The organism is Bacillus sp. hwrm1 (genome assembly GCF_040207805.1).
Lineage (GTDB): Bacteria > Bacillota > Bacilli > Bacillales > Bacillaceae > Bacillus > Bacillus velezensis.
Window position 1 is genome coordinate 115,343 of the sequence record NZ_CP157943.1, and the last position, 115,343, is coordinate 230,685.

Annotated in this window: 113 protein-coding genes, 1 pseudogene and 3 riboswitches (1 of these 117 cut by a window edge); of the genes and pseudogenes, 76 read left to right on the plus strand and 38 right to left on the minus strand. The window is 47.4% G+C overall.

The features are described from left to right. On the plus strand, positions 1 to 402 hold the 3' portion of the coding sequence (locus ABK447_RS00610) for a PQQ-binding-like beta-propeller repeat protein (protein ID WP_033574303.1). It extends 846 nt beyond the left edge of the window; 402 of the gene's 1,248 nt are visible here — the last part of the coding sequence; its start codon lies off the left edge, out of view; it ends in the stop codon at positions 400 to 402. Positions 403 to 439: 37 nt separating this feature from the next. Here the strand turns inward: ABK447_RS00610 and ABK447_RS00615 are convergent, their stop codons facing one another. Further along, complete coding sequence (locus tag ABK447_RS00615) at positions 440 to 1,777, minus strand: aldehyde dehydrogenase family protein (RefSeq protein WP_038460485.1); 1,338 nt, start codon at positions 1,775 to 1,777, stop codon at positions 440 to 442. Between the two features lie 141 nt (positions 1,778 to 1,918). On the opposite strand from ABK447_RS00615, the gene ABK447_RS00620 reads away from it, so the two are divergent. From ABK447_RS00620 to ABK447_RS00635, 4 genes are all read left to right on the plus strand, one after another. Beyond that, entirely contained in the window at positions 1,919 to 3,076 is a 1,158-nt protein-coding gene (locus tag ABK447_RS00620) for a TetR/AcrR family transcriptional regulator (RefSeq protein ID WP_038460482.1), read from the plus strand. Between the two features lie 244 nt (positions 3,077 to 3,320). Further along, positions 3,321 to 4,370 carry a fatty acid desaturase gene (locus ABK447_RS00625; RefSeq protein WP_038460480.1) on the plus strand — a complete coding sequence of 350 codons (1,050 nt, stop codon included), beginning with the start codon at positions 3,321 to 3,323 and terminating at the stop codon, positions 4,368 to 4,370. A gap of 118 nt (positions 4,371 to 4,488) precedes the next feature. Further along, positions 4,489 to 5,625 carry a sensor histidine kinase gene (locus ABK447_RS00630; protein WP_038460478.1) on the plus strand — a complete coding sequence of 379 codons (1,137 nt, stop codon included), beginning with the start codon at positions 4,489 to 4,491 and terminating at the stop codon, positions 5,623 to 5,625. After that, positions 5,622 to 6,221 (plus strand): response regulator transcription factor, encoded by a 600-nt coding sequence (locus ABK447_RS00635; RefSeq protein ID WP_007407848.1) that lies wholly within the window; start codon positions 5,622 to 5,624, stop codon positions 6,219 to 6,221. The genes ABK447_RS00630 and ABK447_RS00635 overlap by 4 nt, the downstream gene beginning before the upstream one ends. A 59-nt stretch (positions 6,222 to 6,280) precedes the next feature. On the opposite strand, the gene ABK447_RS00640 is transcribed toward ABK447_RS00635, so the two are convergent. After that, positions 6,281 to 7,102: an SDR family oxidoreductase gene (locus tag ABK447_RS00640; protein ID WP_038460476.1), complete on the minus strand. Its 822-nt coding sequence runs from the start codon at positions 7,100 to 7,102 to the stop codon at positions 6,281 to 6,283. Between the two features lie 128 nt (positions 7,103 to 7,230). Here ABK447_RS00640 and ABK447_RS00645 point away from each other — a divergent pair, with 128 nt between their 5' ends. Then, positions 7,231 to 7,479, plus strand: coding sequence for a hypothetical protein (locus ABK447_RS00645; protein WP_014306134.1), 249 nt, complete (start codon positions 7,231 to 7,233; stop codon positions 7,477 to 7,479). A 171-nt stretch (positions 7,480 to 7,650) separates the two neighbouring features. After that, positions 7,651 to 9,531: a molecular chaperone HtpG gene (gene htpG, locus ABK447_RS00650; RefSeq protein ID WP_038460473.1), complete on the plus strand. Its 1,881-nt coding sequence runs from the start codon at positions 7,651 to 7,653 to the stop codon at positions 9,529 to 9,531. Between the two features lie 42 nt (positions 9,532 to 9,573). On the opposite strand, the gene ABK447_RS00655 is transcribed toward htpG, so the two are convergent. From ABK447_RS00655 to ABK447_RS00665, 3 genes are all read right to left on the minus strand, one after another. Continuing rightward, positions 9,574 to 10,962 (minus strand): sugar porter family MFS transporter, encoded by a 1,389-nt coding sequence (locus ABK447_RS00655; RefSeq protein ID WP_038460470.1) that lies wholly within the window; start codon positions 10,960 to 10,962, stop codon positions 9,574 to 9,576. 121 nt (positions 10,963 to 11,083) lie between these two features. Further along, the gene (locus ABK447_RS00660) at positions 11,084 to 12,016 is read right to left on the minus strand and encodes an aldo/keto reductase (protein WP_015240911.1); all 933 of its coding nucleotides are present in this window, start codon (positions 12,014 to 12,016) and stop codon (positions 11,084 to 11,086) included. A gap of 77 nt (positions 12,017 to 12,093) precedes the next feature. Beyond that, positions 12,094 to 12,849, minus strand: coding sequence for a DeoR/GlpR family DNA-binding transcription regulator (locus tag ABK447_RS00665; protein WP_007614879.1), 756 nt, complete (start codon positions 12,847 to 12,849; stop codon positions 12,094 to 12,096). Between the two features lie 444 nt (positions 12,850 to 13,293). Here ABK447_RS00665 and iolA point away from each other — a divergent pair, with 444 nt between their 5' ends. The 15 genes from iolA (at position 13,294) to ABK447_RS00740 (ending at position 29,463) form a co-directional block, all read left to right on the plus strand. Further along, a complete protein-coding gene (iolA, locus tag ABK447_RS00670) occupies positions 13,294 to 14,757 on the plus strand; it encodes a methylmalonate-semialdehyde dehydrogenase (RefSeq protein WP_012118848.1) in 1,464 nt (487 codons plus the stop codon). 73 nt (positions 14,758 to 14,830) lie between these two features. Then, on the plus strand, positions 14,831 to 15,646 hold the full coding sequence (iolB, locus tag ABK447_RS00675; RefSeq protein ID WP_015240909.1) for a 5-deoxy-glucuronate isomerase: 816 nt from the start codon (positions 14,831 to 14,833) through the stop codon (positions 15,644 to 15,646). A 23-nt stretch (positions 15,647 to 15,669) separates the two neighbouring features. Beyond that, the gene (iolC, locus tag ABK447_RS00680; protein WP_017418539.1) at positions 15,670 to 16,662 is read left to right on the plus strand and encodes a 5-dehydro-2-deoxygluconokinase; all 993 of its coding nucleotides are present in this window, start codon (positions 15,670 to 15,672) and stop codon (positions 16,660 to 16,662) included. A gap of 24 nt (positions 16,663 to 16,686) precedes the next feature. After that, entirely contained in the window at positions 16,687 to 18,600 is a 1,914-nt protein-coding gene (iolD, locus tag ABK447_RS00685) for a 3D-(3,5/4)-trihydroxycyclohexane-1,2-dione acylhydrolase (decyclizing) (protein WP_061046539.1), read from the plus strand. Between the two features lie 15 nt (positions 18,601 to 18,615). Beyond that, positions 18,616 to 19,512 (plus strand): myo-inosose-2 dehydratase, encoded by an 897-nt coding sequence (gene iolE / locus ABK447_RS00690; RefSeq protein WP_234631091.1) that lies wholly within the window; start codon positions 18,616 to 18,618, stop codon positions 19,510 to 19,512. A gap of 12 nt (positions 19,513 to 19,524) precedes the next feature. Beyond that, positions 19,525 to 20,820 (plus strand): MFS transporter, encoded by a 1,296-nt coding sequence (locus tag ABK447_RS00695; protein ID WP_234631092.1) that lies wholly within the window; start codon positions 19,525 to 19,527, stop codon positions 20,818 to 20,820. Between the two features lie 22 nt (positions 20,821 to 20,842). Continuing rightward, positions 20,843 to 21,877 carry a Gfo/Idh/MocA family protein gene (locus tag ABK447_RS00700; RefSeq protein WP_039063849.1) on the plus strand — a complete coding sequence of 345 codons (1,035 nt, stop codon included), beginning with the start codon at positions 20,843 to 20,845 and terminating at the stop codon, positions 21,875 to 21,877. Positions 21,878 to 21,896: 19 nt separating this feature from the next. Next, complete coding sequence (locus ABK447_RS00705; protein ID WP_007407833.1) at positions 21,897 to 22,766, plus strand: sugar phosphate isomerase/epimerase family protein; 870 nt, start codon at positions 21,897 to 21,899, stop codon at positions 22,764 to 22,766. Positions 22,767 to 22,853: 87 nt separating this feature from the next. Then, positions 22,854 to 23,696, plus strand: a complete 843-nt coding sequence (gene iolI, locus ABK447_RS00710) for a 2-keto-myo-inositol isomerase (RefSeq protein WP_039063848.1) — start codon at positions 22,854 to 22,856, stop codon at positions 23,694 to 23,696. 2 nt (positions 23,697 to 23,698) lie between these two features. Further along, positions 23,699 to 24,571 (plus strand): 6-phospho-5-dehydro-2-deoxy-D-gluconate aldolase, encoded by an 873-nt coding sequence (gene iolJ / locus ABK447_RS00715; protein WP_039063847.1) that lies wholly within the window; start codon positions 23,699 to 23,701, stop codon positions 24,569 to 24,571. Between the two features lie 107 nt (positions 24,572 to 24,678). Beyond that, positions 24,679 to 25,368: a two-component system response regulator YxdJ gene (gene yxdJ / locus ABK447_RS00720; protein WP_004393241.1), complete on the plus strand. Its 690-nt coding sequence runs from the start codon at positions 24,679 to 24,681 to the stop codon at positions 25,366 to 25,368. Then, positions 25,365 to 26,342, plus strand: a complete 978-nt coding sequence (gene yxdK, locus ABK447_RS00725) for a two-component system sensor histidine kinase YxdK (protein WP_020958066.1) — start codon at positions 25,365 to 25,367, stop codon at positions 26,340 to 26,342. Before yxdJ ends, yxdK begins: the two co-directional genes overlap by 4 nt. A 143-nt stretch (positions 26,343 to 26,485) precedes the next feature. Beyond that, the gene (gene yxdL / locus ABK447_RS00730) at positions 26,486 to 27,259 is read left to right on the plus strand and encodes an ABC transporter ATP-binding protein YxdL (protein WP_007614823.1); all 774 of its coding nucleotides are present in this window, start codon (positions 26,486 to 26,488) and stop codon (positions 27,257 to 27,259) included. Further along, positions 27,234 to 29,102, plus strand: coding sequence for an ABC transporter permease YxdM (gene yxdM, locus ABK447_RS00735; RefSeq protein WP_094031414.1), 1,869 nt, complete (start codon positions 27,234 to 27,236; stop codon positions 29,100 to 29,102). The genes yxdL and yxdM overlap by 26 nt, the downstream gene beginning before the upstream one ends. A 13-nt stretch (positions 29,103 to 29,115) precedes the next feature. Beyond that, a complete protein-coding gene (locus ABK447_RS00740; protein ID WP_094031413.1) occupies positions 29,116 to 29,463 on the plus strand; it encodes a YxeA family protein in 348 nt (115 codons plus the stop codon). 40 nt (positions 29,464 to 29,503) lie between these two features. On the opposite strand, the gene ABK447_RS00745 is transcribed toward ABK447_RS00740, so the two are convergent. After that, positions 29,504 to 30,466 (minus strand): iron-hydroxamate ABC transporter substrate-binding protein, encoded by a 963-nt coding sequence (locus ABK447_RS00745; protein WP_082998178.1) that lies wholly within the window; start codon positions 30,464 to 30,466, stop codon positions 29,504 to 29,506. Between the two features lie 129 nt (positions 30,467 to 30,595). Here ABK447_RS00745 and ABK447_RS00750 point away from each other — a divergent pair, with 129 nt between their 5' ends. Continuing rightward, positions 30,596 to 30,988 carry a hypothetical protein gene (locus ABK447_RS00750; protein ID WP_043020880.1) on the plus strand — a complete coding sequence of 131 codons (393 nt, stop codon included), beginning with the start codon at positions 30,596 to 30,598 and terminating at the stop codon, positions 30,986 to 30,988. Between the two features lie 50 nt (positions 30,989 to 31,038). Here the strand turns inward: ABK447_RS00750 and ABK447_RS00755 are convergent, their stop codons facing one another. Both ABK447_RS00755 and ABK447_RS00760 read right to left on the minus strand, forming a co-directional pair. Then, positions 31,039 to 31,401: a hypothetical protein gene (locus ABK447_RS00755; protein ID WP_232518270.1), complete on the minus strand. Its 363-nt coding sequence runs from the start codon at positions 31,399 to 31,401 to the stop codon at positions 31,039 to 31,041. Positions 31,402 to 31,561: 160 nt separating this feature from the next. Next, positions 31,562 to 31,948, minus strand: a complete 387-nt coding sequence (locus tag ABK447_RS00760; protein ID WP_007407822.1) for a hypothetical protein — start codon at positions 31,946 to 31,948, stop codon at positions 31,562 to 31,564. Between the two features lie 110 nt (positions 31,949 to 32,058). On the opposite strand from ABK447_RS00760, the gene ABK447_RS00765 reads away from it, so the two are divergent. The 7 genes from ABK447_RS00765 (at position 32,059) to ABK447_RS00795 (ending at position 38,247) form a co-directional block, all read left to right on the plus strand. Next, a complete protein-coding gene (locus tag ABK447_RS00765) occupies positions 32,059 to 32,478 on the plus strand; it encodes a DUF3255 family protein (RefSeq protein WP_025285528.1) in 420 nt (139 codons plus the stop codon). Continuing rightward, positions 32,468 to 32,992, plus strand: coding sequence for a hypothetical protein (locus ABK447_RS00770; RefSeq protein ID WP_015240896.1), 525 nt, complete (start codon positions 32,468 to 32,470; stop codon positions 32,990 to 32,992). The genes ABK447_RS00765 and ABK447_RS00770 overlap by 11 nt, the downstream gene beginning before the upstream one ends. Positions 32,993 to 33,060: 68 nt before the next feature. After that, the gene (yidA, locus tag ABK447_RS00775; protein ID WP_015240895.1) at positions 33,061 to 33,873 is read left to right on the plus strand and encodes a sugar-phosphatase; all 813 of its coding nucleotides are present in this window, start codon (positions 33,061 to 33,063) and stop codon (positions 33,871 to 33,873) included. Between the two features lie 70 nt (positions 33,874 to 33,943). Beyond that, the gene (locus ABK447_RS00780; protein ID WP_158185961.1) at positions 33,944 to 34,885 is read left to right on the plus strand and encodes a sugar-binding transcriptional regulator; all 942 of its coding nucleotides are present in this window, start codon (positions 33,944 to 33,946) and stop codon (positions 34,883 to 34,885) included. Positions 34,886 to 34,975: 90 nt separating this feature from the next. Continuing rightward, the gene (gene deoC / locus ABK447_RS00785; RefSeq protein WP_004393277.1) at positions 34,976 to 35,644 is read left to right on the plus strand and encodes a deoxyribose-phosphate aldolase; all 669 of its coding nucleotides are present in this window, start codon (positions 34,976 to 34,978) and stop codon (positions 35,642 to 35,644) included. A gap of 92 nt (positions 35,645 to 35,736) precedes the next feature. Then, positions 35,737 to 36,918, plus strand: coding sequence for a NupC/NupG family nucleoside CNT transporter (locus ABK447_RS00790; protein WP_004393280.1), 1,182 nt, complete (start codon positions 35,737 to 35,739; stop codon positions 36,916 to 36,918). 27 nt (positions 36,919 to 36,945) lie between these two features. Beyond that, positions 36,946 to 38,247, plus strand: a complete 1,302-nt coding sequence (locus ABK447_RS00795) for a pyrimidine-nucleoside phosphorylase (RefSeq protein WP_015418556.1) — start codon at positions 36,946 to 36,948, stop codon at positions 38,245 to 38,247. 39 nt (positions 38,248 to 38,286) lie between these two features. Here ABK447_RS00795 and ABK447_RS00800 read toward each other — a convergent pair whose 3' ends face one another. From ABK447_RS00800 to hutP, 6 genes are all read right to left on the minus strand, one after another. After that, positions 38,287 to 39,705: an amino acid permease gene (locus ABK447_RS00800; RefSeq protein WP_158185960.1), complete on the minus strand. Its 1,419-nt coding sequence runs from the start codon at positions 39,703 to 39,705 to the stop codon at positions 38,287 to 38,289. A gap of 70 nt (positions 39,706 to 39,775) precedes the next feature. Further along, entirely contained in the window at positions 39,776 to 40,726 is a 951-nt protein-coding gene (gene hutG / locus ABK447_RS00805) for a formimidoylglutamase (protein WP_158185959.1), read from the minus strand. After that, complete coding sequence (gene hutI, locus ABK447_RS00810; RefSeq protein ID WP_015418553.1) at positions 40,719 to 41,984, minus strand: imidazolonepropionase; 1,266 nt, start codon at positions 41,982 to 41,984, stop codon at positions 40,719 to 40,721. The genes hutG and hutI overlap by 8 nt, the downstream gene beginning before the upstream one ends. A 1-nt stretch (position 41,985) precedes the next feature. Further along, complete coding sequence (gene hutU, locus ABK447_RS00815) at positions 41,986 to 43,650, minus strand: urocanate hydratase (RefSeq protein ID WP_015418552.1); 1,665 nt, start codon at positions 43,648 to 43,650, stop codon at positions 41,986 to 41,988. Further along, on the minus strand, positions 43,647 to 45,185 hold the full coding sequence (gene hutH, locus ABK447_RS00820; protein ID WP_039063838.1) for a histidine ammonia-lyase: 1,539 nt from the start codon (positions 45,183 to 45,185) through the stop codon (positions 43,647 to 43,649). The genes hutU and hutH overlap by 4 nt, the downstream gene beginning before the upstream one ends. Before the next feature lie 110 nt (positions 45,186 to 45,295). Next, positions 45,296 to 45,742 carry a hut operon transcriptional regulator HutP gene (gene hutP, locus ABK447_RS00825; RefSeq protein WP_015418550.1) on the minus strand — a complete coding sequence of 149 codons (447 nt, stop codon included), beginning with the start codon at positions 45,740 to 45,742 and terminating at the stop codon, positions 45,296 to 45,298. 241 nt (positions 45,743 to 45,983) lie between these two features. Here hutP and ABK447_RS00830 point away from each other — a divergent pair, with 241 nt between their 5' ends. From ABK447_RS00830 to ABK447_RS00845, 4 genes are all read left to right on the plus strand, one after another. After that, positions 45,984 to 47,390, plus strand: coding sequence for a glycoside hydrolase family 43 protein (locus tag ABK447_RS00830; RefSeq protein WP_203249418.1), 1,407 nt, complete (start codon positions 45,984 to 45,986; stop codon positions 47,388 to 47,390). A gap of 247 nt (positions 47,391 to 47,637) precedes the next feature. After that, positions 47,638 to 48,780, plus strand: a complete 1,143-nt coding sequence (locus ABK447_RS00835; protein ID WP_043020887.1) for a DNA cytosine methyltransferase — start codon at positions 47,638 to 47,640, stop codon at positions 48,778 to 48,780. Positions 48,781 to 48,923: 143 nt separating this feature from the next. Continuing rightward, positions 48,924 to 49,271, plus strand: a complete 348-nt coding sequence (locus ABK447_RS00840) for a helix-turn-helix domain-containing protein (protein ID WP_043020888.1) — start codon at positions 48,924 to 48,926, stop codon at positions 49,269 to 49,271. A gap of 4 nt (positions 49,272 to 49,275) precedes the next feature. Continuing rightward, a complete protein-coding gene (locus tag ABK447_RS00845; protein ID WP_043020889.1) occupies positions 49,276 to 50,139 on the plus strand; it encodes a Cfr10I/Bse634I family restriction endonuclease in 864 nt (287 codons plus the stop codon). A 130-nt stretch (positions 50,140 to 50,269) separates the two neighbouring features. Here ABK447_RS00845 and ABK447_RS00850 read toward each other — a convergent pair whose 3' ends face one another. Continuing rightward, positions 50,270 to 50,659, minus strand: coding sequence for a hypothetical protein (locus tag ABK447_RS00850; RefSeq protein ID WP_191974009.1), 390 nt, complete (start codon positions 50,657 to 50,659; stop codon positions 50,270 to 50,272). A gap of 236 nt (positions 50,660 to 50,895) precedes the next feature. Between ABK447_RS00850 and ABK447_RS00855 the strand changes: the two genes are divergently transcribed. The 19 genes and pseudogenes from ABK447_RS00855 (at position 50,896) to ABK447_RS00940 (ending at position 64,924) form a co-directional block, all read left to right on the plus strand. After that, positions 50,896 to 50,988 carry a hypothetical protein gene (locus ABK447_RS00855; protein WP_109127561.1) on the plus strand — a complete coding sequence of 31 codons (93 nt, stop codon included), beginning with the start codon at positions 50,896 to 50,898 and terminating at the stop codon, positions 50,986 to 50,988. 342 nt (positions 50,989 to 51,330) lie between these two features. After that, positions 51,331 to 53,166: a beta-glucoside-specific PTS transporter subunit IIABC gene (locus ABK447_RS00860; protein WP_032867893.1), complete on the plus strand. Its 1,836-nt coding sequence runs from the start codon at positions 51,331 to 51,333 to the stop codon at positions 53,164 to 53,166. Between the two features lie 18 nt (positions 53,167 to 53,184). Further along, positions 53,185 to 54,582: a 6-phospho-beta-glucosidase gene (locus tag ABK447_RS00865; protein WP_015240882.1), complete on the plus strand. Its 1,398-nt coding sequence runs from the start codon at positions 53,185 to 53,187 to the stop codon at positions 54,580 to 54,582. An 81-nt stretch (positions 54,583 to 54,663) separates the two neighbouring features. After that, a complete protein-coding gene (locus ABK447_RS00870) occupies positions 54,664 to 55,110 on the plus strand; it encodes a universal stress protein (RefSeq protein ID WP_007407802.1) in 447 nt (148 codons plus the stop codon). A 147-nt stretch (positions 55,111 to 55,257) separates the two neighbouring features. Next, positions 55,258 to 56,169 (plus strand): DMT family transporter, encoded by a 912-nt coding sequence (locus ABK447_RS00875; RefSeq protein WP_012118812.1) that lies wholly within the window; start codon positions 55,258 to 55,260, stop codon positions 56,167 to 56,169. Between the two features lie 142 nt (positions 56,170 to 56,311). Further along, positions 56,312 to 57,376, plus strand: coding sequence for a polysaccharide lyase family 1 protein (locus ABK447_RS00880; RefSeq protein ID WP_119027044.1), 1,065 nt, complete (start codon positions 56,312 to 56,314; stop codon positions 57,374 to 57,376). A 681-nt stretch (positions 57,377 to 58,057) separates the two neighbouring features. After that, positions 58,058 to 58,129: pseudogene (locus tag ABK447_RS20875) on the plus strand (hypothetical protein); the annotation flags it as partial. A gap of 30 nt (positions 58,130 to 58,159) precedes the next feature. Beyond that, entirely contained in the window at positions 58,160 to 58,606 is a 447-nt protein-coding gene (locus tag ABK447_RS00885; RefSeq protein WP_032869333.1) for a hypothetical protein, read from the plus strand. A gap of 207 nt (positions 58,607 to 58,813) precedes the next feature. Next, positions 58,814 to 59,224, plus strand: coding sequence for a hypothetical protein (locus ABK447_RS00890; protein ID WP_032869335.1), 411 nt, complete (start codon positions 58,814 to 58,816; stop codon positions 59,222 to 59,224). Between the two features lie 3 nt (positions 59,225 to 59,227). Further along, entirely contained in the window at positions 59,228 to 59,635 is a 408-nt protein-coding gene (locus tag ABK447_RS00895; protein WP_025285511.1) for a hypothetical protein, read from the plus strand. Between the two features lie 67 nt (positions 59,636 to 59,702). Further along, entirely contained in the window at positions 59,703 to 60,182 is a 480-nt protein-coding gene (locus ABK447_RS00900) for a hypothetical protein (protein WP_025285510.1), read from the plus strand. A gap of 42 nt (positions 60,183 to 60,224) precedes the next feature. Then, positions 60,225 to 61,052 carry a hypothetical protein gene (locus tag ABK447_RS00905; protein ID WP_085341626.1) on the plus strand — a complete coding sequence of 276 codons (828 nt, stop codon included), beginning with the start codon at positions 60,225 to 60,227 and terminating at the stop codon, positions 61,050 to 61,052. A gap of 61 nt (positions 61,053 to 61,113) precedes the next feature. Then, a complete protein-coding gene (locus ABK447_RS00910; RefSeq protein WP_015240874.1) occupies positions 61,114 to 61,623 on the plus strand; it encodes a hypothetical protein in 510 nt (169 codons plus the stop codon). Next, positions 61,605 to 62,210 carry a hypothetical protein gene (locus tag ABK447_RS00915; RefSeq protein WP_025285507.1) on the plus strand — a complete coding sequence of 202 codons (606 nt, stop codon included), beginning with the start codon at positions 61,605 to 61,607 and terminating at the stop codon, positions 62,208 to 62,210. The genes ABK447_RS00910 and ABK447_RS00915 overlap by 19 nt, the downstream gene beginning before the upstream one ends. A gap of 1 nt (position 62,211) precedes the next feature. Further along, positions 62,212 to 62,373, plus strand: coding sequence for a hypothetical protein (locus tag ABK447_RS00920; protein WP_164463371.1), 162 nt, complete (start codon positions 62,212 to 62,214; stop codon positions 62,371 to 62,373). Further along, the gene (locus tag ABK447_RS00925) at positions 62,367 to 62,747 is read left to right on the plus strand and encodes a YxiJ family protein (protein ID WP_100001661.1); all 381 of its coding nucleotides are present in this window, start codon (positions 62,367 to 62,369) and stop codon (positions 62,745 to 62,747) included. The genes ABK447_RS00920 and ABK447_RS00925 overlap by 7 nt, the downstream gene beginning before the upstream one ends. Then, the gene (locus ABK447_RS00930) at positions 62,744 to 63,004 is read left to right on the plus strand and encodes a DNA-binding protein (RefSeq protein ID WP_100001658.1); all 261 of its coding nucleotides are present in this window, start codon (positions 62,744 to 62,746) and stop codon (positions 63,002 to 63,004) included. The genes ABK447_RS00925 and ABK447_RS00930 overlap by 4 nt, the downstream gene beginning before the upstream one ends. Positions 63,005 to 63,055: 51 nt before the next feature. After that, complete coding sequence (locus ABK447_RS00935) at positions 63,056 to 63,430, plus strand: hypothetical protein (protein WP_042635617.1); 375 nt, start codon at positions 63,056 to 63,058, stop codon at positions 63,428 to 63,430. Between the two features lie 54 nt (positions 63,431 to 63,484). Next, on the plus strand, positions 63,485 to 64,924 hold the full coding sequence (locus ABK447_RS00940) for a DEAD/DEAH box helicase (protein WP_015418533.1): 1,440 nt from the start codon (positions 63,485 to 63,487) through the stop codon (positions 64,922 to 64,924). Positions 64,925 to 64,955: 31 nt separating this feature from the next. Here the strand turns inward: ABK447_RS00940 and ABK447_RS00945 are convergent, their stop codons facing one another. Further along, entirely contained in the window at positions 64,956 to 66,206 is a 1,251-nt protein-coding gene (locus ABK447_RS00945; protein ID WP_095352528.1) for an MFS transporter, read from the minus strand. Positions 66,207 to 66,377: 171 nt separating this feature from the next. On the opposite strand from ABK447_RS00945, the gene licT reads away from it, so the two are divergent. Continuing rightward, on the plus strand, positions 66,378 to 67,205 hold the full coding sequence (gene licT / locus ABK447_RS00950) for a BglG family transcription antiterminator LicT (protein ID WP_038460389.1): 828 nt from the start codon (positions 66,378 to 66,380) through the stop codon (positions 67,203 to 67,205). A 235-nt stretch (positions 67,206 to 67,440) separates the two neighbouring features. Next, complete coding sequence (locus ABK447_RS00955; RefSeq protein WP_007407782.1) at positions 67,441 to 68,172, plus strand: glycoside hydrolase family 16 protein; 732 nt, start codon at positions 67,441 to 67,443, stop codon at positions 68,170 to 68,172. 41 nt (positions 68,173 to 68,213) lie between these two features. Here the strand turns inward: ABK447_RS00955 and citH are convergent, their stop codons facing one another. After that, positions 68,214 to 69,494 carry a citrate transporter CitH gene (citH, locus tag ABK447_RS00960; RefSeq protein WP_007407781.1) on the minus strand — a complete coding sequence of 427 codons (1,281 nt, stop codon included), beginning with the start codon at positions 69,492 to 69,494 and terminating at the stop codon, positions 68,214 to 68,216. A 200-nt stretch (positions 69,495 to 69,694) separates the two neighbouring features. Between citH and ABK447_RS00965 the strand changes: the two genes are divergently transcribed. The 4 genes from ABK447_RS00965 (at position 69,695) to ABK447_RS00980 (ending at position 73,118) form a co-directional block, all read left to right on the plus strand. Further along, positions 69,695 to 71,746, plus strand: a complete 2,052-nt coding sequence (locus tag ABK447_RS00965) for a catalase (RefSeq protein ID WP_039063829.1) — start codon at positions 69,695 to 69,697, stop codon at positions 71,744 to 71,746. Between the two features lie 41 nt (positions 71,747 to 71,787). Next, a complete protein-coding gene (locus ABK447_RS00970) occupies positions 71,788 to 71,913 on the plus strand; it encodes a hypothetical protein (RefSeq protein ID WP_349909279.1) in 126 nt (41 codons plus the stop codon). A gap of 141 nt (positions 71,914 to 72,054) precedes the next feature. Continuing rightward, positions 72,055 to 72,303: a hypothetical protein gene (locus ABK447_RS00975; RefSeq protein ID WP_046341506.1), complete on the plus strand. Its 249-nt coding sequence runs from the start codon at positions 72,055 to 72,057 to the stop codon at positions 72,301 to 72,303. A 140-nt stretch (positions 72,304 to 72,443) separates the two neighbouring features. Continuing rightward, complete coding sequence (locus ABK447_RS00980) at positions 72,444 to 73,118, plus strand: DUF3298 and DUF4163 domain-containing protein (RefSeq protein ID WP_039063828.1); 675 nt, start codon at positions 72,444 to 72,446, stop codon at positions 73,116 to 73,118. 45 nt (positions 73,119 to 73,163) lie between these two features. On the opposite strand, the gene ABK447_RS00985 is transcribed toward ABK447_RS00980, so the two are convergent. Continuing rightward, complete coding sequence (locus ABK447_RS00985) at positions 73,164 to 74,357, minus strand: NupC/NupG family nucleoside CNT transporter (RefSeq protein WP_007407776.1); 1,194 nt, start codon at positions 74,355 to 74,357, stop codon at positions 73,164 to 73,166. 135 nt (positions 74,358 to 74,492) lie between these two features. After that, positions 74,493 to 74,593: riboswitch (purine riboswitch) on the minus strand. 361 nt (positions 74,594 to 74,954) lie between these two features. Here ABK447_RS00985 and ABK447_RS00990 point away from each other — a divergent pair. Next, positions 74,955 to 75,836 carry a methyltransferase domain-containing protein gene (locus ABK447_RS00990; RefSeq protein WP_020954369.1) on the plus strand — a complete coding sequence of 294 codons (882 nt, stop codon included), beginning with the start codon at positions 74,955 to 74,957 and terminating at the stop codon, positions 75,834 to 75,836. 34 nt (positions 75,837 to 75,870) lie between these two features. On the opposite strand, the gene ABK447_RS00995 is transcribed toward ABK447_RS00990, so the two are convergent. The 4 genes from ABK447_RS00995 to pepT form a co-directional block, all read right to left on the minus strand. Next, positions 75,871 to 77,007 carry a 5-methyltetrahydropteroyltriglutamate--homocysteine S-methyltransferase gene (locus ABK447_RS00995; RefSeq protein ID WP_007407774.1) on the minus strand — a complete coding sequence of 379 codons (1,137 nt, stop codon included), beginning with the start codon at positions 77,005 to 77,007 and terminating at the stop codon, positions 75,871 to 75,873. Between the two features lie 78 nt (positions 77,008 to 77,085). After that, positions 77,086 to 77,172, minus strand: a riboswitch (SAM riboswitch). Positions 77,173 to 77,256: 84 nt separating this feature from the next. Next, positions 77,257 to 77,733, minus strand: a complete 477-nt coding sequence (locus ABK447_RS01000) for an LURP-one-related/scramblase family protein (protein WP_007407773.1) — start codon at positions 77,731 to 77,733, stop codon at positions 77,257 to 77,259. Positions 77,734 to 77,835: 102 nt separating this feature from the next. Further along, positions 77,836 to 78,003 (minus strand): hypothetical protein, encoded by a 168-nt coding sequence (locus ABK447_RS01005; RefSeq protein WP_003150808.1) that lies wholly within the window; start codon positions 78,001 to 78,003, stop codon positions 77,836 to 77,838. A gap of 576 nt (positions 78,004 to 78,579) precedes the next feature. After that, the gene (gene pepT / locus ABK447_RS01010; protein WP_100001648.1) at positions 78,580 to 79,812 is read right to left on the minus strand and encodes a peptidase T; all 1,233 of its coding nucleotides are present in this window, start codon (positions 79,810 to 79,812) and stop codon (positions 78,580 to 78,582) included. 210 nt (positions 79,813 to 80,022) lie between these two features. Here pepT and galE point away from each other — a divergent pair, with 210 nt between their 5' ends. Continuing rightward, positions 80,023 to 81,039: a UDP-glucose 4-epimerase GalE gene (galE, locus tag ABK447_RS01015; RefSeq protein ID WP_032869362.1), complete on the plus strand. Its 1,017-nt coding sequence runs from the start codon at positions 80,023 to 80,025 to the stop codon at positions 81,037 to 81,039. 46 nt (positions 81,040 to 81,085) lie between these two features. On the opposite strand, the gene ABK447_RS01020 is transcribed toward galE, so the two are convergent. Beyond that, on the minus strand, positions 81,086 to 81,625 hold the full coding sequence (locus tag ABK447_RS01020) for a DUF4352 domain-containing protein (RefSeq protein ID WP_119834765.1): 540 nt from the start codon (positions 81,623 to 81,625) through the stop codon (positions 81,086 to 81,088). A 345-nt stretch (positions 81,626 to 81,970) separates the two neighbouring features. Then, a riboswitch (guanidine-I (ykkC/yxkD leader) is annotated at positions 81,971 to 82,072 on the plus strand. A gap of 65 nt (positions 82,073 to 82,137) precedes the next feature. Here ABK447_RS01020 and ABK447_RS01025 point away from each other — a divergent pair. The 4 genes from ABK447_RS01025 to ABK447_RS01040 all read left to right on the plus strand — a co-directional run bounded on the left by ABK447_RS01025 (position 82,138) and on the right by ABK447_RS01040 (position 86,194). Then, on the plus strand, positions 82,138 to 82,974 hold the full coding sequence (locus ABK447_RS01025) for a YitT family protein (protein WP_003150818.1): 837 nt from the start codon (positions 82,138 to 82,140) through the stop codon (positions 82,972 to 82,974). A gap of 166 nt (positions 82,975 to 83,140) precedes the next feature. Next, positions 83,141 to 84,034 (plus strand): CdaR family transcriptional regulator, encoded by an 894-nt coding sequence (locus ABK447_RS01030; RefSeq protein WP_094031398.1) that lies wholly within the window; start codon positions 83,141 to 83,143, stop codon positions 84,032 to 84,034. Positions 84,035 to 84,151: 117 nt separating this feature from the next. After that, positions 84,152 to 85,252: an ABC transporter ATP-binding protein gene (locus ABK447_RS01035; protein ID WP_017418599.1), complete on the plus strand. Its 1,101-nt coding sequence runs from the start codon at positions 84,152 to 84,154 to the stop codon at positions 85,250 to 85,252. Between the two features lie 99 nt (positions 85,253 to 85,351). Continuing rightward, positions 85,352 to 86,194 (plus strand): polysaccharide deacetylase family protein, encoded by an 843-nt coding sequence (locus ABK447_RS01040; protein ID WP_012118785.1) that lies wholly within the window; start codon positions 85,352 to 85,354, stop codon positions 86,192 to 86,194. A gap of 34 nt (positions 86,195 to 86,228) precedes the next feature. On the opposite strand, the gene ABK447_RS01045 is transcribed toward ABK447_RS01040, so the two are convergent. After that, positions 86,229 to 87,572: a 2-hydroxycarboxylate transporter family protein gene (locus ABK447_RS01045; protein WP_076424752.1), complete on the minus strand. Its 1,344-nt coding sequence runs from the start codon at positions 87,570 to 87,572 to the stop codon at positions 86,229 to 86,231. Positions 87,573 to 88,074: 502 nt separating this feature from the next. On the opposite strand from ABK447_RS01045, the gene ABK447_RS01050 reads away from it, so the two are divergent. The 5 genes from ABK447_RS01050 (at position 88,075) to ABK447_RS01070 (ending at position 94,832) form a co-directional block, all read left to right on the plus strand. Next, a complete protein-coding gene (locus tag ABK447_RS01050) occupies positions 88,075 to 89,481 on the plus strand; it encodes a cytochrome ubiquinol oxidase subunit I (protein ID WP_007614697.1) in 1,407 nt (468 codons plus the stop codon). Further along, on the plus strand, positions 89,465 to 90,481 hold the full coding sequence (gene cydB / locus ABK447_RS01055; protein WP_012118783.1) for a cytochrome d ubiquinol oxidase subunit II: 1,017 nt from the start codon (positions 89,465 to 89,467) through the stop codon (positions 90,479 to 90,481). Before ABK447_RS01050 ends, cydB begins: the two co-directional genes overlap by 17 nt. Further along, positions 90,481 to 92,184, plus strand: coding sequence for a thiol reductant ABC exporter subunit CydD (cydD, locus tag ABK447_RS01060; protein WP_012118782.1), 1,704 nt, complete (start codon positions 90,481 to 90,483; stop codon positions 92,182 to 92,184). Before cydB ends, cydD begins: the two co-directional genes overlap by 1 nt. Further along, positions 92,181 to 93,911 carry a thiol reductant ABC exporter subunit CydC gene (cydC, locus tag ABK447_RS01065; RefSeq protein ID WP_094031397.1) on the plus strand — a complete coding sequence of 577 codons (1,731 nt, stop codon included), beginning with the start codon at positions 92,181 to 92,183 and terminating at the stop codon, positions 93,909 to 93,911. The genes cydD and cydC overlap by 4 nt, the downstream gene beginning before the upstream one ends. A gap of 90 nt (positions 93,912 to 94,001) precedes the next feature. Next, the gene (locus ABK447_RS01070; RefSeq protein WP_052827997.1) at positions 94,002 to 94,832 is read left to right on the plus strand and encodes an NAD(P)H-hydrate dehydratase; all 831 of its coding nucleotides are present in this window, start codon (positions 94,002 to 94,004) and stop codon (positions 94,830 to 94,832) included. Between the two features lie 13 nt (positions 94,833 to 94,845). Here ABK447_RS01070 and ABK447_RS01075 read toward each other — a convergent pair whose 3' ends face one another. Continuing rightward, positions 94,846 to 96,204 carry a cytosine permease gene (locus tag ABK447_RS01075; protein ID WP_015240847.1) on the minus strand — a complete coding sequence of 453 codons (1,359 nt, stop codon included), beginning with the start codon at positions 96,202 to 96,204 and terminating at the stop codon, positions 94,846 to 94,848. Positions 96,205 to 96,520: 316 nt separating this feature from the next. Between ABK447_RS01075 and ABK447_RS01080 the strand changes: the two genes are divergently transcribed. After that, a complete protein-coding gene (locus tag ABK447_RS01080) occupies positions 96,521 to 97,507 on the plus strand; it encodes a choloylglycine hydrolase family protein (RefSeq protein ID WP_025285486.1) in 987 nt (328 codons plus the stop codon). Between the two features lie 38 nt (positions 97,508 to 97,545). Here ABK447_RS01080 and katX read toward each other — a convergent pair whose 3' ends face one another. The 13 genes from katX to ABK447_RS01145 all read right to left on the minus strand — a co-directional run bounded on the left by katX (position 97,546) and on the right by ABK447_RS01145 (position 110,434). Further along, on the minus strand, positions 97,546 to 99,159 hold the full coding sequence (gene katX / locus ABK447_RS01085) for a catalase KatX (RefSeq protein ID WP_094031396.1): 1,614 nt from the start codon (positions 99,157 to 99,159) through the stop codon (positions 97,546 to 97,548). Between the two features lie 77 nt (positions 99,160 to 99,236). Next, positions 99,237 to 100,319, minus strand: coding sequence for a glycosyl hydrolase (locus ABK447_RS01090; RefSeq protein WP_012118776.1), 1,083 nt, complete (start codon positions 100,317 to 100,319; stop codon positions 99,237 to 99,239). A gap of 19 nt (positions 100,320 to 100,338) precedes the next feature. Then, complete coding sequence (manA, locus tag ABK447_RS01095) at positions 100,339 to 101,283, minus strand: mannose-6-phosphate isomerase, class I (RefSeq protein WP_039063820.1); 945 nt, start codon at positions 101,281 to 101,283, stop codon at positions 100,339 to 100,341. Next, complete coding sequence (locus ABK447_RS01100) at positions 101,280 to 102,161, minus strand: ROK family protein (protein ID WP_015240843.1); 882 nt, start codon at positions 102,159 to 102,161, stop codon at positions 101,280 to 101,282. The genes manA and ABK447_RS01100 overlap by 4 nt, the downstream gene beginning before the upstream one ends. A gap of 19 nt (positions 102,162 to 102,180) precedes the next feature. Beyond that, positions 102,181 to 103,581: a glycoside hydrolase family 1 protein gene (locus tag ABK447_RS01105; protein WP_094031395.1), complete on the minus strand. Its 1,401-nt coding sequence runs from the start codon at positions 103,579 to 103,581 to the stop codon at positions 102,181 to 102,183. Between the two features lie 29 nt (positions 103,582 to 103,610). Then, complete coding sequence (gene celB, locus ABK447_RS01110) at positions 103,611 to 104,930, minus strand: PTS cellobiose transporter subunit IIC (protein ID WP_012118772.1); 1,320 nt, start codon at positions 104,928 to 104,930, stop codon at positions 103,611 to 103,613. Between the two features lie 18 nt (positions 104,931 to 104,948). Next, positions 104,949 to 105,266, minus strand: coding sequence for a PTS lactose/cellobiose transporter subunit IIA (locus ABK447_RS01115; RefSeq protein WP_007407750.1), 318 nt, complete (start codon positions 105,264 to 105,266; stop codon positions 104,949 to 104,951). A 14-nt stretch (positions 105,267 to 105,280) separates the two neighbouring features. Continuing rightward, positions 105,281 to 105,592 carry a PTS sugar transporter subunit IIB gene (locus ABK447_RS01120; RefSeq protein WP_094031394.1) on the minus strand — a complete coding sequence of 104 codons (312 nt, stop codon included), beginning with the start codon at positions 105,590 to 105,592 and terminating at the stop codon, positions 105,281 to 105,283. 152 nt (positions 105,593 to 105,744) lie between these two features. After that, positions 105,745 to 107,043, minus strand: a complete 1,299-nt coding sequence (locus ABK447_RS01125) for an arsenical efflux pump membrane protein ArsB (protein ID WP_061581630.1) — start codon at positions 107,041 to 107,043, stop codon at positions 105,745 to 105,747. 12 nt (positions 107,044 to 107,055) lie between these two features. Next, the gene (locus ABK447_RS01130) at positions 107,056 to 107,406 is read right to left on the minus strand and encodes a metalloregulator ArsR/SmtB family transcription factor (protein WP_025285481.1); all 351 of its coding nucleotides are present in this window, start codon (positions 107,404 to 107,406) and stop codon (positions 107,056 to 107,058) included. A gap of 102 nt (positions 107,407 to 107,508) precedes the next feature. After that, positions 107,509 to 108,405: an ABC transporter substrate-binding protein gene (locus tag ABK447_RS01135; protein WP_007407746.1), complete on the minus strand. Its 897-nt coding sequence runs from the start codon at positions 108,403 to 108,405 to the stop codon at positions 107,509 to 107,511. A 16-nt stretch (positions 108,406 to 108,421) separates the two neighbouring features. After that, the gene (locus tag ABK447_RS01140) at positions 108,422 to 109,435 is read right to left on the minus strand and encodes an iron ABC transporter permease (RefSeq protein WP_007407745.1); all 1,014 of its coding nucleotides are present in this window, start codon (positions 109,433 to 109,435) and stop codon (positions 108,422 to 108,424) included. Further along, the gene (locus tag ABK447_RS01145) at positions 109,436 to 110,434 is read right to left on the minus strand and encodes an iron ABC transporter permease (protein WP_223252816.1); all 999 of its coding nucleotides are present in this window, start codon (positions 110,432 to 110,434) and stop codon (positions 109,436 to 109,438) included. A gap of 242 nt (positions 110,435 to 110,676) precedes the next feature. On the opposite strand from ABK447_RS01145, the gene ABK447_RS01150 reads away from it, so the two are divergent. From ABK447_RS01150 to celB (ABK447_RS01170), 5 genes are all read left to right on the plus strand, one after another. Beyond that, a complete protein-coding gene (locus ABK447_RS01150; protein ID WP_076424738.1) occupies positions 110,677 to 111,267 on the plus strand; it encodes a DNA-3-methyladenine glycosylase in 591 nt (196 codons plus the stop codon). Between the two features lie 51 nt (positions 111,268 to 111,318). After that, entirely contained in the window at positions 111,319 to 111,453 is a 135-nt protein-coding gene (locus ABK447_RS01155; RefSeq protein WP_369719122.1) for a hypothetical protein, read from the plus strand. A gap of 146 nt (positions 111,454 to 111,599) precedes the next feature. Continuing rightward, entirely contained in the window at positions 111,600 to 113,555 is a 1,956-nt protein-coding gene (gene licR / locus ABK447_RS01160) for a transcriptional regulator LicR (RefSeq protein WP_007407741.1), read from the plus strand. Positions 113,556 to 113,653: 98 nt separating this feature from the next. Then, the gene (gene licB, locus ABK447_RS01165; protein WP_003150863.1) at positions 113,654 to 113,962 is read left to right on the plus strand and encodes a PTS lichenan transporter subunit IIB; all 309 of its coding nucleotides are present in this window, start codon (positions 113,654 to 113,656) and stop codon (positions 113,960 to 113,962) included. Positions 113,963 to 113,977: 15 nt separating this feature from the next. Then, the gene (gene celB, locus ABK447_RS01170) at positions 113,978 to 115,336 is read left to right on the plus strand and encodes a PTS cellobiose transporter subunit IIC (RefSeq protein WP_012118765.1); all 1,359 of its coding nucleotides are present in this window, start codon (positions 113,978 to 113,980) and stop codon (positions 115,334 to 115,336) included. The last annotated feature ends 7 nt before the right edge of the window (positions 115,337 to 115,343 follow it).

The following is a 115,343-nucleotide window of genomic DNA, read 5'->3' on the forward strand; positions in this document are numbered from 1 at the left end:
GGAAACCAGGACGGCAATTTATACGCCTATACATCAACGGGTGCTGTAAAGTGGACGTTCCCGTTAAACGGTTTCTCCAGCTCTTCATTAGCGATCGACCATAACGGCAATGTGTATATCGGTTCCGGAAGCGGCGAGCTGTTTTCCATCAGCAAAACCGGCAATATGAACTGGTCTTTCTATACGGACGGGCCTGTGAGAACGGCGCCGCTGATTGATGCGGACGGCAATGTGTACTTCGGTTCTGACGATAAAAATGTCTATGCGGTTGACGCTGACGGTAATGAAAAATGGCGCTATCAAACAGACAGCAATGTCATTTCCTCCCCGGTTCTGGCTGAAGACGGCACGCTCTATGTCGGTACTTATACGAAACTGCTCGCATTCGGGGCAAAAAAATAATAAAAAAGAATCCGCGTCATCTGCGCGGATTCTTTTTTTATTTAGAGGCTTGAATAAATACGCCTTTTTCATGAGAGAATTCTTTAAAGCCGTACACACCGTGATATGAACCGATCCCGCTCGTATTGACACCGCCGAACGGAAGGTTGACGTCAGTGAAATGAACGACGACATCATTGACAGAAGCATTGCCGGACGTCGTATGCTGCAGCACATAATCGATCAGCTCCTGATTATGGCTGAATACATACAAGGCAAGCGGCTTGTCCCGTTCAGTGATGTAATCAACGGCTTCACTGATATCTTCGTAATTCATAATCGGCAGAATCGGTGCGAAGATTTCTTCCTGCATGATCTTCATATCAGGCGTGACGTTTGTCAGCACGGTCGGAGAAATCGTGCGGTCATGCGCATCGAATACGCCGCCGAACGCCGTCTTCGCCCCTTTTTCAATGGCGTCATCATACAGGGCTTTGACACGGTTAAAGTTGCGGTCGTTGACAATCTGCGTGAATTTGTTGCGGTCAACCGTATGATCATCCTCCATAAAACCTGCATTGACAATGGTTTGCAGGAGATCTGTAAAGGTGTTCTGCACTTCTTTCTTCATAAGGAGATAGTCAGGTGCGATACATGTTTGCCCCGCATTGACAAATTTGCCGACGGCGATTTTTTTCGCCGCGTCCATCAAATCATAGCCGCTGTCGATGATCGTCGGGCTTTTTCCGCCAAGCTCAAGCGTGACGGACGACAAATGCTTCGCCGCTGCCGTCATGACGATTTTACCGACATTCGTGCTTCCGGTGAAGAAAATGTGGTCAAACGGCTGGTCGAGCAGTTCTGTGGCGACATCGACCTCACCTTCAAAAATGGCGACTTCTTCTTCGTGAAATGCCTCGCGAATAACTGTCGCGGCGATATGGCTCGTCTCCATCGTAAAATCGGACAGCTTCACAATCGCGCTGTTGCCGGCCGCAATGGCAGCCGCAAGCGGAGCCATCGTCAGCATAAACGGATAATTCCATGGGCCGAGAATTAAGGTAAGGCCTTTTGGCTCGTACATTAATACGCCGTCAGCGTCGGGACTGACGGATGAGCCGACGCGTTTCGGCGCCATCCAGGTGTCGAGATTGTTCATATTATCTTTAATCGCCTTAATCGTTCCCTGCGTTTCCGCTCTTTTTACCTCATGATAAGGCTTGCGGACGTCCCGTCTGATCGCCTCGATGATTTCTTCTTCATGTGCGGTGACGGCATCTAAAAAGCGCTGAAGCTTTTCTCTGCGCTGCCCGGCTGTTGAAGCACGCAGTGTTTTTTGATTTTTTTTCTGAAGCGCAAAGACGCGTTTGATGTCTGCTTTTATATGCTGATCCATCGGTCTTCCTCCTCTGGTTGCTTTTTTGTTTCTTCAGGGCCTATTATAATGTGATGTGTTTTTGCGGCAAAGACAGCGTAAACACATCTATACGTTACCGTACAAATTGCGGTGATCTGTCTAATGAAAGGAGTGTCTCTTATGCCGGATTCTGTGACAACTGACATCAAACAAGCGCTTTTGGCCATGCTTGGAGAGCGGGATATCCGCCGTGTGACCATGAAGGACATCGCCGAACGGGCGCGTGTGAGCCGGGGGACACTGTACCTTTATTACGAAGATAAATATGCGATTTTAGAGGATATAGAGGAAGAAATGAAAGACGGACTGAGCGAAGCGCTGTATGATTCGCTGAAGAATAAAGATGTGCTTCATTTACATGGCGGATGGCAAAAAGTGCATCCGACCCTGTCTTTTGTTGACCGGCATCGGGTGTTTTTCCAAACGATGATGGATCGCAATAAAATGCCCTATTTTCACTTTCATGCTTTTTTAAAAGATGTGTTCCGGCATGATGTGCTGCTGTCACCGGTCAATGCGGATTTCTCACCGACTGAACAGGATATGTACATTCATTACCGCGCTTTATACACGTATGCCATTGTGTTGTACTGGCTGAATGAGGAGCCCGGGGCATCCCCGGAAGCGATCAGCGGACAGGTGTGGGATTTGATTTCTCAAAAACGGTTTTACTGGCTGTTCGGCCGCCGGGTGCCGGAACAAGAAGAAAAAAAGCCCGCCGACCGCCGGGTGACAAGGACGAGGCAGGCCTTGCAAGAAGCCATGATCGGCTTAATGGCAGAAAAAAAAGAGTACGCGGCGATTACGATTTCCGATATTGCCCGTCAAAGCAACCTCCGCCGTGCCACTTTTTATGACCATTACGCCAACAAAGAAGCATTGCTGAAAACGATCATCCATCAATCATGCCGGGATCTGATCGGATTATTGACGGTAAAAGGAGAGCCTGCCGATTGCTCCATGGAAGAAGCGGAAGCCGCGCTCGTCCGTCTCTTTTCGGCACTGTCGGAAGGCCTGCCGCTCGTCCATTTTCTGAGAGAGGGCTCCGGAGTGCCTGACGTCATTCCGGAAATGTTCAGAGCGCTGCAATCGTTTTATCTTCATCAGCCCCTGCACATTCAGGCGGGCAAAAAACTCTATGCATATTATGTCGCGTCCATGCTCGCCGGTTTGATTCAATATCGTCTTCATGAAGGAAAAGACCACGCGCCGGACATGCTGGCCCGGGAGTTTCTGCAGTTTTTGGATGTAAAGAAGTATCGGGTGATTTTGCTGTGAGGATGATGAAAAAGAACTCAGCCGAAAACAGGCCGGGTTCTTTTTTGCTGTTTTTTTTGAGAAGTGCCGATATGAAGTGTCCGGCTTTACCCCTTATAAAAAAACCTTCTATATGCCGCCTGATCAGCATTCTGCCGCCAAACATGACAAATGTCATATTCGGGGCATGATGGCTGCTACTACAACCGCCGCGAGCGCCTCGGTATACTTGGAATCATAATAAAAAAAAGGGGATATGACATTCATGACCAATCACACCGCAACTCAAAAACAAGCATCTTTAAAAAAGCAGGTTGCTGCATTTTCCGGTGCCGATACAAAGCATAGTGTCAATCAGCTTTTCAACACGTTTGTGCCGTTTTTTGCCCTTTGGTTTCTTGCTTACTTCAGCCTCAATGTCTCCTATCTTCTGACCCTCGCCTTTACTGTTATAGCAGCGGGATTTTTGACAAGAATCTTTATTATTTTCCACGACTGCTGCCACCAATCCTTTTTCAAACAAAAGAAACTGAACCGGCTGTTCGGGTTTATTTCAGGTGTGCTGACACTGTTTCCGTTCCTTCAATGGCAGCGCAGCCACTCCATTCATCATGCGACAAGCAGCAACTTAGATAAACGGGGCACCGGCGATATTTGGATGATGACCGTCAAGGAATACAACGAAGCGTCAGCTTGGACAAAAGTACGCTACAGACTTTATCGCAATCCGTTTATTATGTTTATTCTCGGACCGATTTACGTATTTCTGATTAAAAACCGTTTCAATGTAAAAGGCGCCCGCCGCAAGGAGCGCTGGAACACCTATTTCACGAACGCGGCGATTGTCTTATTGGCTGCTGCGACGTGCCTGCTTTTCGGCTGGGAAAACTTTTTGCTTGTTCAGGGTCCGATTTTCCTTATTGCGGGGTCAATCGGCGTCTGGCTCTTTTATGTTCAGCACACGTTTGAGGATTCTTATTTTGAAGCAGATGAGCATTGGGATTATGTGCAGGCCGCGGTAGAAGGAAGCTCCTTTTACAAGCTTCCGAAGCTTTTGCAATGGCTGACGGGCAATATCGGCTACCATCATGTCCACCACTTAAGCCCGAAAGTGCCGAACTACAAGCTGGAAGCCGCTCATGAGGGGCACGAGCCTTTAAAAAACGTACCGACCATTACGCTTAAAACAAGTCTTGAATCCATGAAATTCCGTTTGTGGGATGAGGACGAAAAGCAATTTGTCACCTTTCGGGAGGCGCGGAAAAAACCGGCGCCCCATCCGGTGCCGAAAGAACCTTTAAAGAAAAATGCCTGATATGACGCGCGGCTCTTTCTCTTATCAGAAAGAGCCTTCTCTTCATGCGTGAGGATGCAATGAAGGCGGTGTTTTGATAAAGTGATGGTAGACACAAGCAGCAGAAGGTGGAACAAAGATGAAGAAGTATTTTAAATTTCAAAAACTGAATGGGATTTCTCCTTATATATGGATGATTTTTTTCATCTTGCCTTTTTATTTTATTTTTAAAAGCTCTTCTACCTTTGTCATCGTGGCCGGCATCATTTTCACACTTGTTTTCTTTGGCGCATACCGCTTCGCGTTTGTTGCAAAAGGCTGGCCGCTTTACTTATGGGCGCTTCTTCTGATCGGCATTTCGACCGGCTCAGCCATGCTGTTCAGTTATATTTATTTCGCCTTCTTTATCGCCTACTTCATCGGCCATATCCGAGACAAAGTTCCATTTTACATCTTATATTACATTCATATCATCAGTGCGGCGGTTGCCGTCAACTTCAGCCTTGTTCTGAAAAAAGAGTGGTTTTTGACACAGATTCCGTTTATCGTCATTACACTGATCAGTGCCATCCTGCTCCCGCTCAGCATTCGAAGCAGAAAGGCACGGGAGCGCCTTGAAGAGAAATTAGAATATGCAAATGAGCGAATCGCCGATCTTGTGAAGCTGGAAGAAAGGCAGCGCATCGCCCGGGACCTTCACGATACACTTGGACAAAAGCTCTCCTTAATCGGACTGAAAAGCGACCTTGCCCGAAAGCTGATTTACAAGGACCCTGAACAGGCCCGCACTGAGCTGAAAAGCGTGCAGCAGACGGCCCGCACCTCCTTAAATGAGGTCAGAAAAATCGTCTCATCGATGAAAGGCATCCGATTGAAGGATGAGCTCGGCAATGTTCGGCAAATTCTTGAAGCGGCAGGAATTGAATTTGTGTATGAAGAAAAAGAAGCGCCAAAACATATCTCTTTGCTGAACGAAAACATCGTCAGCATGTGCATTAAAGAAGCCGTCACCAATGTCGTGAAACACAGCGGCGCCAAAGTATGCCGCATCACCATTCAGCAGCTTTGGAAAGAGGTTGTCATTACGGTAGAAGATGACGGCAGCTTTCAATGCAAAGAAGACCGCTTTTTTTCAAAGGGGCACGGCCTGCTTGGAATGAGGGAACGTCTTGAATTCGCAAACGGCAGTTTAGCCATCGATACAGCCGCCGGAACAAAGCTGACCATGAGAATCCCGAATGATTCAAAATCAAAAGAAAAGGATGGTAGCAGATGATCAACATCTTCATTGCCGAGGATCAGCAAATGCTGCTCGGCGCACTCGGTTCGCTGTTGAATTTAGAAGAGGATATGACGGTTGTCGGCAAAGGTACAAGCGGCCAGGATGCCATCGATTTCGTGGAAAAACATGCGCCCGACATCTGTCTGATGGATATCGAAATGCCCGGGAAATCAGGTCTTGAAGCGGCAGAAGAACTCAAGGACAGCGGTGTGAAAATCATCATTTTGACGACCTTTGCCCGCTCCGGCTATTTTCAGCGGGCGCTAAAAGCAGGCGTCAGCGGGTACATGCTCAAGGACAGCCCGAGCGATGAGCTCGTCAGCGCCATCCGCAGCGTCATGAAAGGAAGACGCGTCTACGCACCTGAATTAATGGAGGACATCTATAGTGAAGAAAACCCGCTGACCGAACGGGAAAAAGAGGTGCTCGAGCTTGTCGCAGACGGAAAAAACACGAAAGAAATCGCAAACGCCCTCAGTATCAAAAGCGGCACAGTCCGCAATTACGTTTCGATGATCCTGGATAAATTAGAAGTGAAAAATCGAATTGAAGCCATTACCCGGTCAAAAGAAAAGGGCTGGTTTAAGTAACCCGCCCTCAGCTTGTTCAGCCAGTGTTTTTTTACACTGGCTTTTTTTATTATCTATCGTCACTCCGTCTCTTCCTTCCACTTCTTATCAATCAGCATTTTCCCCGGCCAAGTGTATGCCATGATGCCGCCGTCTGCGGTGATGTCTTCTCCCGTGACGTAAGAGCTGTCGTCTGAAGCGAGGAAGAGCGCGACAGCCGCCATTTCTTCCGGTTTTCCGAGCCGGCCGAGCGGCGTGATCCATTTGTTGGCTTCACGGAACGCCTCGCCCATTTCGTCTTCTTTCGTGCCTGCCAATTTATCAATGAGCGGCGTTTCAATTGTGCCCGGCGATAAGGAATTGACGCGGATTCCGCTTCTGGCGTAATCAATGGCCATCGCTCTCGTCAGGTTCGTGATTCCGCCTTTTGCGGCGTTGTAGCCGGAGCGGTCAAGGTCTGCGGCCCGGCCGGACATGGAGGAGGTGTTGATGATGGAGCCTCCTTTTTCGAGCATGAGCGGAATCAGGTATTTGCTGCACAAAAATGTGCCGCGCAGATCGACGGCGATGATCCGGTCAAAAAGCTCGACCGGGTATTCATGGACTTTGCCGCCCTCTTGGTCAACACCGGCATTGTTAAACAGAATATCAATTGTTCCGTACTTTTGCTGAATGCCATCCGCAAAAGACTTTACGTTTTCTTCGTTTGATACATCAAGGTGAAAGGCTTCTGCTTCTCCGCCGTTTTTTCTGATGGCGCTGACGGTTTCATTCAGTTCGCTTTCATTGATGTCACCGCAGATCACGCGGGCGCCTTCATCGACGAAAACCCGTGCCGTCGCTTGTCCGATGCCTGTCGCGGCCCCTGTGATGATTGCGGTTTTGTCTGTTAATCTTCCCATATTGCGATTCCTCCTTTTTTTATATCTGTTCCCGCTGAATAGGGGGATAAACATATGAAGGTCTGTTTCTAAATACCTATTAAATATGTTAATATTATGTATATACATCATTGGGAGGTTTACATATTTTGAAGATACAGCATAAGAAGGAGATAGCGTTTTATTGTTATGCCATTGTTCCTATGGGATTTGTGATTTACACCGTTATCTCTATTCTATTTCAGGACATCACGTTTCCTCTCACTGTAAGAAATGTTCTGCATGAGTCTTTGCGAAACTTGGGATCTCTTATCTTATTTAGTTTGTTTTTCTACCCGTCATACATATGGATGAAGAAGGAATTCGGCCGCCGGAAAGAAGCAGAGAGGAGAGGATGATCAACATTCTCTCTTTTTTATTGATAAAATGGGTGAAATGAATCCATTAACATGTTAAATTTACAATATATGCATCTGCCAATCTTAGTTGACAATTGTCACTGTATATGATAAATAGATGCTGAAAAGATTTTACATAACATCAAAGCATAATTAAAGGAGAGATCTGAAGTGCGGAAAAAAAAGTTTAAAGCAGAATCCAAGCGATTGCTGGACATGATGATTAACTCCATTTACACGCAGAAGGAAATTTTTCTCCGCGAGTTAATTTCCAACGCGAGCGATGCGATTGACAAAATCTATTACAAGGCGTTAACCGATGATTCATTAACGTTTGATCAAGACAATTACTATATAAAAGTGACCGCGGACAAAGAGGCGAGAACGCTCACCGTCACAGACACCGGTATCGGGATGACAAAAGACGAGCTTGAACAGCATCTCGGCACGATTGCGAAAAGCGGTTCACTCGCTTTCAAGCAAGAAAATGACTCGAAAGACGGCCATGACATTATCGGCCAGTTCGGCGTCGGATTTTATGCGGCGTTTATGGTGGCTGATAAAGTCACGGTGAAAAGTAAGGCGCTCGGCAGTGACGAGGCGTATGTATGGGAGTCGGAAGGGGCTGCCGGCTACACGATCGCGCCGTGTGACAAGGAAACCGTCGGTACGGACATCACCTTGAAAATAAAAGAAAACACAGAAGATGAAAGCTATGATGAGTTTTTAGAAAACTACCGCATCAAAGCGATCGTGAAAAAGTACTCTGATTTTATCCGCTACCCGATCAAAATGGAAGAGACGGTCAACAAGCCGAAAGAGGGCAGCGAGAACGAATTTGAAGAAGTTCAGGAAGAACAGACGGTCAACAGCATGGTGCCGATCTGGAGAAAAAACAAAAGCGAGCTGACAGATGAGGATTACGAGGCTTTTTACGCCGAGAAGCATTACGGTTTTGATAAACCGCTGACCCATGTGCATATCAGCGTTGATGGAGCGGTGCGCTACAATTCGATTTTGTTTATTCCGGAAAACATGCCGTTTGACTATTATACGAAGGAATTCGAAAAAGGATTGGAGCTGTATTCCAACGGCGTGCTGATCATGAACAAATGCGCCGACCTGCTTCCGGACCATTTCAGCTTTGTAAAAGGCATGGTGGATTCTGAGGATCTGTCGCTGAACATTTCCAGAGAGATGCTGCAGCACGACCGCCAGCTGAAGCTGATTGCGAAAAACATCAATAAAAAAATCAAAGCCGAGCTGAAGAGCCTGCTGAAGAACAAAAGAGAAAAATACGAATCTTTCTATGAATCTTTCGGCAGACAGCTGAAATTCGGCGTCTATAATGATTTCGGCGCGAATAAAGACGTATTAAAAGATCTGCTTCTCTTCTATTCATCTAAGGAGAAAAAGCTCGTCACTCTGGACGAATATGTGTCCAGAATGCCTGAGGATCAAAAATATATCTATTACGCGTCCGGCGATTCATATGAGCGGATTGAAAAGCTGCCGCAAACTGAAATGGTGGCGGACAAAGGCTACGAAATTTTATATTTCACGGAAGATATTGATGAATTCGCGATCAAAATGCTGACAAGCTATGAGGAAAAAGAGTTCAAATCCGTATCAAGCGCCGACTTAGGCATCGACAGTGACGAAGATGAAAAGCAGACTGAAGCCGAAGAGAACGAATATAAAGACCTGTTCGAAAGCATGAAAGAGATTCTTGCGGATAAAGTAAAGAACGTCAGAGCGTCGAAACGTTTAAAATCTCATCCGGTCTGTTTTGCGACAGACGGCGAAGTGACGATCGAAATGGAAAAAGTATTAAACGCCATGCCTGACAGCCAGCAGGTCAAAGCGGAAAAAGTGCTGGAAATCAACCCGAATCACGAAGTGTTTGAGACGCTAAAAAACGCGCACGGACAAGATCGGGAAAAGCTTGCATTATACACAAATCTTCTCTACAATCAGGCGCTTCTGATTGAAGGGCTGCCGATCCATGATCCGGTCGAATTTACGAATGACATTTGCAAAGTTATGGTATGACGCTAAAAAGGAATCGCCCAGCGGGGGCGATTCCTTTTTTTATTACAGTGTGCGCTGTTTAAGAATTTGATTTTGTTTGCTGCGCTTCTTTAAAGAGAACCGCTTTTTCAAGTGCGTTTCGATTTCTTCCAAACTTCTGCCTTTCGTTTCAGGAACGATGTAAGCGGCGAAGAAGAAGGATGTAAGGCAGATGACTGAGAATATTCCGAACACCCAGCCGATGCCCATGGCGCTCAGCATAAGCGGGAATACCAGCGAAACGATCAGGTTGGTTGCCGACAGAATCAATGTCGTAAATCCGGTTGCGGCTCCGCGTGCGTTTGACGGGAACAGCTCCGGCATCAGGACCCAAACGACGGGACCCCATGTCGCCTGGTAGAAAACGATATAGATGCCGAGAAACAGCACGGTCAGCCATGCTGTTGAAGCTGACAGGCCGGCCAGAAGGAGAATGGCTGATAGTGACGCCAGGCTCAAGGTAATGCCGACACTTCCCCACATTAGCAGTTTTTTCCGGCCGATCCGGTCAATTAAGATCATGGCGGTGATACACATGATGACGTTTAAGACACCGATGCCCATCGTGCCGAGAACGGACGCCGAAGTGCCGAGTCCTGCCTTTGTAAAGATAGTCGGCGCATAGTAAATCACCGTGTTGATACCGACCGCCTGCTGGAAGATGGCGAGGCCGATCCCGATCAGCAGCATAGGGCGGATCCATTTGGCTTTCAGCAAGCCGAGCGTAGATTCTTTTTTCTCGGCTTCTCCTTGTTTCATTTCCGCCAATTCAACGGCGATATCCTCTTTGTCGTGGGTCATTTCCATGACTTGTCTGGCTTCCTGCTCACGGCCGCGTTTGACGAGCCATCTCGGAGATTCCGGCATAAACGCGATTCCGATTAATAAAAGCGCCGCCGGTACTGCGGCGAGACCGACCATCCAGCGCCAAGCTTCAAATGGGGTGAATATGTAATTCACGATATATGCGAGTAAAATTCCGGTTACAATCATTAAGTTATTCAATGTGCCGAGCGTTCCGCGTATTTTCGTCGGCGCCATCTCAGATAGATAAACGGGAACCAGCGCCGTTGAGCCGCCGACGGCTAACCCGAGAATGACACGGGAGATAATCAGCATGGTGACGGTTTGCGAAGCCGCACAGGCAAGCGCACCGATAATAAAAATGAGTGAAAGGACGAAAACCACTTTTCTCCGGCCCCATCGGTCAGAGCATGTCCCGCTTAAGGCGGACCCGAAAATCGCACCGAGCAGCAGCATGCTGACGACCAATCCCTCGGTCAGCGTGTTTAAAGGAATATCATTGTTAATAAATAACAAAGCTCCTGAAATCACACCGGTGTCATAGCCGTAAAGCAGCCCGCCTAATGCTCCGAAAAAGTAAATCAGGTATTTTTTGGTGTTTTTCTTCACAGATGATCCTCCTCATCTTTTGGAACGCATAATAGTTTATTTAGATAACTATTTCATTCCCCGAAGAGAAAAATATAAACATAAAAAAAACACGCCCTTTCAAAAAGGCGTGTTTTTTTTCTTAGGAAAACAGCTTATCAATAAACGCGATTTCTTCAGCAGATAGCGTAATGGAGGCTGCTTTCATGTTGTCTTTTAATTGATCCGCGCGTTTGGCGCCCGGAATCAGGATATCGATTTCAGGTCTCGCCAAGTACCAGGCAAGCACGATATGCGCCGTATCGGCATTATGCTTTTCGGCAATCGGTTTGAGCTGGTTGACTTTTTTGATGTTTTCTTTAAACTGCTCCCCTTGGAAATGCGCCTGATCATTGCGCAGGTCGCCTTCTGGGAAGGTTGTGTTCTCGTCGTATTTGCCGGCCAGCAGTCCGGATACGAGCGGGAAGTACGGAATGAATGAGATGCCGTGTTCTGTCGTATAAGGGAAGAAAGTCTTTTCCGCCTCACGGTTCAGCAGGTTGTATTCTCCTTGAATCACGTCCACTAAGCCGTCTTTATTGGCTTCTTTCAGCTGTTCCAAAGAGAAATTGGATACGCCGATGGAACGGATTTTTCCTTCTTTTTTCAGCTCATTCAATGCTTGAACGGCTTCGTCCTTCGGCGTGTGCTCATCCGGGAAATGGATGTAGAATAAATCGATGTAATCAGTCTGCAGGCGTTTCAGGCTGTCTTCGACCGATTGTTTCAAAAAGGCCGGTGAGTTGTCGAAAACAAAGTCATCGCCTTCTTTTCTGTGAGCGGCTTTTGTGGCGATGAAGACATCCTCGCGTTTGCATTCTTTCAGCACCTCGCCGATTAATTCTTCAGAACGGCCCACACCGTAAATATAGGCAGTATCTAACATGGTAACGCCGCTTTTAATCGCTTCCCGGACCAATTCTTTTCCCGTCTCTTCATTCAGATTCGGGTAGAGATTGTGTCCGCCGACCGCATTTGTTCCCAAACCGATCGGAAATACCTTTAGGTCAGTTTTGCCGATTGTTACTTTGCTCATGTTTTCGCCCCCTGAAAAAATTGGATATCATAGCGGCTGCCGGAAAAATACGGCAGCGTTCTCTATTAACTATAACGCTATGCCAAGTGAATGTCGATTTGATGCTCTTGGCAATACTTCGTATATTCCTCATCGAGCTGCTGAGAAGTGACAATGCTGTGAAGCCGGTCGAAAGGCGCGTATGTCAAAAGCGTGGATTTGCCGAATTTGGAATGATCCGCGAGCAGATACACTTCGTTCGCCTTTTCGGAAATTCTCTTTTTCACCTCGTATTCCAGTAAGTCGGAATTCGTCAGGCCGTGGGTGATCGTTGTCCCGGTAGCGGACATGAACGCCTTGTTAATGTTGTATTTATTGAGTGTGCTCGGATCATCAATGCCGACAAACGACCTTGTCTTCCGCTTGTAGTTATTGCCGATGATGATCAGGTCGATATTTTTCATGGATGAAGCGGCGTTAATAATATCAAGGCTGTTCGTCAAAACCGTTACATTCTTATCGGGATCAAGCGTCTCCAGCATCGATTTGGTCGTCGTGCCGGAATCAATAAATACAAGATCGTGATCCTCGATAAACCGTGACGCATAGCGGGCGATTTTGATTTTTTCATCCTGATGTTGAATGGTGCGGTTTTCAAAAGGGACGAGCACAGATTTTTCGGCTGACGTCACGCCGCCGTATACCTTTTTGATAACCCCTTTTTCCGCAAGCTTATTAATATCGCGTCTGACCGTGTTTTTAGAGACATTGAATACCTCGCACAGCTCATCCAGCGAAGTGGCTCCGTGTTTGAGAATGTATTCTTCCATCTCCTGAATCCGCATCAGTTTCATAAAAAAACTCCTTCTAGAATTCTTAAAGTAATTAAAATATATAATAAACACCAGAAGTTAATCAATAGTTACTTAACAAATGATAAAAAAGAGAGTTCACGCCGTACGATTCGACACGGTTCTCCAAGTTCCTGTTTTCCCGATCAAAAAAAGTATGATAAAAATAATGAAAAAATTTTGATTTTTTAGATTGACTTGAAGATGTGTTGGGCTTACAATGTAACCAATAAATGACCAAAACATAACCTGTAAAATCAAAATTGAAAGATGTAACCGTTTGCTTTTTCCGGTACATGACCAACTTTTACATGGAAAGATTGGGAGTCACCATCATTTTAGCATTTGTAAGCGTTTAATTCATGTCTTTTATATGTAAAAGATGAATATATTCATCCGTTATTATCCAGCTGAACAGGATGTTTACTATTTAAGGAGGCAATGAGAATGGCAGAGATCAGAAAACTGAAAAACTACATCAATGGTGAATGGGTTGAAAGTAAGACAGATCAATATGAAGACGTTATCAATCCGGCTACAAAAGAAGTGATGTGCCAGGTTCCGATTTCTACGCGGGAGGATGTGGAATACGCCGTCCGCTCAGCGTCAGAGGCATTTCAAACATGGTCAAAGACGGCAGTGCCGCGCCGTGCGAGAATTCTATTTAACTATCAGCAGCTTCTCCAGCAGAACAAAGAAGAGCTTGCCCGTCTGATTACTTTGGAAAACGGTAAAAACACGACGGAGGCACTCGGTGAAGTGGGACGCGGAATTGAAAACGTCGAATTCGCAGCGGGCGCGCCGTCACTCATGATGGGCGATTCACTTGCCTCTATTGCGACGGATGTAGAGGCGGCGAATTACCGCTATCCGATCGGGGTGGTCGGCGGTATCGCACCGTTCAACTTCCCGATGATGGTCCCGTGCTGGATGTTCCCGATGGCGATATCGTTAGGAAACACGTTCATTCTGAAGCCGTCTGAGCGCACGCCGCTGTTAACGGAAAAACTGGCAGAGCTGTTTGAACAGGCCGGCCTTCCGAAGGGCGTCTTCAATGTCGTGCACGGCGCGCATGACGTCGTAAACGGCGTTCTTGAACATCCGGATATTAAAGCCATCTCATTCGTCGGTTCAAAACCTGTCGGCGAGTATGTTTTCAAAAAAGGCAGCGAACATTTGAAACGCGTGCAAGCGTTAACGGGCGCGAAAAACCACACGATCGTGCTGAATGACGCCCACCTTGAAGATACGGTGACAAACATTATCGGCGCGGCATTCGGTTCGGCAGGAGAGCGCTGCATGGCATGCGCGGTTGTGACGGTTGAAGAGGGAATCGCCGATGAGTTTATGGCGAAATTACAGGAAAAAGCAGCGGACATCAAGATCGGAAACGGACTGGATGACGGCGTATTCTTGGGCCCGGTCATCCGCGAGGACAACAAAAAACGCACGCACAGCTATATTGAAAAAGGCATCGAAGAAGGAGCGAGACTTCTTTGTGACGGGCGTGAAAACGCAACGGAAGACGGCTATTTCGTCGGACCGACGATTTTTGACAACGTGACGACGGATATGACGATCTGGAAAGATGAAATCTTTGCGCCCGTTCTGTCGGTCATCCGCGTGAAAAACTTAAAAGAAGCGGTGGACATCGCCAACCAGTCTGAATTTGCGAACGGCGCGTGTCTGTTCACTTCAAATGCGAACGCGATCCGTTACTTCCGTGAGAATATTGACGCGGGAATGCTCGGCATCAACCTTGGCGTCCCGGCGCCGATGGCATTCTTCCCGTTCTCTGGCTGGAAGTCTTCTTTCTTCGGCACATTGCACGCAAACGGAAAAGACAGCGTCGACTTCTATACACGTAAAAAAGTTGTGACGGCACGATACCCGTCTCCTGACTTCAATTGATCTGACAGCCGGCCCGGACGGCTTTGTGATTCCGTCCGGGTTTTCTTTTACCATCCATTAAGGAGGAATAAACATGAGTCATTTGCTGCGCAAACCGCAGGCCGATGAGATTTCTCAAGGCGTGAACATCATACATGACGTCACTTCAGCCAATTCAGACCTCAAATACGTCGGATTTAAAGTCGTTGACCTCACTCCCGGTTCCACATATACAGAGGATTTGAAAAAGACGGAGTGCTGCATCGTTGCGGTAACGGGAAAAATCACCGTCACTGATTATGATCAGACATTTGAAAGCATCGGCACCCGTGAAAGCGTATTTGAAAGAAAACCGACGGACAGCGTTTATGTGTCCAATGACCGCTCTTTTGAAATCACAGCGGTCAGCGGGGCGAGGGTCGCGCTGTGCTATTCTCCGTCCGAACACCAGCTTCCGACAAAGCTGATTAAAGCGGAAGACAACGGTGTGGAACATCGCGGCAAGCTGGCAAACAAACGAACCGTTCATAATATTCTCCCCGATTCAGATCCATCGGCAAACAGCCTTCTCGTTGTTGAAGTTTACACGGACAGCGGCAACTGGTCGAGCTACCCGCCTCATAAACATGACCAAGACAATCTGCCGGCTGAATCCTTTTTAGAAGAAACCTATTACCATGAAACGGACCCGCCGCAGGGGTTTGTCTTCCAGCGTGTGTACACGGACGACCGCTCGATTGACGAGACGATGACCGCAGAAAATGAAAACGTTGTCATCGTACCGGCGGGCTATCACCCGGTTGGTGTTCCGGACGGGTATACCTCTTACTACCTGAATGTAATGGCGGGACCGACACGAAAATGGAAGTTTCATAATGATCCGGCCCATGAATGGATCCTGGAACGCTAACAAGTGAGGAGTGGCAGATAACGATGAAATATACGTTTAATGAAGAAAAAGAGTTTGATATTGTCGCGATCGGACGCGCGTGTATTGATTTGAACGCGGCGGAATACAACCGGCCGATGGAAGAAACGATGACGTTTTCTAAATATGTCGGCGGCTCCCCGGCAAATATTGCGATCGGCAGCGCCAAGCTCGGATTAAAAGCCGGTTTTATCGGCAAAATCCCGGACGATCAGCACGGCAGATTCATCGTTTCTTATATGCAGGGAAAGGGCGTTGATACGTCACAAATGACCGTTGACAGAGAAGGGCGCAAAGCCGGGCTCGCTTTTACGGAAATTCTCAGTCCCGAAGAGTGCAGCATTCTGATGTACCGGGATGACGTGGCGGATTTGTATCTTGAGCCGTCCGAAGTCAATGAAGGCTACATCGCAAACGCGAAAATGCTGCTCGTATCAGGTACGGCGCTTGCGAAAAGCCCGTCGCGCGAAGCCGTCTTAAAAGCGGTGCATATCGCAAAAAAACATGACGTAAAAGTCGTGTTTGAGCTCGACTACCGTCCGTATACATGGCAATCGGCAGAAGAAACAGCCGTGTACTACACGCTGGTGGCGGAACAATCCGATATCGTCATCGGTACGCGTGACGAATTTGACGTAATGGAAAACCGCAGCGGCGGAGATAACGATGAAACCGTCCGCCATTTGTTTGCGCATTCCGCCGATCTTGTCGTCATTAAGCACGGCGTTGACGGATCATACGCATACAGCAGATCGGGAGAAGTTTTCCGGGCGCATGCCTATAAAACAAAGGTGCTGAAGACCTTCGGAGCGGGTGATTCCTATGCGTCAGCCTTCATCTACGGACTTGTCAGCGGCCGGGATATTGAAACGGCTTTAAAATACGGGAGCGCTTCCGCTTCCATCGTCGTCAGCAAACACAGCTCCTCAGAAGCAATGCCGGCTGCCGGTGAAATCATCGAACTGATTGAAGCGCAGCACAGTCTTAACGGTAAATAGAACGTATAAAAGGTGGGATCGTTTGTGGGTAAGACAATTCGCTTAACGACAGCACAAGCGCTGATTCAATTCTTGAACCGGCAGTACATTCATGTTGACGGAAAAGAAGAGCCGTTCGTTGAGGGCATCTTCACGATTTTCGGCCACGGAAATGTGTTGGGGATCGGGCAGGCGCTTGAGCAGGACGCCGGGCACCTGAAAGTCTATCAAGGCAAAAACGAACAAGGCATGGCGCATGCCGCGATGGCATACAGCAAGCAGATGCTGAGAAGAAAAATTTACGCGGTATCGACATCGGTCGGTCCGGGTGCCGCTAACTTGACGGCTGCCGCGGGTACGGCGCTGGCCAATCATATTCCGGTGCTGCTGCTTCCGGCCGATACCTTTGCGACGAGGCAGCCTGACCCGGTGCTTCAGCAGGTGGAGCAGGAATACAGTGCCGCCGTCACAACAAACGATGCGTTAAAGCCCGTGTCCCGCTATTGGGACCGCATTACCCGACCTGAGCAGCTGATGAGCAGCTTAATCCGGGCATTTGAAGTGATGACAGATCCGGCAAAAGCGGGTCCGGCGACCATCTGTATTTCTCAGGATGTAGAGGGAGAAGCATTTGATTTTGATGAAAGCTTCTTTGAAAAACGCGTTCATTACATTGACCGGATGCAGCCGAGCGAGCGTGAACTGAAAGGCGCCGCGGAAAGAATTAAGGAGAGCTGCCGTCCCGTCATTTTAGTGGGCGGCGGCGCGAAGTACTCCGGCGCGCGTGAGGAATTAATCGCGCTTTCTGAAACATACGGCATTCCGCTTGTCGAAACGCAGGCCGGCAAGTCAACGGTTGAAGCCGATTTCGCCAACAATCTGGGCGGCATGGGCATCACGGGCACCCTCGCCGCAAACAAAGCCGCCCGCCAGGCTGATCTGATCATCGGTGTCGGCACACGGTACACGGACTTTGCGACATCCTCGAAAACGGCGTTTGATTTTGACAAAGCAAAATTTTTGAATATCAACGTCAGCCGCATGCAGGCTTACAAGCTTGACGCGTTTCAGGTTGTAGCCGATGCGAAAGTGACGCTCGGCAGGCTGCACGGCTTATTAGACGGATATAAAAGTGCATTCGGCACGGCGATTAAAGACTGGAAAGATGAATGGCTTGCTGAACGGGACCGGCTCGGCAAGGTCACTTTTACACGTGACGCGTTTGAACCGGAAATTAAGAACCATTTTTCACAGGACGTGTTAAACGAGTATGCCGACGCGCTCGGGACTGAGCTGCCGCAGACAACGGCGCTGTTGACCATCAATGACACGATTCCTGAAGACAGCGTCGTCATCAGTTCGGCGGGATCTCTTCCGGGGGATCTGCAGCGGCTGTGGCATTCCAATGTCCCGAATACGTACCACCTCGAGTACGGCTATTCCTGCATGGGGTATGAGATATCAGGCACGCTCGGCCTCAAGCTGGCCCATCCCGACAAAGAAGTCTATTCACTCGTCGGCGACGGAAGCTTTCTGATGCTGCACTCAGAGCTGATTACCGCGCTTCAATATAACAAAAAAATCAATGTCCTGCTTTTTGACAACTCGGGATTCGGCTGTATTAACAACCTGCAGATGGATCACGGGAGCGACAGTTATTTTTGCGAGTTCCGCACAGAGGACAATCAGATTTTAAACGTTGATTACGCGAAGGTGGCAGAGGGCTACGGCGCTAAAACATACAGAGCCAATACGGTTGAAGAACTGAAAGCGGCGCTTGAAGATGCGAAAACGCAAGACGTATCCACTTTAATTGAAATGAAGGTTCTGCCGAAAACGATGACGGACGGCTATGACAGCTGGTGGCATGTCGGCGTGGCGGAAGTGTCGGAGCAGGAAAGCGTTCAGCGGGCATACGAAGCGAAAGAGATGAAGCTGAAGTCTGCAAAGCAGTACTAGAGGGGAGGCATCACGATGGGCAAACAAGATATTCTGTGGGGCATCGCTCCCATTGGGTGGCGCAATGACGATATGCCGGAAATCGGAGCCGGGAATACGCTGCAGCATTTGTTAAGCGATATTGTTGTCGCCGGCTTTCAAGGTACGGAAGTGGGAGGGTTTTTCCCTGAACCCTCCGTCCTCAATAAGGAGCTGGCTCTCCGGAACTTGCGGATTGCGGGGAAATGGTTCAGCAGCTTTATCATACAAGACGGTAATGAAAAAACGGCTGAACAATTTACAGAACACTGTGATTATTTGCAGAAAGTCGGAGCGGATGTCGCCATCGTTTCTGAACAGACGTACAGCGTTCAGGGCTTGGACATTGATGTATTTAAGGAAAAACCGCACTTCTCAGATGAAGAATGGGATACGCTGTGCCAAGGCTTGAACCGTCTCGGGAAAATCGCTGGCGAATACGGGCTGGACCTCACGTTTCATCATCATCTCGGCACAGGCGTCCAGACGGCGGAAGAAGTTGACCGGCTGATGGATGGAACGGACCCGCGGTATGTCCATTTACTATATGATACCGGCCATGCCTATATCTCGGACGGAGACTATATGACGATTCTCCACAAGCATATGGATCGGATCAGACACGTTCATTTCAAGGACGCCCGGTTTGACATTATGGAGCGGTGCAGACAGGAAGGCAAGTCATTCAGGCAGTCGTTTTTACAGGGCATTTTTACGGTTCCCGGAGACGGATGCATCGATTTTACCGAAGTGTACCGAACGCTCGTCCGTCATGATTATTCAGGCTGGATCGTCATCGAAGCCGAACAAGACCCGGCAGTCGCCAATCCGCTTGAGTACGCGCTGATTGCGAGAAAGTACATCGACAGTGAATTGCTTGATCCTGCAAATTAGAGGGGGACTTATATGAATAGTGCCAAGGCGGAATCAGCTTTCAGCAAAAGGACCATCGCCGCAGCATTAGCAAATTACATTGATGCGGGTTCCATTGTGGCAGGATCAGCGGGTTTATCTATGTGGGTCAGCTACTTGAAGCTGTCCGACAGCCAGATCGGATTGCTCGGCGCCTTCAGCGCAAACGCGATATCAGCGGCCATCGGAGCGCTGCTCGGCGGGTATTTTGCTGATAAGGTCGGCCGAAAAGCTGTATACACAAACAGTATGCTCGTCTACGCCTTAGGAATTTGTTTGGTTTTGTTTGGATTTAACTTTCCCATGCTGTTATGCGGATACATGATTATCGGGATTTCTGTAGGCGCGGATATTACAGCTTCATGGACCATTATCGCGGAAAACGCCCCTGAGAAAAACCGGGCGAGGCATTGCGGAGTGGCGCAGGTGGCGTGGGCCGCAGGAGCCGTTGTGGTTCTGCTGTTATCCGTTTTGGTCGGTGACCTCGGGCTTTTAGGAAATAAAATTGTCTTTGCGCATCTATTGGTGATTGCCCTGATCACATATGTGATAAGAAAGCGTTTACCTGAGTCGGATGCCTGGAAAAACAGTGAAGAGCGGCCTGCCGCCGTGAAAAAAACATCTTATTTTGACCTGCTTCAGCCGAAATTTTTCAAGAACATTTTGTTTTTAATGGGTGTGTTTCTCGTATGGAATCTCGCAGCGGGCGTCATGGGATTCTTCATGCCGTACATCTACCAGCAGGTCGGCGGCGTATCCGCAAATACGGCCAACATTCTGCAGATGGCCCTGTTTATATTCACCGGGCTCGGCGTCGCCTGTATCTTCATGCCTTTTGCAGATAAATATCGGAAAACGGTGTTCGGAATCTGCGCATGTATGGCCGTTGTCGGCTGGTCGCTGTTTTTACTGCCGTTTCAGGGGCTCCCGATGCTGCTTTTGTTTGTCTTAGCGATCGGCATCAATAACGGAGCCGGCCAGCAGGCGAACTACCAGCTGTGGGCAAGCGAGCTGTTCCCGACAGAACACAGAGCGTCAGCACAAGGGCTCATGTTCTTTCTCGTCCGTATTTCAATCGGAATTTGGAGTTTATTTGTGCCGGTCATCATGTCACAATTCGGCATCGGTTTTATGGCCGGTATTCTGCTCATATGTGTGACGGCCAGTATGATCATCGGGCTTGTCTTCGCGCCGAATACGTCCGGCAAGTCGCTTGAACAGATACAGGAGGAACTGTACGGCGCTCCTCAGGACGGCAGCGGGAAAAGAAAGACGAGAACCATTATTTGATTATCAGAAGGAGTGGCGATCAATGAATTTACGTATAGGTGTTATCGGAACCGGTGCTATCGGAAAAGAGCACATCAACCGCATCACAAATAAGCTGTCCGGCGCGGAAATTACCGCTGTCACAGATGTGAATCAGGAGGCCGCGCAGCAGACCGTTCAGGATTTCAATTTGAACGCCTCCGTTTATCCTGATGACGACAGCCTTCTCGCTGCTGAAAATGTGGATGCCGTCTTAGTGACAAGCTGGGGCCCGGCTCACGAGTCCAGCGTTTTGAAAGCGATTCAGCACAGCAAGCACGTGTTTTGTGAAAAGCCGCTTGCGACAACGGCAGAAGGCTGTATGCGCATTGTCGAGGAAGAAATGAAGACGGGAAAACGATTGGTGCAGGTAGGTTTCATGCGCAGGTATGACAGCGGTTACGTTCAGCTGAAAGAAGCGATTGACAACCGCGTGGTCGGCGAGCCGCTCATGATTCACTGTGCGCACCGCAACCCGACAGTCGCATCGAATTATTCAACGGACATGGCCGTCGTCGATACGCTCGTTCATGAAATTGATGTCCTCCACTGGCTCGTCAATGACGACTATGAATCCGTACAGGTGATCTATCCGAAGAAATCAAAAAATGCGCTGCCGCATCTGAAAGATCCGCAGATGGTCATCATCGAAACAAAAGGCGGCATCGTCATCAATGCCGAAATCTACGTGAACTGTAAATACGGCTATGACATTCAATGTGAAATCGTCGGGGAAGACGGCGTTATCAAGCTTCCGGAACCATCAAGCATCAGCTTGAGAAAAGAAGGGAAATTCAGCACCGATATCCTGATGGATTGGCAGCGCCGATTTGTGGCTGCGTATGATGTGGAAATTCAAGACTTCATTGATTCGATCCGGAATAAAGGCGAAGTCAGCGGTCCGACGGCATGGGACGGTTATATTGCCGCGGTGACAACTGACGCGTGCGTAAAAGCTCAGGAATCCGGGCAGAAAGAGCCTGTGGCGCTGCAAGAGAAACCGGCATTCTACCAATCATTTACGACTGTGAACAAATAATAGATCGGGAGTGAAAGAAATGAAACTGGCCTTAGATCCATCCATGTACCGCGATGATTTAACGTTAGAAGAAATGGTCTATAAAACGGCGGAACTCGGATACGAATATATCGAACTGTCTCCGCGCGAGGATTTTTGTCCTTTCTACAAATATCCGAAAGTCGATTCAGCAAAAATCAAACAATTGAAGCGCCTTTTAAAGGATACAGGTGTGAAGCTGTCCTCTCTTCTTCCGCTTTACCACTGGGCGGGTCCTGATGAAGACCGTCGTCAGGCCGCCGTGCGCAACTGGAAACGGGCGATCGAAATTGCGGTTGAACTTGAAGTGGATTTGATGAACAGTGAATTCAGCGGTTCAAAATATGATCCGTTGACAAGTGAAGAAAAATTTATCAAATCCATGGATGAACTGCTGCCCGTCTTTGAAAAAGAAGGCGTTAAACTCAATCTGCAGGCTCATCCATACGATTTTATCGAAACGCACAAAGGGGCGATGGATATGATCCGCGCGCTTGACAAGGATTGGATCAATCTTGTCTACTCGACTGCGCATACGTTCTTCTATGATGACGGAAAAGGCGATATTGCGACCATGTTTGATGAAGCCGGCGACCGCCTCACACATGTTTTATTTGCAGATACTTTTAATCATAAAGCGGCGCATGGCCTGCGCTACATCGTCAACCCGCCTGACGCGAAAGTAACGGTTCACCAGCATTTGGACATCGGGCAAGGCGAGGTTGATTTTGAAACGATTTTCAGAAAGATGAGAGAGATGAAATTCGACGGAATTGCGACGAACGCCGTTTTTGCTTGGGTCGGCGAAAGAGCGGATGAATCAAGCCGGACCACGCTTAAGAAATTAAAGGAAGAATTAGGTATGGCATAAGCTGAGTATGGAGTTCGGCGGAGCGGGGCAAACAAGCCCTCCTGCCGGACTCCCTTCATATCGAAAACGCGGATGGGAGAGGCTGACATGAAACTTTGCTTTAATGAAGCGACTACGCTGGAGAATTCAAACCTGAAACAGGATTTAGAACTGTGCGAAAAGCACGGCTATGATTATATTGAAATCCGCACAATGGATAAACTGCCGGAATACTTAAAAGACCATTCACTGGCCGATCTGGCGGAATATTTTCGAACCCATCACATTAAACCGCTTGCCCTGAACGCACTGGTTTTCTTCAACAACCGTGATGAGAAGGGCTATAGGGAGATCATTTCGGAATTCAAAAGCATGATGGAAACCTGCAGGACGCTCGGCGTGAAATATGTGGTGGCCGTGCCGCTTGTGACAGAGCGGAAAATCTTGAAAGAAGAGATCAAAAAGAGCAGCATAGAGGTGCTGACTGAGCTTTCGGACATCGCGGAGCCGTACGGCGTAAACATTGCCCTTGAATTTGTCGGCCACCCGCAATGTACGGTCAATACATTTGAACAGGCGTATGACATCGTGAACGCTGTCGGCCGCGATAATGTCGGACTGGTGTTTGACAGCTTCCATTTCCACGCGATGGGCTCCAATATTGAGAGCTTGAAGCAGGCGGACGGAAAGAAAATTTTCATCTATCATATCGACGATACAGAAGACTTTCCGATCGGCTTTTTAACAGATGAAGACCGCGTCTGGCCTGGACAGGGTGCGATTGACTTAGACGCCCATCTGTCAGCGTTAAAAGAAATCGGATTCAATGATGTTGTCTCCGTAGAGCTGTTCAGACCTGAATATTATAAGCTGACTGCGGAGGAAACGATCAAAACGGCAAAGGAAACAACGGAAGCCGTCGTATCAAAATACTTCATGAAGGGGGCGTGAACATGGCTTTTGTCACCATGAAACATCTTCTTGCAGAAGCGAAACGGGAGCATTATGCAGTCGGCCAATTTAATATCAACGGCCTCCAATGGACAAAGGCGATTCTGCAAGCGGCACAAAAGGAGCAATCGCCGGTCATCGCCGCGGCTTCCGATCGTCTGGTCGACTATTTAGGCGGCTTTAAAACGATTTCCGCCATGGTCGGCGCGTTAATGGAAGAAATGGCGATTACCGTTCCCGTCGTGCTCCATCTTGATCACGGAAGCAGTGCGGAACGCTGCAGACAGGCCATTGACGCCGGATTCAGCTCAGTGATGATTGACGGCTCCCATCATCCGATTGATGAGAACATCGCGATGACAAAAGAAGTCGCCGATTATGCGGCTAAGCACGGCGCCTCAGTAGAAGCAGAAGTCGGCACGGTCGGCGGTATGGAAGACGGGCTGGTCGGCGGGGTCCGCTATGCCGATGTCGCCGAATGTGAGCGGATCGTCAAAGAAACCAATATCGACGCGCTGGCCGCCGCCCTCGGCTCCGTCCACGGCAAATATCAAGGTGAACCGAATCTCGGATTTAAAGAAATGGAGGCTATCTCCCGCATGACTGATATTCCCCTCGTTCTCCACGGAGCATCCGGGATTCCGCAGGATCAGATCAAAAAAGCCATCACGCTCGGCCACGCGAAAATCAATATCAACACGGAATGTATGGTCGCCTGGACAGACGAAACACGCCGCATGTTTCAGGAAAACGGCGATCTGTACGAACCACGCGGCTACATGACACCCGGCATTGAAGCCGTGGAAGAGACAGTGCGAAGCAAAATGAGAGAGTTCGGATCAGCCGGTAAAGCCGTAAAACAGCAGGTCGGCTGATGAGAACGGAAACCGCCAAGATGGCGGTTTTTTTGTGCGGTGTTGCGCCCGTACGCCCGAAACGATTATGATGATGGCAGCAGTGTAAGAAACGGGAGTGGTTCAGTTTGAATAAAATCATGATTGTGGAAGATAGTGAAGACATTCGCGGACTATTGCAGAATTACCTTGAAAAATACGGATATCAAACCGTGGCCGCCGCGGATTTCACGGCTGTTCTTGATGTTTTTTTGCGGGAAAAGCCTGATGTGGTGCTGCTTGATATCAATCTGCCGTCTTATGACGGCTATTATTGGTGCCGCCAGATCCGCCAGCATTCTACAAGCCCGATCATTTTCATCTCAGCCAGAAGCGGGGAAATGGATCAAGTGATGGCGATTGAAAACGGCGGAGATGATTATATCGAAAAACCGTTTTCCTACGATATTGTGCTGGCGAAAATCAAAAGCCAGATCCGGAGGGCGTACGGAGAGTACGCCGCCAAGCAGGGAGAGAAAGTGGTTGAATATGCCGGTGTGCAGCTCTTTGTGGAACGGTTTGAACTGCGCTTTCAGGACGAAAAAAGCGAGCTTTCTAAAAAAGAAAGCAAGCTTTTGGAAGTGCTGCTGGAGCGGGGAGAAAAGGTGACGGGAAGAGACCGGCTCATGGAAAAAACGTGGGACACCGATATTTTCGTCGATGATAATACGCTTAACGTGTATATCACGCGGCTCAGAAAAAAATTGCGGGAGCTGAACGCGCCTGTTTCCATTGAATCGGTGCGGGGCGAAGGCTACCAGCTGAGGGCGCTGTCATGAAGCTGTTTCTCCGGTCTCATGCCGTGCTGATTCTGCTTTTTCTCCTTCAAGGGCTGTTTGTTTTCTTTTATTACTGGTTTGCGGGTCTTCATTCTTTTTCCCACCTGTTTTACATATTGGGCGTGCAGCTTCTTATTTTGGCGGGATATCTTGCCTATCGCTGGTACAAAGACCGCGGTGTGTATCATTGGCTCAGCTCGGAGCAGGAAGGGACGGACATCCCGTATCTCGGTTCTTCAGTGTTTTGTTCAGAGCTGTATGAAAAGCAGATGGAGCTGACCCGGATGCAGCACCAGAAGCTCCATGAGACCGAAGCCAAGCTTGACGCGCGGGTGACGTATATGAACCAATGGGTGCACCAAGTAAAAACGCCGCTGTCGGTCATTAATTTAATCATTCAGGAAGAGGATGAGCCCGTCTTTGAACAAATCAAAAAAGAGGTCCGGCAGATTGAATTCGGGCTGGAGACGCTTCTTTATTCTTCAAGGCTCGACCTGTTTGAGCGGGATTTTAAAGTTGAAGCGGTTTCCTTATCAGAGCTTCTCCAATCGGTCATTCAAAGCTATAAACGATTTTTTATTCAATACCGCGTCTATCCGAAAATGGATATTCGCGATGATCATCAGATTTACACCGATGCGAAATGGCTCAAATTTGCGATCGGCCAAGTGGTCACAAATGCGGTCAAGTATTCGGCAGGCAAGAGTGACAGACTTGAGCTGAATGTCTTCCGCGATGAAGACAGGACGGTGCTTGAAGTCAAAGATTACGGTGTCGGCATTCCCTCGCAAGATATCAAGCGGGTGTTTGACCCTTATTACACCGGCGAAAACGGACGGCGTTTCCAAGAATCTACGGGAATCGGCCTTCATCTCGTCAAAGAAATTACGGGCAAGCTTAATCATACGGTGGACATCACTTCGTCCTCCGGTGAAGGGACATCGGTCCGATTTTCATTTCTTACAAAAATGTAAGGCTGCGTTAAGAAAACAACATAGCTCGTTTTGTTTCCCCTTGATAACATGGATTTATGTCAAGGGGATTTTTATGTTAAATGCCCCGGCACTACATGAAAGCAGCCCAGACCAACAAGAATAAAACCATAAGGAGGATTTTCATGGCGAATATGCTTGAAGTCAAACATATAAATAAAACCTATAAAGGACAAGTGTCCTATCAAGCTTTAAAACAAATTTCGTTTTCAATAGAAGAAGGCGGGTTCACGGCGGTGATGGGACCGTCCGGCTCCGGAAAAACAACGCTTTTGAATATCATTTCAACGATCGACCGGCCGGATTCAGGCGATATCCTGATTCACGGAGAAAACCCGCACCGGCTGAAGCGGACAAAGCTCGCTCATTTCCGCCGCAAGCAGCTCGGATTTGTGTTTCAGGATTTCAACCTTCTGGACACACTGACAATCGGTGAAAATATCATGCTGCCGTTAACGCTTGAAAAAGAAGCGCCGTCTGTCATGGAAGAAAAACTGCACGGCATCGCGGCAAAGCTCGGAATTGAAGACCTGCTCAACAAACGGACGTTTGAAGTATCCGGCGGACAGCGCCAGCGGGCCGCCATCGCAAGAGCGGTCATTCATAAGCCGTCACTCATTCTGGCCGATGAACCGACGGGAAACCTTGATTCCAAAGCGTCAAAAGACGTCATGGAAACGATGCAGAGCCTGAATCAGGATGATCATATCACGGCTTTGATGGTGACCCATGATCCGGTTGCGGCAAGCTACTGCCGCCGCGTCATCTTTATAAAAGACGGCGAACTGTTTAATGAGATTTACCGCGGGGAAAACCGCCAAGTCTTTTATGAGCAGATTCTTGATGTGCTGTCTATGCTGGGGGGAAACGCAAATGACCTTTCTTCAGTTCGCTTATAAAAACGTCACGAGAAACAAAAGGGCCTATCTTGCTTTCTTTTTAAGCAGCGCTTTTTCCGTTTTGATTTTCTTTACCTTTGCGATGTTCCTGTTTCATCCGGCACTAAAGGAAGGCTACCTGAATAACATCGCCAGAAAAGGCTTAACCGCCGCGGAATGGATGATCTTTGTTTTTTCTTTCTTATTTGTTCTGTATTCGGTTAACGCATTTTTGAAATCGAGAAATAAAGAATTCGGCATCCTGCTCATGCAGGGCATCACGCCGGGGCAGCTGAGAAAGCTCATTACTGCGGAAAATATGATCATCGGCGTCATGTCAATTGCAGCCGGCATTATCGGAGGATTCATTTTTTCAAAGACGTTCTTTACGGTCGGCGCTTATATTTTAGAAATGGACGCGCTGCCTCTGTACATGCCTTGGAAAGCGCTCGGCATTACGGCCGGCGGATTTCTGCTCTTATTTTTCCTTTTATCGCAGTTCACGATCCTTTTTGTCAGATCAAATACGGTGATCAAATTAATAAAGGGCACTGACAAGATCAAGCCGGAGCCGAAGCCGTCCGTGCTTCTGTCCTTATTCGGCATCGCCTGTCTGTGCGGCGGGTACGGCATGGTCCTTAAAGGCAATGTCCACGGGACTCAACCGTTTATCATTTTACTGCTTACCGTCATCGGTACGTATTTCTTTTTCAGCCAAAGCAGCATCTGGATTCTGCGCGCGCTGAAGAAGTGGAAAACCTTTTATCTGCGCGGGAAAAATGTCATTTGGGTTTCTGATCTTGTTTATCGTTTAAAAGACAACGCCCGCCTGTTCTTTATTGTCAGCATTATTTCCGCGGTAGCGTTTACGGCGACGGGCGTGCTCGCGATGTACAAATCGACTGTCGGGGCGGAAGAGTCCGCATATGAGATGGAGTATTTATCTTACAGCGGCAACCCAAAAGAACAGACTCATTTGAAAAAAATTGACCATGAACTGAAAACACACGGCTTTACGTATAAGAAAGACAAAATAAATGTTTCCTATATTCGCTATCAGGAAGGAGATACTGTTCCGCCTGTTTACATGATCAGCGAATCGGATGTGTCAACATACTTCCATGTCAAGCTGAGCGGCCTGAAACATGATGAGGCTGTCTATTTCCCGGGCACGTATGACCGCAATTTCAAAAACGAAGCACCGGATCAGCTGAAGCTGCTGAACCAAAAAGGCAAGCCGTCTGACCAAAAACTGACGGTAAAAGAAGTCGAAAAACCGCTGATTTCATTAAATGCCGTCATCGCGGTGAACGATCAAACCTTTGATCAGCTGAAATCACTCGGTGAAAAAGCGTCATTATACGGCTACAGCTATGATCATTGGAAAGACAGTCTTGGGTTCAGCCAATCCTTGAAAGATGAGATTTACGGAAACTATATCGACGTGCATTCTGATTTTATGGCAAAAGCCGGGACGTACTATGATACGGTGCAGCTGCCGAGCCTGAGTTTATTCATCGGCCTGTTTATCGCAATTGTATTCTTTGTCGCGGCAGCAAGTTTCTTATATTTCAGGCTGTTCACAGATTTAGATGAAGACCGGGAGCGCTACCGTTCATTGGCCAAAATCGGTCTGAGTGAGCGTGAAATGGCACAAAGCGTGACGATACAATTGGCGATTCTCTTTTTCTTTCCTTTCGTCATTGCCGTCATGCATACACTGTTTGCCTTGAGAACATTGGCCGTGGAAGGCTATTCCGATGTAGCGGGGCCGCTCAGTTTCACTATCGGAGGGTTTTTCATTTTTCAGCTTCTGTTCTTCCTCACAGTGCGGTCAAGCTATTTGAAAAAAATGAACAAGTAAAGGGAGTGCACAGATGAAAAAAGCATTGGCAATCCTGGCCGTCTTGGCGGCCGCTGCCGTCATATTCGGACTTCTCTTTTTTCATAACGATGTTACAGACAGATTTAATCCGTTTATTCACCAGCAAGATGTCTATGTGCAGATTGATCGAGATGGCAAACATCTTAGCCCGGGCGGTACTGAGTATACATTAGACGGATACAACGCATCCGGGAAAAAAGAAGAAGTGACCTTTTTCGCCGGGAAAGACCTTCGGAAGAACGCGTATTTGAAGGTGAAGGCGAAAGGAAAGTATGTCGAGACCTGGGAAGAAGTCAGGTTTGAAGATATGCCGGGCTCCGTACAGTCAAAATTAAAGTGAACATGAAAAACGGCACAGTGTCATGACTGTGCCGCTTTTTTTATTTTTTATTTTCTTCAGCCCGTTTGATCAGCATGTCGGTGATGATATCCATCTGTTTGCTTACGGCAATCGGGTCATACGGATAGAAGGTGTTGAAATCGTTGATAAAGACACGATTGTTTTTTACGGCATCGAGATTTTTCCAAACGGATGAATCTTTCAGACGCTCAAATGTTTTGCTTTCTCCATTCGGATTGTAATCAGTAATGAACATATAATCAGCCGCATATTGAGGGATGACCTCTTGGGAAACCTGTTTCATGGCGCCTGTTTTCATGATGTTTTTTTCAATTTTGGCCGGCGCTTTCAATCCGAGCGCGTTATAAACGGCTTGGCCGCCGCGACCGGAATTGTCATTGAAAACCCAGATCTCGCCTTTATCCGTCGTTTCATAAAGGCCGACTGTCTCGTCTTTGCCGATCACGTTTTTGAGGCGCTTTTGATTCGCTTCGGCTTTTTTGTTGAAGTCTGCCATAAAGCTTTTGGCTTTATCCTTCGCCCCGGCAATGTCGCCGAATAGGCTGACCGTATCTTTCGTATTCTTTGCGGTGTTAAAAGGAATGACAATCGTCGGTGCGATTTTCGATAGTTTCTCGTATTGGTCTTCCTTCATCAGCACGATTAAATCAGGCTTCAGCTGCATCACTTTCTCCACATTGACGGGATTGCCGATGTCAGTAATGTTTTTCAGCTGTTTTTTGATAAACGGATTTTTAAAAGTCCATGAGCCCGCCCCGACGACATTTGCGTCAACGGACAGCAGCTCACCCGCATAAAAGTCAGTGACGATCCGTTTCGGATGTGCGGGTATGTCAATATTTCCTTTTGTTGATTCATATGTACGCATGTCTGTCTTTCCTTTGCCTGATGCCGATCCGTTGTTTTCCTTCGCGCCGCTGCAAGCGCTTAATGCGAAAACAAGCAGAAGTGCCAGGCCGATCAGCCATGATTGTTTCTTCATAATGATCCCCCTATTTCAGTGATAATGATTATCATTATTAATATAGCAGGAAGACGTCATTCCGTCTATATTTTTTATAGAAAACCTTCCTTGATTATCCATGTTATAGTAGTAAAGGAAGAGGAATGAATGTTGATTACGAAAAGAGGGACTTGGTGGGAAGTGCTGCACAGCTGGTGGCTGCTGCTGACTTTTGCTCCGTTTGCGCTGACCGCTTTCTTGGCCTTTTTCTATATCGGCTACCGGGCTAAGAACAAAAAATGGCTGAAATACGGACTTATCTATTTTATTATTTTAGCAATTGCTTTTGTGCTGCCGAGCACGCCGGGCGTGTATATCGTGCTGCCTTTATGGGTCATCTCCATCATCCACGGGCTGAAAGTGCGGGCGGCTTATTTGATACAGCTTGATGTGTTTAAACAAAACGTCGAAGCAAGAGCGTATGAAGCGGTAAGGCATGAGGCTGAAGCAAAATTCGGCGGAAAACCCGCTCATCGCATTGATCTGACAAAACAGAGATAAAAACAAATGACAAAGCCGGTATCTCGCGCTTTGTCATTTGCATGACCGGCCTATTGCTGGTATGAATGCTGCTGAAACGGTGTGTGATGCTGTGTTTGCGGGAATGAAGAAACATTAGCGTTTGCCATCGGTGCAGGCATGTGTCCGCTTACTTCCTGCTGAAGCTGATTGCACACATTCACGATTTGCTGGCATTTTTGAATGGCCGCTTCATGCCCCTGCAGCGCTTGCTGAATGGTATGAACGGCATGCTGTTCATGGTGAAGCATCTGCTGAAGCATTTGAATGTTTTGCTGTTCCTGCTGGAGCATTTGCTTGTACTGCTGACTGCTTTGCTGTGTCTGCTGAATAAGCTGCTGTGCTGTTTGGCGGCATTGCTGCAGCTGATTTCCGCTGTATTGGTTTTGATACATCATGAAAACCTCCTGGAGTGATTGATTTTACACATTTATCATGTGAAAGAATAGGAGAGGCATTCATGCAAGAAAAGGATTCAAATATTTACCTGTTATGTACAGAGCGGAATACAAGGCTCGGGATGGCCTGTCGAGCTTTGTATTCCGGCCCTTTTTCTCAGAAGCCGCCTTCTGTAGCGTGAAAAGGAATATTGAGTCTGTTTTCGACTGCGCGCAGGCGCTGATTCAAACGGTTTAAGCGGCGGGTATGGATTTCAATGGACTGGCTCAGCCGTCTGATCTGCTCATTCATACGCGTGATTTCCCGGTTTTGGCGCTGGTCTTCTTGTGAGAGGCGGGTGAGCTCTCTCGTTTGCTCGGCGTTTTGTCTTTCAAGCTGGGCGACTCTCCGTTCTAAACCTGTCGGCTGCCGCTCTTCGGACTGAGGGGGCGCATAATAATAGCTTTCCTGCTGCTGATACGGCTCATACTCAACGCGGTTCACTTCGTATTCCTGCTGCTGAGGGAAATAGGCAGGCGGGGTGTAGTACTGATATGGGTTCATTCATCATTCTCCTTATCTAGTGAAGTCTTTATACACTATGTAGTCAATTGCACAGTGCCACGGCATCCGCCTAAGTTACAGACGTAAAAAAGCTTCAAAGGAAGGTGATCATGTTGCGGAACATACGGATTTTCATCATGACGGTTCTTGTTTTCGGATGCGTCATGATAACAGGCTGCTCGCAAAAGAAAGCAGACGAACCCCCTTTTTATTACGGGACATGGGATGCGGGGCTGAAACCGGGCCCGATGGACGGGGTCAGATCTGAAACCGTCACGTTTACGAAAGACAGCGTGCTGACAAAGCAGGTCATTCAAGGCCGCGGCGAGGTTGCCATGCCCTCAGATGTGTACAAGGTGATCTCTCAGAACACGGACGGGACGATCGAGATTGAATACCTCGGACATCCGCACCCCGTCAAAAGCACGTTGAAAAGAGGAAAAAACGATACGCTCATTTGGAAGATATACGGAGAAACAAAAACAATGACAAGAATAAAAACCGGCGGGGAGGATGCACATGAGAAATAAGGCTGCCGACAGACTCGTTTTGACGGGTGTCATCGTACATATCATTCAATGGTTTTCACTGTTATGGTTATTTTTTATGCTTTTTGATCAGTTCGGGCGTTTTACCATTTACAATCCCAATGTCGTCAACGGAAGCATGCAGTCTTTTTCATTCTTTGATATGATGCGCGCTCTTCTGTTTTCCGGCACGCTGCGGAATACGCTCCTGCTGTTTCTGTTTGCGGCAATGCTCATTTACTTGTGGGTGAACGCTCTGTTTATCCTGCTGGAAATCGTTTCTTATATCATGATCAGGCGGAACAGCCGTTCATTATGGGCATACTTTCCCGCAGCGATGGGAATAAAGCTTGCCCTTCTGGACATAGCGGCCGTCCCTTTCTTTGCGGCGGGGCTGATGCTCTTGAAGCAGAAAACAGATGACGGCGGCGAACAAGCTGACAAGGGGAAAAGACGGCCCCGCATCCGGAGGCAGGCCCGGTATACGAAGAGAAGGCGGAGAAACTCGTCCGTTTGATTTTTCATTGAAACGAAAAAACGATATGATGAAAGCATAAGAAGAAAAGGATACAAAGGAGATGCAGGATGTACAAGTTAATCGCAATAGATATGGACGGAACACTACTAAACGATCATCATGAAGTGACGGCTGAAGTCCGCGGGGCGCTTGATGCCGCCAAAGCGGAAGGGGTCAATATCGTCCTGTGCACGGGCCGGCCGATCGGCGGCGTGCGTCGGTATTTGGAAGAGCTGAACTTACAGGAAGAAGGCGACTTTGTGATTGCCTATAACGGCGCACTCGTCCAAAATACGTATACAAACGGTGTCGTGGCCGAGCAGTCATTAGGTTATGAGGATTTGAAGTCGCTTTACGAGCTGAGCTTACAGCTGGATACCCCGATGCATTACTTTGACACAGCCAATCTGTACACGCCGAACCGGGATATCAGTGAATACACGGTATACGAATCATACATTACGAAAGTGCCGCTTCATTTCCGCACGATCGATGAAGTGCCGAAGGATATTCTGATTCCGAAAGTCATGTTCATTGACGATCCGGACAAGCTGGAGAAAGCGATCGCTTCCATTCCGGAATCATTCAAGGAAACATACACAATGGTTAAAAGCGCGCCATTCTTCCATGAGATTCTTCACCCGAAAGTCAGTAAAGGAAACGCAGTCAAGCTGCTGGCCGAAAAACTCGGCATTGAACAGAAAGACGTCATGGCAATCGGCGATAACGGCAACGACATGTCCATGATTCAGTGGGCCGGCTGCGGTGTGGCAATGGCCAATGCCATCCCGGAAGTAAGGGAGATAGCTGATTTTGAAACGAAATCAAATAACGAACACGGCGTGGCGCATGCGATTCAGGAGCTTGTGCTGAAAAAATAGGCACCCCATCAGAGGGTGCTTTTTTACCGCGTGTTTTGGTGATATGATAAGCGGAGAGGGGAGGCGCGACATGGATCGTGAAAAACAGCAGCTCAGCATAGAAGCGGCAAAACTATATTATCAATCAGATTACAGCCAGCAGCAGATCGCCGAACGGCTTGATCTGTCACGCCCCACCGTTTCAAGGCTGCTTCAGTACGCAAAGGAAAAAGGGTATGTTCAAATTCGCGTCATGGACCCGTTTGAGAACCTGGACGAACTCGGCGCGAAGCTGGAAGAAAAATACGGGCTGCTTGAGGCGCACGTCGTCTTTTCTCCAAGCGACGATTACCAGGCCATTACACATTACTTAAGCCGCTATGGCGCAGACTATATGCATAAAACCGTAAAGGACGGCGATATACTCGGCGTAAGCTGGGGGACGACGATGTACCAGATCGCAAGCCGCATGGAGCCGAAGCAGGTAAAGAGCGTTGAAGTCGTGCAGCTGAAAGGCGGCATCAGTCATTCCAATGTCAATACGTACTCGTCAGAAACGATTCAGCTGTTCGCCGAAGCATTTCAGACCATGCCGAGGTATTTGCCGCTGCCGGTTATATTTGACAGCGCCGATGTGAAACAGATGGTCGAACGGGACAGACATATTAAGCGGATCATTGAAATGGGCAGACAAGCCAATATCGCCCTGTTTACGGTCGGAACCGTCCGGGATGAGGCGCTGCTTTTCAGACTCGGCTATTTCCGGGAAGAAGAGAAACAATTGCTGAAAACACGCGGAGTCGGCGATATTTGTTCGCGCTTTTTTGACGAGGAAGGCAGGATTTGCAGCAGCAGCATTAACGGCAGGACGATCGGAGTCGAGCTCAGCGACTTGAAAATGAAAGAGCGTTCGATTCTGGTGGCGGGCGGCAGCAGAAAATGCAAGGCCATTCACGGTGCCCTGAAAGGAAAGTACGCCAACGTTTTGATTACCGATCAGCATACGGCCAAAAAACTCATTCAAGAATTGTGACAATTCATGAACATAATTTCAATCACCAATTTACATATGTTCAAAATTCGGTTATTCTAAACGTATCCTAGGAAAAAGGAAGTGCATACAATGTCAATTGCAAGTCAAATAGACCATACTGCTTTGAAACCGCATACACAAAAAGCGGATATTTTACAACTGATAAAAGAAGCAAAAGAATATAAATTCGCTTCCGTTTGTGTAAACCCGACTTGGGTCAAACTCGCAGCGGAGGAACTGAAAGGCACTGGAGTTGACGTTTGCACCGTTATCGGATTTCCTCTCGGCGCAACGACATCGGAAACAAAAGCATTTGAAACGAAGGATGCCATCTCAAAAGGAGCCACTGAGGTTGACATGGTCATCAATATCGGCGCATTAAAAGACGGCGATGATGAAGCGGTTGAAGCTGATATCCGCGCGGTAGTTGAAGCAGCTGATAAAAAAGCACTCGTCAAAGTGATCATCGAAACATGCCTTTTGACAGATGAAGAAAAAGAGCGCGCGTGCCGCTTGGCGGTATCCGCAGGCGCAGATTTCGTCAAAACGTCTACCGGTTTTTCTACAGGCGGGGCAACGGCTGAAGATATCGCTCTCATGAGAAAAACAGTCGGACCGGACATCGGGGTCAAAGCATCAGGCGGCATCAGAACAAAAGCTGATGTTGACAGCATGATCGCTGCGGGCGCGAGCCGGATCGGCGCAAGTGCGGGCGTCTCTATCGTGAGCGGCGGAGACAGCGGCAGCAGCGACTATTAATCAGCAGTGCGGAAGCTGAAAGCTTCCGCCATCCTCTTTCTTTGTTGATGCATAAAAAATTGTAAGCGAATACAAATAAAAGGAGAACACATATGAAGTATCTCATCGGAATTATCGGAATCATTGTGTTTTTAGGTCTTGCTTGGCTTGCCAGCAACGGCAAAAAAAGAATCAGAATCCGGCCGATCGCCGTCATGCTCGTGCTGCAGCTGATTCTCGGTTATATTCTCCTCAACACCGGTATCGGGAATTTTCTTGTCGGCGGTTTTGCAAAAGGATTTAACTACTTGCTGGAATATGCATCAGAAGGGATTAACTTTGTATTCGGCGGGCTTGTGAATGCGAAACAGACGACGTTCTTCATGAGCGTGCTTCTGCCGATCGTCTTTATATCCGCTTTAATCGGAATTCTGCAGCATTGGAAGGTCCTCCCCTTCATCACGAAGTATATCGGTCTTGCGTTAAGCAAGGTGAACGGAATGGGGAAAATCGAATCTTACAACGCTGTCGCATCCGCGATTTTAGGGCAATCAGAAGTCTTTATCAGTTTGAAAAAACAGCTCGGTTATCTTACTGAACAGCGCTTATATACGCTTTGCGCATCCGCAATGTCGACGGTCTCAATGTCGATCGTCGGTTCTTACATGATGATGCTGAAGCCCGAATACGTCGTGACGGCGCTTGTGCTGAACTTATTCGGCGGATTTATCATCGCTTCTATCATCAACCCGTACACCGTCAGCAAAGAAGAGGATTTGATCGTCGTTCCTGAAGAAGAAAAGCAATCCTTTTTTGAAGTGCTCGGTGAGTATATAATGGATGGATTCAGAGTCGCCGTCGTTGTAGCGGCGATGCTGATCGGATTTGTCGCACTCATTGCTCTGGTCAACGGCGTTTTCAACGCGGTCTTCGGCATTACATTCCAGGCGCTGCTCGGATATGTCTTCGCGCCGTTTGCGTTTTTAACCGGTATTCCGTGGAATGAAGCGGTGAGCGCCGGAAGCATTATGGCGACGAAAATGGTATCGAATGAATTTGTGGCGATGCAGACACTCTCATCCGGTGATTTCCATTTCAGTGCGCATACACAGGCAGTGGTATCTGTATTCCTTGTCTCATTCGCGAATTTCTCCTCTATCGGAATCATTACCGGTGCGGTGAAAGGGCTGCATGAAAAACAAGGAAACGTCGTCGCGCGGTTCGGGCTGAAGCTGCTGTACGGCGCAACGCTCGTCAGCTTCCTGACAGCGGCGATCGTCGGATTAATTCACTGAACATAAATGAAGGACAGGTGATAGATCATGAGAATGGTAGATCTTATTGTAAAAAAACAAAATGGAAAAGAACTTACAACAGAAGAAATTCAATTTTTCGTAAAAGGATACACGGACGGAAGCATCCCTGATTATCAGGCAAGCGCGCTGGCTATGGCGATTTACTTTCAGGATATGACGGATCAGGAGCGCGCCGATCTGACAATGGCGATGGTGAATTCAGGGGAAACGATTGATCTCTCCGCCATTGAAGGCATTAAGGTCGACAAGCACTCTACGGGCGGGGTCGGCGACACGACAACTCTCGTACTCGCACCGCTCGTCGCGGCGCTCGGCGTTCCCGTTGCTAAAATGTCCGGCCGCGGTCTCGGCCATACGGGGGGAACCATTGATAAGCTGGAAGCGATCGAAGGCTTCCACGTGGAATTGTCAAAAGATGAATTCATCAAGCTTGTGAACCGCGACAAGGTAGCCGTCATCGGACAAAGCGGCAACTTGACGCCTGCCGATAAAAAGCTGTATGCGCTGCGTGATGTAACGGGTACAGTGAACTCCATCCCGCTGATCGCAAGCTCAATTATGAGTAAAAAAATCGCCGCCGGAGCAGATGCCATCGTGCTTGACGTCAAAACGGGAGCCGGCGCGTTTATGAAAACGGATGAAGACGCCGTGAACCTCGCCAAAGCAATGGTCCGCATCGGAAACAACGTCGGCCGCCAGACGATGGCCGTGATTTCTGATATGTCGCAGCCGCTCGGTTTTGCGATCGGGAATGCCCTGGAAGTACAAGAAGCCATTGATACATTAAGAGGGGAAGGGCCTGAAGACTTAAACGAACTCGTCCTCACGCTCGGCAGCCAAATGGTCGTATTGGCGAAAAAAGCTGAGACATTGGAAGAAGCGAGAACGAAGCTGCAGGAAGTCATGAAAAACGGCAAAGCGCTTGAAAAGTTCAAAGAGTTCCTGAGCAATCAGGGAGGAGACGCTTCCGTTGTTGACGAACCGTCCAAACTTCCGCAGGCGGCGTACAAAATTGACGTTCCGGCAAAAGAAGCGGGTGTCGTTTCAGAAATCGTCGCTGACGAAATCGGCGTCGCAGCGATGCTGTTAGGCGCGGGACGTGCGACAAAAGAGGACGAAATCGACCTTGCCGTCGGCATTATGCTCCGCAAAAAAGTCGGTGACAACGTCGAAAAAGGCGAGCCGCTCGTCACCCTTTACGCCAACCGCGAAAACGTTGAAGACGTGACCGCCAAAGTCTATGACAACATCCGCATCTCAGAAAAAGCGGAAGCGCCGAAACTGATTCATACGCTGATTACGGAATAAGAGAAGAAAGGCACATACCTCATCAGTATGTGCCTTTTTTTATGGCATGGTTTTATCCAAATGAATGTCGCGGACGGATTGTTTCGGCTGTTTCTTTCTCAAAAAACGAATGAGATAGCACAGGATCATACAAGGAATTCCGCAGAAGAGGGCGATTCTTTGATTGGGATCAAATGCAAGGCCTACGCATGAAGCGAAACATAAGATCACAGCGGCGATCGGAACGAGAGGGTAGAACGGTGTGCGGAAGGTCAGATCCGAGACGCATCCGCCGTTTTTCACATAATGTTTTCGAAATAACAGCTGAGACAGTGCGATGCTCATCCACACCACGACGCCGGCAAATCCGGCTATTGCGACAAGCACCACGTAGACCGTGCCCGGGGCGGCGATGCTTGAGATCAAGGATATGCAGGAAACGGCCATGCTGGCGAGCAGAGCATTCAGCGGAATGCCTTTCGGCGTGACTTTTTTGAACCGGGCGCTGATCATGTTTTCATTCGCAAGAGACCACAGCATCCGGGTGGAAGCATACAGTCCGGAGTTGGCGACCGAAAGCAAAGCCGTTAAAATCACGAAATTCATGATATCTGCGGCGTATGGGATACCGATTTGGGAAAAGACCGCGACAAACGGACTTTCAATCACACCGGCTTCCTTCCAGGAGATCAGTCCGGACAGCACAAAAATGGCGCCGATAAAAAAGATGACCGTTCTCCAGGCGACATTTCGGATCGAACGCGGAATATCTTTTGCCGGATTGGCGGTTTCGCCAGCGGTAATGCCGATCAGTTCCGTTCCTGAAAAGGCGAAGCTTACGGAAATCATTGCGATGAAAACCGCAAGAAAGCCGTTCGGAAACAGTCCGCCGTGTGAGGTGAAATTCGACAGCATCGGAGCTTCACCCGAACCGTGCAATGAAATCAAACCGAACATCGCGGCGCCGCCTAAGATGATAAATAAAAGGATGGTGACGATTTTGACGCTTGAAAACCAAAACTCTGTTTCTGCAAACAATTTAACGGAGAATGCATTGGCGGCAAAAAGGAGAGCCGCGAAAATCGCGCTCCACATCCAGACGCTGCTGTGGGGAAACCAGCGCTGCATGAGGATACCGGAAGCTGTAAACTCCGATCCTACCGTCACCACCCAATTCACCCAATACATGATACCGACCATAAAACCCGTGGACGGCCCGATAAACGTTGTCGCATACGTTTGAAATGAACCGGTCACAGGCATGGCTACTGACAATTCTCCGAGACACTGCATGACAAGATACATCATCAAGCCGCCGATCAGGTAAGCGGCGATCGTCCCGCCCGGCCCGGCCTGGCTTAATGTATACCCTGTGCTCAAAAACAGCCCCGTGCCGATGACCCCTCCCAATGAAATCATAAATAAGTGCCTGCTTTTCATCGTGCGCTTTAATTGATTGCCGCCTTGATCAACATCCATCGTGATCTCCCCCTTTTTGCGTGGCGTGAGAACCTTCCGGCAGCCGAGAGCACGCGTGCCGGATTTGACTTTAACGTGACAATTTAAATCCCTTTAATGCATGTAAAATGACGTGTGCGGCTGCCCGGCTTGTCATATCGCGAAAATCAAGTGTCGGATCAACCTCAACGATCTCAATACCCGAGATGTCAGCCTCACTGGCTAAAAACCGGACCGCCTGAAGCAGTTCTTCGGTATACAGGCCTCCTGGGCCGATCGCGGGGCAGCCGGGCGCATGAGCTTGATCCAGCACATCCATATCAACCGAAATAAAAATGGCGTCGGCTCTTTTTTGAACGGTTGGCAAGACCTCTTGTATCGTTCGGAGGAGCCCTTTCTCCCGGATCATCTCCATTGTATGCACGTCTGCCTGCCGTTCTTTTAGATATTGTTCGTATGCCAAGCTGTTGCTGAACTCCCTGATTCCAAGCTGAATCAGGTTTTGTCCGCTTATGATATTTTCATCTAACAGCCGGCGGAATGGCGTGCCGTTTGTCGGTCCTCCGTCTTCTGTGTTGCGGACGTCGTGGTGGGCGTCGAATTGAAAGACGGCCGTTGTTCCTTTCGTTTCCGCAATGGCTTTAATGGTGGAATAACTAATGGAGTTGTCGCCGCCGAGAATGACGGGCACCCAGTCAGGCTGGTCCGTCAGAATGTCATGAATGGTCCGGTAAATGTGTTCGTGAGATGTGACGACATCCGTGACGTGAATCTGAATATCGCCGATATCGTACAGATGGTCAATGACATGCTCCCGCAGCTCCGCGGAATAAGCGGAAATGCCGCCGAGCGCCCGGCGGATCGCACCGGGTGCAAAGCAGGCGCCGGAATGGCTGATTGACGACTTAGAAAGCGGAACGCCGATCAAAGCCGGCCCCTTGATCGTTTGTCCCGCCCACGCTTCCGTCACATCGCCGATCCTTGTCACATGGCGGTCGTTGAAGAGGGAGCCGGCTTTTTGCAGAAACGGATACTTATCCAAGAGCGGCTCCCTCCCTTGAGACAACCGTCTTTCCATTCTTGATGACACGGTGTGCATGATTGACGCCGTAATGATACGGGATATACATGTAATTCGGCGCTTCCCAAATGACAATGTCAGCCGCCCGTCCGGCTTTAATTTGTCCGGCCTCTTCGCCTTTTCCGATCGCATACGCGGCATTAACGGTGACAGCGTGCCAGATTTCTTCCGCGGTCATTTTTAAATGAAGCGCGGCAATTGACATGATGAGCTGGAGGTTTTCCGTCGGTGAGCTGCCCGGGTTGAAGTCAGTCGCCAAACTGACCCGTACGCCCGCATCAATCATCTCCCGGGCTCTCGCATAAGTGTGTTTGCCGAGATAGAAAGTTGTGCCCGGCAGCAGGACGGCGATCGTTCCGGACGCCGCTAGCTTTTCGATGCCTTCGTCAGACGCCCCCACCAAATGATCGGCAGAAACAGCATGCAGCTCTGCCGCCAATTCCGCGCCGCCGAGCGGGTCAATCTCATCAGCATGAATTTTCAGGCCAAAACCGGCTTCAGACGCCTTTTTCAGGTAGTTCCGTGACTGGCTGACGGTAAAGACGCCTGTTTCTGTGAAAATATCGGCAAATTGCGCGAGGCCTTTTTCTTTTATTTCAGGCAAAAGCTGCAGCATGCGATCCAGAAATTCGTCAGGGCTGTTCCGGTACTCAGGCGGAATGGCGTGTGCCCCCATAAAAGTTGTGACAAGGTCGACCGGCTGGCGTTCGCCCAGTTTTTTGGCCGCGGTCAGCTGTTTCAGCTCCGTGTCTTTGTCGAGTCCGTACCCGCTTTTTACTTCTGCCGTCGTGATGCCGTATGACAGCATGCGTCCGAGGTGAAAAAGCCCTTTTTTAATCAGTTCTTCTTCGGAAGCGGCTTTCGTGTCTTTGACCGTTGACAAAATACCGCCGCCTTGCGCCAGAATATCCAAATAGGACATGCCCTGAATTTTTAAATTCAGTTCTTTTTCCCGGGACCCTCCGAATACAAGATGGGTATGGGGATCGACGAGGCCGGGGGTGACGAGCCGTCCCCCGCAGTCGATGATGTCTCTTGCCTCGTATCCTTCCTCCGCTCCTTGATGTCCGGCAAAAACAATGCGCCCGTCGGAAATGCCGATGACGGCATCTTCCGTGACACGAAGATCCTGCATGCTTTCGCCTGATCGGGGGCCGCCGGATTCCATCGTCAGCAGCTGGCCGATGTTGGTGAGTAGGGTATCTATTTGTTTCGGCATGTTACCGCTCCTTTTTCATCGGTATCATAATGTCTTGTTCCTCGGCGACTTGAGCCGCTTTTTCATAACCTGCGTCCGCATGGCGGATGATGCCCATTCCCGGATCGCTTGTCAGAACGCGGGAAAGCCGTTGTTCCGCAAGGATGCTGCCGTCAGCGACCGCGACCATTCCCGCGTGAAGGGAATACCCCATGCCGACGCCCCCGCCGTGGTGAAAAGAAACCCAGCTTGCGCCTGAGGCCGTGTTGATCAGCGCGTTCAGCACCGCCCAATCGCCGACCGCGTCGCTTCCGTCTTTCATCGCTTCTGTTTCCCGATTCGGAGAGGCGACAGATCCGCAGTCTAAATGGTCTCTTCCGATGACGATCGGGGCTTTCAGCTCGCCGTTTCTGACCAATTCATTAATGGCGAGCCCCATCTTTTCCCGTTCACCGTAGCCGAGCCAGCAAATACGGGACGGCAGGCCTTGGAATGTGACTTTTTTCTGTGCCATGTCAATCCAGCGGTGAAGGGCTTGATTTTCTGGAAACAGCTCTTTTAATAAAGCGTCAGTGCGGTATATATCTTCAGGGTCTCCCGACAGCGCGGCCCAGCGGAACGGCCCTTTTCCTTCACAAAATAAAGGCCGGATGTAGGCGGGAACGAATCCCGGAAAATCAAAAGCATCGGCGAGACCCTCATCTTTGGCAGCCTGGCGGATATTGTTGCCGTAATCGAAGACGATAGCCCCTTTTTTCTTGAAGGCGAGCATGGCTTCCACATGCTTTTTCATACTCTGCTTGGAAAGCCTTACGTATAATTCAGGCTGCTCCCGGCGCAGGCGGTCGGCCTCTTCAAGTGAGTATCCTGCCGGAATATAGCCGATCAGCGGGTCGTGAGCGGAAGTCTGATCGGTCACGATGTCAATATGGACGCCGCGGTTCAAAAGCTCATGATGCACCTCAGCTGCATTACCGAGAAGGCCGATCGATAAAGGCTCTCCGGCTTGTCTGGCTGCTTCGGCCCAGCGCAGCGCTTCGTCAATTGATGCTGTTTTACGGTCGCAATAGTTTGTTTCAATGCGTTTATCAATCCGTGTTTCATCCGCTTCAACGGCGATGACGACGCCATCATTCATCGTGACGGACAGCGGCTGAGCGCCTCCCATTCCGCCAAGTCCGGCCGTCAGCGTAAGGGTTCCTTTCAGACTGCCGCCGAAATGCTGTCTCGCAAGCTCAGCAAAGGTTTCATAGGTGCCTTGCAAAATACCTTGTGAGCCGATATAAATCCAGCTGCCGGCCGTCATCTGCCCGTACATCATCAGCCCTTTTTTCTCAAGGTCATGGAAATGCTCCCAATCCGCCCATTTCGGCACGAGAACCGAATTAGCCAGCAGGACGCGGGGCGCGCGGCTGTGCGTGCGGAACAGTCCGACCGGTTTTCCGGATTGGATCAGCAGTGTTTCATCATCTTTTAACGTTTTGAGGGAACGCTCAATCGCGTGAAAAGCATCCCAGTTTCGTGCGGCCTTGCCTATGCCGCCGTATACGATCAGATCCTCCGGCTTTTCGGCAACCTCCGGGTCAAGGTTGTTTCGGAGCATGCGGAGCACAGCTTCCTGCTCCCATCCTAAGCATTCAAGTTCGGTGCCGCGGCCGGCGCGGATTGATTTCTTTACATCAGTCATCTTGTAAGTCCCCCTTCATTGGTCATCAGTTTTTGGTGATGCTCATTCGGCAGAAAAGACTCCTTCTTCAGCCAGTCACTCAGATGCTCGATGTCATAAGAAAACACGCGGTCTTCTTGTATGGACGGCACGATGTTTCTCATTTCGTGATAGAGCTGTTTTGTGTACGAGGCGCAATGTTCCGCACCCCGGTACTCCACGGCCTGCAGCGCGCAAATGGCTTCAACGGCAAGCACCCGTCTCGTATTCGCAATGATCTGGTAGGCGTGCCTTGAGGCGATGGTTCCCATGCTGACGTGATCCTCCTGGTTTGCCGATGAAGGAATGGAATCGACACTGGCGGGATGGGCCAGGGTTTTATTTTCTGACACGAGGGAGGCCGCCGCATATTGCATGATCATCGCTCCGGATTGTAAGCCGGGCTGAGGGCTCAGAAAGGGCGGCAGGTCATTCAGCTGCGGATTCACAAGCCGTTCGATCCGGCGTTCAGAAATATTCGCAAGCTCGGCCGCCGCCACTTTGAGAAAATCCATGGCAAAGGCGATCGGCTGTCCGTGAAAGTTTCCGCCTGAGATGATTTTGGCGCCGTCTTCGAAAATGAGCGGGTTATCTGTCGCGGCATTCATCTCAATTTCTAATTTTTCTTTTACATACGCTAATGTCTGCCATGATGCGCCGTGGACTTGAGGAATACAGCGGATCGAATAGGCGTCCTGGACACGCAGCTCCCCTTGGACGGTCGTCAGCTTGCTGTCTGACAAGTAATAGCGGATTCGCTCTGCGACATCCATCTGTTCCTGATAACCGCGGGCGGCATGAATGTCCTCGTCAAACGCATCGATAATGCCCTGAAGGCCTTCGATCGTTAAGCTCGCGATCCGTTCCGACTGATAGGCCAGCTTTTCGGCCTCGAGGTAAGCGATCAGTCCCATCGCGGTCATGGCCTGCGTTCCGTTGATCAGCGCGAGCCCTTCCTTAGAGGTCAGGACGGCCGGCTGAAGGTTTGTCTGTTCTAAAGCATGAGCTGTCGGCATCCGGGCCCCTTCGTAAAAGACTTCGCCTTGACCGATAAGCGCCAGTGCGAGATGAGAAAGCGGCGCCAAATCCCCGCTCGCCCCCAGTGACCCTTGCTGCGGGATGACCGGGTGAATGCGATGATTGAGATACGCGAGCAGTTGATCAATCAGCTCAGTCCGCACGCCGGAAAAGCCTTTCAGCAAGGCATTGGCGCGCAAAAGCAGCATGGCCCGCGATACAGATTCCGGAAATGGATCACCGACGCCGCACGCGTGAGAAAGAATCAGATTCAGCTGCAGATCCGCAGCGTCTTCTTTTTGAATCAGCACATCGCTGAACTTGCCGAATCCCGTCGTAATCCCGTAAATGGTCTTCTCTTCTTGAACGATCCGTTCAACCGCCGCCCTGCTTTTTTTCACACGTTCCATGCTTTCGGCAGATGCTTGAACCTCTTCAAAATCAAACAGCACACGCTGGGCATCTGCGGTTGTCAGTGAGGAACCGTCTAACGTCACCATCATTTCAACCCCTTCCTTTACTTTGGTAAAGCGCCCATACAAAAAGGAGCTATGCCATGAAAATGATATTTCACGCATAGCCCCCTATCATCTGAAATCTATGGGCTGATTCATATGTGATTAATTCCGACTCCGAATGTTTCGTGCTCAAGCCCCTTAATCGGAGCTCCGATCGTGCCGTAAAGTGAAACAGCGATCCAATCGCCTTCCGCCTCGCTTTCATACGGATTTCCCCGCAAGACGGCAAACTTCAGGCCCACGGTACGAAGCAGCGAGCCAAGCAGCATTTCGCCCCTCGTCACTCCGTGCAAAGCTTCCATTGTGGCATGATACAGCGCATGTGATTCGCGATAACCCTCAGATTGAATGACACCGCTCTTTTTGGAAGCGGTTTCAATTGCGGCTACCACTTTATGCGCATCCATTGAACCCACCCTGCCGAGACAGACTTTCCAGCCGTCCTGTTCCAGCCGGCTGATCTGCTGGTTTTCTTCAGTCTCATGAAGCAGAAGAAGGACGGACAGTCGCCCGATGCGGCGGTCTTTGTGTAAGGTCATATATGCTTCACTCAATTCTTAAATATTCTGATAACTAGTAACTGTTTTTTATATTAAGTGTTTGCGAATCAGAAGTCAAAACTTTTTTTCCAGTCTTTCACAAATCAGATTGTTATCGAAGTAAAGCGGTACATCGCGAAGCCGGCGCTGTTGATCACATATTTCCGTCATCCGCGTCATAAAATGGAGCGTTGTCTTGAAAGCGTCTTAAGAAAAGAAGAGAGCGAGGAGATTTCAGAAAATGAAAACCAGTTTCTTTCGTGTGTGCCTGGTCTCAGCAGCGGTCATCGGATTCACTCTGCCGCAGGCAAAAGCCCAGCATCCGGTTTTTTCAGAGGTCAGCGTGCATGATCCGTCCGTCATTAAAACAGGAGATACATATTATGTATTCGGCTCACATTTGGCTTCCGCCAAGTCGAAAAACCTGATGCAGTGGCAGCAGATGTCTTCAAGCGTCAATCCCAATAATCCCTTGATCCCGAACGTCTACACCGAATTAAAAGAGACATTCGACTGGGCCCAGTCTGATACGCTGTGGGCGCCGGACGTCGCCCAGCTGTCTGACGGGAAATATTACATGTACTATAACGCCTGTAAAGGAGACTCGCCGCGATCCGCTCTCGGTGTCGCCGTGAGTGACAAAATCGAAGGGCCCTACAAAAACAAAGGCATCTTTTTGAAATCGGGCATGGAAGGAAAAAGCGAAGCCGGCACGACGTATAATGCAAACGTTCACCCGAACGTCGTAGACCCGCAAACGTTTGTTGACCATAAAGGCAAGCTCTGGATGGTGTACGGCTCTTACTCCGGGGGGATTTTTATACTAGAAATGAATCCGAAAACCGGTTTCCCGCTCCCGAACCAAGGCTACGGAAAAAAACTGCTCGGCGGAAATCACAGCAGAATCGAAGGCCCGTACATCAGCTACAATCCGGAAACGAAATATTACTATCTGTATCTGTCATTCGGCGGACTTGACGCAGCCGGCGGTTATCATATGCGTGTGGCGCGCTCTAAAAATCCGGACGGTCCGTACTATGACGCCGCAGGCCATAACATGCTTGATGCCAAAGGAAAAGACGGCAGTTTCTTCGACGACAAAGCAATTGAACCGTACGGTGTCAAACTCATGGGCGGATACAGCTTCGCCTCACAATCTGAAAAAGGCACGGGCTACGTATCGCCGGGACACAACTCCGTGTTTTACGACGGGAAAACGAAACGATCATACCTCATTTTCCACACCCGTTTCCCGAACAGAGGCGAAGAGCACGAAGTCAGAGTACATCGGCTGTACATGAACAAAGACGGCTGGCCCGTTGCAGCGCCATACCGCTACGCGGGAGAACCGGATACACAGATATCGGCATCCGCCGCATCCGGAGCCTACAAACTCATCCAGCACGGAAAAGACATCACAGCTACGATCAAAACCCCAAAAAACATCCGGCTTAACAACGACGGCACCATTTCCGGGGAAATGACCGGAACCTGGACAAAAACGGACAGCAGCAAAGCCCGAATTAACCTGAACGGCACAAATTATGACGGCGTCTTCCTGAAAGAATGGGACTCAGCGAGAGAGAAAGAAGTTGTGACGTTTAGTGTGCTGAGCGGTGATGGGGAGGCTGTTTGGGGAGTGAAGTAATCTCGTAAGTATGTTGCAAAGGATAAAAAAGAATTTTACCGGAGGTTAAACGATAAAGATAAAAAAGCTTTATCGTTTTTTTTGTTAAATACAATGATTTAACACGTTGTTTTACAATTCTAAATTTACATCATAGTTAATGTGATTTAAGACGAATATTTGTTCTTTTATAAAGAGTCGATTATAATAAGCTAAGTTATAAGTAAAAATTGAAATCGAATATATATTATGAGAGGAAAACGATTTAATGAATAGAAAACCAAAAATTTTTTCATTTTTTTCGGGTGCAGGTTTTTTAGATTTAGGGTTCGAGAGAAGTGGTTATGATATTGTTTTTACTAATGAAGTACACCAACCTTTTATGGAAGCATATAAATTCTCGAGAGCGAAACTTGGAATGGAACCTCCTCAATATGGCTACTATGAAGGTGATATTACTACGCTTACTCAAACAGAGGGGAAAAATTATCTTTCAGAACTAGTAGATAAATCTAAAAAAGAAGGTATAGTGGGGTTTATAGGTGGGCCACCTTGCCCTGATTTTTCAGTTGGAGGAAAGAATAAAGGAGGTACTGGTGAAAATGGTAGACTTACTGCAACCTATATTGAACTTATTCGCCAGCAGACCCCGGATTTCTTTGTTTTTGAAAATGTAAAAGGATTATGGCGTACAAAAAAGCACAGAATTTTCTATGAAGAAATGAAGACAATTCTTCATTCATCAGGATATATAACTACTGAAAAATTAATAAATGCTCTTGAATATGGAGCACCTCAGCATAGAGAAAGAATTATTATGATTGGCTTTAAAAAAGAGATGTTGGGAAATTTGGGTACTAAGGATATTCTTGAAGGTACCTCCATAAAAGAAGATGCTTTCCCGTGGGAGAAAAATATAAAGTATAGTATTAATGAAATAAATAATATAATATGGCCTGAAGTAGACAAATATAATGAAAACTCAACAACTCAACCTCCTAATAATATTATAGAAGAATTGACTGTGGAACATTGGTTTAGAAAAAACCAAGTTTACCAGCATCCGAATAACAAAAAATACTTCCAACCAAAAGCTGGTCTAATAAAGTTTCAATCAATAGCGGAGGGAGATGTATCTAAGAAATCATATAAAAGGTTACATCGTTGGCGCTATTCTCCGACCGCTAGCTATGGTAATAACGAGGTCCATATTCACCCTTATAAATCTCGCCGTATTTCTGTTTCTGAGGCTTTAGCTATTCAATCTTTACCAAAAGAGTTTGTTTTACCCCAAGATATGACGTTAACAAATTCATTTAAAACGATTGGTAATGGGGTTCCTTATGTAGCTTCATATGGAATAGCTAATACAATTCTTGATTTTTTAAATATATTAGATGTTTTAAAGTAAAAGACTGGACTATTTGTTCCAGTCTTTTTTAAATTTCTAGTTTGGCTTAATTGGTGGGTATTAAGAATAACGTTTTTGATATTCAAAATAACTCCAACAAAATTTCAAATGTTGTAACCTTGTAATACGGGGTGGTGATAGACTTGGCAACGCTAAATGTTTTAGAGATAGGAATTCGTATCAGAAAAATGAGGGAGCAGAAATTAATTAAACGAGAAGATTTTGCAGAAAGCATTTCTACTTCAGTAGAAAACTTAAAAAGGATAGAAAATGGAAATGGCCTTCCAAGTATAGAGTTATTAGTGAAAATATCTGAAAAGTTGAATACTAGTATGGAAAGCATCTTATTAAGAGATGATAATAGAAATGCTGAATTACCATCTAATATGGGTGTGTTAATATCCAAACTCAGTCCTAAAGGAAAAAAATTACTCGTTAATATCGCAAATGAAATCTATAAATATGAGACAATGTCTAATACCGAGGAGTAAATGTATGCATTTAGGTGATAGTAATTGTGTAGAGGTAAAAAAAGAAGGAAAAATTACAATAAAACCGTTAACTGCTTTAGCTGAGTGTTTCGAAGACACACTACCTAGCGGTGATATAAGTGAAATTTTGGATAATTTGAAATCCTATGTAAAGCAGGTTTGTAAAGCAAAGGCTTATATAAATCCTAGTACAAATGCTTTGTCAAATGTTAACGGTAAATGGTTTGAAGTGATCGTAGCTATTTACGCTTGGAATTATTTAATAGAAAATAAAATTAAAGATATTTCCATAATTAAACTTCCTAATAAACAAACCTTTAATTTTCAAAGGATTTTTAATGAAAAATCCCGGACTTTACTAAATGATCTAGAAAAATCTCTTACTTTAGCTAATCCACAGGTGAAAATGATTACATCGAACCCTGATATTTTAATTATCAGACAAAAAGACTTAAAAAAAACGTTTCATAATGAAAAAATTAAAAATATGAGTGTCCATAATATGAAAATTATAGATAATAGTTACAAAGACTTAGAGGGGAGGTGTGAATGGAGTTCATTAATTGGTGGAATTGGTCTAAAGACTTCTCTTAGACCTGACAGAAGATCACAGTTAGTGCATGAGGGAAATATATTAAAGTCTCTCTTTGCCCATTTAAAAATGAGGAACTGGAATAAAGACGTATATTTTAAATATTATGCTGCCTCAATGTCGAAGGTGTCTGGAAAAGATCAAGATGCGCTTGAAACAGCAGCAACTCATACTATAGTAAATGTGAACTCTACTCCAGAAAGAGCGGTAGACCACCTTTTTCACATAAGTAATACAGAGCAAATTCCCAAGATGTTTGATCAAATATTAAATTGAAATTATTTATTAGTCATATAAAACATGTGAGTAGATCGCCTAATCAGCTATCTTCCCGAAAGTATTGAATTTAAAAGACTTACATAGAAAATATTCTAACGAGTGAGGGTCAATTAAGCCCTCACAATCATTATTCTATATGCCACAAAATTCTTACAGGAACTTCATTGAATACTTGTTTTGCTACCCCTTTTCCCATAAATTTGAAGCGTGGGTCACTGCTATCTTCTCTAACAAAAAAGTAATTACTACTTACAGTACTAACCATACGTTGTATAGATGGATGTATTAATTTTGAATCTAATTTCCCATACCAATCTAAACAGTTACCATTTAGTTTGTTAAAATGATTATGACCTGTCCTTCCCTTTCCTAAATTAACAAAAAGAAAATTATCGTTATTATAACTTGCATACCCTGTAAACCAGTTACCCCCTTTTTGTTTTTCTAAAGAAAGACCGATTATTTGAAAAATCAATTTCCTTGTATATAATTTGCCCTTTATAAAATTATACTTCATCAAAACTTGCTTCCTTTCTTATATACATATGGTAAATTGTGTTGTAAGTCTTAGATCATTTTAGCATTATTCATACCTAATAATCATCTTTATTTAGAATAAGAGCTTTAATTTAAACGATTTAATTTACATACTCACCAATCCATCAATTAACACGGATGTAATTTGAAACGATTTAATCTAATTTTAAATTGGTGTGATTTTGAAGTTTCGCAGATTTAGATTTTCCTGCTGATATGGAAGGTTTTATTAACTGTTTACCGCATAAAAATGGTTACGATCTATCTTTATCTTCAAAAGAAGAGAACATGAAAAGATTAGTCAATTAGTTTCAAAGTTTTTCAGAAAATGAAAGTGTATATTTATTAAAAGAATAAAATAAACTTGATTAGTAAATACTAACCTTGAATTCAAAATGTAAGCGTTGACACCCCGTAAAGCCAGTGCTAAAGTATACATATCAACCCAATATCATTCACCCAGGATTGTTACTGCAAACCGCAGGCAAAACCTAAATTGCGTCAGACAGGGGGAGACCCCCGTGTTCTGTGCAGTTTGGGTTTTTTTTATACCCTTTTTTCGGAGGTGATGCTGATTTCATAACAAAAAAAGCCGGAGAAAGGCGGGCACCTTTCGTCCGGCAGTTCCCCCATTTTTAAGGAGGTATACTCATGGACTATCATAAAATATCAAAAGAGATTTTACAACTTGTCGGCGGGGAGGAGAATGTTCAGAGTGTCATTCATTGCATGACGCGGCTTCGTTTTAATCTGTATGACAATGCGAAAGCAGATCGGGACGGGCTGGAACAGACGGAAGGCGTGATGGGGACAAATATCAGCGGGGGGCAATTTCAGATCATTGTCGGCAATGATGTGCCGAAGGTGTATCAGGCTTTGATGGAGAGCAGCGGGCTCAGTGATGAAAGCGCAAACAAAACTTCGAAGCAGAAGAAAAATGTGCTGAGTGCCGTATTTGACGTGATTTCCGGCGTGTTTACACCGATTCTGCCGGCCATTGCCGGAGCCGGCATGATAAAAGGACTTGTCGCGTTAGCGGTGACATTCGGCTGGATGTCGGAGAAGAGCCAGACTCACAGCATTCTCACGGCTGTCGGTGACGGTGCGTTTTATTTTCTGCCGCTTTTGCTTGCGGTAAGCGCGGCGAGAAAATTCGGATGTAATCCTTACGTGGCGGCCGCTGTGGCGGGTGCGATTCTGCATCCGGATTTAACGGCCCTGCTTGGAGCAGGGAAAAGCATCTCCTTTATCGGTCTTCCTGTAACCGCTGCCACGTATTCATCGACAGTTATCCCGATTTTGCTGGCGATATGGCTGATGTCCTATGTAGAGAAAGGAATTGACCGAATCACGCCTTCATCTTTGAAATTGATTGCCGTTCCGATGCTTACGCTCGTGATCGTCGTGCCTGTCACCCTGATCACAGTCGGCCCGCTCGGCGCGATTCTCGGGAATTATCTGTCTGTCGGCGTCAATGATTTGTTCAATCATGCGGGCATTGCCGCGATGATTCTGCTTGCCGGCACATTTTCTCTTATCATTATGACCGGCATGCATTATGCGCTTGTGCCGATCATGATCAATAACATCGCCCAAAACGGACATGATTACATTCTGCCTGCGATGTTTTTGGCGAATATGGGGCAGGCCGGCGCGTCATTTGCGGTTTTCTTAAAATCAAAAAACAAAACCTTCAAATCGCTGGCATTTACGACGGGCATTACGGCATTGATGGGCATTACCGAACCCGCGATGTACGGCGTCAACATGAGATTGAAAAAACCGTTCGCGGCTGCTTTAATCGGCGGCGCGGCAGGCGGAGCTTTTTACGGTATAACGGGCGTCGCTTCTTACATTGTGGGCGGAAACGCCGGTCTGCCGAGCATTCCGGTCTTTATCGGGCCGACGTTTCTTTACGCGCTGATCGGGCTTTTTATCTCGTTTGCGGCGGGTATGGCGGCGGCACTTCTGATCGGGTTTGAGGATGTACAGTCTGAACGGGACAAAGCATCTGAAACGCCGGGTGTGACGGCAGGCGGAGAAATCATTCACAGCCCGATTAAAGGCGAAGTGAAAGCATTAAGCGAAGTGAACGACAGCGTCTTTTCCGGTGGAATGATGGGAAAAGGTTTTGCGATTCTGCCTGAAGAGGGCGCAGCGGTTTCTCCCGTAGAAGGGAGGGTGACAGCCGTATTTAAAACAAAGCACGCCATCGGCATTACGAGCACCCGGGGAGCCGAGGTTCTCATTCATATCGGGCTTGATACCGTCCGGCTGGATGGCAGGCATTTTGAGATGCACGTCAAAGAAGGCGATACTGTCGCGCCGGGAGATCTGCTGATTACTTTTGATATCGACGAGATAAAGGCTGCCGGTTTTGACGTGATCACGCCGGTCATCATTACGAATACGGATCAATATTCATTTACAGACGTGAAAAAAAGCGGAATGGTCAAACCGAACGAAGCGCTTCTGGCGTTATCCTGAAAAAGAGGTGGAGAAAACATGAAGAGATTTCCGGAAGGTTTTTTATGGGGCGGCGCAACGGCTGCCAATCAGATTGAAGGAGCTTATAAAGAAGGAGGCAAAGGACTTTCTACGGCGGATGTCTCCCCGGATGGCATTATGTCTCCGTTTCATGAGACAGACGATGCGCTGAATCTGTATCACGACGCGATTGATTTTTATCACCGCTATCAAGAGGATATCGCCCTGTTTGCGGAGATGGGCTTTAAAGCGTTTCGCACCTCCATTGCGTGGACGAGAATCTTTCCGAACGGTGATGAAACAGAACCGAATGAAGAAGGGCTGCAATTTTACGACCGTTTGTTTGACGAATTGAGAAAACATCAGATAGAACCGGTCGTCACGATTTCTCACTATGAGATGCCGCTCGGTCTTGTGAAAAACTACGGCGGCTGGAGAAACCGCCGGACGGTCGATTTCTATGAGCGATACGCCCGCACGGTTTTCACCCGTTATAAAGACAAGGTGAAATATTGGATGACCTTCAATGAGATCAACGTCGTTCTTCACGCTCCGTTTACAGGCGGCGGCCTTATATTCCGGGAAGGCGAAAATAAACAAAACACGATGTACCAAGCGGCCCACCATCAATTTGTGGCGAGCGCGCTGGCGGTAAAAGCAGGCCATGAGATCATCCCGGATTCACAGATCGGCTGCATGATCGCCGCGACGACGACGTATCCGATGACGCCGAAGCCGGAGGATGTATATGCGGCTTTGCAAAAAGAGCGGAGCACGCTGTTCTTTTCTGATGTACAGGCGAGGGGCAGCTATCCGGGCTATATGAAACGCTTCTTTAAAGAAAACGGAATTACGATCGAGATGAAGGAAGGAGACGAGGCGCTCCTGAAAGAACATACGGTGGATTACATCGGCTTCAGCTACTACATGTCGATGACGGCCAGCACGGCGCCTGAGGATCTGGCGCAATCTAAGGGAAATCTTCTCGGCGGCGTGAAAAACCCGTACCTGAAATCTTCCGAATGGGGCTGGCAGATTGATCCGAAGGGCTTGCGCATCACCTTAAACACGCTGTACGACCGTTATCAGAAACCGCTCTTCATCGTCGAAAACGGACTCGGCGCGGTTGATCAGCCGGAGGAGGACGGAACCATTCAGGATGACTACCGCATCAATTATCTGCGTGATCATTTAATAGAGGCAAGAGAAGCGATTGAAGACGGCGTCGACCTGATCGGCTACACGTCGTGGGGGCCGATTGACCTCGTCAGCGCCTCAACGGCAGAAATGAAAAAACGCTACGGCTATATCTATGTCGACCGCGGCAATGACGGAAAAGGCACGTTTGAAAGAAAGAAAAAGAAAAGTTTTTATTGGTATAAAGACGTCATCGCCACAAACGGAGAAAGTCTGTAAGCGCAATGTTCCGGAGAAAGCCGGCAAAATTGACATTCAGCAAAGAGAGGAGGACAATAAAAGCAGAAAGGCGGGATTCATATGTTTAAAAAAATTCTTGCAGCAGTAGACGGTTCAGACATGAGCAATAAAGCCCTGGACGCAGCGATCCATCTGGCGAAAGAACAGCAGGCTGAACTCACCATTCTCTATGCGGGACGTGAAGCCGTTGTCTCCACATCAGCTTTAACCGGGATTGTCTATGTTCCGGAAAACTTCATTGAAGACATCAAACATGAAGTCGAACAAAAAGGAGCAGCCATTCTGGAAGATGCCAAGCAGAAAGCGGCAGAAAGCGGAGTAAATGCGGAAAGCCTGTACGTCCAAGGCGAACCTGCGCATCAAATTTTAAACATAGCGAAAGAACAGCATTTCAATCTGATTGTCGTCGGAAGCCGCGGAATCAGCGGATTTAAAGAAATGATGCTCGGAAGCGTGAGCCATAAGGTCTCACAATTGTCTCCTTGTCCTGTACTGATCGTTCATTAAACAGAAGACCCTGCTGATGCGGGGTTTTTTTCATGAGAAAAGACCGCCGGTTTTCGAAAAATAGGGTGAAATCTTCCTCTGAATCAAGTAAAATGGCTGTTAGTATTTGTCTGAATAAACAGCCAATGATATGGAGGAAGCAAATCAATGCAAGCTGAACAAACATCAAATGCCGTCATCAAAATGGTCATTTCCATGGTCATTTTCGGATCAATCGGCTTTTTCTCAGAACATACGAATGTGCCTTCAATTGAACTGGTCTTTGTGAGATGTCTGTGCGCCTCATTGTTTCTGGGCGTTTGCTGGTTTGGTTCCGGACGGTACCGCACCGAACAATGGAACCGGCGGGAGGTGCTGCAGACACTGGCCTGCGGATTTTTTCTCGTGCTGAACTGGGTGTTTTTATTTAAATCGTTTGAGGAGACATCAGTGACGATAGCGATTTCCGTTTATCATCTGGCTCCGGTTCTCGTCCTTCTTCTGGGGAGCCTTATATACCGGGAGAAACTGCATATGGTGTCCGTCACTTCCATCGTAATTTGTTTTCTGGGCACCGCCCTGATTTCCGGCATCAACGGAAGTACATCATTTTCTCAGCTGATGGGATCGGGTATTATTTGGGCCGTGCTGGCCGCTCTTTTTTATGCTTTTACGACACTGGCCGGGAAAGGCATCAACAGCCTCAGCCCATACGCCGTCACCTGTTTGCAGACCGGATTGGGCGTTATCATTCTTCTTCCGTTCGTCCGTTTCGGCGCTTTTTCTGATTTGTCGCATGTGAACTGGATCATGATTGTGTCGACCGGTATCATCCATACGGGAATTGTTTATTTGCTCTTTTTTGACAGCTTGCGGTTTTTATCCACCCGGTTTATTTCAATCATCGTATTTCTTGATCCGGCGGTGGCGATTGTGCTTGACACCGTATTTACGGGATTTCGCCCCGACCTTTATCAATCTTTGGGGATTGTATTGATTTTTGCGGGAATGGCGCTGTCTCTGATTCGAAAGCAAAAAGCCGTGCCGGCGGAAACTCAGGCAGACAGCACCCGTATATAGGCGGCCGTACCGGCTGCTTTTTTTTATTTTGGGGCTTTTCAGCCATAACGAAAAAGCAGACAAACAGATCATGGAAAAAGAGGATAGTAATTGTATAATACTTCTTGTGTTTACAATTTAAGAAATTAAAGGAGTGAAGGGCATGATAAAGAAGACGCGTCATCTCGCTTTCTTGGCTGCATTCGGCTTTGCGCTTTGTCTGGCCATCGTATGTTCCGTATCAAAGCAGGCAGAAGCGGCAGCGGCTTATCCGGATGTGATGCAGGGACTTACCGGATTCGCGGGCAATGCGAAGGATCATAACGGAAAAGCAAAATCCGCCGTAACGGGAGGCCAGGGCGGCCCCGTCGTCTACGTCAGCAATCTCAATGATTTGAAAAACAATGCGGGCGGAACGGATCGCAAAACCATCGTCATCACAAGTGATATTTCTTCCCCGGGTAAAGCCGTTGTGACAGTCGGCGCCAATAAAACCATCGTCGGCTCTTATACCAGCCACAGGCTGACCAACATCTATCTGACCACCGGCTCCGGCTCAAACAATGTGATTTTCAAAAATCTCATTATCAGCCATAGTGCCGCCATTACAGGCAACAACGACATTCCGATGTACATAGCGAACGGACAGAATTACTGGATTGACCACGTGTGGTTTGAAGGACACAGCTACAATCCGAACAGCCACAGTGATTTGGGAAAGCTTCTGTATGTCGGCGCCAAAGCGGATTTTGTGACGCTGTCTAACTCTAAATTCACAGACCATCTGTACGGCCTGATTCTCGGTTATCCGAATGATGATAACGAAGGACGCAATTATATCGGCTATCCGCATATGACGATCACCAACAACTATTTTAATAACGTCTATGTGCGTTCACCGGGCCTGATGAGATACGGCTATTTTCACGCGAAAAACAACTATGTGACCAATTTCAATTTAGGATTCACCATTCATACAAACGCGACTGTCTTCTCAGAAGCCAACTATTTCGGTAACGGAAATGAAAAAGGCGGAATGATAGACGACTACGGGACGGCCCAATTCACCGACACCGGTTCATTCCCGTCGCTCAAAGCCCCGAAATCACCGCGCACCGGCTGGAATCCGAGATCAAATTACAGCTATGGCACCCTTTCAGCCCAGGACGCCAAAAACTTCGCCCAATCCTACGCGGGAGCGCAAAATACAAATCTCCGCTATCCATAATACGAAAAACCGCCGGCTGCCGGCGGTTTTTTTATATGAATAAAAGGTTCAAAATCCCTATAATCCTTAAAATAACCTTAAATACCTAGGAAAATATTGATAAACAATTTCAATGATATTACTATTGTTAAAACTGTTTTGCACAAGAAGTGGAACTTAACTCACCCTAACTGCCAGAATACTGGAGAGTAACATGAAAACATCAACCTGAATTCTATTACACAGAAAGAGATCTTACAAATAGAAAAACAATTTGAACGAATCGCATTAAACAAAATAAGAAACAATCAAGAAAAGTTTAGAAAAATGGAATTGAAAATTGAAGCTGCTTTTGGGAGAGTCGGAGACGAAAAAGAGATAGGAAAAGAAGTACGGGCCTCAGATTGTTTTGAGAGTACCTATCATTCACTGATATTTTTTTCTGCAGCTTATTTGGACGGCACCGGCTTTCACGATAATGAAGACGGCTATTGTGTAGACCATTTAGATATATGAGTTTGTGAAAAAAAGTTGTTTTCAGGTAAAGCGGGATATTTATCAGATCTAGAAAGTGATGGAAATAGCTAAAGAAATCCAAGATAAGATAAATCAATTGTTTTTAGAAGCTACAGATATAATAAAAATGCTAAAAGATTGGTTTATAGCTTTTAGTTATTTTTGGGGAAGAGATGTAGAGAGGTTAACAATCGATACCGCTACGCAGGGTACCAATACGACGAAGAAACCGGCTTATTCTATCTCATGGCGATTTACAGTGTATAAAAGATAGAAGGAGAGAATTAAATGTACTATTTTTATGAAATATCAACTCTCAATGACTATGATTCGGTTGAAAAAGAGTATAAAACAATAGAGGATTTAATATTTGTTATATTAAAAAATATGGAAAATAAACAATACGCAATGTATTCTTACTCTGTTTCAAATAAAGATAGTGATACTTGTATATTCTCAGCGAGCTTAAAAACAAATACTTTGTTTAATAAAAAAATCTCATTTATAAAAACCTCAGCAGAAGAGTACAAAAATACAATAATTGCGCATGAAAATATAATCTTATTGGAAAAAGATGTTGAGTTAAAAGATATATTAAATGGAGCCCCTTTAGCAGAGAAAACAATTATTAAAGATTTACTGGATTATGTTCTTTATCATATAGAAATAACAGATTCCGAGACAATCAGAATAGGATCTAGACATAAGGAAAATATTATAAACATTATTAAATAATGGCATTAAATAAAAAATAGATGAGCCTGTTGATCATCTTTTGGTTAACAGGCTTTTTAAAAAAAATTATAGATAATAAGTGGGTAGGTGATTAGAACTGAGACAGTAAAAGGTGACAATCGATTTAAACTTAGCTTGAATTCCAGAGCGTCATTCAAATCATTTACTACTAAATTAAAGCTATTAAGTAGAGAACGAGGAGACAGCATGGCCAAAATCGGAGACGGTTGTCTGGAACTTGAAATAACACCGAGAAGGTATCATGAGGCGAAGGATGATCCATTTATCTCAACAACGTTTGAACTGTTGGAACATAATAAAGCAATCGCCCGCGATTACTCTGCCGTTTTATTAGAAAGTGAATATAAAATGCTGATATCAGATATTGAAGCATTATCAGCAGGCAATCAAGACAGGATACGTTTAGAAACAATTGAACCATTTTTTATCCTAAGTATTGATAAAGAAAACGAACATTACAGATTTATCATTAGATTTATGGAGAATCATTCAAATACAACCTTCTATAAATTGAACTGTAATGAAGAAAAGCTAGAAATTTTCGTGAAGACTTTAAAATCAGATCTCAAAGACTCCAAAACTTTATTAGGGAGATAAACGGTGTACAAGACAATTAATGAATGGGTAGATTATATAGACGGAGGGTGCGCTGTCCTTCATTTTGACTTTCATGTGTTTAAAAAAGAGCTTTCACTTAAGATTCAGGTCGTTGAAAATAAAGCCGAATGTACGCATAACATTCTTTTTCAAAATGCAGCATCTGTTTATTTTAGTGCAGATATTGGTGATATGAGATTAGAAAAAATAGATCCGGAAGAATACAATTGGCAAGTATTTGAGATGAGTTACCACCCGGAAGGAATCGGTAATCTATCAAATGCTGTAATTCCGGAGTATCAATCAAATGCTAATTTTCTTATAAATATGAACAGCATGCTGATTGCTGTAGAAGCTGAAACAGTTCGCTTTGACGACCAATCATTTTATGCGTATCATCCGAAATCATAAATAAACAAATAAGAGAGGTTCCCAGCCTCTCTTTTCTTACATAACGAAACCGTTTACGGAGGTAAACATGAACACTCCTTTAAATTTACAAAAAGAATCATTGAGGGCTATAGGGAATCTGAATGTGATTAATCCGCTTAAATACAATTCGATTTATTCATGTGATCTAGTGAGTAAAGATACTTTTTCTCAATTAATGAATGACTTAGAGTTCGAAACAGCTCTAATAGAAGTAATGGCATTCCCTTCTTTTATTGAAGAATGGAAGAAGAAGGTTGAAAAGAAAATGATACATATGAATACTGTTTCGAAAAAGTTCATTCATATTGAATGTGCCCTAACCAAAGAACAATTGATGGCAGATCACTTATTAGATGAATTATATTTTTTAGCATCGATCAATGACTTTGTAGTTATAATAGCAAACCCTGCCAAAAATAAGTCCTATATGAACCTGAACACTCAAAAGGTTGATGTAACTACTGAAAATAATGAAAAAATCATTTGGTTTGAATACGATGCAGCAGATTTATATATCATTGATTAATTTAATATAAATTCCAGATTCCTAATCAACGGAGTGTTGCTGATGTTAGAACTTACCGCGGAGCGGGTTGGGTCATATAAAAGAGAGCACATCATCTATTTCAATGCGGGTCGGGATGATCAAGTGTTTATTGTGTCGGTGCATGATCACAAAGTAATATTGGAGGTTATGAAAGGCAGCTCTCTTTTAATCAAAAAAGAGTTACACGGATTTTCTGAAGATGCCCATTTCTATCTGGTTGATTCGTATGATGACACTATCGTGATCGTTTACCTGGAAAATCATACGTGTCAATTAGCCGTATGCTGCGTAAACAGTAATAAAATCAATCCGATTTGTTCTTTTCTATTAAGCGCCAATGTATTTCATCTGGGTGAGGATGGATTACTATGGATCGGATTAACGGACGAGGGTATGTATGATGAGAGAAACCCTCAAGGGAAAGCGATATTTGCTTTTCATGCAGAAGACAGAACGTTTTATTTTAAAGACGATTTTAAAGAAATGATGCATGAGTGCTATGCCGTACAATCGATCAAATCTGATTTGTATGTATGTTTCGAGGGAGAGGATTGCTGTATCATCGGGCATTATCAGATTGGACGGGACAGAATTCGTACTGTTGCAGAATATGTGCTGGACGGCGATCAATACTCCTATTGTGATCAGCTATCCGTTTCGAAAAAAAGGGTGCTGCTGATTCAGAGTCACGAGGATACCCTATTTGCATTTCATGAAGAGAACAAAGGCTTATCAGAGACTGACGTCATGATACACGGTATTGATAGAAAAGGAGAAACAACGTACAGAGCCGTACAGGACCGCATGTTTATCTTTCATGATAACGATTTATATCTGGTGAAGTATTGATTACTTCTATGCAGCATACATGCCGGCAGAATGAAAATATCCTGTAAGGAAGTGTTCAGTGATGAGAGAAAAGTTAATTGACAAGCTTGAGGAAAACAAGAGGCATTTTTTAATGAAACAGGTGCGTGCCTCGCTAAGATCTTGTGAAGAATCAGGGTTTGTTTATCAATTAGCTGAGGCAGAACAAAGCAGGCAGATATTTGAGACTATATTATCGAATTCTTTCCCAAGTGCAGTGCGTGAAGTTGATATAAGCGACAAGGAGACAGCCATATCGCTTATTTTAGAAAACATTGCGGATACGGGGGTTGAACGGATGAATGATATTGTTTATCTGTTTCATCCGTATAGTAATGAAGTCGGTGCTATCAAATGTGCGCTGAAGGATTGTGCAAGTCATCTGCACTGTCTCATGGATTTTATAGATTTTGAAGGCCGGCTGCTTTCTAACAGCTTTATTTTAGTGGAGCCGTCCTTCTCATTTTCTGTCTGTTTATTTCACACAGAATACGGCTGTGAGCTTGTGTGTAAACCGCCGAAAAGAGGTACAAGATGCATCCCTTTTTTATAAAGAACACAAAGGAATCGGCAGTCTTTCAATTTCGAATATATTCCTTATTTCATGAAGACAAAGCGTTGCCCGAACAAGTTTTTAAACAACGAAAACATTATTATCTATTCGAAGAATTCCACTGGGTCTTGTCTGAAGAAGGCTGGGAAATGCTCAAAAGTTTGGCGCATCATCATCACGATGAATTTATCTTAATGGCTGTTCTGACACAACCGGATGATATGAATCGGTTTTACGAGGAATTCGGATATTTTAACTGGTTAAAGATTCCTTTAAATATAACCGAAGATGAATATCTTTCAATCTTAACTGATTATCCAAAGCACAGTAAAAATGACAGCATAATGAATATTGCATCCCGCGTCGTATGGGCTTCACCGACTTTAAAGTGGGCGATTTACGGAGAGAGAGATTTTGAAATCTGTATTCTAGGTATTGATCAGGAGATTGCGGGAAAAACGTTAGGATCATGGAGGCCCTTAGACGACCGTGTTTTAGACTGGGTATCTGTTGTATTCCCGGATCAGATTGTTTCGGATGAATTTCAAAAAAAGCTCGCGGCGCATTATAAATACAAGGGGCAATGACATGAAAATAAAAATGAATAAGATAGTCGAAGAATCAGTAAAAGGATGTTTTTGTCATTTTGATTACTGCGGGCATCTGTATCTCGGACGGCATCAGAATGACGGGCTTTCGTTTACGATCATCGATGAATTAGGTGATATTCGAGTGATTCTGAGATGTTAAGATCCAACAGATATTCTTTAAATGATGACGTCATCCAAAACCTGAAATTACACAAAAAAGAATTAGAGGGTCCGCTGCCTTCAGATGCTGGGAGATTTGAAGAAGACTTTGAGGGGGCTGACTGCGCGGGGGATTTTTATGAGTATTTCGCGCTTATCTGCGGCAGCTTAGATTTTGTGTTGGCAGATAAACAAATGCCTGCGCGGCAGCGTAAAGCTTTATATAAATCCTTTTTTGAGCTGTATCCTCAATATGCGCAGCTGAAAAATGCTTTAACGGATTATCCGGAGCTCAGCCGGGAAATCGGGCGGCATGAACGGGTGAGAGGGCTGTTGGTCAGCATTTTAAACAAGAAAGGCAGGCTTCTGACGTGAAAGAACCAACAATAGCAGAATGTCTGAAGAAGGCTGATCTGATCCTGAACGGTCAAGCGGTAAGGGAAGAAGTGTCGGATTGGGCGCCTGAGTATGTGAGTGCAGATGATCCGGCGGTTGAGGATGAAAACGTTTGGGAGATGCTCGTGTATTTGAGCGGGTTTGATCTGAAAGATTCGCCTGATTCTTATCTGCATACGATAGAAGAATTAAAAGATTGGATGCAGACATATAAAGAAATTCATGGGGGTTTGTAAGAAAAATTCATTTGAGTCAGACATGCCAATTCAGAAAAAAAGGAGGCAAAAATGGAATGGCACAAACATGAGAAAGCAGTTCTGCTGGGGCCGGATTCGCCGGGTTGTTTTGAATTGACGGAGTTTACGTTCTATACCGGGTATAACGAGTATTATGATAAAATCCCGGTGTTTGAGCTGAATCTGACTGATGGGCAGTATGATGCCGTGCTGCGTTTTGAGGGTGTGAGGGCTGCCCGGCTGGATGATCTTGAAAGCATCACCGACATCCATCTGGATATCAGCCCGGTCGACGGCGGCTGGGAATCGATCCGCTACTATGTCGATGACGGGGAAGGAAGCATGAGCTTTTATTGCGCCAAATGGGTCGTGCTTGACATGAAGAAAAAGCAGTCCCCCGAATGGCCCGGCAAAACGTCAGGGTAAAGCGGCGGCATTTCGCGTATAATGAGGGGAGCCGGACAGAGAAGGAGTTTAGTCATGAATGAGTTTAATGAATATGCGATCAGCCCCGAAATCCGACGGGCGCTGAATGGCTTGCAATACACCGAGCCGACTGAAGTGCAGCGGCGCGTCATCCCCGCCGCGCTGCAAAAAAAAGACCTCGTTGTCAAATCGCAGACGGGCAGCGGCAAAACCGCAGCTTTCGGCATTCCGATCTGCGAGCTTGCGGAATGGGAGGAAAACAAACCGCAGGCGCTGATTTTAACGCCGACCCGCGAGCTTGCGGCGCAGATTAAAGAAGATATCACGAATATCGGCCGTTTCAAACGGATAAAAGCCACGGCGGTTTTCGGAAAAGCTTCTTTTGACAAACAGAAAACCGAACTGAAGCAAAAAAGCCACGTCGTTGCCGGAACGCCGGGGCGTGTGCTTGATCATATAGAAAAAGGGACGCTGCCGCTTGAACGGCTGGCGTATGTAGTGATTGACGAAGCGGATGAAATGCTGAATATGGGATTTATTGAACAGGTGGAAGCCATCATTCAGCATCTGCCGAAAAACAGAGTCACCATGCTGTTTTCAGCGACGCTGCCGGATGACGTCGAGAAGCTGAGCCGCACATATATGAAAGACCCTGAATTGATTGAAGTAAAAGCGGAAGGCCTGACGACAAAAGACATTGAGCATTTTGTCACCAGAACAGAAGAAGAGGACAAAACATCTTTGCTGCGTGATGTCCTGATCACCGAAAACCCGGACAGCTGCATCATATTCTGCCGGACAAAAGAAAGGGTCATCCAGTTAACCGATGAGCTGGACAGGCTGGGCTACCCTTGCGATAAAATTCACGGCGGCATGGTGCAGGAAGACCGCTTTGACGTCATGAATGAATTCAAGCGCGGCGAGTTCCGCTATCTCATTGCGACCGATGTTGCCGCCAGAGGAATTGATATTGAAAACATCAGCCTCGTCATCAATTATGATATTCCGCTTGAAAAAGAAAGCTATGTGCACCGCACCGGCCGAACGGGGCGCGCCGGACACCGCGGACTGGCCGTTACGTTTGTGACGCCTTCTGAATCGCGGTTCCTGAATGACATTGAGACATATATCGGTTTCCGCATCCAGAAGCGGGAGGCGCCGTCCGAGAAAGAAACAGCGGAACGGAAAGCGGCTTTTGCAGAAAAACTGAACGCCCGCCCCGATGTCAAAACAGACAAAAGCGAACAGTTAAACAAAGACATCATGAAGCTGTACTTTAACGGCGGGAAAAAGAAAAAACTCAGAGCGGTCGATTTTGTCGGAACGATTGCGAAAATCGACGGCGTTTCAGCCGATGATATCGGGATTATCACGATTTTGGACAACGCATCGTACGTCGAGATTCTGAACGGCAAAGGCCCGCACGTTCTTGACATCATGAAAAATACAACGGTCAAAGGCAAAAAACTGAAAGTCCATAAAGCCAAGAAATAAAAAAAGAAAGCCTGCCGCGCGCAGGCTTTTTTTACGCCGTCTCCTCGGGGACGAACGCAAGAATGCCAATCCCGATTACAAACAAAATGATCAGGCTGAACACGGCGGCTGACGAATTTCCGGTCAGCTGGGCGGTCACGGCAATCAAAAGCGGGCCGATAATCGAAGCGAACTTGCCGAAGATATTATAAAAGCCGAAAAACTCATTGGCGTTCTGTTTGGGGACAAGCTTTGCAAAGTAAGAGCGGCTCAGCGCCTGAATACCTCCTTGGGAAGTGGCGACAAGCATAGCCAAAACCCAGAAATCAAAAGCGGAATCCATAAAATAAGCATACGTGCAGACAATCATATACACGCCGATTCCGGCATAAAGCATCGTTTTTCCCTTAAACCGTTCGGCCAGCCGCCCATACAAAATCGAAAAAGGCGCGGCGACGACCTGAGTGACAAATAAAACAATCAGCAGATTTGCCGCGCTGATGCCGAGGTCAGCCCCGTATGACGTGGACATTGTAATGATGGTGCCGACCCCGTCGATATAGAAGAAATAGGCGAGCAGAAACAAAAACAGCGCCCGGTGCTTCCTGATCTGCTTCAGCGTGCCGGCCAGCCGTTTAAAACTGCTGATTACAAGCCGCGGCTCCCTCTCGATATAATAGCGCTGGCGGACGCGGAGAAGGAGCGGGATCGAAAACAGCCCCCACCATGCCGCCGTAATCAAAAAGGCAATGCGGCCGGCAGCCTGGGCGGACAGCGGAATCACCTCCGCTTGTGCTGAAAGAATCACGGCAATGCTGAGGAGAAAAGGGATCGTACTGCCGATATAGCCCAGCCCAAATCCTCTGGCGGACACCATATTCATCCGCTCCTTTGCGGCCACATCAACGAGAAACGCATCATAAAACACATTAGACCCGGCAAAGCCGATCGTGGAAATCGTATAACAAATTAATAACAGCATCCAAGATTCGCCGGGAATCAAAGCCAGCGCGGCGGTGCCCGCCACACCGATCAGAAAAAAGAAGGCAAAAAACCGTTTCTTGCATCCTTTGTAGTCGGCAATCGTTCCTAAGACGGGGCCGAGCATCGCCAAAATAAAAGTCGCGGCGGCAATCGTATAGCCCAAATAAGCGGTAGAATCCGCCGCGCTGACACCGTTTTCCGCCGCCGCGGCTTTAAAAAACAAGGGGAATACCGCCGTCATAATAATGACCGAATAAGCTGAATTGGCCCAATCATACAGCATCCAGCTGCTTTCTTCTTTCGAAAACCGTTTCATCACACACGCTCCTTCCCAAAAACCGGTTCTCTGCATTATATGCGCCGCTGCCTCATCGTTGGACAATGATTTCTGAACGGCGTTTTCTGATTGACCTGGAGATATTGACCTAGTTCAAAAAGGATGTAAAATCAAGGTGTAGCAGGTAAATGGTCAGGCGGGAGGGAGACAGAATTGAAGATTGCGAAAGTCATTAATAATAATGTCGTCAGTGTGCTCAAAGAAGGCAATCAGGAATTGGTTATCATGGGCCGGGGCATTGCTTTTCAAAAGAAAACGGGAGACCCGGTAGATGAAGCCCGCATTGAGAAAGTGTTCACGCTCGATAACAAAGATGTATCCGAAAAGTTCAAAACCCTTTTGTATGATATCCCGATCGAATGTATGGAAGTATCCGAAGAGATTATCAGCTATGCGAAATTACAGCTCGGCAAAAAGCTCAATGACAGCATCTATGTGTCGCTGACCGACCATATTAACTTTGCGATCCAGCGCAATAAGAAAGGGCTGGATATCAAAAATGCCTTACTGTGGGAAACGAAACGGCTGTACAAAGACGAATTTGCAATCGGCAAACAAGCGTTGGCCATGGTAAAAAACAAGACTGGCGTGTCTCTGCCGGAGGATGAAGCAGGCTTTATTGCGCTGCATATTGTCAATGCCGAGCTGAATGAAGAGATGCCCAATATCATCAACATTACAAAAGTCATGCAAGAGATTTTGAGAATCGTAAAATACCATTTTAAGATTGACTTCAACGAGGAATCACTTCACTATTATCGGTTTGTCACCCACTTAAAGTTTTTCGCGCAGCGTCTTTTTAACGGCACACATATGGAAAGCCAGGACGATTTTTTGCTGGAGACAGTGAAAGAAAAGTACCATCGGGCGTATGAATGCACGAAGAAAATCCAAACATGCATTGAGAGGGCGTATAAGCACAAGCTCACCAGTGACGAGCTGCTGTATTTAACGATTCACATAGAAAGGGTAGTCAAATAAGCATAATGAAAGCGTTGGCATTTTTTTCTTCATTCACATATGATCTTGTTAGGATTGTTACTGATAAGCAGGCAAAACCTAAATTACAATGAGCGCTGATCATTTCTGTTTGTGCTGATGGTAATTTAGGTTTTTTTAAGATTCATTATTATCATTATTCTGACCGATGTCCCCTTTTAACAGAATCATGTATGATCAATAAAGAAATCGCTTTCAAAGAAAGGGGAATGCCGACATGTTTTATCGTATGAAACGAGTGCTGCTGCTTCTTGTCACTGGATTGTTTTTGAGTTTGTGTGCGATCACTTCTACTGCATCAGCTCAAACAGGCGGATCGTTTTTTGAACCTTTTAACAGCTATAACTCCGGATTATGGCAAAAAGCAAATGGTTATTCCAATGGAGATATGTTCAACTGCACGTGGCGTGCAAATAATGTATCAATGACGTCATCAGGTGAAATGCGTTTGGCGCTGACAAGCCCGTCTTATAACAAGTTTGACTGCGGGGAGAACCGCTCCGTTCAAACCTATGGCTATGGACTTTATGAAGTCAGAATGAAACCGGCTAAAAACACAGGGATCGTTTCATCGTTCTTCACTTATACAGGTCCAACGGATGGCACTCCTTGGGATGAGATTGATATCGAATTTTTAGGAAAAGACACGACAAAGGTTCAATTTAACTATTATACAAATGGCGCGGGAAACCATGAGAAGGTTGCGGATCTCGGATTTGACGCGGCCAATGCCTATCATACGTATGCGTTCGATTGGCAGCCAAACTCTATTAAATGGTATGTCGATGGGCAATTAAAACATACTGCGACAAGCCAAATCCCGACAAACCCGGGAAAGATCATGATGAACTTGTGGAATGGGATAGGTGTCGATGACTGGCTCGGTTCCTACAATGGTGTAAATCCGCTATACGCTCATTATGACTGGGTGCGCTATACAAAAAAATAATGTACAGAAAAGGATTTCCGCTGGCGGAAATCCTTTTTTAATTAAAACGAAATAATCCCAATCAAAAGCGCCGCAATCGTCATCACAATCGTTGTTCCCACGGCCCATTTGATGGTGAATTTTTGATGATCGCCAAAGCTGACGCCCGCCATTCCGACCAATAGATAGGTGGATGGCACAAGCGGGCTGAGCAGATGCACCGGCTGGCCCAGCAAGGAGGCTCTTCCGATTTCAGCGGCGTCTATTCCGTAAGCGGAAGCGGCTTCGGCGATGATGGGAAGCACACCGAAGTAAAAGGCGTCATTTGACATGAAAAAAGTGAAAGGCATGCTGGCAATCGCAGTGATCAACGGCAGATGCGGGCCCATGGCATCAGGGATGAGGGAAACGAGAGAATGCGCCATCGCATCCACCATTTTTGTGCCGGAGAGAATGCCTGTGAATATGCCTGCCGCAAACACCATTGAGACAACGTTTAACGCATTACCCGCATGCGCTGAAATCCGTTTCTGCTGCTCTTTGACATTTGGATAGTTGATCATCAAGGCGATGGCGAACGCGATCATAAAAAGAACAGGGATGGGAAGCAGGCTGGTGATCAGCGCGGCCATCAGGGCGACAGTGAGCATCAGGTTGAACCATTGGAGAGCGGGACGCTTCAGCGGCGCCGCCTCCGGATCAGAGGACGGCGCGTGTTCAATTGAAATGACACCGAGCCGCTTCCGTTCTTTTTTTCCGAGGAGATAAGCAACGGCGATCACCCAGAGAACGCCGGCAATCATAGCGGGAATCAGCGGCGTAAAGACTTCCGACGTGTCCAATTTCAAGGAAGCCAAAACCCTCGCCGTCGGCCCGCCCCACGGAATAATATTCATGACTCCTGAACCGAGCATCGCGATCCCCGCCAGCACCAAACGGTTCATGCCGAGCCGTTTGTAAAGGGGCAGCATTGCCGCAATCGTAATCATATACGTTGTTGTCCCATCTCCGTCCAGCGAAATGGTCATCGTCAGAACCGCCGTGCCAATGGCGATTTTTAACGGATCCCCTTTGACAAGCGATAGAATTTTGGCAATGAGGGGATCAAACAGACCTGAGTCAATCATAATGCCGAAATACAGGATGGCGAATAACAGCATAATCCCGGTAGGAGCGAGGTCTGTAACGCCTTGAATCATCATCTCGCCGAGATCTTTGCCAAATCCGCTGATCAGGGCAAACACAACAGGAACGACAATCAAAGCAATAAGAGCGGAAAGCCGATTAGACATAATAAGATACATAAAGACAATCATCATCACAAAACCGAGTATGGCAAGCACGATATGACCTCCCCTGTTCAACAGCTGTATTGGTAAGCGCTTTCGCAATTTATTTCTGTGAAAATGGCTTATTTCAAAATGTGTATGACCGCATATGTAAATACAGACCTAAAATCCTAATGAGCGGATCAGCAGTTTATATGAAGAACGCCGCGGGTAAATGTGCTGTAGAATGTTTCGTTTTAAAAGGGGGAACTGACATGAGTGATGATCAAAACAAACGAGTAAATGAACACTCAAAGGACGAACAGCTGGAGCAGTACCGGTCTGATAACAGCGGCAAAAAAATGACGACCAATCAGGGGCTTCGCGTGTCTGAGGATGAACATTCTTTAAAAGCGGGCGTCCGCGGCCCCACGCTGATGGAGGATTTTCATTTTCGTGAAAAAATGACGCACTTTGACCACGAGCGGATTCCGGAACGGGTCGTTCATGCGCGCGGGTACGGCGTTCATGGGCATTTTCAGGTGTACGAACCGATGACGGAATATACACGGGCGAAATTTTTGCAGGACCCGTCCGTCAAAACGCCTGTTTTCGTCCGTTTCTCAACAGTGGCGGGTTCCAAGGGGTCAGCCGACACCGTCCGTGACGCCAGGGGATTTGCGACGAAGTTTTATACTGAAGAAGGGAACTATGACCTCGTCGGAAACAATATTCCGGTGTTCTTCATTCAGGACGCGATCAAATTCCCGGATCTCGTTCACGCCATAAAACCGGAACCGCACAATGAAATGCCGCAGGCTGCGACGGCTCATGATACGTTCTGGGATTTTGTCGCTAATAACCCTGAGTCGGCTCACATGGTCATGTGGACGATGTCTGACCGCGGCATCCCGCGAAGCTATCGGATGATGGAGGGCTTCGGCGTGCATACGTTCCGTTTCATCAACGAGAAAGGAAAAGCGCGCTTTGTAAAATTCCACTGGAAACCCGTGCTCGGCGTTCATTCCCTCGTATGGGATGAAGCGCAGAAAATTGCCGGGAAAGATGCCGATTTCAACCGCCGCGACCTGTGGGAAACGATTGAAAACGGCGGCAAAGTCGAGTATGAGCTCGGTGTTCAGATGATTGACGAAGAAGATGAATTTAAGTTTGATTTCGATATCCTTGATCCGACGAAGCTGTGGCCGGAGGAGTTGGTTCCCGTCAAGCTGATCGGAAAAATGACCCTTGACCGCAATCAGGACAATGTCTTTGCGGAAACGGAACAGGTCGCCTTTCACCCGGGAAATGTCGTGCCGGGCATTGATTTCACCAATGATCCGCTTCTGCAGGGCCGGCTTTTCTCTTATACGGATACACAGCTCATCCGTCTTGGCGGGCCGAATTTTCACGAGATTCCGATCAACCGGCCGGTCTGCCCGTTCCATAACAACCAATACGACGGCTACCACCGGATGACGATTAATAAGGGTCCCGTCGCCTATCATAAAAATTCCCTGCAGAACAATGATCCGTCGCCGGCTTCAGAAGAAGAAGGCGGATACGTTCATTACCAGGAAAAAGTAGAAGGCAGAAAAATCCGCCAGCGCAGCGAGAGCTTCAATGACTATTTTTCTCAGGCCAAGATGTTCTGGAACAGCATGTCTCCCGCCGAGAAAGAACATATCATCTCCGCTTTCTGTTTTGAAGTCGGAAAAGTGAACAGCAAGGACGTGCAGCAGCAGGTGGTGGATGTCTTCAGTCACGTCGACGCCGGGCTTGCCGAGCGTGTTGCGAAAGGAATCGGCGTGAACCCGCCGCCGAAGGACCGTGAATCTGATGAAACGTTCACTTCCCCGGCCTTAAGCCAGGAAAACACGGTGAAGACGGCAGCGACAAGGCAGGTCGCGGTTTTAACCGACCACGGGTTTTCTGATGAGAAAGTCAAACAAGTGCTTGACGCATGCAAACAGGCGGGAGTCAGAGCCGATATCATCAGCCCCGCGCTGGGAACTGTCAAGGGAGAAAACGGTACGGAGCTGAAAGCGTCAGCCACTTTCCTGACAGCGGATTCCGTCCTGTACGACGCTGTTTTCATTCCGGGCGGAAAACAAAGCACAGACAGCCTCAAAGCCCAAAAATCGGCCAGAGACTTCGTCAGCGAAGCTTTCAGCCATTACAAAGCGATCGGCGCCTCCGGTGAAGGAAAAGAACTTCTCGCCCTCGCCGCCGGAACCGAAAGCGGCCCCGGCCTTGTTCCGGACGGAAACCATGAACAATTTCTGAAGGCCGTGGCTGAGCATCGGCATTGGGACAGAAACATATAAGAATGAAAAAGCGCCTTTTATGAGAGGGGCGCTTTTTCCTTGTGAAAGTGAAATATCTGAACGAAGCATTAATATTGGGAGAAAACGAAAATGGCTTCCGTGCAAATCCGTATCTTCCGCTGTCCGGGACAGTCAGGGCATTGCATTATTTAAAGCAGGCGGGTTGATGAAATAATATGTTTCACCCTCTTTGGTTTACTTCCGCTCTGTGTTTGTGTATCTTAGGGGTAGATTTTCTGGAGGAGCGATTGATAGTGAAGCCGTTTACCGAAAAACAACTTGAAGAATATTACCGGCGTGACGAAAACATGATGATTTTGGTGTTTGCCCAGTGGTGCGTCAATCATGACCTTGATCCGATGGCCATTTACAGCAAGGCTTATCCCGGACAGCCTTTAAACGAAGAGCTGCGAAAAACGGCTGAAGAGCTTGTCGTGCCGAAGGAGGAATCAGAACCGATTCCTGATCAAACGGTTATCGGCGTTTTGGAGATGTTCGGCAACTCCGATTTGGCGGAAGCCGTTTATGAAGCCATTGCGCAAAGACCTTCACGGTAAAAGAGGCGTGGATTTTCCATGTCTCTTTTTTTCATGGAGAAAATGTGAAAGAAGGCCCAGAAACAATTTGCTGATCTGCGCTGTCTATAGAGTGTAACCCGTTTTCAAAAAGGGAACGGTAATGAAAAGGAGGAGTTGTGATGAAAAAGGCATTCAAAATGATGGCGGCCGTGCTCTTAACCGTGCTGACAGCCGCGCCGTTCGGAGGTTTCGCGCCTTCAGCCGAGGCCGCGCAAACCGCAAAGCCCGTTGTCAAAAGCCATACGTATAAGCATGTAAAACAGCTGACGTACCCCGAGGTCGCAAATACGGGAAACGCATCTTTTGAAAAGAAAATCAATCAGGACTTCAAACGCTATATTGAACAATCGTACCAAGAATATGTGAAAAACAAAAAAGACGGTGAAAAACAAGGCTACAAAGCGGAATACCAAACAGATTTCAAAGTGAAGTATAATCAAGACGGCAAACTCAGCATTCAGACGGAAGACTACAGTTACACAGGCGGCGCACACGGGCTGACATCCGTTCAGACCTTTAATTACGACCTGGCCGCAAAAAAACGGGTCACACTCGATAATGTGCTGAATACAAAAACGAAAGCTAACAAAACGAGAGACTATCTTTACGGCTACATCAAAAAACATGACGATCTGTTTGACCAGGACGTCAAAAAACAAGAGATCATCCTGAATAGCGAAAGACCTTTCTTCTTTACGAAAAACGGCATTGCCGTTGTGTTCGGACAATATGATCTCGGACCTTACGCGGCAGGAATCCGGGACGTTTTCGTACCTGCATCCGTCTATCAATAAAAAAAAGCGATATCACTCCAAAACGGAGCGGTATCGCTTTTTCTATTACCAGACAAACAATCCGACAATCGCCGCGCTCAATAAGGAAACGGCAATTCCGCTGACAAGCAGCTTCCAGACGTTTTTTCCGATGATGGCTGATTTTTCACCATCAAGCAGAGATTGATAAGATCCGTAGATCATACCGATGGTGCTGAAGTTTGCGAATGATGTCAGGAATGTCGTAGCCACGGCAATCGTGTGCGGCGGAAGTGAATTCAGCTGCCCTTTCAGATCGGCCATTGCCACAAATTCATTCGTCGCGAGCTTGATGCCCATCAGCTGTGCGACATACATCGCGTCATGTACGCCTAATCCGAGAAGGAAGGCAAACGGACTGAAGATGTATGAGAAAATCTTTTGAATGGTCAACCCGTGCATGAACAGCCCGAGTACGCCGTTTAACGCGGCCGTTAACGCCACATAGCCGATCACCATCGCTAAAATGACAATGACCATGTTCATGCCGACAAGCATACTGTTAGAAATCGTGGAGAAGAAGTCTTTTTTCTCCGCTTTTGAAGGCACGTAAATAATATCATCCTCTTTAGAAACGTCCACGGGATTCAGCATATTGGCGATTAAAAGCGCGTTTAAGCAATTCAGCGGGATGGCTGTAAACACATAAGTGGACGGAACCATCGTCAAGTATGATCCGATGATCGAGCCGCTGATGCTGCTCATGCTCATCAGCCCGAATGTCAAAAGCCGATTGTTGCTGACGGCGGCAAGCTGCTGGCGGATGACGGCTAAAGCTTCCGTATTTCCTAAAAACATCATCTGGATGGAGAAAAAGCTCTCCAGCTTCGGCAGACGGGATATTTTAGAAATCAGCCAGCCGATTTTATCAATGAGCCACGGCAGAATACCGAAATACGACAGCATATCAAAGAAGGTCACGACGAAGATAATCGGCAGCAATGCGCTGAAGAAAAAATCAACCGTCGGGTTCGCCATGACAGACGGAAAAGCGAACGCAATCCCTTGACTGGCGCAGGAAATCAGCCATGTAAAGAACGCGCCGATCTTCCCGATGACAAAGCCGCCGACTTTTGTCCCTAACATAAACCAAGTAATCAGAAACTCAAAGACGAGGAGCATGACAATCGGACGCCATTTAATCTTCTTCTTGTTGGGAGAGCATAAGAAAACAACAGCCATGACAACAATGAGACCGACAATGTTCAATAAAAAGTACATGTGAGCAACTCCTATAAGGGTATTATGGAAATAAAAAAAGCTCTTATTCGTCACAAATTCCTGAAAGCCAGAAAGTGTGATAAATAAGAGCCAAAAGAAAAGAATAGACAGCGTCATATGCTTTTCACTCGTTCAAATTTATGCAAACTTTCTTGTAGTCTAGTCTTTTACGGCACTAGGTAGAAACAATCAGACCATATTACTGATCATATACAAGAATAACGATATTACATGAGATAGCAGTATTTTATCGTTTCAATTTTTGAAAATCAACCTTTTTAGATATTTTCAAAATAATAAATTTATATTATAAATAAAGAAAATAAAGGATGTGCATAAGTAATTGGATAATAAAGGTATAAAAAACCCTAAAAACCGTTCCGGTTCATTGTAAAGACGGGATGCAGCTGATAAAATGGATCTGAGGGCACAGCCTTCAAAAGACGGCAGAAAAGGGGTCATTTTCGTGATCATCCAGTTCATTCGTTACAGATAATGAGAGGTATAGATGAATAGGCTAAACCTTCCAATTCGGCAAGGTTTATTTGTCTATGCCTTTTTCATTTCATCGGAATAACGAATGAATGAGGTGTTTTTTTGACGTCTATAAAAAGAAAACGCGCGGAATTACTGCAATCATGCCAGTCCGTGTTCAGGTGTCCGCTATGCCGGTCGGCCATGGCGGTCTCACAATACCGAAGCTTGATTTGCGGACAGGGGCATACATTTGATATATCAAAGCAAGGATATGTGAATTTCCTCAATAAATCGGTCAAAACCCGCTATGACAGGCAGCTGTTCGAAGCGAGACGCGAGCTTTTTGACAGCCGGGAATTTTTTGCGCCGGTTCAAAAGGAGATTGCCGCCATCATCACCCATATTCAAACTCCGCAAACATCAGCGGCGATATTGGATGCGGGATGCGGAGAAGGCTCTCATTTAGCCGCCGTATGCAAATGGCTTCAGCCCGCTTTTTCCGTGACGGGAATCGGCATTGATCTCTCGAAAGAAGGTGTGCTGCATGCCGCAAAGGCCTTCGGGAATCATTTGGTTTTTGCCGTCGCTGATGTGGCGGATGCGCCGTTTGCCGACAGCTGTTTTGATGTCGTGATGTCTGTTTTATCACCTTGGAATTACAAGGAATGCAGCAGGCTTTTACGAAAGGGCGGCACAGTCATTAAAGCGGTGCCGCGGCGTGATTATTTGAAGGAAGTAAGGGAATTCTTCTTCGGAGACAGTCCTCGGCTGAATGACACCGCCGATTCTGCGGCCGGACGATTCCAAGCGGGCTTTCAAACCTTTGAGCGCAAACGGCTGTGTTACACAAAGACTTTAGCGCAGCCTGACCTCGAGCGGCTTGTGAAAATGACGCCCTTAACATGGAAATGTACTGATGACAGCATCCGGCGGTTCATCAGCCGGAAAGAGGCTGCTGTCACGATAGATATCGATATTTTAATCGGAACCGATCCGCTGTAAAACGGAAAAGACACGCTAATCGCGTGTCTTTTTTTTATTTCCAGACTTCTCCGGCAATGTTGACGACATGGCGCAGTTTCGCCCATTGCTGTTCTTCTGTGATCAGGTTTCCTTCCTCAGTGGAGGCGAATCCGCATTGCGGGCTGAGGCAAAGCTGGTCCAGGCTGACATATTGTGAAGCTTCTTCAATCCGGCGTTTAATCGCGTCCTTGTCTTCAAGTTCGCCGTGTTTCGACGTAATCAAACCAAGCACAAGCTGAAGATCAGAGCGTTTGACATAACGGAGCGGTTCAAAGCCGCCGGAGCGGGAATCATCATATTCCAGGAACAATCCGTCAAGATCAAGCCCGTCAAAAATCGTTTCAGCCGCTGCATCATAGCCGCCTTCAGCCGTCCATGTGGATTGGAAGTTGCCGCGGCAGATATGCATCGTAACCTTCAGATCGTCAGGGCGATCCTTGATGGCGTCATTAATGGAAGCGGCAAACAGCTTGCGCAGCTCATCCGGCGTCGTGCCGAAAGCTTCAATCTGACGAAGCCCCGCTTCTGATAAGAAAACGGCCCATGCGGTGTCATCGAGCTGAAGGTAGCGGCACCCGGCGTCATAGAAAGCTTGAATCGCTTTTTTATACGCTTTTGACACATCGTGCTGAAATTGTTTGTAATCATTCTGGTAGGACGCTTTTTCCAATTTTCCGCGGAAAAACAGCATATTCGGACTTGGGATGGTCATTTTCGGAACAGCATCGCCGGCAATGCTGTGCAGGAATTTATAATCTTCGAGCATCGGATGCTGAGAAAAATCAATAGCTCCCGTTACTTTAATGCCGCGCGCTTTCGTCTGTACGTTGTGAAATTGAATGCCGCTTTCAGGCGTAAACGCTTCGACGCCGTCTAAATTTTCGAGAAAATCAAAATGCCACCAGGCCCGTCGGAATTCGCCGTCAGTCACGACATTGAGGCCGGTTTCTTTCTGCTTTTCCACGCTGCGGATGATTTCTTTGTTTTCGATTTCGCGCAGCTGTTCTGCCGAAATCTCACCCGCCGCTCTTTGCAGGCGGGCTTGCTTCACAGCCGCCGGCCGCAGCAGGCTTCCGACCTGATCCGCGCGAAACGGCGGGTTTTTTCTTAGAAGCGTATGCAATGGTTGTTCTGTGTTTTGCTGTGACATGAACGATTCCTTCTTTCCTGATGAAATATAAAAAAACTCTTCCCTCGGATAGGGAAGAGCTTGCGTCCGCAAACCTCAACCTTATCTTCAGGATTTAGCACCATTCTGCTGAACAGCGGTTGCCGGGTATCATAGGGCCAGTCCCTCCACCTCTCTTGATAAGGAAATATGCTATTTTTCAGAATAAACTGTAATACTATTAATCTTAGTATGTTTTCTCATATTGTCAATATATTTCGATAAATATTTTTATTTGTCACCCTCAAATAGAATCATATCTATCACAATGGCGATCGCGAGACAAAGAACGATATCCTCTTCCTTTTCAATCTGCAAATGATAGGAATCGCCCCAGCTCATCCATGATTTGGTGACAGTCATCCGGTTTGATTTTCCGTCTGTCACTTGAAAATTCCGGCCCCACACATCGCCGGTAAGATCCCAGCCGAGTCCGGAAATTTCAAATTTCGGTTTGAAAAGCGTGACTTTCTTGATGACTTGGCAGACGGGTTTGCCGCTGACGGAAATCTCGTAACGGGGAACGAACGACATCAGTTTCTGATTGACGCTGGCGAGCGTGCGGCCGTCCAAATCAGTCAGCTTCAGTTCATCACCGAATGAAAACAGCTTTCCTTCAACATTGTAGACTTCTTTTCCGCTTTCAAGAAACACTTGAAAACGATTCTTAAACGTAAACATTCGCTCTTTGATGTAAAAATGGTACATAAAAAAACTCCTTTTTTATGTTGTACGAAAAAAGGAGGCGGTTGGTTTCATATCGGCCGGGTGCATAAAAAAAGGCTGCCGATTTTGCGGCAGCTGTCGTCTTTATGATAGCGGCATCCGGCGTTTTTGACGGATCGCATTTAAATCAATGATGTTATTCGTGTCGGCAGCTGTCACCAGCGGGCTTGTCTTTGGCGTTTTCCGGCGGTTGTCCTTACTGAAAGAGAAAACAAGATACCCTGTCAAAGCAGCAAAAATAAGTAGCATCATTTTACATACCTCCCAAAAAAAGTTTTGGTATTATTATTGTACGAAAAAACAAACGAAAAGTATTCAAACAATTGTCACTTTTTTAAAAAATAACGTCATTTTCCGTAAAAATGACTATGGGTTGAAGAAATTTTGCTCTTGTTGTGGTTCTATAGATTGTATCGGCTGATGAATGATGATCGTTTATATAACTTTTTCACTATTTTTTGTAAGCATCAAATTAACTACTTCGTTGTTTTCGTTTGCCCTGTGTTATTCAGTACCCTAAAAAACCTTATCATATGCAAAATAACTGCTTCTAACAGATGACTGCGGGATGACAGCGCTTTCTTTATTTTTTTAAAGAAAACGAGATGTTATCTTAAAAAAATCGTTTGAACATTTTCCGCAGCTTTTTAAACGGGTTTGATTTCGTCTCCAGAATACGCGGGTCTTTTAAGGTTTTTTTCAATTCTTTCGCTACAGTCCCTCTTGCCATAGTCTTCACTCCTTCTTTCCAATTCATACCTTATATACGGAAAGAAAGAAGGAAAGGTTTCATGTGAAAGAAAAAAACCAAAGCAGGGGGCTTTGGTTTTAAGCGCGCTCTTCAAAGAGCCTGGCGATTTCAACAATGACGTTTACCGCCTTTTCCATATGATCGACGGAAATGTATTCATATTTTCCGTGGAAGTTTTGGCCGCCCGTAAAAATGTTCGGTGTCGGCAGCCCCATGTAAGAGAGCTGTGATCCGTCGGTTCCGCCCCGGATCGGTTCGATAATCGGTTCGATATCGAGGTTTTTCATGGCTTGATAGGCGACATCGACTATCTCTTTGACCGGTTCGATTTTTTCTCTCATGTTGTAATATTGATCACGCAGTTCAAGCTTGATGCTTTCCTTGCCGTATTTGGCCGCCAGCGCATCGGCGGTTTTCTGCATATATTCTTTTCGTTCTGCAAAGCGGTCTCTGTCAAAGTCTCTGATGATGTACGACAGGGCGGCTTCAGAAACGTCTCCGTTCATGGAAAGTAAATGATAGAAGCCTTCATACCCTTCCGTATATTCCGGCGCTTCTTCTTTCGGCAGCGCGTGATGAAATTCCATCGCGATTTTTGAAGCGTTGACCATTTTGTTTTTCGCCGTTCCCGGGTGGACGCTTTTTCCGTAACAAGTAAGCTTTGCGGCGGCTGCGTTAAAGCTTTCATATTGCAGTTCGCCGAGGGGGCCTCCGTCTATCGTGTAGGCGAATGCGGCGTTGAAGCGGCCGACATCGAATTTGTGAGGGCCTCTGCCGATTTCTTCATCGGGCGTAAACGCGACCCGGATCGTTCCGTGTTTGATGTCCGGATGTTTGATCAAGTACGCCATTGCCGTCATGATTTCGGCAATGCCCGCTTTGTTGTCGGCTCCGAGCAGCGTCGTGCCGTCTGTTGTGATCAGCGTCTGGCCTTTATAGCGGGAGAGCTCCGGGAATTGCTCAGGCGACAGGACGACATTGAGTTTGTCATTCAGAACGATATCATGTCCGTCGTAGCTCTCAATAATCTGAGGATTCACATTTTTCCCGGTAAAATCGGTCGCGGTGTCCACGTGAGCCAGAAAACCGACAGTCGGCACGTCTTTATCCGTATTTGCCGGCAGAATCGCCATGACGTACCCATTGTCATCGACTGTGATGTCTGTCATGCCGATCGACTTTAATTCATCTGCCAGCATGTTGGCCAATGTCAGCTGGCCGGGGGTTGAAGGGCAGTTTTCATTGTTTTCGTCAGACTGTGTATCGACTTTTACATAAGAGGTAAAGCGTTCAATGATTTCATTTTTCATACCGTCATCTCCTTTGTCTTATCTTACCATGCGCGGGGGAGGGATTTCTATTTCACAACCCGTTTGAATCGAGGGCTCTGTGTATTACGCGAATGAAAACAAATTATGAAGAAACGATGACTAAACGATTAAACTTTTTGGAAATGGATGATTGAGGAAGAAAAAACCGATATAATATGGTCAATTCATTCAATAGGGGAGGCTTTCTTCATGGCGATTTTAGTGACAGGCGGAGCGGGTTATATCGGAAGCCACACATGTGTCGAGCTGTTAAACGGCGGCTATGACATCGTGGTTTTGGATAATCTGTCAAATAGTTCACCGGAAGCATTGGAGCGTGTGAAAGACATTACCGGAAAAGGGCTTGTATTTTATGAAGCGGATCTCCTTGACCGTGACGCCGTTCACCGGGTGTTTGCTGAAAATGAGATTGAAGCCGTCATTCATTTTGCGGGATTAAAAGCCGTCGGTGAGTCTGTAGCTGTTCCGCTCCGTTATTATCATAATAATCTGACGGGGACGTTTATTTTATGTGAAGCCATGCAGGCACACGGTGTGAAAAAAATCGTCTTCAGTTCTTCAGCGACGGTTTACGGCGTTCCGGAAACAACGCCGATCACTGAGGATTTTCCATTAAGCGCGACCAATCCTTACGGGCAGACAAAGCTGATGCTGGAACAGATTTTACGCGATCTGCATAAAGCGGATTCTGAATGGAGCATTGCGCTGCTCCGCTACTTTAATCCGTTCGGCGCGCACCCGAGCGGGCGGATCGGAGAAGACCCGAACGGCATCCCGAATAATTTAATGCCGTACGTCGCACAAGTCGCTGTCGGCAAGCTTGAGCAATTGCAGGTGTTCGGCAATGATTATCCGACAAAGGACGGCACCGGCGTGCGGGATTACATCCATGTCGTTGACCTTGCCGAGGGCCACGTCAGAGCGCTTGAAAAGGTGCTGGACACAACGGGCGCCGACGCCTATAATCTCGGCACGGGAAGAGGCTACAGCGTTCTTGAGATGGTCAAGGCGTTTGAAAAAGTATCGGGAAAAGAAGTGCCGTACCGTTTTGCCGCCCGGCGCCCGGGAGACATCGCCGCATGCTTCGCAGACCCGGCAAAAGCAAAGGCTGAATTAGGCTGGGAAGCAAAGCGCGGGCTTGAAGAAATGTGCGCCGACTCTTGGAAGTGGCAGTCCTCCAATGTGAACGGGTACCAAAAGGTGTAAAAAGAAAGAGACCTTCAAATGGTGAAGGTCTCTTTTATTACGGTCATTATTTAATTTTCACTTCAACATCGTTGCTGAACTTTAATTTCCAAGTGCCTTTAGAGTATGCGTTTTTATCAACTTCAAAAGCTTTTACGTCAGTAACTTTAATGTTCGGGTTCAAGTCACTTAAAATTTTACTGTTGTCTACTTTTGTTTCTGTTGCATAGCTTGAAGAAGCATCAATATCTGAATCATAGGATGTTCCTTTAGAATCTACTAATTTCGCTCTTGGAATGGAGAAAGAGCTTAACGGCTTGTTTGAAACATTTTTAACTGTGTATTGAACAGCTACGATAACGCCGCCGTCAGACGCTTTTTTCTCGACAAATTGAGAGCCTACTGAATCTCTTTTTTCGACTTTCGTAACAGTAACTTCAGTTTTCTCAGTCTTAACAGTGTCACCGATGTTATACAGTTTTTCCTTGGATTCCGCAGCTTTTGAAGACGCGGTTTTAGATGATGAAGATCCGCCTCCGCCGCCGATGTTTACGAGAATGATAATAACCACTACTGCCAGAAGCAATGTGATAATTTTATGTCTCATAAAAAAGTTTCTCTGATCTTTACCGCAGTTTGGGCATTTTTTAACGCCTTTAGCGATTTCTTTGCCGCATGCCTTACAAGACACCAGGTTGCCTGCCATAATATTTCCTCCTATGTAAACTATTTCTTGAAAACTACATACTATAATGCCTGTAAAATAACCTACAGTCAATAATATTTTGAGAAAAAAAGTATTTTAATGATTTTTTAGTCATGTATTTTAGTGCCTTTTTTAGTATCGGCAGATCGCTCATATTTTTTATACGTTTATTGAAAAAAGAGTGGTTGAACATGTTCGTGATTTCCCGTATAATCTTGAAAGATATACAAAAACTGAACATAAAAAACAGTGGTTTTCTAGGGTTCCGCAATGCTGAATTGGTCTGGACCGAGAGAAAACACACAGCAGGTTCCTGCTGTGACACGTTGGGATAAAAGCCCGGGAGTTTCTGCTCTTTTAATGAAGAGTGCTCTCCCGGGCTTTTTTGATTTTATATAAAGGGAGTGTCTGGGATGAAAAAGAGATTGCTGGATGTGCTGATGCTGATTATTGGGGCTTTTATCTTTGCTTTGGCCGTTAATTTATTCGCCATTCCGAATGATCTTGGAGAGGGCGGGGTAACGGGAATCACCCTGATCTTGTACTATGTGTTTGAATGGTCGCCCGGGGTGACGAATATCATTTTGAACGGGATCTTATTGATTATCGGATATAAATTTTTAGACGGAAAAACAACGCTTTATACGATCATTACCGTTGTCGCCAACTCACTGTTTCTGCATCTGACGCATGATTGGCACTCGCCTTCACATGAACTCATTATTAATACTATTTTTGCGGGTGTGTTTGCCGGTGTCGGAATCGGGATCATTATTCGAGTCGGAGGCACGACTGCGGGTTCTGCCATTTTGGCGAGGATTGCGAACAAATATCTCGATTGGAATATCAGCTATGCGCTTTTGTTCTTTGATCTGATTGTCGTCTTCAGTTCTTATTTCATCATCGGTGCAGAAAAAATGATGTTTACCATTGTCATGCTGTACATCGGAACGAAGGTGATGGACTTTATCATTGAAGGCCTCAATACGAAAAAAGCGGTGACGATTATATCTGAGCATAAGCACGAAATCGCTGAACAGGTCAACACGCTTATGGACAGAGGGGTCACGCTGCTGTCGGGTAAAGGAAATTACACGGGGCAGTCGAAGGAAATTTTATATATCGTCATCCAGAAACAAGAGCTTTCCATGCTCAAAAAAATTATTAAAAGCTGTGATACAAAAGCGTTTGTCATTGTTCATGATGTGCGTGACGTCTTTGGTGAAGGCTTCGTCGATATCTCTAAATAAAAAGGATCCCTCTGCCTGCGCGGAGGGTTTTTTTCTTATGTCGGCAGAAGCTGTTATGATCCGTTTCCCGGGAAATAGCCTGAAAGCTGTTTCTTAAAACGAAGTGGATACAATCGGCCGGACGTTTTATACTGAAAATATGATAGAGCGATAGAGAGGAGCGCATATGAATCCGTTATTGGCAATTTACCCGAGGGCTGTGGTGTCTGATACGTGCTGTACGGCGGAAGATGTCTTTTGCTTTTATGATGAGAAAAGGCGGGTCTATGTCGCCATTCCGAAGGAGGATATTACCCCGAAGGAGAAACTGCTTCTGGAATCATTTTTGGCGCCCGCTGAAGAGAAAGGCGTTTTTTTTCCGGAGACGGCGGCAGCAAAGAGGTGGCGGCGTTTTCTGCTGGAAGAAGGTCCGGTGCCTGATGTCAAGGAGCCGCGTGTCCGTTTTATCCATTATGACTTATTGGGAGAACGGGACTGGGGGGCATTTACGGAAGCGCTGCGCCATTTCTGGTCGGTTTCATATACAGTTGTCCGGACGGGAAGGGATCAAGGCGTGATTGTGGAGGAAGAAAAGCTGGAAGCGCCAGATTCGGATGACATCGCATCTTTTGTGAAGATTCTCGAAGGCGATTTTTATTTCAGTGTCCGTTTTTTCATCGGAAGGTATTATGGCGCGGGAGAACGTCTGCGCCTTCATTATCGGAGAGAACAGCAATATTGTCAGATTGGCCGGCGTTATCTCCCGCAGCTGAGCACGCTGACCGCGGAAACGGTATTTCCGGCCATGCTCACGGAAGAAAGCAGAGAAAAGCTCTCAGCCTTGCTTCACGAAGAAGCGGTGCTGCTGTTTCAGAAAGAACCGGAGCTGAAGCATACGATTCAGACTTTTATTGAACATAACTCGAACATGTCGCTCACATCGAAAAGACTGCATTTGCACCGTAACAGTCTTCAATATCGGATTGATAAATTTGCGGAACGCTCGGGTATTGATATTAAGACATATCGGGGCGCCCTGCTGGCTTATTTCATTTGTCTGCAGTATGAAAAATCACATTAAATGGGAAATATGCACGAAGGCAGCGGACTTTTTTTATGAACATTGCCTATATCCGCCGCCGTCTGACGCTGTTACAATCCTATTAAAGAAAGCGTTTACAAATAAAGGGGGATATACATGGCGGAACTTCGGCTGGAGCATATTTATAAGTATTACGATCAAAAAGAAGCGGCTGTCGATGATTTTAACCTTCATATTAAAGATAAAGAGTTTATTGTGTTTGTCGGTCCGTCGGGGTGCGGCAAGTCGACAACATTACGGATGGTTGCCGGGCTGGAAGACATTACGAAGGGCGATTTCTATATCGGTGACACGAGAGTGAATGACATCGCTCCTAAAGATAGGGATATCGCCATGGTGTTTCAAAACTATGCGTTATATCCGCACATGACGGTCTATGATAATATCGCTTTCGGTCTGAAGCTGAGGAAGATGCCGAAACCTGAGATAAAAAAACGGGTCGAAGAAGCGGCGAAAATGCTGGGGCTCACAGAGTATCTGCACCGCAAACCGAAGGCGCTCTCCGGCGGGCAGCGGCAGCGGGTTGCATTAGGCCGGGCGATTGTCAGGGACGCCAAAGTGTTTTTAATGGATGAGCCGCTGTCAAATCTGGACGCAAAGCTTCGGGTGCAGATGCGGGCAGAAATTATTAAGCTGCATCAAAGGCTGCAAACAACCACAATCTATGTGACGCACGACCAAACAGAAGCACTGACGATGGCGACACGCATCGTAGTCATGAAGGACGGGAAAATTCAGCAGATCGGCACCCCGAAAGACGTGTATGAACATCCCGAAAACGTATTTGTCGGCGGGTTCATCGGCTCCCCAGCGATGAACTTTTTCAAAGGAAAGCTGACGGACGGCGCCATTCAGATCGGTTCAGCCGCTCTCAGCGTGCCGGAAGGGAAAATGAAAATGCTCCGGGAAAAAGGGTATGCCGGCAAAGATGTTATCTTCGGCATCCGCCCGGAAGACATACATGATGAGCTGATTGTGGTAGAATCCTATAAGAATTCATCCATCACAGCTAAAATCAATGTCGCGGAATTGCTCGGGTCAGAAATTATGGTTTATTCCCGGATCGGGGATCAGGATTTTATCGCCCGGATTGACGCCCGCCATGACATTCATGCCGGTGAAGAATTGACCGTCGCTTTCGACATGAATAAAGCTCACTTTTTTGACAGTGAAACAGAAATCAGAATCCGCTCATAACGCAAAGCCGGACAGCTGGATGTCCGGCTTTTTAGATGTAACAATTTATGACGCATAACCGATATAAAAAGTAAATAGAAGACAGAAAGCAGGAAAACGATGAAACGCATGATCATGTGCATGTGCCTTTTGGCTGCCGTGTTTACGCTTGCCGCCTGCTCGGGCCATGAGGCAAGCGCCGAACAAAGCATTCCGAAGGCAGAAGCGCACCACGATAAAAAGTCTGTAAAGCGCCAAATCAAAAAAGAGCCGGATACGTCCGCCTGGGTTCAAACGAAAGGAACGGCAAGACTGCCGATTCTGATGTACCACAGCATTTCTGAGGGAAACAGCCTGCGTGTGCCGAAGGAAGAATTCCGGCAGCATATGAAGTGGCTTCATGATCACGGCTATTATACGATGACTCCTGAAGAGGCCTATCTGATGCTGACGGAGGATAAGGAGCCGCGTGAAAAATGTGTTCTGATCACATTTGATGACGGCTATACCGACAATGTGAAAGCGGCCTATCCCATTTTAAAGAAATACAAGATGAAAGCGACAATCTTTATGATCGGAAACTATATCGGGCATAAGAATCATCTGACTGAGAAGCAGATGAAGGAGATGGCCGCCCACGGCATTTCCATTCAGAGCCATACGATGAACCATCTCGAATTGAACGGGCTCACACCGCAGCAGCAGCGACGTGAAATGAAGGACTCTAAGCGTTTATTTGATCAAATGTTCGGGCAGCGGACGTCTATGATCAGCTACCCAGTCGGACGATATAATAAGGAAACATTAAAAGCCGCCGCCGCGTCAGGCTACCGTATGGCGGTTACGACGGAGCCGGGAGCGGCGTCAAGAGATCAGGGGCTTTACGGGCTTCACCGCGTCCGTGTGTCGCCGGGCATGTCCGGCGCGGCATTCGGCTCTTATATTCAAAATGTGATGAAATAACAGAGCCTCCGCATATGCGGAGGCTGTTTTCAGTTTAATAGAATTGATGAAGCAGCAGAAGGGTGACACTCACGGTAATTGCTCCGCCGATTCTGGTCGACACTTGGGCGAACGGCATAAGCTCAAGCCGTTCAGCGGCGCTCAAGATCGCGACGTCGCCGGTGCCGCCCTGGCCGGAATGGCAGGCATTAATAATCGCCGTCTCAATCGGGTACAGATTCAGCCATTTTCCGGTCAGAAAACCGACGGCCATCATCGTGACGACGATTGATAAAATGGTAATGATGTTGCTGATCGTAAACGCCGCAATCAGCTTGTCCCACGGTGTCATTGAAACGCCGATCGCAAATAAGAGCGGATAGGTCACGGCTGTCGAGAAAAAGCGCGAGACGCCGAAGGCTCCGTTTTCAATTGAAGCCGGCGCCAGCCTGAACAGCTTAATGAGAACGGCAAGGACGAGCATCACGACAGGAGCCGGAAGCTGAAAGAAATCATGCGCCAGCATGCCGACCAAATAGAGGGAAACCGCTAAAATACCGCCCGAAGCGAAAAAGGACAAATCAAACGTTTTATCATTGGCCGGCTGTTCCAATGCGGGAGCGGAATGATCAGACTTATCAACCTTCCCGTTGCCCGTCCATTCCGGTTTGCGTTTCCCGATGACATTCAGCAAACCCGATAACATAATGGCGCACAGGCTGCCGAGCATGATGGACGGCAGCACAAGCGCAAAGGCGTCTCCCTGGGACATCGGCATAATGTCGGAGTAGCCGATGGATAAAGGAATCGCGCCTTCACCGACACCCCCCGCCATAATCGGAACGACAATATAAAGCAGTGTGTGCTGAAAGCCGAGCCCGAGCAGCGTCCCGACGCATAAGCCGACGATGGCGGCCGCGATCGAGCCGGCGATCAGCGGAATAAAAATCTTGACGAAAGCTTTGACGAGCGTCTCTCTTTTCATCCCGAGAATACTGCCGACGACGATACCGGCAATAAATAGATAGAGAAAGTTGGAGCTTTCCGTGAATTCTGTTGTTGAAGTAATAATGTCTTTCGGAAGCAGGTGGTAGTAGACGACAGCGGATGGAATAAAGGTTGCGAGAATCGCAGGGCCGCCGATGGACCGCACGATCGGAATGGATTTTCCGATCTGGCCGAAGGTAAATCCGAAAAAACTCATGACGGCAATTGATGTCAGAATGTCGCTTTTTACATCACGGCTCATGACAAACACCGTAATAAGCAAGAGAAGCAGGATATAGATAGGAAGAGGAATAATGCCGATTCTTATATTCATTGCTCTGGCAAACCAGTTATCAGTCCGTTCCTGTTTTTGGATTGAATCCGTTTGCAATTTTGGTTGAAGTTCTCCCATGCTTGTTCCCCCAGTCGTTATGTAGTGAAAAAATATCCCCATTTAAAGTATACTAAAAAATTTAAATTGTTCATATATTATGAATTTACTAGAGGACATGCTTTCTTCACATTTTCTTTCTCAAAATGGCGATTTGGCGGGCTTTTTCACCGAGAAAAGCATTTTGTTCGCCACACGAATAAAAAAGAGGTACGATATCAAAGGGACAAATATCCTAGGTGCTGACATAAAATCTCTACAAATCCGACAATAATCGGTCACAATTTCAGCCTTATTTTAGGTATATTGATCTTTTTTTTTAGGCTGAATCGTTGTAAAGTAATGATATTGAATCATTTCGATGACAGCCGCTGTCCCCCAGGGTGTACAGGCTGATATTTCAATAGTTTTGACGAATTTGTGAAACATTGAGCAAATATATCATTTTTTGTGAAATACCGAGCAATGATTTTTCTATGTTTGTGAAATGTTGAGCAATTTACCAGATTGGAGGAAAAACATCATGAGTGAGTTGGTATTAGCCCGCATTCAATTTGCATCTACAACATTGTTTCACTTCTTGTTTGTGCCTTTGTCTATCGGGCTTGTGTTTATGGTTGCTTTGATGGAGACGCTTTATGTTGTCAAAAAACAAGAGACCTATCTCAAAATGGCTAAATTTTGGGGGCATCTCTTTTTAATTAACTTCGCTGTCGGCGTCGTCACAGGGATTCTTCAGGAATTCCAGTTCGGATTGAACTGGTCTGATTATTCCCGTTTTGTCGGAGACGTATTTGGAGCTCCGCTTGCGGTTGAAGCGCTTTTGGCGTTTTTTATGGAGTCTATTTTTATCGGATTATGGATTTTCGGCTGGGACCGTTTATCTAAAAAAGTGCATTTGCTTTGCATTTGGCTTGTGTCCTTCGGAACGATTATGTCATCTTTCTGGATTTTGACGGCAAACTCATTCATGCAGGAGCCGGTCGGCTTTGCGATTAAAAACGGCCGCGCGGAAATGAATGATTTCGGGGCGCTTTTGACAAACCCTCAGCTTTGGGTTGAATTCCCTCACGTCATTTTCGGGGCGCTTGCCACGGGTGCTTTCTTTATTGCCGGTGTCAGCGCATTTAAATTATTGAAGAAAAAAGAAGTGCCTTTCTTCCATAAATCTTTCAAGCTTTCGATGATTGTCGGTCTGATCGCCGGTATCGGCGTTGCGTTCAGCGGACATATGCAGGCTGAGCATTTAATGGAATCGCAGCCGATGAAAATGGCTGCCAGTGAAGCGCTTTGGGATGACAGCGGTGATCCTGCCGCGTGGACGGCTTTTGCGAATATTGATACGAATAAAGAAAAAAACACATCAGAAATTTCAATTCCTTACGCACTGAGCTACTTGGCTTACCAGAAGTTCAGCGGCAGTGTGAAAGGGATGAAAACACTTCAAAAAGAATACGAAAAAACGTACGGAAAAGGCGACTATATCCCGCCTGTTAAAACGACGTTCTGGAGTTTCCGCATTATGGCGGGAGCGGGCGCGCTTATGATTTTTGCCGCGATTGCCGGCTTTATTCTGAACCGCCGCAAAAAACTTCATACGAGCAAGTGGTATTTACGGGGCATGATCGCACTGATCGCATTCCCATTCATTGCGAACTCTGCCGGTTGGATTATGACTGAAATCGGCCGCCAGCCGTGGACGGTCATGGGACAATTGACGACCGCACAATCCGTTTCTCCTAACGTAACGACGGGATCTCTGCTGTTTTCAATTATCAGCTTCGGCGTCATGTACTTGATTTTAGGCGCGCTGCTTGTTTTCCTATTCGTTCGTGAAATTAAAAAAGGTGCGGACCATGATGATCATAAGGATGTTCCTGTGTCAACGGATCCGTTCAGTCAGGAGGTCTACCATGGGGTCACTTCATGATCTTTGGTTTATACTCGTTTCAGTTTTGTTTGTCGGATTTTTCTTTTTAGAGGGTTTTGATTTCGGTGTCGGCATTTCGACCCGATTTCTTGGCCATAATGAATTAGAACGCAGAGTGCTGGTTAACACCATCGGCCCGTTCTGGGATGCGAATGAGGTGTGGCTTATCACAGGTACGGGAGCGATCTTCGCGGCATTCCCGAACTGGTATGCGACGATGCTGAGCGGATATTACATTCCGTTTATCATCATTCTTCTTGCCTTGATGGGGCGCGGCGTGGCATTTGAATTCCGCGGCCAAGTGAATAATCTGAAATGGGTCAAAACATGGGACTGGGTGATTTTCTTCGGCAGCCTTATCCCGCCATTTGTATTCGGACTTATTTTCACAAGCTTGTTCCGCGGTGTGCCGATTGACGGACATATGAACATTCACGCAGGTTTTTCAGATATTGTGAACGTGTATTCCGTTCTTGGCGGTGCGGCCGTCACCCTTCTTTCATTCCTGCACGGTTTAATGTTTATCACCCTGCGCACGATCGGTGATTTACAAGAGCGTGCGAGAAAAATGGCAAAACGCGTAATCGGTGTTATCTTTCTTGTTGTACTTGCTTTCTTTGCGATGTCTGCATACGATACGGATATGTTTACACGCCGGGCAAACATCACGATTCCGGTATTCGTGCTGATTGTCATCTGCAACGTTCTTGCCATTGTGTTCATGAGCAAGAAAAAAGACGGCTGGGCATTCGGTATGACCGGCGCGGGTCTTGCTTTGACAGTTGCGATGATTTTTATCTCTCTGTTCCCGCGCGTCATGGTCAGCTCGCTGAAAAGCGCGTATGACTTAACAGTAGCTAACGCGTCTTCCGGTGATTATTCACTTAAGGTCATGACAATTGTCGCACTGACTCTGCTGCCGTTTGTCATCGGCAGTCAGATCTGGAGCTATTATGTCTTCCGGAAACGCGTCAGCCATAAGGAGCCTATGACTTATTAATGGGAAAAGACCTGTTTCTTTATAAAGGAATGAAGCGGATTCTTGCGATCATTACGGGATTAACGATTATACAAACGGCCGCCATCATCTTGCAGGCGGAATGGCTGAGCCAGGCGGTAACCGGATTATTTAACGGGAAGCGGATTGCTTCTCTTTATCCGGTTATCGGCTTTTTCCTGCTTGCGTTTTTGGTCCGGCATGCGGTGACAACGGTCCGGCAGAAAATCGTGTACCAATATGCCGCGCAAACCGGCGCAGACTTAAGAAAAAGATTTCTTGAGCAATTGTTCCGTCTCGGCCCCCGCTTTGCGAAAAAAGAGGGGACAGGCCGGATGGTGACGCTGGCGATGGAAGGCATCAGCCAGTTCCGCCGTTATTTAGAGCTGTTTCTGCCGAAAATGGTCAGCATGGCGATTGTGCCGGCGGCCGTTGTTATTTACGTGTTTTTTCAGGATAAAACATCGGCATTGATTCTGATTCTTGCGCTTCCGATTTTGATTGTATTTATGATTCTGCTCGGACTTGTGGCACAGAAAAAAGCCGATCGCCAATGGAAGTCCTATCAGACGCTTTCCAATCATTTCGTGGATTCGCTCCGCGGACTGGAGACATTGCGGTTTTTAGGATTAAGCAAATCACACAGTAAAAATATCTTTCATGTCAGTGAGAGATACCGCAAGGCGACGATGAGCACGCTCCGGGTCGCGTTTTTATCATCATTCGCCCTGGACTTTTTTACGATGCTGTCGGTGGCGACAGTGGCGGTGTTTCTCGGCTTGCGGCTGATAGACGGACAAATTCTGCTCGGGCCGGCATTGACCGCGCTCATTCTCGCGCCTGAATATTTTCTCCCGGTCCGCGAAGTGGGAAATGATTACCACGCGACGTTAAACGGGCAGGAGGCGGGGAAAACCATTCAAGCGATTTTGGCGCAGCCCGGTTTTAAAGAAGAAAAGCCGCTCGAACTTGATACGTGGACTGACGGGGATGAATTACAGCTTACGCGTTTGTCCGTCCGAGAATCGATGTCTGAATTTCATCTGTCCTTCAAAGGGAAGAAGAAAATCGGGATTATCGGGGAAAGCGGTGCGGGAAAATCGACACTCATTGATGTGCTGGGCGGCTTTTTAGAGCCTGCGTCCGGTGAGATCAAGGTAAACGGTGAATCCCGCTCACATCTGCAGTCGGACGGCTGGCAGAAGCAGCTGCTTTATATTCCGCAGCACCCGTATATTTTTGATGACACGCTTTTGAATAATATCCGGTTTTATCATCCTGATGCTTCGCGTGAGGAAACGGCGCAGGCCGCTAGATCGGCGGGTCTTTCCGGACTGATCCGTGATCTGCCCGGCGGTCTTGACGGCCGGATCGGCGAGGGCGGACGGGCGCTCAGCGGAGGGCAGGCTCAGCGTGTCGCGCTGGCCAGAGCCTTTTTAGGAAACCGGCCGATTCTCCTTTTGGATGAGCCGACCGCTCACCTTGATATTGAAACAGAATATGAAATAAAAGAAACAATGAAAGACCTGTTTGAAAATAAGCTTGTTTTTCTGGCCACTCACCGTCTTCACTGGATGCTTGAGATGGACGAAATTATCGTGCTTGATGACGGCGCAGTGGCGGAAATCGGCACCCACGACGAATTGATGGCGAAACAAGGCGTATACGCCAAACTTGTAAAGGCGCAACTGGGGGAAAGAACATGAGAAAAGAAGAATGGATTCTGCCGTATATGAAGCAAAATGCCCGTTTGTTTGTTCTTGTGATTTTTTTAGGCGCGGTGACGATTTTTTCGGCGGCCTTTCTCATGTTCACTTCCGGTTTTTTGATCTCTAAGTCGGCGACCAGGCCTGAGAATATCCTGCTGGTGTACGTTCCGATTGTAGCCGTGCGGACCTTCGGGATTGCCCGTTCAGTCTCACGGTACGCCGAGCGTCTGACGGGGCACCATATCATTTTGAAAATCGTGTCCGACATGAGGGTGCGGCTTTACAATATGCTGGAGCCGGCCTCGCTCATGCTTTCATCCCGTTTTCGGACGGGCGACATGCTCGGCATTTTGGCTGAGGATATTGACCATTTGCAGGATGCGTTTTTAAAAACGATTTTCCCTGCGGTTTCCGCTTTGCTGCTGTATGCGGCATCCGTTATCGGACTCGGCTTTTATTCCTGGCCGTTTGCCGCTTTTGCGGCGATTTACCTGTTTATATTGGTTGTAATGTTTCCGGTTGTGTCGCTTCTTGTGACGAGAGCGAAAAACATGAGGCTGAAAAGCGGCCGGAATACGCTCTACAGCCGGCTGACAGATGCCGTGCTCGGCGTGAGCGACTGGATGTTCTCGGGACGCCAGGAGGCCTTTATTTCCTCTTATGAAGAGAAAGAGAAGGCGTGGTTTGACCTTGAAAGCAAACGTCAGCGGTTTACGAGATGGCGTGATCTCGCCGCGCAATGTCTTGTCGGCGGCTTCATATTGATCATGCTGTTCTGGACGGCGGGTCAGTATGCGGACGGCAGCATCGCCAACACGATGATCGCGGCCTTTGTGCTTGTCGTATTTCCATTGACGGAGGCGTTTCTGCCCCTTTCGGATGCGCTGACGGAAGTGCCTTCTTATCAGGATTCCATCAAAAGAATGAGTAAGGCGGCTCCGGAGCTGCGAAGTCGTGAGGTGAAGCAGACGGATGAGAAACTGGATGTATCGGATGTGACACTTACATTTGATAACGTGACGTTTTCTTATGATCAGCACAGTCATGTGCTTGACCGTTTTTCCTTCACTCTCCGCCAAGGTGAAAAAATGGCGCTGCTCGGCAGGAGCGGCTCCGGTAAGTCGACCTCTCTCGCTTTAATTGAAGGTGCCTTAGTTCCCGATTCGGGCAAAGTGATGCTGAATGGGCTGGAAACTGCGGCCGTGCAGGAGCAGATTTCCTCAGCGGTGGCCGTTTTGAATCAGAAACCTCATCTCTTTAACACGAGCATTATGAACAATATCCGGCTCGGAAACGGCAAGGCGAGTGATGAAGATGTTAAGCGTGCGGCTCGGCAAGTGAAGCTGCATGATTATATTGAATCACTGCCTGACGGATATGAAACGTCCGTGCAGGAGACGGGGATTCGTTTCTCAGGCGGGGAACGGCAGCGGATCGCGCTTGCCCGTATTCTGCTCCAAGACACGCCGGTCATTATCCTTGATGAACCGACGGTCGGCCTTGATGCGGTCACTGAACGCGAATTGCTTGATACGATTTTTGATGTCTTTAAAGAGAAAACGATCCTCTGGATTACACACCATTTAGCGGGTGTGGAAACAGCTGATAAAATCGTCTTTTTAGAAAATGGAAAAGCAGAAATGGAAGGAACTCATCAAGAGCTGCTTGCAGAAAACGAACGGTACCGGAAGCTTTACAGTCTTGATGTTCCAATCAGAACATAAACAGCCGCAAACAAGCGGCTGTTTTTTTGTGCGGTTTAAAATCTCTTCTTGTTTGGAATATAAATAGGAGACAGAAGAGGAGGTACAGAGATGAATATAATGGATTGGACGGAACAGGATGTGAAAGATACGCTGCCGAAGCGGGAGGCAGACAGCCATAAGGGGACGTTCGGGACGGCGTTATTGCTGGCCGGCAGCGAAGACATGCCGGGAGCCGCCCTTCTGGCCGGATTGGGCGCGATGAGAAGCGGTGTCGGCAAGCTCGTCATCGGTACATCGGCAGGCGTCATCCCGCTTATCGTCCCGGTGCTGCCGGAAGCGACGTACTGGCGTGACGGCTGGAAAAAAGCCGCGGCGGGCCAGCCCGGGGAAACCATCCGGGCCGCTGCCATCGGACCGGGCCTTCCCCAAACAGACGAAGTGCAGCAGGCGGCTGATCAGCTGCTTTCTGCCGATTATCCCGTCATACTGGACGCGGGCGCCATTACGAAAAGAACCTATCCAAAGAGGAAAGCCCCCGTGATCTTGACGCCTCATCCCGGCGAATTTTCCAGAATGACAGGCCTTCCGATTCAAGAGATTCAGCAGAACAGAGCGGGATATGCCGCGGAATGGGCGGAGCGGCTTCACGCCACGATTGTCCTGAAAGGAAACGAAACCATTATCGCTTTTCCCGACGGGGAATGCCGCAGGAATACAACAGGAAACGGCGCGCTTGCAAAAGGCGGGACCGGCGACACGCTGACGGGAATGATTCTCGGCATGCTGTGCTGTCATCAAGACCCGAAGCATGCCGTATTGAACGCCGTCCGCCTTCACGGTGAATGTGCGGAGTTATGGACGAAAGAGCGCTCCGCCCATACCTTATTGGCGCACGAACTTTCTGAACTGCTGCCGCGTGTATGGAAGGAATATGAATAAAGAAAAGGCGTCTTCATAGAGAAGGCGCCTCTTGTTGTTTTACCCTTGATTTCATCAGGACATAATACAGCAGCGACGGAACGGCCAGGCCGATGACCCAGGCAATGTCGCCTCCGCCGAATATTTCAGCGAGCGGCCCAATGTAAAAGGATGTATTGATGAACGGGATTTCTAATATAATCGACAAAACGAAGGCGGCCGCTGTAATCCAATTGACCCTGCCGTATTGTCCGTTGACGTCAAACATTGATTTGACGTGGTATTTTCCGCGGCGGATAAAATAGTAATCCACGAGGTTGATCGCCGTCCATGGAATTAAGAAATAACTGATGAAAAAGATGAAATTTAAAAACAGTTCCATGAAATTGCTTTGGCCCAAGAGACTTAATACAGTACCTGCTGCCGTCACACAAAGGATCATTACCACTCTCGTTTTCGGCGTCACCTTCAGTTTTAAAAACGGCTCTAAGGTAGTCGTCGTTGACATAAAGGCTCCGTATAAATTAAAGACGTTGATCGCCATTTGCCCGAACAGGACGATGATCAGCATAATAAAGGAAAACGGACCGAACAATCGGACAATCTCATTTCCCGCATTAGCGGTAAATTCCGGGAGCGCCGTCGTCAAAATGGCGCCGAGAAGCATCATCCAGATGGAACTGACTGACGTACCTGCGTAGCTGTACCAAAAGGTATGCGATGCCGGTGTTTTGACCGGCAGATAACGGGAATAATCTGCGACATATGGCGCGTATGCCAGCTGCCATGTGGCCACCGCGCTGACCGCCACTAGAAAAACAGGCAGATCTAATGAGCCGGGCACCCAGCTTCCTGAAGGAATCGGCAGTTGAAAAATAAGAATCGTTGCAGCAAAAAAAACGGCAAAGGAGGTCCAAGAGAGGATTTTCTGCATTTTGTGAATCAGATCATGACCGTAGATCGTGAGTAAAAAACAGATGGCGCTTAAGCCGATAATACACCATGAAGCCGGAATCGGTACAAAGCTGCTCAGTGTACCGGCTGCGAGAATCGTACTGCTCGCAAAGAAGCCCAGGTAGATAAACATGACCAAAAAGAGGGGCAGAATCGCTCCGATCACGCCGAATTGCGCGCGGCTTTGAATCATTTGCGGAATTCCGAGCTGAGGTCCTTGTGCGGAATGAGACGCCATAAAGATTGCGCCGATAAAGGTTCCGATAATAATGGCGGCGATACTCCAAAAGAGATCGAGTCCCATTGTAACGGGCAGTGTGCCTGTGACTAACGTCGTAATATGCATATTAGCCCCGAACCAGACGGGGAATAAATCTTTAGCCTTTCCGTGTCTTTCGTCATGCGGAATATGTTCAATCGTTCGCCTTTCTACTTTCAATAGATAATCTCCTCCGTATGTTCTTCTTTAACATAAAGACATAGCTTAACAGATTGACCTGCCGTTTACAAATTCCAGCATGCAGGAAAAACATTGTAAAGCCTCGTTGACAGCCGTTCAAAAGTTTTTTTGAAAAACGGAACAAACACTGCCGCCAAAACGATTTGCCAGGGTTTAAAAGGCATGGATATGCTTACGGACTAATATGTATTAAGGAGAAATGTGTCAATCTTTTGACGAATGGAGCCATTATTCGTTAAGCTGAAAGAATAGTTTACTTTGTGTAAATTTCATTAATGAAAAGGGGATTGATGATATGTGTACAAGTCTTACATTGAAAACGACAGACGGTAATCACCTATTGGCGCGAACGATGGATTTTGCATTTCAGCTCGGGACGGACGTCGTGCTTTATCCTCGTCAGTACAGCTGGAAAAGCGAAGCTGACGGCAGGATGCATAAGACGAAATACGCATTTATCGGCATGGGGAGAAATCTCGGCAATGTTCTGTTTGCCGACGGCGTAAATGAAAAAGGGCTGTCGTGTGCGACGCTGTATTTTCCGGGCTTTGCGGGATACGAGAAAGCGGAACGGGAGGGCACCTGTCACATCGCTCCTCATGAGTTTGTCACCTGGGCCTTATCAAACTGTGAATCTCTTGAAGACATAAAGGAAAAGCTCGGTTCGCTGACGATTGTAGAGAAGAAATTGATGTTATTGGATACGGTGCTGCCTCTTCATTGGATTTTATCAGACCGCACGGGCGGCTGCATTGTCATCGAGCCGACACCGGAGGGAATGAAAGTATATGACAACAAACCCGGAGTGATGACCAACAGTCCGGAATTTCCTTGGCATGTGACCAATCTGCGCCATTATATCGGAATCAGGCCGCAGCAGTCAGAAAGCAAAACATTGGGCGGAATGACATTAACCGCTTTCGGCCAAGGATCTGGAACGATCGGGCTTCCCGGTGATTACACGCCGCCATCCCGATTCATCAGAGCCGCTTATCTGAAAGAGCATTTAGAGCCTGCCGCTCATGAAACGGATGGCGTTACGGCCGCTTTTCACGTGCTGTCCAATGTGAATATTCCAAAAGGCGCGGTGATCACAGAGGAGAATGAAATTGATTATACGCAGTATACGTCGGTCATGTGCTGTGACACCGGGAACTACTACTTTCATCTGTACGACAACCGGCAGATTCACAAAGTAAGTTTATTCCATGAAGATCTTGACCGTCCGGAGCCGAAAGTATTTGCGGCCGCGGCGGAGCAGAATATACAGGAGCTGAATTAGCTCAAAAAAAACAGGACGCGATTGTCCTGTTTTTTTATTTAATACGGATCAGACGGATGGCTTTCCTGTTCAGCCTGTTTTGCGGCTTGTGCTGTATCAGTAGTGCCGATCGGCCCGCCGCTGTTGCTTTCGGCGGCTTTTTTCAGCCCTTCCGCCACACGTTTTCCGTAGTCCGGATCTGCTTTTGTGAAATTCTCAATCATTTGATCCTGAATGTCTTTCCGGCAGGAAGAAAGCGTATTGACCAGGTTTGTGATCAATTCGTTCCGTTCAAATTCCGAAAATCGGCGGTATGTTTCTCCGGCCTGGCCGAAGTTATTCGGCCGGTCGATCGCTTCCCGCTTCACATCGCCTTCGACATGAGGTGTATGGTCTTTCCCATCCTGCTTTGCTTCGTTGAGTCCTCCCATAATGGACGGCTCATAGTTGACGTGCGGGTTTTGTCCTTCTGCCCGATCGACCCGATACTGCATTTGCCCGCCTTCCTGGTTGGTGGCGACATGCTTTTTCGGCGAGTTGATCGGAAGCTGCAGGTAGTTTGCGCCGACGCGGTACCGCTGGGTATCTGAATAGGAGAATGTCCGCCCCTGAAGTAATTTGTCATCCGAAAAATCAAGGCCGTCCACAAGCACGCCCGTTCCGAATGACGCTTGTTCCACCTCGGCATGGTAGTTTTCCGGGTTTTTGTTCAGAACCAATTTACCGATCGGCTTCCAAGGGAAATCGTCTTTATACCACAGCTTGGTCGGATCAAGCGGATCAAAATCCAGCTCGGGGTGTTCGTCATCAGTCATGATTTGCGCATACACTTCCCATTCAGGGTAATCGCCTTTTTCAATCGCTTCATACAAATCCTGTGTCGCATGGTTAAAGTTTTTCCCCTGAATCTCTTCCGCTTCCTTCTGTGTCAGGTTGCGGATGCCCTGTTTCGGTTCAAAGTGATATTTGACGAGCACGGCTTTTCCTTCTTCATTGACCCATTTGTAGGCATGGACGCCTGAGCCCTGCATCTGCCGGTAGTTGGCCGGGATGCCCCACGGCGAAAACAAGAAAGTGATCATATGAGTCGCTTCCGGTGATTGGGAAATGAAGTCGAAAATACGCTCGCCGTCCTGAATGTTCGTAACAGGATCAGGCTGAAATGCGTGCACAAGATCCGGGAACTTCAGCGGATCACGGATAAAAAAGATTTTCAAGTTGTTGCCGACCAGATCCCAGTTGCCGTCTTCGGTATAAAGCTTAACGGCAAACCCCCGGGGGTCACGCAATGTTTCCGGGGAATGCTTTCCGTGGTTGACGGTAGAAAACCGCACAAACGCCGGAGTTTTCATTCCTTTCTTTTGAAACACTTTCGCTCTTGTGTATGTAGAAATCTCCTCGTCTCCAAAACTTCCGTACGCCTCAAAGTATCCGTGTGCCCCGGCACCGCGCGCGTGAACGACGCGCTCGGGAATCCGTTCGCGATCAAAGTGGCTGATTTTCTCCAAAAAATCATAATTCTCCAATGTCGTCGGTCCTCTATTGCCGACTGTCCTGACATTCTGGTTGTCAGTGACCGGATGGCCCTGCCGGTTTGTCAGCGTGTCTTCTGACTCGCCTTTACCGGTCGTCTTACTGGAAAGCGTTTCTTCGCTGTTTTTGTTATTTTCCATTGTTGAACCCTCCTTTTTGAACGGTAACAATATGCCCGGCAGAGCCGTTTTTTAAAACCGATTTTCAAAAGAAGCAGTTATTCCGCGATCGGCGTCAAGGACCCGCCGTTCCATATTTCGCCCTTGTTCAGCGTCCAGCTGTTTTGATAAAGGGCCTGCGCGCCTAGGTTGGCCGCCGGACTTAATTGTTCATCCCATGTCAAAAAGTACGTGGTCTCGGGATACTTTTGCCTGATCGCATTGATAAAAGCAGCATAATCAAAGCTTCCGATATTACCGGACGGACCGGTTTCGGCAAAGGCAAACGGTTTTTTCAGAGACAGCATTTCATCATAGCCTGATATCGCATACGGATCAGTGAAGTAAGCGTCCAGACCGGTAATATCCACATAAGATGAGCCTGGGTAAAAGTCTGTTTTAAAGTCTCTGTTGGCATCCGGCGAATACACCCACAAAAGGTTATCCAATCCTCTTGTCTCTGTCATATAGCGGTATATCTTCTTGTAAAGCTCTTTGTACAGCGAGATTCTCTCATTGTCTTTTTGGTTGTAGCCTGTCAGCCCCCACCAGAACCACTCGCCGTTCATTTCATGCAGCGGTCTGAACAGAACGGTGACGCCTTGATTTTTCAGCTGAGTAAGGCCGTCGGCGATTTTGCTGAGCAGCGCCTCCAGCCGTTTTCCTTCAACAGTTGAAGGGTCCAGGATGTTTTTGTACTGGCTGTTTGAGATGGCCGTTTTATAGTTTCCGGATGGAAAAGCCGGATTTGCGAGATGCAGGCTGACCTGAGGGAGGCCGCCGCTTTTCCAGTATGAGATTAAGCTGCTGTTGCAGCTGTAATCGATAGAATCGGTGATATCCGCTGTTTCAAGCCATCCTCTCCCATAGTCACAGCCGTAGATGGCGGGAGACTGTCCCGTCGCGTTTTTCAAGCGGTTTTCCTCTGTCATTGAAAAAGTGACATCGCTGTACCCGCCGAACGCCCCGGACATGACCCTGTTTTCTGAACGGTTGGGCAGGTGCGCCAGCCAGTTCATGATATCTTTTGTCGTCTGCTGGGCATTTGGGTTGACGGGATAAACGGTGTGAGCCGATATCGGACTGGCGGCTCCTAAGAGTAATAAAACGATAGACAGGCAGACTGCTAACTTTTTGAGCATATAAAAGACCTCCTGATTTTTAAGATGATGAAGGATGTGAAACGATAACCTCACAATCTCCTTCTATAACAAAATCTCCGGAATCCGCCGGCACGATAAAGTGATCGCCTTTGTGAATGGGACATCCATCCAGTTCTCCGCGTCCTTTCATGACGCTTGCGAGTAAATACCGGCCGGGTGCGGGGAATGATGCTTTCCCGCTCACATCCCATTGATAAACTGAAAAGAAAGGTGTTTCGGCGAGTATCGTAATAAGAGCATCTCCGATCCGATGCTTTGTGCTTTTTACATTTTCATCGGTATGGGGAATGTCTGTTACGTCAATTGCTTTCTGAAGATGAAGCTCGCGTTTATTCCCGTTCCCATCCGTCCGGTCATAGTCGTAAAGCCGGTAGGTGGCATCAGAGCTTTGCTGGATTTCAAGAACGAGCGTACCTTCACATAAAGCGTGCAGTGTGCCGCTCGGGACATAGAAAAAGTCGCCGGGCTTAATGGGGATGCGGCGGAGCAGGTGATCCCACTCGTTTCGTTCAATGAGCCGAACGAAATCTTCTCTCGTTTGGGCGCGGTGCCCTAAAATGAGCTCCGCGTCTTTTTTGCAGTCCAACACGTACCAGCATTCCGTTTTTCCGAGTTCTCCGTTTTCATGCCGATGTGCATATGCGTCATCCGGATGAACCTGCACGGATAAGTCCATATTTGCGTCAAGAATTTTTGTGAGCAGGGGAAAAGCCTCTTCTTTCGGATGTCCGAACAGGTCAGGGTGTTCATTCCAGAGACGGTGTAATGATGTTCCGGAAAAAGGCCCGTTCCGCACAATGGAAGTACCGTGCGGATGAGCTGAAATCGCCCAGCACTCTCCCGTCCGCTCAGAAGGAATCTCATACCCGAATGTATCGCGCAGCTTCGTCCCGCCCCATAATCTTTCTTTAAAAACCGGTTCCAAAAATAAGAGTTTCGTCATTTTCCCGCCTCCCGGTTTGCCGCTTCTAAGGCCTGCTCCGCCAATACGAGCGAACCGGCCGCGCCGGAGTGAATCCCTAGTTGAGGGGGAACGATGAAGTGTTCAATGTCGGGCAGATCAATATATTGATTCAGCCGCTTTTTCACGTGCTGACGGATAGAAGAGAACAGCTGCCGCTGCTTCATGACGCCTCCGCCGAGAATGATCTTTTCCGGCGAAAGTATGAGAATATACTGCACAAGCGCTTCGGCAATATAATAGCCCTCAAGCTCCCACACTTCCTGCTGATCCGTGAGCAAAAATGCTTTTTTCCCCCAGCGTTTCTCAATGGCGGGGCCTGCCGCGAGGCCTTCCAGACAATCTGTATGGTATGGGCAATTGCCTTTGTAGCCGTCGTCCGGATGTCTTCTGACATAAATGTGGCCCATTTCAGGATGAGACAGCCCTTGAACAAATCTGCCGTTCATGATGGCGCCCGCGCCGATGCCTGTGCCGACCGTCAAATAGAGGCAGCTGTCCGCGTTTTTGGCCGCGCCGAAAGAAGCTTCTCCAAGCGCCGCCGCATTAACGTCGGTGGTGAAGCCTGCGGGAATATCCAGAGCGCTTTTGATCGTTTGAAGAATAGGGCAGTTCCGCCAGGCTGTCTTCGGCGTCGCGGTGATGCACCCGTAAGTTTGACTGTCAGGACGGATATCAATCGGCCCGAACGAACCGATGCCGATGGCGTCTATCGGGAAATCTGTAAAGTAACGGATGACCTGTCTGAGTGTGTCATCCGGTTCTCCCGTCGGAAACTCTGCTCTGTCCAGAATGGTGCCGTCTCTTTGTCCGGCGGCACAGACAAATTTCGTGCCGCCGGCTTCAATACCTCCAAGCATGGCCGTCCCTCCTCATCTGTTAAAATCCGTTTTGATCGGAAACGGATTTGAACCAGCGGCCGCTTTTTTTGACGGTCCGTTCGCCCCCGTTTTCCAGATTGACAGATACAAAGCCGTAGCGGTTTTTATAAGCATTTGTCCAAGACCAGTTGTCCATGAAAGTCCACAGGTGATAGCCTTTTACATTTGAACCTTCTCCGATGGCCCGATGCACCCATTTCAGATGTTCCTGGATAAATTCAATCCTGTAATCATCCTGAATGATGCCGTTTTCATCGCGGAAGCGTTCCTCGCCTTCAACTCCCATGCCGTTCTCAGAAATAAAACACTCGATATTTTCGTAATGTTCTCTGAGATTGGTAAGAATGTCGTAGATTCCTTTTTCGTAAATTTCCCACCCGCGGTGAGGGTTCATTTTCCGGCCGGGCATGACATACGGATCGAAGAAACGCTCAGGCAGAAAAGGGGCATGCGGATTCGGAACATGTTCTTTTGCCTTGACGCGCCTCGGCTGGTAGTAGTTCACGCCTAACAGGTCGACCGTATGCTCCTGAATGAGGCGGAGATCTTCTTTCTCATAATGCGGCAGAAAGCCTTCCGCCTTGAGAATCTCGACAAGCTCCTCAGGAAATTCGCCCTTTACGGCGGGATCTAAAAATGAACGGTTGAAAAAGGCGTCGGCAATCCGGGACGCTTTGACATCTTCAGGATGTGAGCTTCTCGGATAAGAAGGCGTCAGATTCAGAATGATTCCGATTTGTCCATCCTGTTTCAATTCTCTGTAGGCTTTGACAGCCCTTGCATTCGACAGCAGGGTATGGAAACCGGCCTGCACCGCTTCTTGAAAATTAACGTGATTCGGGTAGTGAAAGTCGTATAAGTAGCCGCCTTCAATCGGCACAATCGGCTCGTTGTGAGTGAACCATTTTTTCACCTTGTCACCGAATAGCGAAAAGCAGGTTTTGGCGTAATGTTCAAACGCGTCAACGGTGTTCCGGCTGACCCAGCCCCCCTTCCGCTGAAGGGCGAGCGGCATGTCAAAGTGAAACAAATTGACAAACGGCTCAATGCGATGGGCAAGCATTTCATCGATGACGTCCTGATAAAACGCGACCGCTTTCTGATTGACCTCGCCGGTTCCGTCCGGAATCAATCTTGACCAGGAAATAGACAGCCGGAAGGAGTTATGGCCGATTTCTTTCATCAGCCGGATATCCTCCTTGTATTGATCGTAAAAACGTGACGTGTCGCCGGGGCCGACGCCGTTAAAAAAACGGCTCGGCTCTTTTTCATACCAGTAATCCCATATGTTTTGGCTTTTTCCGTCTCTGTCAGCGGCGCCTTCTGTTTGGGTGGCGGATGCGGAAGAACCCCACCAGAATCCTTCCGGAAAACGATATTGAATATTTGATTCAGTCAATTGATTTCTCTCCCTTACTGCGATTTTGATTACATACTCATGCTGTCATCCCGGGCATGCTGCTCGGTCTCAGCTTCTTTTTCCTTTGCCATGTTTAATTTGTCCAGCGCTTTAAGAAACGGGAACCAGATGACAAACACAATACAGAGGTTGACCAGCTGCATAATGCCGCCCATGACGGAATTGGTCGCCATAATCCCGTTAATGAAAAGGGGGACGGTCCAAGGCACGGTCACGCCGGTAGGAGGGGGCACGATCCCCGCCGACATGGCCAGGTAGGTGACGAGGGTGACAACCATCGGTGCGATCACCCACGGAATGATAATGATCGGGTTCATCACGATCGGCAAACCGAAAATAACCGGCTCATTGACGTTGAAAATGCCTGGCGCGAGACCGAGTTTGGATATCTGTTTCATCTGTTTGCTTTTCATAAAAAGCAAGATGGCGATCACTATGGCCAATGTCATTCCGGTTCCGCCCATTCCGACGGTGTAAATCTCCATAAACGGCTTAGAAATAATATGGGGAATCTCTTTTCCCGCTGTATACGCTGCCAAATTTTCGACCTGTAATGTATTCCAAATCGGGTCCATCACGGAATTGATAATGATTTGTCCGTGAAGTCCGAAAAACCATAAAATCTGAATAAAGAAAACAGCGATTAATGTAGGAATGATGCCGCTTCCAAGTCCGACAAGCGGTGCTTGAACCGTATGATAAATGACATCATGCAGATTGGTGTGAAAGATTTGGGTGACAGCCGCATTGATCAAGAGGAAGACGGTAAGCGTGATAAAAGCCGGAATCAATGCGGCGAACGATTTAGCAACAGCCGGAGGAACACCGGCAGGCATCTTAATCGTTAAGTTTCTCTGAACGATTCTTCTGTAGATTTCACCTGACAAAAACGCGGTCATCATGCCGAGAAACATCCCTTTTGCTCCAAGCCGGTCAACCGGAATGACGCCTGCGACCGCTTTGCCCGTTTCCGGCTCTAAAACGAACGGGGTGAGCAGCAGAAAAGAAACCAATGCGATCGCTCCGCCGAATACGGCCTCCACTTCGTAGCTTTTGGAAAGGTAATAGCCGATCCCGAAGACGACAAAAATGGACATAATCCCCATCGTCGCCGTCGAAGCGCCGCCAAACCCGGATTGAAAGACAGACAGGGCGGAGCTGCTCATGATTTTGTTTAAAAACGGCAGGTTCGTCAGCACGACGAACACCGAACCGAAAATGGTCAGCGGAAACGCCAGCATAAAAGCATCCCGTAAGACTTGCAAGTAGCGGTTATTGTTTAATTTTCCCGCGATCGGAACAAGGAATTGGCTGATTTTCTCAAACACGTCTTCACCCCCGGCTTTTTATAAATTCTTTGATTGAAATAAGTCGAGCATTTCTTTGACGAGCTCTTTCATTGAAAGCGCTGACATTAAGTGATCTTCAGCATGCATAAAAAGCAGAGAGACATCCGTCTTGGCGCCGCCGGCTTCTTTTTGAATCATCTGAAAATGGATGTCGTGCGCTTTCCCCAGTTCTTCTTCAGCCTTTGTCAGAAAGGTGTCTGACTCATCTGTCCGGCCGTCTTTATAAGCGCGTATCGATTGAATAATATTGCTGCGGGCATTGCCGCTGTGAAGAATCAGCTGAAAACTGATCTGTTCATCCGTGTACGTTTCCATGCTTATCGCCTCCTTTATTTGTTCTCTATCAAGGCAACGGCCTGTTCGTATGCTTTTTTGCCGTCTCCCATGCCGTAAGCCATCATGTCAATCACATCAACGGTGATGTGAAGCGGGTCCGCATCTTTTTGAAGCTCACCTTTTAAAAAACTCATCTGCGGGCCGATCAGTACGACGTCTGCGTCTTTCAGCGCTTCTTTTGCTTTATCCTGTCCGACTGCCCAAATCTCGGCTTCCTCACCGATGGAGCGGGCGTAATTCTGCATTTTCGTAACAAGAAGGCTGGTGGACATGCCTGAGCTGCAGGCTAATAAAATTCTTTTCATGAGGAATCCCTTCTTTCATAAAGTTAAAACGTTTTCATGAATATTATAATCTTTTGAAATTAAATGTCTATACTTTTAAAATATAAAGTTTTACTTTTCGGATTTTTGACACAAAAAAACCTTTTAAGATTCAACTTAAAAGGTTTTTCATCTCAAGCGAGCCATAACAGCCATAAATAAAGTCCGATCAGGGTGATGAATAACGTCGGAATGGTTAATATCAGACCTGTCTTGAAATACATTCCCCAGGAAATTTTCACGTTTTTCCGGCTTAGCACGTGGAGCCATAACAACGTCGCCAGCGATCCGATCGGCGTGATTTTCGGCCCGAGGTCCGAACCGATAACATTCGCGTAAATCAATGCTTCTCTCATCAGCCCGTGAGTTTCCGTTCCGCTGATGGCTATGGCGTCAATCATCACCGTCGGCAGGTTATTCATAACGGAGGAGAGGATCGCCGCGATAAACCCCATTCCGAGTGTGCCCGCAAACAAACCGTGATCCGCCGCTTTCTGTATAAGCTGAGAAAGAAGATCCGTCAGTCCGGCATTCCGCAAGCCGTACACGACAACATACATGCCGACAGAAAAAAACACGATGGCCCACGGGGCGTCCTTGATGACTTGTTTCGCAGGGACGGCGGGGCTTCGCTGCGCCAGAATGAGAAAAATGACCGCGATGGAGCCGGCAACGAAGGAAACGGGTATCGACAGCAGTTCGCTGACGAAATATCCGATCAATAAAACGGCCAGCACAGCCCACGATAACCGGAAAAGGCGTTCATCCTTAATCGCGGATGCCGGATGTTTCACAAGACCGGTGTCATACCGTTTCGGAATGTTTTTTCTGAAATAGAGATACAGCACCAAAATGCTTGCCGCCAGAGAAAAAAGGTTGGGCACCAGCATGCGTGATGCATATTCAATGTATCCGATATGAAAGTAATCGGCGGATACAATATTGACCAAATTGCTTACAACGAGCGGAAGCGAGGTGGTGTCGGCGATGAATCCTCCGGCGATAATAAAAGGAAAAACCAGCTTTTCAGGTAAATTCAAAGCCCGCACCATCGCCAGTACGATCGGGGTCAAAATGAGCGCCGCTCCGTCATTGGCAAACAGGGCGGAGACAACAGCCCCTAAGACCGACACATAGAGAAACATCCGCAGCCCGCTGCCCTTGGCCGCCATGGCCATATGCAGCGCGGCCCACTCAAAAAAACCGATACTGTCAAGAATCAATGAAATGATAATAATGGCGATAAAGGCAAGTGTCGCATTCCAGACGATTCCCGTCACTTCCGCGATATCGTGCAGGCTGACTGCTCCGGCGATCAAAGCGAGGACCGCCCCGCCGCAGGCAGACCAGCCGATTGATACATGTTTCGGCTGCCATATGACAAACACAAGTGTCAGCACAAAAATCAGCGCTGATAAAACCGCAACTCCCAAGATATATCCCCCTTACCGGCATGTAACAGTGACTTCTTTTTGCCGCAATGTCTGTAAAACTTCGTCCTTTTCATCTATCTGCTGCAGAATCGAGCAAACCAGCGCGTATTCCGGACCGGACGGATGAATGGCATAGTACCGCCACTGACCCTCGCGTCTTTCCCGCACAAGGCCGGCGTTCTTTAATTTCCGCAAGTGCTGGCTGATGCCGGGCTGACTTATATGAAAAATAGCTGTCAGCTCGCAGACACAATATTCCTTATCCTTCAGAAGCTTCAGCATCAAAAGCCTCGTCGGGTCGCTTAGAAGTTTGAGGCACTGGCTGATCCCTTCGGAACTTAAAGCATGATGCCTCCGTTCCATGCGCTCACTCCTTTTTTACACTATTATATAAGCAGATGTTTATATAAGTAAACGACAATATAAAAAAGCCGGCCTTGCACTTTTTGCAAAACCGGCTCATGTTTATTTTTGGAACAGTTTTTTCGCTTCATCCATTGCTAATTTATTTCCCAGTGCTGAATAATCAAGCCAAGGCTGATCGGCAATTTTATAGACGTGGTTTGCTTTCACGGCCTTCAGCCCTTTCCATACAGCGCTTTTTTGCAATTCTTTATAGGCTTGCTGTGACTTGTCGTCTCTGTTAACGACGACGAAAATCGCATCTGCGTTGTAATCAGGCAGCACTTCTTGAGAAATGACTTCATAAGGGCGGGAGGTGTTCATTTCTTTAATGCCGTCAGCCGGTTTCAGCTTCAGATCGTCAAACAGAATCGGTCCCATCGGACGGCGTGTGCTGAAGACGCGAAGCTCTTTTGCGTTCACGCGGATCGCCATGACTTTGGCGTTTTTCCCTAATTCCTTATTCATCATGGATCTGACTTGTTTTGTTTCATCTTCGTAATCTTGAATAAATGTTTTCGCTTCTTTTTCACGGTTGACGATTTTTCCGATATCTTTTAGATGATCGCGCCAAGTGCCTTTATCAAGGTCGAAAACGTGTGTGTTTCCGATTTTCTTGTATTTTGACACATCTTTTCCCGCAAATTCTTTATCAAGATAAATGTTGTCTGGATTCAGCTCAAGTAAAGCTTCCATATCCGGGTCTGAGGCAGGTCCGAGTTTTTTCGTGTCTTTCAGCTGATTTTTCACATGAGGGAGAAAATCTTTTAATTCTCCGCCCACGACGGAACCGGCAGGTGTAACGCCGAGAGCCAGCAGATCATTTGTCAGGTGAATGGACATCGAAGCGATTTTATGATCGCCGGATTTCTTTTTTGACTCCGGCTGTGTTGAATCGGATTGGCAGGCAGCCAATAAGAAAATACACATGAAACTGACGAGCGCAATTATTTTTTTCATGGGAATACTCCTTGTTTTATGATTTGATTTTCATGACGAGATAGAGAAAATACGGCGCGCCGATGGCTGCCGCAACCACGCCGGCCGGAATGGCGTTCGGCTGAAACAAAGACCGGCCGATGGTGTCTGCCGCGACAAGAATGACGAGTCCGATTAATCCCGCAATCGGGATAATATGCTGATGCATGGTGCCGACGAGCCGTCTTGCCAAGTGAGGGGCGGCAAAGCCGATAAAGCCGATTCCCCCGGCCATCGCGACGCTCGCGCAGGACAAGCCGACCGCTATGGCGATCAGCATGATCCTTTTTCTCTGCACGTGTGCGCCGAGCCCCGCGGCTGCCTGGTCACCGAGCATTAAAATATTCAAAGAGCGGGCGTTAAGCCATGCAAGCGGTGCGAGAATGCCGATCCAGGGCAATAGCGACCACACGTGAATCCAATCCCTGCCCCAGACGTTTCCCACCAGCCAGCGGGAAGCGAATGTATAAGTTTCTTCATTCAGTCGCAGCGACATAAACAATGTAACGGCGCTGAAGCCCGCGGAAACGGCGATCCCGACTAACAGCATGCGGATCGTTAAAAAACCGTTCAGCCTGTCGTACGTAAGCACTACGATCAGCAGGGCGGCGAGTGTTCCGCCCGCAAACGTAAACAGCGGGATGAACATCGATGCCTGCGCCTCCAGGGAATGAAAGAACGTGATATACATCATCAAACCGAAGGAAGCGCCGGCATGCAGTCCGAGAATGCCCGGATCGGCAAGCGGATTTCGGGATACACCCTGCAAAATAGCGCCCGACACTCCTAAACCGATGCCGGCCAGCATCGTCACCAGAATCCGGGGAAGCCGGTAATCGAATAAAACGGTTGTGCTTTGAAACGTGCCGTATCCGAACAGCGTTTTTCCCACCGTGAGAGGAGAAAGCCGGAATGAGCCCGTATGCAGCCCGATCAGAATAATGCAAACGGCGATGACCAGCAGAATGAGTCCTGCCGCCGCCGCTTTTTTTGTTTCTTTCTGCACTTTCATTTATAAGTCTCTCCCTTCCTTGCGGGCAATATAAAGAAAGAAAGGGACACCGACAAGTGCGACCATAATGCCTATCGCCAATTCCCTCGGGGGACTGACCGTGCGCGAGGCCAGGTCAGCCAAAATCAATAGAATCGCGCCGAGTAACGCGGACATCGGAATAATCAGCCTGTACGTAACGCCGACGATCTTTCGCGCGATATGGGGAATGACCAGCCCGACGAAGCCGATCGCGCCGGCAGCGGAAACAGACACACCGGCAAGAACGACGGCGATCATTAATCCGGCGGCACGCGTCAGAGCCGTGTTCACCCCTAAATTCGCCGCCACGTCATTTCCCATTGAGAGAAGGGTGACGGACCGGCCCATGAATGTCGCGAGAATGATGAAGACCGCAATCACGGGAACAAGGACTTGTAAATGAGTCCACTTGATCCCTGACACCCCGCCGGCGTACCAGAAGGCCAAATCCTGGCTTAAATCGTAATAAATCGCCACACCGGTACTGAGTGAATGTAAAAGAGCGGCCACGACCGCCCCGGCAAGCGTCACTTTTAAAGGTGTCATGCTGCCTTTTCCCGCCGCACTGATAAAGAAAATCAAGCCGGTGCTTGCCAGTGCTCCCAAAAATGACATCACCATCAGCAGGGCGTATGATAAATGAGGGAAAAAAGCAAAACTGAGCGCAACAACAAACATGGCGCCCGCGTTTACGCCTAAGACTCCCGAATCGGCAAGCGGGTTTCTCGTGACACCCTGCATGAGGGCGCCGGCTGCGGCAAAAGCGGCTCCTGTAACGGCCGCCCCGAGCACCCTCGGAAGACGCAATTCATGAATGATCTGCTGGCCCGTTATATTCGGATTGTAATCAGCAACAGCCGACCAAACCGTATGTAAAGTAATGTCTTTCGCGCCGAATGAGACGGCGAAAAAAATAGATACAAGCAGCCCGATCACCGCGATCAGGAAGAAAACCCCGTTTTTTAAGATGCTGATCAGACGGTTTGCGGACCTGACAGAATCGCTCAAAAATCAATTCACCTACTTTTATGATCATTGTCCGGTATTTATTGAACATGAGAATCATTTTCATTTGAACCATCATATTATACCGAGCCGATTTTCAAAACGCAATAGAGCGTTCAACAATAATGTCCTTTTTTTCTCTCATGTTTATATTGTAAAAAAGAAGTGAAAAACGTGAAAGAGGAAATCGCTATATTCAGAAAGGAGGGAGGCAAATGGCGGGAGAACGAAAGCCTTTGCCGATTGAATTTTACCAGAGACCGTCAGTGGAGCTTGCCCCTTTATTGCTCGGCTGTCTCTTGGTGAAGGAGACGGATGAGGGAACGGCTTCAGGTTTTATCGTGGAAACGGAAGCTTATATGGGAGCGGAAGACCGGGCGGCGCACAGCTTCGGCAACCGGCGCACGAAACGGACGGAAATTATGTTCCATGAGGCGGGCCGCATTTATACATACGTCATGCACACTCATACATTAATGAACGTCGTCGCCGCGGACATCGGCATTCCGCAGGCCGTGTTAATCAGGGCGGCGGAGCCTCATGAAGGACAGTTCCTGATGGAGAGCAGGAGACCGGGCAGACCCCCGAGAGAGTGGACAAACGGCCCGGGAAAACTGACGAAGGCGATGGGCATTTCAATGAACGACTACAGCGGCATGATCACGGAACCGCCGCTGTATATTACGGAGGGCTTTACGCCTGAGCATATATCAACAGGCCCGAGAATCGGGATTGACAACAGCGGAGAAGCCCGGGATTATCCGTGGCGCTATTGGGTGACAGGGAACCGATATGTCTCACGCTGACCATGTTTATAAACGCTGATAACAGGGGAAAGACAAGGTAAAAGAAAGGGGATTCAGACATTGAAAAAATTTTTCAAAACGATTATCAAATGGGCGCCCGTCATCTATCCGATCATCAGAAAAATCATAAAAGAACGGAAGGCATCTAAGCGGAACCGCATGTCCGCATCCCGAACAGCCGGCTGATCCGGCTGTTTTTTTACGGGCTTGGCATCGGATTGCCGCATTGACTAGAAATCCTCCCCATTATAGAATTTACATACATTTACCCCTTCCTCATTCTTTTTGCCCATTTTTCACGTCTGCATCTGATCTGATAGGAGGTTTTTCTCATGCTTCATGGGCGGCTTCGTGAACTTCTGCGCTTGCTTTTAGCTGCTGAAACACCGGTTACAAGCTCAGTCATCGCTGCAAATGTAAAGGTAACGACGCGGACGGTCCGCAATGACATAAAGGAACTGCAAACCATTGTAGAAAAACACGGCGCATCCATTCAATCTGTCAGAGGGAGCGGCTATAAGCTGCTGATCCGGAATGAGCAGCCGTTTAAAAACTGGCTTCAGGACAATTTCCAGCAAAACAGCACCGTGCCGATTTTTCCCGATGAACGGATAGATTACCTTATGAAAAGAATGCTTCTGGCCGACGGCTACCTCAAGCTGGATGACTTGGCGGAAGAACTGTTCATCAGTAAATCCACACTTCAATCTGATTTAAAAGAAGTCAAAAAACGGCTCCGCCCCTATGACATCATTTTGGAAACAAGGCCGAACTACGGCTTTAAGCTGCGCGGCGAAGAGCTCCGCCTCCGTTATTGTATGGCGGAATACTTAGTGGACGACCGCGAGCCTGAGCCTGATCTCCTGAGTGAAAAGGCCGGTATTCTGCCGAAAGACGACATTCATGTGATCCGCACAGCCATTATGAAGCAGGTTCGAAACCATAAGATCCCGCTTTCTTTCTTCGGCCTGAACAATCTCATCATCCATATCGCCATTGCCTGCAAACGAATCCGGACAGAAAACTATGTATCTCTCATTCCGGAAGATCTTCATGATATTAAGCTTGAAACAGAATATCAGTCAGCGGAAGCCATCGTAAAAGAGCTTGAATCTGCGCTTTCGGTCACCTTTCCCGAACAGGAAACCGCCTATATCGCCATTCACCTGCTCGGGACAAAGCGCATGACCCAGTCACAACTGGAAGGAAAAGAGCTTACAAGGCTGATAGACGGGGAAACCAGCCGTTTGACGGAGGCCATGATCGAAGCCATTGAGCGGGAGCTGAAGCTCGGAATCACGGACGACAATGAGCTGAAAGCGGGTCTTGCGCTCCACATCAAGCCAGCGATTAACCGAAACCGGTACGGAATGAACCTGAGAAACCCGATGCTCTCCGCCATAAAGGAAAATTATCCGCTCGCATTTGAAGCGGGAGTGATTGCGGGAATCGTGATCAAGGAGCAAACCGGCATTGATATTCATGAGAATGAGATCGGATATTTGGCGCTTCATTTCGGAGCCGCCATTGAAAGGAGAAAGACGGAACGGCCGCCTAAACGCTGCTTGATTGTCTGTGCGTCCGGCGCCGGCAGCGCACAGCTTTTAAGAGAAAAGCTCCGTTCCCGGTTCGCAAAGCGTCTTGAAATCGTCGGAACGGCTGATTACTGCAGCCTTGACCAGCTTTCCTTTGAGTCGATTGATTTTGTGGTCAGCACAGTGCCGATCAAAAAAGACCTGCCCGTTCCCGTATTAAAGGTTCATACGCTGTTGGGCGGCGGGGATTTTACAAAAATCGACGCCATGCTGGAAGAAAAGCGGGAACAATTGAACTTTCTGAAACCGGAGCTGGTATTTTTGCAGCAGGATCTGGAGACGAAGGAGGACGTCATCCGTTTTCTCGGACAGCAGGTTGCAGAAGCCGGCCTCGCTTCTGATTCTCTGACCGATTCTATTTTTGAAAGGGAAGCGATTTCTCCTACGAGTTTCGGCAATCTTACGGCGATTCCGCACCCGCTCGTTCCGCAGACAGACACGACGTTTTGGGCGGTATGCACGCTGAAGAAGCCGATTGACTGGGCGGATAAGCGTGTCCAATTTGTCTGCCTGCTCTGCGTCGAGAAAGAAAGCAAAGCCGACCTCCAGCATATGTACAAATGGCTCGGCGGGATGTTAGATGATCCGGCCGCGGTAAGCCGTCTCTTAAAATGCACAACCTATCAGGAGGTTTTACGAGTATTCAGAGACAAACGATCAGAGAAAGACCGGGATACACCTTTTTTCCGTTAACAGCGGAAAAAGCCTGAGTAGTTATGAAAGCGATTTCATAATATGATGGTACTAACATCGAGACATACAAAATATCAAACTTTCAGGAGGTCTTTTACATGAATATATTACTCGTTTGTGCAGCAGGGATGTCAACAAGCTTACTCGTCACCAAGATGGAAAAAAGCGCGCAGGAACAAGGAAAAGAATATAAAATCTGGGCGGTGTCAGGCGATTCAGTCAACCAGCATATTGATAAAGCGGACGTATTGCTGCTTGGGCCTCAAGTCCGTTATTTGCTTCCGCAGCTGAAAAAATTGGGTGAATCAAAAGGAGTGCCGGTTGAAGTCATCAATACCGTCCATTACGGCACATGCAACGGAGCGGAGGTTCTGAAATCAGCGGAACAGCTCGGAAACGCATCGTAGAAAGGGGCGGGCCGTGTGAATAAGGTGAACCAGTTTTTAGAAGAGAAAGTCATGCCCATTGCCGGAAAAATTGCCTCCCAGCGGCATCTGCAAGCATTGCGTGACGGGATCATCCTCACCATGCCGCTTATCATCATCGGTTCATTTTTTCTGATCATCGGCAACCTGCCGATTCCGGGATATGCGGATTTCATGGCAAAGACGTTCGGAAGCGCCTGGTCTCAAAAACTGCAATATCCGGTTGATGCGACCTTTGAAATCATGGGTCTTGTCGCCGCTTTCGGAATCGCCTACCGCCTGGCCGAAAAATACGGGGTGGATGCATTATCGGCCGGTGCGATATCTTTGGCGGCGTTTCTCTTGGCAACGCCGTACAAAGTTCCGTTTCTGCCTTCCGGCGCCAAAGAGGAAATCATGGTCGGCGGCGGCATCCCGCTGTCTCTCATGGGAAGCAAAGGGCTGTTTGTCGCGATGATCATCGCCATGCTGTCGACGGAAATTTACCGCCTGATCATCCAGCGGAATTTCGTCTTCAAAATGCCGGACGGCGTGCCTCCTGCGGTCAGCAAATCGTTTATCGCTTTAATTCCCGGTTTTGCCGTCATCTTTCTGATCTGGGGCGCGCGTTTAATTGTCGAAGCGACACCGTTTGAAAGCCTTCATAACATTGTAAGCGTTGTACTGGGGACACCGCTCTCGATTCTTGGGGGAAGTCTCGGCGGAAGCCTGATAGCCGAAGCGGTTCAAATGCTCTTGTGGGCGTGCGGATTACACGGGGCGAACATAGTCGGCGGCGTCATGGCGCCGATCTGGTTCGGAGCGATGGATGCCAACCGGATTGCGTTTCAGGCGGGCGATGCGCTTCCGAATATTTTCACCCAGCAGTTTTTTGAAATCTGGATCAACATCGGCGGAAGCGGCGCGACACTGGCGCTCGTGGTCACCATGTTTCTCCGTTCGCGAAGCAAGCAGATGAAGCAGCTTGGGAAACTCGCCATCGGGCCGGCCGTCTTTAATATTAATGAGCCGATTATTTTCGGAATGCCGATCGTCATGAACCCGATGCTTCTCATTCCGTTCATTATCACACCGCTTGTCACACTGGTCTTTACCTATATCGGCATGAGCACTGGCCTCGTCGCCAAACCTGCCGGCATTGCCGTCCCATGGACGATGCCGCCGATTTTCTCCGGCTATCTTGCCACGGGCGGAAAAATATCAGGGGCTGTCATGCAGGCGATTAATATCATCACAGCCTTTATCGTGTACTATCCGTTCTTCAGAATGTGGGATTCGCAAAAGCTGAAAGAAGAAAACGAACTTGAACAATCGCAGGCGCCAGCCGTACAGGGAGACGAAAAAGCCGTGCTGTAGAGAAAGG

Bases quoted from the DNA above. Each gene is read 5' to 3' on its own strand.
- ABK447_RS00635 (WP_007407848.1), top strand. From the start codon at position 5,622: ATGATCAACATCTTCATTGCCGAGGATCAGCAAATGCTGCTCGGCGCA.
- ABK447_RS00905 (WP_085341626.1), top strand. From the start codon at position 60,225: ATGTTAGAACTTACCGCGGAGCGGGTTGGGTCATATAAAAGAGAGCAC.
- deoC (WP_004393277.1), top strand. From the start codon at position 34,976: ATGTCAATTGCAAGTCAAATAGACCATACTGCTTTGAAACCGCATACA.
- ABK447_RS00850 (WP_191974009.1), bottom strand. From the start codon at position 50,659: ATGAAGTATAATTTTATAAAGGGCAAATTATATACAAGGAAATTGATT.
- ABK447_RS00940 (WP_015418533.1), top strand. From the start codon at position 63,485: ATGAATGAGTTTAATGAATATGCGATCAGCCCCGAAATCCGACGGGCG.
- ABK447_RS00705 (WP_007407833.1), top strand. From the start codon at position 21,897: ATGAAACTGGCCTTAGATCCATCCATGTACCGCGATGATTTAACGTTA.
- ABK447_RS00795 (WP_015418556.1), top strand. From the start codon at position 36,946: ATGAGAATGGTAGATCTTATTGTAAAAAAACAAAATGGAAAAGAACTT.
- yxdL (WP_007614823.1), top strand. From the start codon at position 26,486: ATGGCGAATATGCTTGAAGTCAAACATATAAATAAAACCTATAAAGGA.
- ABK447_RS00880 (WP_119027044.1), top strand. From the start codon at position 56,312: ATGATAAAGAAGACGCGTCATCTCGCTTTCTTGGCTGCATTCGGCTTT.
- ABK447_RS00830 (WP_203249418.1), top strand. From the start codon at position 45,984: ATGAAAACCAGTTTCTTTCGTGTGTGCCTGGTCTCAGCAGCGGTCATC.
- cydB (WP_012118783.1), top strand. From the start codon at position 89,465: ATGGGGTCACTTCATGATCTTTGGTTTATACTCGTTTCAGTTTTGTTT.
- iolE (WP_234631091.1), top strand. From the start codon at position 18,616: ATGGGCAAACAAGATATTCTGTGGGGCATCGCTCCCATTGGGTGGCGC.
- ABK447_RS01025 (WP_003150818.1), top strand. From the start codon at position 82,138: ATGAAAAAGAGATTGCTGGATGTGCTGATGCTGATTATTGGGGCTTTT.
- ABK447_RS00615 (WP_038460485.1), bottom strand. From the start codon at position 1,777: ATGGATCAGCATATAAAAGCAGACATCAAACGCGTCTTTGCGCTTCAG.
- ABK447_RS00625 (WP_038460480.1), top strand. From the start codon at position 3,321: ATGACCAATCACACCGCAACTCAAAAACAAGCATCTTTAAAAAAGCAG.
- yidA (WP_015240895.1), top strand. From the start codon at position 33,061: ATGTACAAGTTAATCGCAATAGATATGGACGGAACACTACTAAACGAT.
- ABK447_RS00925 (WP_100001661.1), top strand. From the start codon at position 62,367: ATGTTAAGATCCAACAGATATTCTTTAAATGATGACGTCATCCAAAAC.
- iolA (WP_012118848.1), top strand. From the start codon at position 13,294: ATGGCAGAGATCAGAAAACTGAAAAACTACATCAATGGTGAATGGGTT.
- ABK447_RS00865 (WP_015240882.1), top strand. From the start codon at position 53,185: ATGAAGAGATTTCCGGAAGGTTTTTTATGGGGCGGCGCAACGGCTGCC.
- ABK447_RS00765 (WP_025285528.1), top strand. From the start codon at position 32,059: ATGTTGCGGAACATACGGATTTTCATCATGACGGTTCTTGTTTTCGGA.
- ABK447_RS00890 (WP_032869335.1), top strand. From the start codon at position 58,814: ATGGCCAAAATCGGAGACGGTTGTCTGGAACTTGAAATAACACCGAGA.
- ABK447_RS01050 (WP_007614697.1), top strand. From the start codon at position 88,075: ATGAGTGAGTTGGTATTAGCCCGCATTCAATTTGCATCTACAACATTG.
- ABK447_RS00915 (WP_025285507.1), top strand. From the start codon at position 61,605: ATGCATCCCTTTTTTATAAAGAACACAAAGGAATCGGCAGTCTTTCAA.
- ABK447_RS01070 (WP_052827997.1), top strand. From the start codon at position 94,002: ATGAATATAATGGATTGGACGGAACAGGATGTGAAAGATACGCTGCCG.
- ABK447_RS00885 (WP_032869333.1), top strand. From the start codon at position 58,160: ATGTACTATTTTTATGAAATATCAACTCTCAATGACTATGATTCGGTT.
- ABK447_RS00900 (WP_025285510.1), top strand. From the start codon at position 59,703: ATGAACACTCCTTTAAATTTACAAAAAGAATCATTGAGGGCTATAGGG.
- ABK447_RS00660 (WP_015240911.1), bottom strand. From the start codon at position 12,016: ATGAGCAAAGTAACAATCGGCAAAACTGACCTAAAGGTATTTCCGATC.
- ABK447_RS00910 (WP_015240874.1), top strand. From the start codon at position 61,114: ATGAGAGAAAAGTTAATTGACAAGCTTGAGGAAAACAAGAGGCATTTT.
- ABK447_RS00985 (WP_007407776.1), bottom strand. From the start codon at position 74,357: ATGTACTTTTTATTGAACATTGTCGGTCTCATTGTTGTCATGGCTGTT.
- ABK447_RS00640 (WP_038460476.1), bottom strand. From the start codon at position 7,102: ATGGGAAGATTAACAGACAAAACCGCAATCATCACAGGGGCCGCGACA.
- ABK447_RS00965 (WP_039063829.1), top strand. From the start codon at position 69,695: ATGAGTGATGATCAAAACAAACGAGTAAATGAACACTCAAAGGACGAA.
- cydD (WP_012118782.1), top strand. From the start codon at position 90,481: ATGGGAAAAGACCTGTTTCTTTATAAAGGAATGAAGCGGATTCTTGCG.
- iolB (WP_015240909.1), top strand. From the start codon at position 14,831: ATGAGTCATTTGCTGCGCAAACCGCAGGCCGATGAGATTTCTCAAGGC.
- ABK447_RS01120 (WP_094031394.1), bottom strand. From the start codon at position 105,592: ATGAAAAGAATTTTATTAGCCTGCAGCTCAGGCATGTCCACCAGCCTT.
- ABK447_RS00630 (WP_038460478.1), top strand. From the start codon at position 4,489: ATGAAGAAGTATTTTAAATTTCAAAAACTGAATGGGATTTCTCCTTAT.
- ABK447_RS00780 (WP_158185961.1), top strand. From the start codon at position 33,944: ATGGATCGTGAAAAACAGCAGCTCAGCATAGAAGCGGCAAAACTATAT.
- iolC (WP_017418539.1), top strand. From the start codon at position 15,670: ATGAAATATACGTTTAATGAAGAAAAAGAGTTTGATATTGTCGCGATC.
- ABK447_RS00875 (WP_012118812.1), top strand. From the start codon at position 55,258: ATGCAAGCTGAACAAACATCAAATGCCGTCATCAAAATGGTCATTTCC.
- ABK447_RS01080 (WP_025285486.1), top strand. From the start codon at position 96,521: ATGTGTACAAGTCTTACATTGAAAACGACAGACGGTAATCACCTATTG.
- ABK447_RS01000 (WP_007407773.1), bottom strand. From the start codon at position 77,733: ATGTACCATTTTTACATCAAAGAGCGAATGTTTACGTTTAAGAATCGT.
- iolJ (WP_039063847.1), top strand. From the start codon at position 23,699: ATGGCTTTTGTCACCATGAAACATCTTCTTGCAGAAGCGAAACGGGAG.
- ABK447_RS01040 (WP_012118785.1), top strand. From the start codon at position 85,352: ATGAAACGCATGATCATGTGCATGTGCCTTTTGGCTGCCGTGTTTACG.
- ABK447_RS01140 (WP_007407745.1), bottom strand. From the start codon at position 109,435: ATGAAAGTGCAGAAAGAAACAAAAAAAGCGGCGGCGGCAGGACTCATT.
- yxdM (WP_094031414.1), top strand. From the start codon at position 27,234: ATGACCTTTCTTCAGTTCGCTTATAAAAACGTCACGAGAAACAAAAGG.
- ABK447_RS00845 (WP_043020889.1), top strand. From the start codon at position 49,276: ATGCATTTAGGTGATAGTAATTGTGTAGAGGTAAAAAAAGAAGGAAAA.
- katX (WP_094031396.1), bottom strand. From the start codon at position 99,159: ATGGAAAATAACAAAAACAGCGAAGAAACGCTTTCCAGTAAGACGACC.
- ABK447_RS00755 (WP_232518270.1), bottom strand. From the start codon at position 31,401: ATGTATCAAAACCAATACAGCGGAAATCAGCTGCAGCAATGCCGCCAA.
- ABK447_RS01130 (WP_025285481.1), bottom strand. From the start codon at position 107,406: ATGGAACGGAGGCATCATGCTTTAAGTTCCGAAGGGATCAGCCAGTGC.
- ABK447_RS00920 (WP_164463371.1), top strand. From the start codon at position 62,212: ATGAAAATAAAAATGAATAAGATAGTCGAAGAATCAGTAAAAGGATGT.
- ABK447_RS00700 (WP_039063849.1), top strand. From the start codon at position 20,843: ATGAATTTACGTATAGGTGTTATCGGAACCGGTGCTATCGGAAAAGAG.
- manA (WP_039063820.1), bottom strand. From the start codon at position 101,283: ATGACGAAACTCTTATTTTTGGAACCGGTTTTTAAAGAAAGATTATGG.
- ABK447_RS00855 (WP_109127561.1), top strand. From the start codon at position 50,896: ATGGAAGGTTTTATTAACTGTTTACCGCATAAAAATGGTTACGATCTA.
- ABK447_RS00740 (WP_094031413.1), top strand. From the start codon at position 29,116: ATGAAAAAAGCATTGGCAATCCTGGCCGTCTTGGCGGCCGCTGCCGTC.
- ABK447_RS00835 (WP_043020887.1), top strand. From the start codon at position 47,638: ATGAATAGAAAACCAAAAATTTTTTCATTTTTTTCGGGTGCAGGTTTT.
- ABK447_RS01030 (WP_094031398.1), top strand. From the start codon at position 83,141: ATGAATCCGTTATTGGCAATTTACCCGAGGGCTGTGGTGTCTGATACG.
- ABK447_RS00980 (WP_039063828.1), top strand. From the start codon at position 72,444: ATGAAAAAGGCATTCAAAATGATGGCGGCCGTGCTCTTAACCGTGCTG.
- ABK447_RS00800 (WP_158185960.1), bottom strand. From the start codon at position 39,705: ATGGATGTTGATCAAGGCGGCAATCAATTAAAGCGCACGATGAAAAGC.
- ABK447_RS00975 (WP_046341506.1), top strand. From the start codon at position 72,055: ATGATGATTTTGGTGTTTGCCCAGTGGTGCGTCAATCATGACCTTGAT.
- hutI (WP_015418553.1), bottom strand. From the start codon at position 41,984: ATGCCGAAACAAATAGATACCCTACTCACCAACATCGGCCAGCTGCTG.
- ABK447_RS00770 (WP_015240896.1), top strand. From the start codon at position 32,468: ATGAGAAATAAGGCTGCCGACAGACTCGTTTTGACGGGTGTCATCGTA.
- ABK447_RS00790 (WP_004393280.1), top strand. From the start codon at position 35,737: ATGAAGTATCTCATCGGAATTATCGGAATCATTGTGTTTTTAGGTCTT.
- hutP (WP_015418550.1), bottom strand. From the start codon at position 45,742: ATGACCTTACACAAAGACCGCCGCATCGGGCGACTGTCCGTCCTTCTT.
- pepT (WP_100001648.1), bottom strand. From the start codon at position 79,812: ATGAAAAATGAAATCATTGAACGCTTTACCTCTTATGTAAAAGTCGAT.
- ABK447_RS01005 (WP_003150808.1), bottom strand. From the start codon at position 78,003: ATGATGCTACTTATTTTTGCTGCTTTGACAGGGTATCTTGTTTTCTCT.
- ABK447_RS01150 (WP_076424738.1), top strand. From the start codon at position 110,677: ATGGCGGGAGAACGAAAGCCTTTGCCGATTGAATTTTACCAGAGACCG.
- ABK447_RS00620 (WP_038460482.1), top strand. From the start codon at position 1,919: ATGCCGGATTCTGTGACAACTGACATCAAACAAGCGCTTTTGGCCATG.
- ABK447_RS01045 (WP_076424752.1), bottom strand. From the start codon at position 87,572: ATGGGAGAACTTCAACCAAAATTGCAAACGGATTCAATCCAAAAACAG.
- licR (WP_007407741.1), top strand. From the start codon at position 111,600: ATGCTTCATGGGCGGCTTCGTGAACTTCTGCGCTTGCTTTTAGCTGCT.
- ABK447_RS00745 (WP_082998178.1), bottom strand. From the start codon at position 30,466: ATGAAGAAACAATCATGGCTGATCGGCCTGGCACTTCTGCTTGTTTTC.
- galE (WP_032869362.1), top strand. From the start codon at position 80,023: ATGGCGATTTTAGTGACAGGCGGAGCGGGTTATATCGGAAGCCACACA.
- ABK447_RS01115 (WP_007407750.1), bottom strand. From the start codon at position 105,266: ATGGAAACGTACACGGATGAACAGATCAGTTTTCAGCTGATTCTTCAC.
- ABK447_RS01090 (WP_012118776.1), bottom strand. From the start codon at position 100,319: ATGCTCAAAAAGTTAGCAGTCTGCCTGTCTATCGTTTTATTACTCTTA.
- ABK447_RS00695 (WP_234631092.1), top strand. From the start codon at position 19,525: ATGAATAGTGCCAAGGCGGAATCAGCTTTCAGCAAAAGGACCATCGCC.
- iolI (WP_039063848.1), top strand. From the start codon at position 22,854: ATGAAACTTTGCTTTAATGAAGCGACTACGCTGGAGAATTCAAACCTG.
- hutH (WP_039063838.1), bottom strand. From the start codon at position 45,185: ATGGTGACGTTAGACGGTTCCTCACTGACAACCGCAGATGCCCAGCGT.
- ABK447_RS01020 (WP_119834765.1), bottom strand. From the start codon at position 81,625: ATGAGACATAAAATTATCACATTGCTTCTGGCAGTAGTGGTTATTATC.
- licB (WP_003150863.1), top strand. From the start codon at position 113,654: ATGAATATATTACTCGTTTGTGCAGCAGGGATGTCAACAAGCTTACTC.
- cydC (WP_094031397.1), top strand. From the start codon at position 92,181: ATGAGAAAAGAAGAATGGATTCTGCCGTATATGAAGCAAAATGCCCGT.
- ABK447_RS01100 (WP_015240843.1), bottom strand. From the start codon at position 102,161: ATGCTTGGAGGTATTGAAGCCGGCGGCACGAAATTTGTCTGTGCCGCC.
- hutU (WP_015418552.1), bottom strand. From the start codon at position 43,650: ATGACTGATGTAAAGAAATCAATCCGCGCCGGCCGCGGCACCGAACTT.
- ABK447_RS00665 (WP_007614879.1), bottom strand. From the start codon at position 12,849: ATGAAACTGATGCGGATTCAGGAGATGGAAGAATACATTCTCAAACAC.
- ABK447_RS00870 (WP_007407802.1), top strand. From the start codon at position 54,664: ATGTTTAAAAAAATTCTTGCAGCAGTAGACGGTTCAGACATGAGCAAT.
- ABK447_RS01135 (WP_007407746.1), bottom strand. From the start codon at position 108,405: ATGAAAAAAATAATTGCGCTCGTCAGTTTCATGTGTATTTTCTTATTG.
- ABK447_RS00860 (WP_032867893.1), top strand. From the start codon at position 51,331: ATGGACTATCATAAAATATCAAAAGAGATTTTACAACTTGTCGGCGGG.
- ABK447_RS00750 (WP_043020880.1), top strand. From the start codon at position 30,596: ATGTTGATTACGAAAAGAGGGACTTGGTGGGAAGTGCTGCACAGCTGG.
- ABK447_RS01035 (WP_017418599.1), top strand. From the start codon at position 84,152: ATGGCGGAACTTCGGCTGGAGCATATTTATAAGTATTACGATCAAAAA.
- ABK447_RS00995 (WP_007407774.1), bottom strand. From the start codon at position 77,007: ATGTCACAGCAAAACACAGAACAACCATTGCATACGCTTCTAAGAAAA.
- ABK447_RS00935 (WP_042635617.1), top strand. From the start codon at position 63,056: ATGGAATGGCACAAACATGAGAAAGCAGTTCTGCTGGGGCCGGATTCG.
- yxdK (WP_020958066.1), top strand. From the start codon at position 25,365: ATGAAGCTGTTTCTCCGGTCTCATGCCGTGCTGATTCTGCTTTTTCTC.
- ABK447_RS00955 (WP_007407782.1), top strand. From the start codon at position 67,441: ATGTTTTATCGTATGAAACGAGTGCTGCTGCTTCTTGTCACTGGATTG.
- ABK447_RS00760 (WP_007407822.1), bottom strand. From the start codon at position 31,948: ATGAACCCATATCAGTACTACACCCCGCCTGCCTATTTCCCTCAGCAG.